Source organism: Sneathiella sedimenti, assembly GCF_017313765.1.
GTDB classification, from domain to species: Bacteria; Pseudomonadota; Alphaproteobacteria; order Sneathiellales; family Sneathiellaceae; genus Sneathiella; species Sneathiella sedimenti.
This window is the reverse complement of record NZ_JAFLNC010000003.1, coordinates 402,298-488,317: the sequence shown is the minus strand read 5'-3', so window position 1 is coordinate 488,317 and position 86,020 is coordinate 402,298. Positions and strand designations below refer to the sequence as shown.

The 86,020-nt window shown below is 53.1% G+C and carries 79 protein-coding genes and 3 tRNA genes (1 of these 82 cut by a window edge); 48 read left to right on the top strand and 34 right to left on the bottom strand.

Annotated features, from left to right (window positions below; translation table 11 throughout):
• The 3 genes from J0X12_RS11625 to J0X12_RS11615 form a co-directional block, all read right to left on the bottom strand.
• Nucleotides 1–120, bottom strand: a 120-nt coding sequence (locus J0X12_RS11625; RefSeq protein ID WP_207045895.1) for a GTP-binding protein, incomplete at its 3' end; no start/stop codon positions are given.
• A 105-nt stretch (nt 121–225) separates the two neighbouring features.
• Nucleotides 226–299, bottom strand: a tRNA-Gly gene (locus J0X12_RS11620).
• A gap of 58 nt (nt 300–357) precedes the next feature.
• Nucleotides 358–442: transfer RNA gene (locus tag J0X12_RS11615), tRNA-Tyr, on the bottom strand.
• Nucleotides 443–574: 132 nt separating this feature from the next.
• Between J0X12_RS11615 and rlmB the strand changes: the two genes are divergently transcribed.
• From rlmB to J0X12_RS11575, 8 genes are all read left to right on the top strand, one after another.
• Nucleotides 575–1,465, top strand: a complete 891-nt coding sequence (gene rlmB / locus J0X12_RS11610) for a 23S rRNA (guanosine(2251)-2'-O)-methyltransferase RlmB (RefSeq protein ID WP_207045869.1) — start codon at nt 575–577, stop codon at nt 1,463–1,465.
• 89 nt (nt 1,466–1,554) lie between these two features.
• A tRNA-Thr gene (locus tag J0X12_RS11605) sits at nt 1,555–1,630 on the top strand.
• Nucleotides 1,631–2,031: 401 nt separating this feature from the next.
• The gene (locus J0X12_RS11600) at nt 2,032–2,817 is read left to right on the top strand and encodes a DeoR/GlpR family DNA-binding transcription regulator (protein WP_207045867.1); all 786 of its coding nucleotides are present in this window, start codon (nt 2,032–2,034) and stop codon (nt 2,815–2,817) included.
• Entirely contained in the window at nt 2,807–3,871 is a 1,065-nt protein-coding gene (locus J0X12_RS11595) for an ABC transporter ATP-binding protein (protein ID WP_207045864.1), read from the top strand. The genes J0X12_RS11600 and J0X12_RS11595 overlap by 11 nt, the downstream gene beginning before the upstream one ends.
• Before the next feature lie 93 nt (nt 3,872–3,964).
• Complete coding sequence (locus J0X12_RS11590) at nt 3,965–5,254, top strand: ABC transporter substrate-binding protein (protein WP_207045863.1); 1,290 nt, start codon at nt 3,965–3,967, stop codon at nt 5,252–5,254.
• A 63-nt stretch (nt 5,255–5,317) separates the two neighbouring features.
• Nucleotides 5,318–6,211 (top strand): carbohydrate ABC transporter permease, encoded by an 894-nt coding sequence (locus tag J0X12_RS11585; RefSeq protein ID WP_207045861.1) that lies wholly within the window; start codon nt 5,318–5,320, stop codon nt 6,209–6,211.
• A complete protein-coding gene (locus J0X12_RS11580; protein ID WP_207045859.1) occupies nt 6,208–7,053 on the top strand; it encodes a carbohydrate ABC transporter permease in 846 nt (281 codons plus the stop codon). The genes J0X12_RS11585 and J0X12_RS11580 overlap by 4 nt, the downstream gene beginning before the upstream one ends.
• Nucleotides 7,054–7,231: 178 nt before the next feature.
• Nucleotides 7,232–9,844, top strand: coding sequence for an AIM24 family protein (locus tag J0X12_RS11575; RefSeq protein WP_207045857.1), 2,613 nt, complete (start codon nt 7,232–7,234; stop codon nt 9,842–9,844).
• Here the strand turns inward: J0X12_RS11575 and J0X12_RS11570 are convergent.
• Nucleotides 9,841–11,277: a flavin-containing monooxygenase gene (locus J0X12_RS11570; RefSeq protein ID WP_207045853.1), complete on the bottom strand. Its 1,437-nt coding sequence runs from the start codon at nt 11,275–11,277 to the stop codon at nt 9,841–9,843. The two genes, J0X12_RS11575 and J0X12_RS11570, sit on opposite strands and share 4 nt — an antisense overlap.
• A 176-nt stretch (nt 11,278–11,453) precedes the next feature.
• Between J0X12_RS11570 and rfbF the strand changes: the two genes are divergently transcribed.
• Genes rfbF through J0X12_RS11545 form a run of 5 tightly spaced genes read left to right on the top strand, consistent with a single transcriptional unit; the run spans nt 11,454 to nt 15,984 of the window.
• On the top strand, nt 11,454–12,227 hold the full coding sequence (gene rfbF, locus J0X12_RS11565; protein WP_207045852.1) for a glucose-1-phosphate cytidylyltransferase: 774 nt from the start codon (nt 11,454–11,456) through the stop codon (nt 12,225–12,227).
• A gap of 16 nt (nt 12,228–12,243) precedes the next feature.
• Entirely contained in the window at nt 12,244–13,317 is a 1,074-nt protein-coding gene (rfbG, locus tag J0X12_RS11560; protein ID WP_207045850.1) for a CDP-glucose 4,6-dehydratase, read from the top strand.
• The gene (locus J0X12_RS11555; RefSeq protein WP_207045841.1) at nt 13,314–14,552 is read left to right on the top strand and encodes a class I SAM-dependent methyltransferase; all 1,239 of its coding nucleotides are present in this window, start codon (nt 13,314–13,316) and stop codon (nt 14,550–14,552) included. The genes rfbG and J0X12_RS11555 overlap by 4 nt, the downstream gene beginning before the upstream one ends.
• Nucleotides 14,549–15,088, top strand: coding sequence for a dTDP-4-dehydrorhamnose 3,5-epimerase (gene rfbC, locus J0X12_RS11550; RefSeq protein WP_207045839.1), 540 nt, complete (start codon nt 14,549–14,551; stop codon nt 15,086–15,088). Before J0X12_RS11555 ends, rfbC begins: the two co-directional genes overlap by 4 nt.
• The gene (locus tag J0X12_RS11545; protein ID WP_207045837.1) at nt 15,085–15,984 is read left to right on the top strand and encodes an NAD-dependent epimerase/dehydratase family protein; all 900 of its coding nucleotides are present in this window, start codon (nt 15,085–15,087) and stop codon (nt 15,982–15,984) included. Before rfbC ends, J0X12_RS11545 begins: the two co-directional genes overlap by 4 nt.
• Before the next feature lie 11 nt (nt 15,985–15,995).
• On the opposite strand, the gene J0X12_RS11540 is transcribed toward J0X12_RS11545, so the two are convergent.
• The gene (locus J0X12_RS11540; RefSeq protein WP_207045835.1) at nt 15,996–16,751 is read right to left on the bottom strand and encodes a methyltransferase domain-containing protein; all 756 of its coding nucleotides are present in this window, start codon (nt 16,749–16,751) and stop codon (nt 15,996–15,998) included.
• 278 nt (nt 16,752–17,029) lie between these two features.
• On the opposite strand from J0X12_RS11540, the gene J0X12_RS11535 reads away from it, so the two are divergent.
• From J0X12_RS11535 to J0X12_RS11525, 3 genes are all read left to right on the top strand, one after another.
• On the top strand, nt 17,030–17,893 hold the full coding sequence (locus J0X12_RS11535; protein ID WP_207045833.1) for a glycosyltransferase family 2 protein: 864 nt from the start codon (nt 17,030–17,032) through the stop codon (nt 17,891–17,893).
• A 110-nt stretch (nt 17,894–18,003) separates the two neighbouring features.
• Nucleotides 18,004–18,669, top strand: a complete 666-nt coding sequence (locus J0X12_RS11530) for a class I SAM-dependent methyltransferase (protein ID WP_207045831.1) — start codon at nt 18,004–18,006, stop codon at nt 18,667–18,669.
• Between the two features lie 14 nt (nt 18,670–18,683).
• Nucleotides 18,684–19,511, top strand: coding sequence for a hypothetical protein (locus tag J0X12_RS11525; protein WP_207045829.1), 828 nt, complete (start codon nt 18,684–18,686; stop codon nt 19,509–19,511).
• A 5-nt stretch (nt 19,512–19,516) separates the two neighbouring features.
• Here J0X12_RS11525 and J0X12_RS11520 read toward each other — a convergent pair whose 3' ends face one another.
• Nucleotides 19,517–20,473, bottom strand: coding sequence for a GlxA family transcriptional regulator (locus tag J0X12_RS11520; protein WP_207045827.1), 957 nt, complete (start codon nt 20,471–20,473; stop codon nt 19,517–19,519).
• A 128-nt stretch (nt 20,474–20,601) separates the two neighbouring features.
• Nucleotides 20,602–21,297 carry a 2OG-Fe(II) oxygenase gene (locus J0X12_RS11515; RefSeq protein WP_207045825.1) on the bottom strand — a complete coding sequence of 232 codons (696 nt, stop codon included), beginning with the start codon at nt 21,295–21,297 and terminating at the stop codon, nt 20,602–20,604.
• 138 nt (nt 21,298–21,435) lie between these two features.
• Between J0X12_RS11515 and J0X12_RS11510 the strand changes: the two genes are divergently transcribed.
• Nucleotides 21,436–22,458 (top strand): SDR family oxidoreductase, encoded by a 1,023-nt coding sequence (locus tag J0X12_RS11510; RefSeq protein ID WP_207045823.1) that lies wholly within the window; start codon nt 21,436–21,438, stop codon nt 22,456–22,458.
• A 21-nt stretch (nt 22,459–22,479) separates the two neighbouring features.
• Nucleotides 22,480–23,361, top strand: coding sequence for a DMT family transporter (locus J0X12_RS11505; protein ID WP_207045821.1), 882 nt, complete (start codon nt 22,480–22,482; stop codon nt 23,359–23,361).
• Here J0X12_RS11505 and J0X12_RS11500 read toward each other — a convergent pair.
• Nucleotides 23,358–24,047, bottom strand: coding sequence for a cell wall hydrolase (locus tag J0X12_RS11500; protein WP_207045819.1), 690 nt, complete (start codon nt 24,045–24,047; stop codon nt 23,358–23,360). The two genes, J0X12_RS11505 and J0X12_RS11500, sit on opposite strands and share 4 nt — an antisense overlap.
• Nucleotides 24,048–24,746: 699 nt before the next feature.
• Here J0X12_RS11500 and J0X12_RS11495 point away from each other — a divergent pair.
• Entirely contained in the window at nt 24,747–25,076 is a 330-nt protein-coding gene (locus tag J0X12_RS11495) for an ArsR/SmtB family transcription factor (RefSeq protein WP_207045817.1), read from the top strand.
• Nucleotides 25,077–25,155: 79 nt separating this feature from the next.
• On the opposite strand, the gene J0X12_RS11490 is transcribed toward J0X12_RS11495, so the two are convergent.
• Nucleotides 25,156–26,151, bottom strand: coding sequence for an NADPH:quinone oxidoreductase family protein (locus J0X12_RS11490; protein WP_207045815.1), 996 nt, complete (start codon nt 26,149–26,151; stop codon nt 25,156–25,158).
• Between the two features lie 144 nt (nt 26,152–26,295).
• Here J0X12_RS11490 and J0X12_RS11485 point away from each other — a divergent pair, with 144 nt between their 5' ends.
• The gene (locus J0X12_RS11485) at nt 26,296–27,045 is read left to right on the top strand and encodes a cytochrome c biogenesis CcdA family protein (protein WP_207045813.1); all 750 of its coding nucleotides are present in this window, start codon (nt 26,296–26,298) and stop codon (nt 27,043–27,045) included.
• Nucleotides 27,046–27,354: 309 nt separating this feature from the next.
• Entirely contained in the window at nt 27,355–28,047 is a 693-nt protein-coding gene (locus J0X12_RS11480; protein ID WP_207045811.1) for an SOS response-associated peptidase, read from the top strand.
• Here the strand turns inward: J0X12_RS11480 and J0X12_RS11475 are convergent.
• Together J0X12_RS11475 and J0X12_RS11470 are read right to left on the bottom strand one after the other, a co-directional pair.
• The gene (locus J0X12_RS11475; RefSeq protein WP_207045809.1) at nt 28,044–28,949 is read right to left on the bottom strand and encodes an RNA polymerase factor sigma-32; all 906 of its coding nucleotides are present in this window, start codon (nt 28,947–28,949) and stop codon (nt 28,044–28,046) included. The two genes, J0X12_RS11480 and J0X12_RS11475, sit on opposite strands and share 4 nt — an antisense overlap.
• A 230-nt stretch (nt 28,950–29,179) precedes the next feature.
• A complete protein-coding gene (locus J0X12_RS11470) occupies nt 29,180–30,418 on the bottom strand; it encodes an MFS transporter (RefSeq protein ID WP_207045807.1) in 1,239 nt (412 codons plus the stop codon).
• A gap of 196 nt (nt 30,419–30,614) precedes the next feature.
• Here J0X12_RS11470 and J0X12_RS11465 point away from each other — a divergent pair, with 196 nt between their 5' ends.
• The 3 genes from J0X12_RS11465 (at nt 30,615) to J0X12_RS11455 (ending at nt 33,420) form a co-directional block, all read left to right on the top strand.
• Nucleotides 30,615–31,253: a carbonic anhydrase gene (locus tag J0X12_RS11465; protein ID WP_207045804.1), complete on the top strand. Its 639-nt coding sequence runs from the start codon at nt 30,615–30,617 to the stop codon at nt 31,251–31,253.
• Nucleotides 31,254–31,384: 131 nt separating this feature from the next.
• Nucleotides 31,385–32,230, top strand: a complete 846-nt coding sequence (locus J0X12_RS11460) for an AAA family ATPase (RefSeq protein WP_207045803.1) — start codon at nt 31,385–31,387, stop codon at nt 32,228–32,230.
• An 11-nt stretch (nt 32,231–32,241) separates the two neighbouring features.
• Complete coding sequence (locus tag J0X12_RS11455; RefSeq protein ID WP_207045801.1) at nt 32,242–33,420, top strand: vWA domain-containing protein; 1,179 nt, start codon at nt 32,242–32,244, stop codon at nt 33,418–33,420.
• 30 nt (nt 33,421–33,450) lie between these two features.
• Here J0X12_RS11455 and J0X12_RS11450 read toward each other — a convergent pair whose 3' ends face one another.
• The 5 genes from J0X12_RS11450 to J0X12_RS11430 form a co-directional block, all read right to left on the bottom strand.
• A complete protein-coding gene (locus J0X12_RS11450) occupies nt 33,451–34,236 on the bottom strand; it encodes a class I SAM-dependent methyltransferase (protein WP_207045799.1) in 786 nt (261 codons plus the stop codon).
• A gap of 94 nt (nt 34,237–34,330) precedes the next feature.
• Nucleotides 34,331–34,885, bottom strand: a complete 555-nt coding sequence (locus J0X12_RS11445; RefSeq protein ID WP_207045797.1) for a paraquat-inducible protein A — start codon at nt 34,883–34,885, stop codon at nt 34,331–34,333.
• A 103-nt stretch (nt 34,886–34,988) separates the two neighbouring features.
• On the bottom strand, nt 34,989–35,420 hold the full coding sequence (locus J0X12_RS11440; protein ID WP_207045796.1) for an EamA family transporter: 432 nt from the start codon (nt 35,418–35,420) through the stop codon (nt 34,989–34,991).
• A gap of 67 nt (nt 35,421–35,487) precedes the next feature.
• Nucleotides 35,488–35,952 carry a MarR family winged helix-turn-helix transcriptional regulator gene (locus J0X12_RS11435; protein WP_207045794.1) on the bottom strand — a complete coding sequence of 155 codons (465 nt, stop codon included), beginning with the start codon at nt 35,950–35,952 and terminating at the stop codon, nt 35,488–35,490.
• Nucleotides 35,953–36,012: 60 nt separating this feature from the next.
• Nucleotides 36,013–36,567: a histidine phosphatase family protein gene (locus J0X12_RS11430; protein ID WP_207045792.1), complete on the bottom strand. Its 555-nt coding sequence runs from the start codon at nt 36,565–36,567 to the stop codon at nt 36,013–36,015.
• Nucleotides 36,568–36,835: 268 nt separating this feature from the next.
• Between J0X12_RS11430 and J0X12_RS11425 the strand changes: the two genes are divergently transcribed.
• Nucleotides 36,836–37,708 carry a LysR substrate-binding domain-containing protein gene (locus J0X12_RS11425; protein WP_207045790.1) on the top strand — a complete coding sequence of 291 codons (873 nt, stop codon included), beginning with the start codon at nt 36,836–36,838 and terminating at the stop codon, nt 37,706–37,708.
• Between the two features lie 10 nt (nt 37,709–37,718).
• Here J0X12_RS11425 and J0X12_RS11420 read toward each other — a convergent pair whose 3' ends face one another.
• The 3 genes from J0X12_RS11420 to J0X12_RS11410 all read right to left on the bottom strand — a co-directional run bounded on the left by J0X12_RS11420 (nt 37,719) and on the right by J0X12_RS11410 (nt 40,879).
• Entirely contained in the window at nt 37,719–38,579 is an 861-nt protein-coding gene (locus J0X12_RS11420; RefSeq protein ID WP_207045788.1) for an MBL fold metallo-hydrolase, read from the bottom strand.
• A gap of 150 nt (nt 38,580–38,729) precedes the next feature.
• Nucleotides 38,730–39,905 (bottom strand): M20 aminoacylase family protein, encoded by a 1,176-nt coding sequence (locus J0X12_RS11415; RefSeq protein WP_207045786.1) that lies wholly within the window; start codon nt 39,903–39,905, stop codon nt 38,730–38,732.
• A gap of 71 nt (nt 39,906–39,976) precedes the next feature.
• Complete coding sequence (locus tag J0X12_RS11410) at nt 39,977–40,879, bottom strand: LysR family transcriptional regulator (RefSeq protein ID WP_207045784.1); 903 nt, start codon at nt 40,877–40,879, stop codon at nt 39,977–39,979.
• Nucleotides 40,880–40,984: 105 nt separating this feature from the next.
• Between J0X12_RS11410 and J0X12_RS11405 the strand changes: the two genes are divergently transcribed.
• Entirely contained in the window at nt 40,985–41,446 is a 462-nt protein-coding gene (locus J0X12_RS11405) for a PaaI family thioesterase (protein ID WP_207045782.1), read from the top strand.
• 2 nt (nt 41,447–41,448) lie between these two features.
• On the opposite strand, the gene J0X12_RS11400 is transcribed toward J0X12_RS11405, so the two are convergent.
• Nucleotides 41,449–42,141, bottom strand: a complete 693-nt coding sequence (locus tag J0X12_RS11400; RefSeq protein WP_207045780.1) for an NnrU family protein — start codon at nt 42,139–42,141, stop codon at nt 41,449–41,451.
• Between the two features lie 122 nt (nt 42,142–42,263).
• A complete protein-coding gene (locus J0X12_RS11395; RefSeq protein WP_207045778.1) occupies nt 42,264–42,509 on the bottom strand; it encodes a hypothetical protein in 246 nt (81 codons plus the stop codon).
• 127 nt (nt 42,510–42,636) lie between these two features.
• On the opposite strand from J0X12_RS11395, the gene gpt reads away from it, so the two are divergent.
• The 5 genes from gpt (at nt 42,637) to J0X12_RS11370 (ending at nt 49,008) form a co-directional block, all read left to right on the top strand.
• Nucleotides 42,637–43,137, top strand: coding sequence for a xanthine phosphoribosyltransferase (gene gpt / locus J0X12_RS11390; RefSeq protein WP_207045776.1), 501 nt, complete (start codon nt 42,637–42,639; stop codon nt 43,135–43,137).
• A gap of 4 nt (nt 43,138–43,141) precedes the next feature.
• Nucleotides 43,142–43,930, top strand: a complete 789-nt coding sequence (otnI, locus tag J0X12_RS11385; protein ID WP_207045774.1) for a 2-oxo-tetronate isomerase — start codon at nt 43,142–43,144, stop codon at nt 43,928–43,930.
• A 107-nt stretch (nt 43,931–44,037) separates the two neighbouring features.
• Nucleotides 44,038–45,831: a chloride channel protein gene (locus tag J0X12_RS11380; protein WP_207045772.1), complete on the top strand. Its 1,794-nt coding sequence runs from the start codon at nt 44,038–44,040 to the stop codon at nt 45,829–45,831.
• 53 nt (nt 45,832–45,884) lie between these two features.
• Entirely contained in the window at nt 45,885–48,164 is a 2,280-nt protein-coding gene (locus tag J0X12_RS11375) for an ATP-dependent helicase (protein ID WP_207045770.1), read from the top strand.
• Complete coding sequence (locus tag J0X12_RS11370; protein WP_207045768.1) at nt 48,148–49,008, top strand: 50S ribosomal protein L11 methyltransferase; 861 nt, start codon at nt 48,148–48,150, stop codon at nt 49,006–49,008. Before J0X12_RS11375 ends, J0X12_RS11370 begins: the two co-directional genes overlap by 17 nt.
• 71 nt (nt 49,009–49,079) lie before the next feature.
• Here J0X12_RS11370 and J0X12_RS11365 read toward each other — a convergent pair whose 3' ends face one another.
• Together J0X12_RS11365 and J0X12_RS11360 are read right to left on the bottom strand one after the other, a co-directional pair.
• Nucleotides 49,080–49,604 (bottom strand): DUF1127 domain-containing protein, encoded by a 525-nt coding sequence (locus J0X12_RS11365; RefSeq protein ID WP_207045766.1) that lies wholly within the window; start codon nt 49,602–49,604, stop codon nt 49,080–49,082.
• A 45-nt stretch (nt 49,605–49,649) separates the two neighbouring features.
• On the bottom strand, nt 49,650–49,931 hold the full coding sequence (locus tag J0X12_RS11360) for a hypothetical protein (RefSeq protein ID WP_207045764.1): 282 nt from the start codon (nt 49,929–49,931) through the stop codon (nt 49,650–49,652).
• A gap of 212 nt (nt 49,932–50,143) precedes the next feature.
• Here J0X12_RS11360 and J0X12_RS11355 point away from each other — a divergent pair, with 212 nt between their 5' ends.
• Entirely contained in the window at nt 50,144–52,147 is a 2,004-nt protein-coding gene (locus tag J0X12_RS11355; RefSeq protein WP_207045762.1) for an aminopeptidase P family protein, read from the top strand.
• A gap of 13 nt (nt 52,148–52,160) precedes the next feature.
• On the opposite strand, the gene ligA is transcribed toward J0X12_RS11355, so the two are convergent.
• Genes ligA through J0X12_RS11340 form a run of 3 tightly spaced genes read right to left on the bottom strand, consistent with a single transcriptional unit; the run spans nt 52,161 to nt 56,770 of the window.
• A complete protein-coding gene (gene ligA, locus J0X12_RS11350) occupies nt 52,161–54,266 on the bottom strand; it encodes an NAD-dependent DNA ligase LigA (protein WP_207045760.1) in 2,106 nt (701 codons plus the stop codon).
• Between the two features lie 4 nt (nt 54,267–54,270).
• A complete protein-coding gene (recN, locus tag J0X12_RS11345) occupies nt 54,271–55,932 on the bottom strand; it encodes a DNA repair protein RecN (protein ID WP_207045758.1) in 1,662 nt (553 codons plus the stop codon).
• Nucleotides 55,933–55,945: 13 nt separating this feature from the next.
• On the bottom strand, nt 55,946–56,770 hold the full coding sequence (locus J0X12_RS11340; RefSeq protein ID WP_207045756.1) for an outer membrane protein assembly factor BamD: 825 nt from the start codon (nt 56,768–56,770) through the stop codon (nt 55,946–55,948).
• 409 nt (nt 56,771–57,179) lie between these two features.
• On the opposite strand from J0X12_RS11340, the gene J0X12_RS11335 reads away from it, so the two are divergent.
• Complete coding sequence (locus J0X12_RS11335; RefSeq protein ID WP_207045754.1) at nt 57,180–57,566, top strand: helix-turn-helix domain-containing protein; 387 nt, start codon at nt 57,180–57,182, stop codon at nt 57,564–57,566.
• 97 nt (nt 57,567–57,663) lie between these two features.
• Here J0X12_RS11335 and lpxC read toward each other — a convergent pair whose 3' ends face one another.
• Together lpxC and upp are read right to left on the bottom strand one after the other, a co-directional pair.
• Nucleotides 57,664–58,599 (bottom strand): UDP-3-O-acyl-N-acetylglucosamine deacetylase, encoded by a 936-nt coding sequence (gene lpxC / locus J0X12_RS11330; protein ID WP_207045752.1) that lies wholly within the window; start codon nt 58,597–58,599, stop codon nt 57,664–57,666.
• A gap of 127 nt (nt 58,600–58,726) precedes the next feature.
• Nucleotides 58,727–59,377: a uracil phosphoribosyltransferase gene (upp, locus tag J0X12_RS11325; RefSeq protein ID WP_207045750.1), complete on the bottom strand. Its 651-nt coding sequence runs from the start codon at nt 59,375–59,377 to the stop codon at nt 58,727–58,729.
• Nucleotides 59,378–59,623: 246 nt separating this feature from the next.
• Here upp and J0X12_RS11320 point away from each other — a divergent pair, with 246 nt between their 5' ends.
• The 10 genes from J0X12_RS11320 to add are packed head-to-tail and all read left to right on the top strand — an operon-like array spanning nt 59,624 to nt 72,004.
• Nucleotides 59,624–60,607: a BMP family lipoprotein gene (locus tag J0X12_RS11320; protein ID WP_353890905.1), complete on the top strand. Its 984-nt coding sequence runs from the start codon at nt 59,624–59,626 to the stop codon at nt 60,605–60,607.
• Nucleotides 60,608–60,618: 11 nt separating this feature from the next.
• Entirely contained in the window at nt 60,619–62,172 is a 1,554-nt protein-coding gene (locus tag J0X12_RS11315; protein ID WP_207045746.1) for an ABC transporter ATP-binding protein, read from the top strand.
• Nucleotides 62,172–63,293 carry an ABC transporter permease gene (locus J0X12_RS11310; RefSeq protein WP_207045744.1) on the top strand — a complete coding sequence of 374 codons (1,122 nt, stop codon included), beginning with the start codon at nt 62,172–62,174 and terminating at the stop codon, nt 63,291–63,293. Before J0X12_RS11315 ends, J0X12_RS11310 begins: the two co-directional genes overlap by 1 nt.
• Nucleotides 63,293–64,264, top strand: a complete 972-nt coding sequence (locus tag J0X12_RS11305) for an ABC transporter permease (protein WP_207045742.1) — start codon at nt 63,293–63,295, stop codon at nt 64,262–64,264. Before J0X12_RS11310 ends, J0X12_RS11305 begins: the two co-directional genes overlap by 1 nt.
• Nucleotides 64,264–65,130, top strand: coding sequence for a purine-nucleoside phosphorylase (locus tag J0X12_RS11300; RefSeq protein ID WP_207045740.1), 867 nt, complete (start codon nt 64,264–64,266; stop codon nt 65,128–65,130). Before J0X12_RS11305 ends, J0X12_RS11300 begins: the two co-directional genes overlap by 1 nt.
• Nucleotides 65,117–66,103 carry a deoxyribose-phosphate aldolase gene (deoC, locus tag J0X12_RS11295; RefSeq protein ID WP_207045739.1) on the top strand — a complete coding sequence of 329 codons (987 nt, stop codon included), beginning with the start codon at nt 65,117–65,119 and terminating at the stop codon, nt 66,101–66,103. The genes J0X12_RS11300 and deoC overlap by 14 nt, the downstream gene beginning before the upstream one ends.
• A gap of 9 nt (nt 66,104–66,112) precedes the next feature.
• Nucleotides 66,113–68,497 (top strand): aldehyde dehydrogenase family protein, encoded by a 2,385-nt coding sequence (locus J0X12_RS11290; protein WP_207045737.1) that lies wholly within the window; start codon nt 66,113–66,115, stop codon nt 68,495–68,497.
• Nucleotides 68,487–69,833, top strand: coding sequence for a thymidine phosphorylase (deoA, locus tag J0X12_RS11285; RefSeq protein WP_207045735.1), 1,347 nt, complete (start codon nt 68,487–68,489; stop codon nt 69,831–69,833). Before J0X12_RS11290 ends, deoA begins: the two co-directional genes overlap by 11 nt.
• The gene (locus J0X12_RS11280; RefSeq protein ID WP_207045733.1) at nt 69,834–71,036 is read left to right on the top strand and encodes a phosphopentomutase; all 1,203 of its coding nucleotides are present in this window, start codon (nt 69,834–69,836) and stop codon (nt 71,034–71,036) included.
• Nucleotides 71,037–71,038: 2 nt separating this feature from the next.
• Nucleotides 71,039–72,004 (top strand): adenosine deaminase, encoded by a 966-nt coding sequence (add, locus tag J0X12_RS11275; RefSeq protein ID WP_207045731.1) that lies wholly within the window; start codon nt 71,039–71,041, stop codon nt 72,002–72,004.
• A 2-nt stretch (nt 72,005–72,006) separates the two neighbouring features.
• On the opposite strand, the gene J0X12_RS11270 is transcribed toward add, so the two are convergent.
• From J0X12_RS11270 to J0X12_RS11260, 3 genes are all read right to left on the bottom strand, one after another.
• Entirely contained in the window at nt 72,007–72,615 is a 609-nt protein-coding gene (locus J0X12_RS11270) for an OmpH/Skp family outer membrane protein (protein ID WP_207045729.1), read from the bottom strand.
• A gap of 151 nt (nt 72,616–72,766) precedes the next feature.
• Nucleotides 72,767–73,675, bottom strand: a complete 909-nt coding sequence (locus J0X12_RS11265; RefSeq protein WP_207045719.1) for a glutathione S-transferase family protein — start codon at nt 73,673–73,675, stop codon at nt 72,767–72,769.
• Between the two features lie 55 nt (nt 73,676–73,730).
• The gene (locus J0X12_RS11260) at nt 73,731–74,288 is read right to left on the bottom strand and encodes a nitroreductase family protein (protein ID WP_207045717.1); all 558 of its coding nucleotides are present in this window, start codon (nt 74,286–74,288) and stop codon (nt 73,731–73,733) included.
• Nucleotides 74,289–74,539: 251 nt separating this feature from the next.
• Between J0X12_RS11260 and J0X12_RS11255 the strand changes: the two genes are divergently transcribed.
• Complete coding sequence (locus J0X12_RS11255) at nt 74,540–75,364, top strand: universal stress protein (protein ID WP_207045715.1); 825 nt, start codon at nt 74,540–74,542, stop codon at nt 75,362–75,364.
• 26 nt (nt 75,365–75,390) lie between these two features.
• Here the strand turns inward: J0X12_RS11255 and J0X12_RS11250 are convergent, their stop codons facing one another.
• A complete protein-coding gene (locus J0X12_RS11250) occupies nt 75,391–75,945 on the bottom strand; it encodes a pseudouridine synthase (RefSeq protein ID WP_207045713.1) in 555 nt (184 codons plus the stop codon).
• A gap of 173 nt (nt 75,946–76,118) precedes the next feature.
• Here J0X12_RS11250 and J0X12_RS11245 point away from each other — a divergent pair, with 173 nt between their 5' ends.
• On the top strand, nt 76,119–77,141 hold the full coding sequence (locus tag J0X12_RS11245) for a DNA-binding response regulator (RefSeq protein WP_207045711.1): 1,023 nt from the start codon (nt 76,119–76,121) through the stop codon (nt 77,139–77,141).
• Between the two features lie 11 nt (nt 77,142–77,152).
• On the opposite strand, the gene J0X12_RS11240 is transcribed toward J0X12_RS11245, so the two are convergent.
• Nucleotides 77,153–79,288: an HD domain-containing phosphohydrolase gene (locus tag J0X12_RS11240; protein ID WP_207045709.1), complete on the bottom strand. Its 2,136-nt coding sequence runs from the start codon at nt 79,286–79,288 to the stop codon at nt 77,153–77,155.
• Between the two features lie 185 nt (nt 79,289–79,473).
• On the opposite strand from J0X12_RS11240, the gene J0X12_RS11235 reads away from it, so the two are divergent.
• Nucleotides 79,474–80,136 carry a transglutaminase-like cysteine peptidase gene (locus J0X12_RS11235; RefSeq protein WP_207045707.1) on the top strand — a complete coding sequence of 221 codons (663 nt, stop codon included), beginning with the start codon at nt 79,474–79,476 and terminating at the stop codon, nt 80,134–80,136.
• A gap of 67 nt (nt 80,137–80,203) precedes the next feature.
• Here the strand turns inward: J0X12_RS11235 and J0X12_RS11230 are convergent, their stop codons facing one another.
• Nucleotides 80,204–81,547 carry a TolC family outer membrane protein gene (locus J0X12_RS11230; RefSeq protein WP_207045704.1) on the bottom strand — a complete coding sequence of 448 codons (1,344 nt, stop codon included), beginning with the start codon at nt 81,545–81,547 and terminating at the stop codon, nt 80,204–80,206.
• A 793-nt stretch (nt 81,548–82,340) separates the two neighbouring features.
• Here J0X12_RS11230 and J0X12_RS11225 point away from each other — a divergent pair.
• Entirely contained in the window at nt 82,341–84,725 is a 2,385-nt protein-coding gene (locus J0X12_RS11225) for a type I secretion system permease/ATPase (protein WP_207045703.1), read from the top strand.
• 2 nt (nt 84,726–84,727) lie between these two features.
• Nucleotides 84,728–86,020: the 5' portion of an HlyD family type I secretion periplasmic adaptor subunit gene (locus J0X12_RS11220; protein ID WP_207045701.1), read on the top strand. Its footprint extends 36 nt past the window's final position; the window shows 1,293 of its 1,329 coding nt (coding positions 1–1,293); it begins with the start codon at nt 84,728–84,730; the stop codon falls past the right edge of the window.

The following is an 86,020-nucleotide window of genomic DNA, read 5'->3' as shown; positions in this document are numbered from 1 at the left end:
GCTCTGCTCTGCAAGCACTTTCGTGATCGCTGCCGTCAGCGTCGTCTTACCATGGTCAACATGGCCAATCGTGCCAATGTTTACATGCGGTTTACTACGATCAAATTTCTCTTTGGCCATTTTCCGTCGTCCCGAAGCAATAAATTACACAGCCCAAAAATACCGAATTTCTCTCATTCGGTATTATCAATTCCATGGCCTACTTATAACGCGCTGACCAGCGCTTGGAGCGGGTGAAGGGAATCGAACCCTCGTATTCAGCTTGGAAGGCTGCTGCTCTACCATTGAGCTACACCCGCCTTGTTCGCATCTCAAAGATGCCAGCTCCATGACATCTTATATATTTCAGCATGCAGATGGTGGAGGGAGTTGGATTTGAACCAACGTAGGCATAGCCAACGGATTTACAGTCCGTCCCTTTTAACCACTCAGGCACCCCTCCGCACATGCATCAGGCCTCCGACTAATGCCGAAGGTGTCCGGCACTATCGAAAATTCCCGAACAAAGTCAACCGAAAAAGAGCAAATCTTTTCGATTTGTCCAATTTTTTTCGGTCCATACGGAAATGCTGACTTGTTGCAAGATACGAAGCACAATATAAGCATCGCCATGACGAGAAGCAAGTCGGCAAATATCCGGGGCAGGAAACCCCAGCGGGAGGCGGAGAATTCTGCCAGAAATTCGCCGCGCGCGCGCCATGGCGGCAAATCCGGCCCGCCATCGGAGGCCTGGCTGTATGGCGACCATGCTGTAATGGCGGCCATCGCGAATCCCGCACGCAAAATTCGCCGTCTTGTCCTCACCAAAGCCAAGCTCGAAACGCTGGACGAGGAAACGAGGGGACGGATCGAGGAACAGGTCGCGCCGGAACTTACTGACAAGGATGGCATAGCAAAGCTTCTCCCCGACCAGGCCATACATCAGGGCATTGCCCTCCTTCCCTCACCGCTCCCTGATCGCAGCCTGGAAGACCTGACCCGCGAGTCCGGACAGGGCACGATGGTCGTCGCCATTCTCGACCAGGTGACGGATCCGCACAATGTCGGCGCCATTCTGAGGTCTGCCGCCGCCTTCAACGTCGCGGCTGTCATCCTGCCGGACCGGCATTCTCCCCCGGTTACGGGCGTTCTGGCCAAAGCCGCCTCTGGCGCGGTCGAAGTCGTACCGATCATTCGCGTCGGCAATTTGTCTCGGGCGCTTGACCAGTTGGCAGAACTTGGCTTTTGGCGAATCGGCCTTGATGGCCAGGCGGAGCAGGAATTGGAGCAAGCCGCGGCGAATTTCACAAAGATCGCCATCGTTCTCGGGGCGGAAGGGAAAGGCCTGCGTCAGCTCACGGCCCGGACCTGCGATCTGCTCGCCAAGCTACCCATCAGTTCGCAAGTGGAAAGCCTGAACGTTTCCAACGCAGCGGCCATCACTTTTTATGAACTTGCGCGCGCCGCACGGCTTTCTAAATCATAGCAAAAGCAAGACTTTTACGGTATTTCAAAAAAACACAAACTTTTTACTTGTGGAAGCAGCACAAGCTGACTATTTTGCGCCCGCACGACGCCGCTATAGCTCAGCTGGTAGAGCAGTTGATTTGTAATCATCAGGTCCCGGGTTCGACTCCTGGTGGCGGCACCACATAAGCCCTTGGGAACACACCGTTTCCGAGGGCTTATCTGTTTCTGGGAGGACCAGAAACAGTCTTCCGGGTCGCGTAAGGACTGCACCCTATATCACCTTGCCGCAATCGCTTTGCCTGATACCTGCCTGCGATTGCCCTTCCGTTGAAAACGCCGTTCTCAATAACAAGAACCTTTTCCAGAATATAAATTAAGCGAGGCGGCCGAGCGGATTAGGCAATTTAGTCTTTGGATGCCGATTCAACGCATCGATCCACATGGAAATATAGCCCTACCTCTGTTATATTAGCAAAAACTTGACCAGCCATAGACACTGTCATATTATGTTCATATGAACATAAAAAAAGGTTCATATGAACATCCTAGCTTCTGGGCGTGACACACTGCAACGGAAGACACATGGACCTCTCGCAACGCCAAACGCATATCATCACCCTCGTTCAGGAAATGGGGCATCAGTCCGTTGAACGGCTTGCTGATCAGTTTGATGTGACAGCCCAGACAATTCGCCGGGATGTCAACCGGCTCTGCGATCTCGGTCTTGTGCGTCGCGTACATGGCGGTGTCGAACTGCTCCCGAAACGGCAGAATCTGGACTACAGCGAGCGCCAGATCCTCAATATCCAGCAGAAGTGGCGGATTGCGAAGGCGGTCGCCGCGCGCGTTCAGGACGGCACCTCAATCGCGTTCAGCATCGGTACAACCCCGGAAGTCACCATGCAGGCGCTCGTGAATCACAATGAGCTGCGTATTTTTACGAACAACCTCAATGTCGCGATGATTGCTTCCAGCAACCCGTCCTTCGATGTGACAATTGTCGGCGGACGAATCCGCCATGGTGACCGGGATATTCTCGGGTCACAAACGGAACAGTTCTTCGATAATTACAAGTTTGATATCGGCATTTTCGGCGTCGGCGGTGTGGATGATGACGGCGTGCTTCTCGATTTCGACGAAGAGGAAGTCTCCGCCAGAGAGGCAATATCCCGCAACTGCCGCCAGACCTACCTGACCGTCGATCATACGAAGTTCGGCCGCGCAGCCCATGTGCGGGGCGGCACACTTACCGATGTAAATGTGATTTTCACCGACGAGGCACTTCCCGGATGGGCAGGCGCCATCGTGCAGAATTCTCAGACCGAGGTCATAGTCTGTGACACAGGGGATGCAGGCCATGACAGATAACGACGCCCGCCTGTTTAATCTATCCGGCGAAACCATAAGGCTGCAGAACCTCCAAAAAGGTTGGGGCGGTGTCCGGGCGGTTGACGGAATCGATCTGGAAATCGAGGCCGGCAGCTTCACGGTGCTGCTCGGTCCGTCAGGCTGCGGCAAGTCAACGACCTTGAGGCTGATTGCCGGGCTCGATGAAGTGGATGACGGCCGCATTCTGATTGGCGGCAAGGATGTAACCGATCAACCTGCTTCGTCGCGCGATCTTTCAATGGTGTTTCAATCATATGCCTTGTTCCCTCACCTGTCTGTTGCAGAAAATATTACTTTTGGCCTCAAAGTCCGGCGCGTTTCGCGGGCGGAAAGTGACCATCGCCTGAAGGTAACGGCCGAGCTTCTGGGTCTTTCCGACTATCTCGATCGTCGACCAAACCAGCTTTCCGGCGGCCAACAGCAGCGAGTCGCCCTAGGTCGCGCGATAATCTCGGAACGTCCGATCTGTCTGATGGATGAACCTTTATCCAATCTGGATGCCAAGCTGCGCCATGACATGCGGGTTGAACTGCGAGAGCTGCAAACCAAGCTGGGCTTTACCATGGTCTATGTGACCCATGACCAGATTGAAGCGATCTCGATGGCGGATAAGGTGGTTCTGCTCAATCAGGGTAAGATCGAGCATGCCGCGACGGCACACGAAATCTACGAACGACCTGCGAGTGTGTTCACGGCGAAATTCATGGGCACACCGCCGATGAATATCATACCTGCGGCCGTTTTACTTCGCGCAGCGCCGCATGCCCCCCTTCCGCCGTTTACGCCAGAGCACCTGATTGGTATCCGGCCCGAAACCATCCGGATACAGGAAGACGGCGTAAAGGCGACCATCCGCAACATCGAGTATCTGGGCGCTGATACGCTCATAGATTGCCGGATCGGGGATACCTCCTGCCTTGTTAGAATTTCCGGAGAGCTCCCCCCCATCGGAAACCAGATTTCGCTGACCTGGCCAATCGAGAAGGTGCATCTGTTCGACCCCGCGTCAGGCAAGAGAATTGAGGTCACCTGAACGAGGCATGGAATGCCAGATCAGCGTGCTGGGATAAATCAGAGGAAGAGTTGTCGTAATTCTAGAAAGAACCAAAACCGAAAGGACAAAATCATGAAAACACTATTCAGATCTCTATGCGTGACGGCAGGGGCGCTTGCCCTTTCCGTTGGAACGCTGTCTTCGGCATATGCTGTCGATCTTCAATTCTATTTTCCGGTTGCTGTTGGCGGTAAAGCGGCGGAAACCATCCAGTCCCTGACCGATGAATATTCCGCCCAGAACAAGGATGTGAACATCGACGCTATTTTCTCCGGCTCCTATCAGGACACGGTAACGAAAGCCTTGACTGCTGCCCGCGGCGGCAAACCCCCGCAGCTTTCCGTTATCCTGGCGGTCGATATGTTTACGCTGATCGACGAGGACGTCATCATTCCGTTTGACGATGTCGCCACAACCGATGAGGACAAAGCCTGGCTGAACTCCTTCTATCCCGCGTTCATGAAAAACAGCCAGACCGGCGGCAAGACCTACGGCATCCCGTTCCAGCGCTCTACACCAGTTCTTTACTACAATAAGGAAGCTTTTAAGGAAGCCGGCCTCGATCCGGAAAAAGCCCCTGCCACCTGGGAGGAAATGGTTGAATACGGCAAGAAGCTCGTCAAGAAGGACGCCAACGGAAATGTCACAAGATGGGGCGTTCGCATTCCCTCTTCCGGATTTCCTTACTGGCTCTTCCAGGGGCTGGCTGCCGCCAATGGCAAAAGGCTCGCCAATGAAGACGGGAATATGACCTATTTTGACGATCCGGCCGTCATCGAGGCGCTTGAATATCTAGTCAGCCTGAGCACGGAGCACAAAATCATGGCTCCCGGCATTATCGAATGGGGAGCAACACCGAAAGCCTTCTTTGAGGGCCAGACCGCAATGATGTGGACATCAACCGGTAACTTGACCAATGTCCGGACCAACGCGCCCTTCGATTTCGGTGTTGCAATGCTGCCTGCGAAAATTTCCCGCGGTGCCCCAACGGGCGGCGGAAACTTCTTTATTTTCAAGGATTCCAGCGACGAGCAGAAACGCGCCGCCGTTGATTTCGTCAAATGGATTACGGCACCGGAGCAATCCGCCGAATGGACAATCGCAACCGGTTATGTAGCCCCCCGCCCCGAAACCTGGGAGACGGAGAAAATGAAGGCCTATACCGCCGACTTCCCGCCGGCACTCGTCGCCCGGGACCAGTTGGAATATGCCGTACCCGAACTTTCCACCTATCAGAACCAGCGGGTCACGAAGATTTTCAATGATGCTCTCTCTGCGGCAATAACCGGTCAGCAGGATGCGTCGAGTGCCCTCAAGGAAGCCCAGGAGAAGGCCGACGCAATTCTAAAAGATTACAGATAAGCCAAACTGTCCCGCCGGCTTTCTCCGTTACGCCGGCGGGGCGCCCATATTTGGGGAGCCTCAATGAAATTCGCGCGAACGACAGCACAATTGAACTGGATATATGCCTGGCTTCTCCTCAGCCCGGCCCTCCTCATGCTGTTCGCCTTTACGCATTATCCCGCGATCGTCACCCTCGTCAGCAGCTTCTTCTCGACACCGCGGGGCAAGCGTCCGGCAAAATTCATCGGGCTTGAGAATTATCAGGCCCTGATAAATGATGAAGTTTTCTGGCAGGTCATCTGGAACAACCTTCTCTACGCAATGGCGACCATCCCGATTTCAGTCGCCATCGCCCTTGTCATGGCGCTTTGGGTGAATGGCAAGCTGCACGGGCTCGGTTTTCTGCGCATGGCCTATTTCACCCCCACCGTTCTGCCGCTGATCGCTGTCGCCAATATCTGGCTGTTCTTCTATACACCCGGATTTGGCCTGATCGACCAGATCCGGAACGGTCTTTTCGGGCTTCCTGACCAGAACCTTCTCGGTCAGACGGATACAGTTCTCTGGGCGGTGATGGCGGTTGCTATCTGGAAAGAGGCCGGCTTCTTCATGATATTTTACCTTGCCGCCTTGCAGACCATTCCCCCCTCCCTCAAGGAGGCGGCGGACATAGAAGGGGCAAGCCGCTGGACCTTTTTCCGGCGGATCATATTCCCGCTTCTGATGCCAACGACCCTGTTTGTCTCCGTCAACGCCGTGATCAATGCGTTCCGGCTGGTCGATCATATCTTTGTCATGACAGGCGGCGGCCCGGACAATGCCAGCACATTGCTCCTGTTCTATATCTATGAGCAGGCCTTCAAGTACTGGCAAACTGGCTATGCGGCGACCTTGACCGTCGTGCTACTTGCCCTGCTTTCCATCCTTGCCATCGGGCAGTTCTTCTTTCTCGACCGGAAGGTACATTACCGATGACAGAGCACGTCATTCCCCGCTCAAAACCCTTCCGGCTCAACTGGGACAAGACTCTCAATACGACCGGTGCCTGGGTTCTGGCGCTCTTGTGGTTCCTGCCGCTCGCGTATGCTATCTGGACGGCGTTTCACCCAGCGCTTTATGAAGTGCGCTTTGATCTGACCGCCCCGCTGACGCTGGAGAATTTCTCGAAAGCCTGGGAGGCCGCGCCATTTGGCCGCTATTTCCTGAATACGGTTATTCTGGTAACCGGGATTCTGGTCGGGCAGTTCATTCTCTGCACCTTGGCGGCCTATGCCTTCGCGCGCTTTGAGTTTCCGGGGAAATCCGTTCTTTTTACCCTCGTTCTGCTGCAGCTTCTGGTGATGCCGGACATCCTGATCGTGGAAAACTACAAGACCATGCGCCATCTGGGACTTGTCGACACGATCACGGCGATTGCCCTGCCCTATCTCGCCTCCGGTTTCGGGATTTTCCTGTTGCGCCAAACCTTCATGACCATCCCCAAGGAGCTGGAGGATGCGGCGCGGCTTGAGGGGTGTTCCATCCTAGGGGTACTCTGGCGCGTCTATATCCCGCTCGCCAAGCCGACCTATCTCGCTTATGGGCTCGTGTCGGTCAGCCATCACTGGAATAATTTCCTCTGGCCGCTGATTATCACCAATTCCGTGGAAACCCGCCCCGTGACCGTCGGCCTTCAGGTTTTCGCTGCAGTTGACGGTGGACTGGAGTGGTCCGTGATCAATGCTGCAACCCTGCTTACTTCCGGACCATTACTTATTGCCTTCCTCCTCTTCCAACGGCAATTCGTGCAGAGTTTCATTCGCGCTGGAATTAAATAGCCCCTTAAAACCGACCGGGAGCTCTCTATTCCCCGCACATCCCGGGAATTTCAACTGAATTTATTGCCAGCTATGTTAAGATTATATTATTGGTGGGCTATGTAGGTTCGGCACCCCGTCAGATATTCGATTGTCGGCAGTGTGTATGACAACGCCGAATGGGATAGGCACAGATTGTATGGTTTGGCGTAACAACGGAGTATTTCAGCGGCTGTTCTGGCTGATCGTGCTGACGGGGACAGTCCCTGCCGCGGTTTCAACGACGCTCCCGCCGACCCACTGGTGCCTTAACTTCTCTGAAATATCCGCGCTGTTTGAATTGCCATCTGTTGGATGCTTTGGCGGAAGCAGTATCGCGCCCGACTTTCTAAGCCCGCCAGTCACATGGGTCTATCTCGCCCTGTTTTGCATCGGCCTGATCATTGCCATTGCGCAGAACAAGATATTTCGTGTGGTGGCCCTCCTTCCCTTTCTTCTCCTCTACGCAAGCCCGGTTACAGAACTGAGCGTCTATCCGGGCGACCAGCTTACACCGGATTATTTTGAGCCCAAGTCACGGCAGACCGCCGCAACGGTTGAGACCACAGTGAAGGAAATCCTGCCCGACTATGACCTCGGCACACCGGAAACCGATGCACAATATGCCGGTGTTCGTAATCTGGTGGCGGTCGTCCAGGAAAATATTACCGGGTATGACCAAACGGTTAGCCGAATTTCCCGCCTGAAAAAGGAACTCGAGGCTGCACGCGCGCGCTCGGCCGACGCCGAAAAGGTTCTGGAGGACACGCAGGCGGCTTTCGAAAAGCTAAAGCTGCTTGGGGGAATGGCGAAAAAAGCCATCAAGGCAATTGAAGAACTACTGGAGCGCGCCAAGGCGGATCAGCAGAAAGCGCAAAGCAAAGTTGAACGGCTCAAGAAAGAGATTACCGAGTTAAACAACAATAGCAAAACGCTCCATGCCAGCTTCATCACCAACCTGAACGCTCTGAATACGGAAGTCACCCGAAGTCTCTCGATGAAACCAAATCAGAACATCCGTTTCTGGACACTGGTTATCAGCGCCGCATCTTTCCTGGCCCTCACCCTGTTTGCCTTCGGCAGTCGAATTCGAAGTCCGGAATTTGCCCTCTCCTGCCTGGTCGTGATTGTGGTTGCCTTCTATCCCATGGCAAAGGCGGCGGCAGGAGTTTCCTTTTCTCAAGGCTTGTTTTCTCTACTGCTCGCATCTTATGCGCTGGTACTTTTTGTTGTGACAGCCATCAGCTTACGGCTGTTCGCCCTTGCGATCCTCCAGAATATCCCGATTTTTGCCCAGTTCGAGCGGAGAAAATACGCGTCTTATACGGTATTTACCGCGTTGAGATGGATCCCGATCGGCCTGTGTATACTCGCGGGCCTGTGGTTTTCCCTTGAAATCGACACCCGCGCTCAGGATGCCGTCTATGGCGTTGAATGCACCGAGGAAGGAACCGGTCTTTTCGAGTGCGCGACACCGACAACGGAAACCTTGGTGGTCCGGGGTGAAGACTCCAATCTCGAGCAGGACATATATAATTCTGTGGATGCCGCCTTTCGGAAGCAGGAAATTCAGCTCGAGAAAATGCTGAACAACTATCGGCAGCTTGCGAAATCCTCGCCCCGGCAAATCCCTGCCTTCGTGGATAAGGAATTCACGGCCCTCTATCCGGACGGCAAAGCACTGGTGCAAAGCGTTCCAAGCCTGAGGCTTCCGGAATGCAAGCTTCACCAGGTGGATTGTCATGTAACGCGGAAAGTCAAAATCGCGATCATCGATGCCTATGATTTTACACGGAAAAGACAACGGGACAGATTAAACGTGCTGACCACTGACCTCTCCACGCTGTCGGGTGAGGAAGCGGAAAAGCACCTGCGGGAGATAGAGCTGTATCTCAGCACAACCCTCGACGCAACCAAACGCAGCGTGCGCAATATCATCGCCGATGTCTTCTGGACTGTCCGGAGCCTGAACCTGCTGGCTACCATGATCCTGATTGTCGCGGCCGTGAAGAGTTTTGCCTATATCTTTGCCCGCGTCGCCTTCAAGAGTGAGGCGGGGAATGCCCTCCCCATCGAGACTTCCAGGCCGGTTGAAAACCCAGAAGTCCCGTCAATTCCCGATATCAAGAGTGGATTTGATCCGGAATACATCTTCCCGCCCGGCGAATTCGGCAAATATTACATCAAGCCCGCGCTGAGCCCCTCTGGCTCCTCGCAGGACATTGCCTGGCCGCAGCCGCATAAGGCTATTCTTCGCCGGTTATTCTCCGGCACCTACAAAATGGTCAAGGTGGACCCGAACGAAGACCAGAATGACACTATTTCTATCCAGACCTCGCAGGGCCGGCAATTTCTGGAATGGAACCTCAAACCCGGCGAACGCGTGTATTTTTCACAAGGGAATCTCGCTGCTTTCAGCGAAACAATTCGTCTTGAAACGCAGGTTTCGCTCTGTCTGACGGCGATGGCCTTCGGCCGGATGTTCTTCTCCGTTGCCGAAGGTCCCGGCAAGCTGGTGTTGCGCACTTTCGGGAAACCGGAAATCTATACGTCGAGAGATAACTCCCGGGCTATCGATCCGCTCCGTTTTATCGGCTGGAGTGATGCCGCCCATTTTCATATCAATTCATCTTCGAGCCTTGAAAATATCTATTTCCACTCCGCACAGATCCGCTTCGCTTATGGCGGGGCGGCTATCGGAGATGTTTCAGAGAACGGCAAGAGAGGAGCGGGTGCAATCCGCTTTATTCCGCCTGTCTTCCTGCCCTTCTAAGACGGTTCCTCATCCCGCCATTCGTCGCCGAGCAATTCCGGATCGTTGTAGGCATAGAAATCTTCAAGATGTGCCGTCGCACCTTCCTTAAAAAACTCGACGGCGAGCGCATTCACCAACCGCATTGCGCCGATATTCACACCCGGAATATCACTGCTTACCGCTGCGTGGCTAAGCGTTGTTGCCGCATTAAAGAGATGAATACGGTTGAGGAACGGCGCGGTGCCACCCTCCTTTTCAAGAAATTCAAAGGCGGGGCCGAGATAGGGAAACTGTCCCAATTCCTTGCTCGCCACTTCCGCAGGTGCATCGAACCGATCCCGCCATAATAAAATCCTGCTGGCAAATTCCGCCAGTTCCGGCTGGCCATGGATATCGATTGCGTATCCGGTACCAAGGATAATGAAATCACCGCTATAGTATTTCGGGCCCGTCTCGAGTTGAACCTGCCCGCCCTCCATCCTCACGGCATTCACGTCGACACCCGTATGGATATGGAAATTATCATATTCCTTGAGGCGTAACATCGACAAGCGGGGGGCCGCAACACGGCTGCCAAGACCATGATGCAGGAATCGCCAGCGGGTTTCATCGTCAAGCGTTGAAAACCCTCTGAAATAGCCGGGGTAAACCGTGCTCTTGAATTTATTGAGTCGTGGAATTTCCGGCGCCCGCATCAAAAGGTGAACTTCCTTTGCGCCGTTCTCAAGCGCCGCCGCGGCACTATCTACCGCCGATGCCGCGCCCCCGATTACAAGCACCTTCTTCTCCGTCAGTGCCTTGAAATCAATTGCATCTTCTGTGTGGGCGTAGCAGTTATCAGGAAGGCTCTGAAAGACGCCCGGCAATCGTGTGCCCCCGAATGCCGCGCGCCCCGTTGCCAGAACCACACGCCGTACAAGGAGGTCAAACTCTCCCTGAGGTCCGCCAAGGAATAATCTCAACAGCTCTCCTTCAGGCGTGATCTTAAGTAGCCTTGTATTATTCTCCGTCGGAATGTCGAGGACCTGCCGATACCAGCGCAGATAATCCATCCATATGTCTGTCGGGATATAACCCAGAGCATCCCAGCCCGCACCCCCCCATTGCGCGCGGTACCAGGCCTGAAATGTCAGGGAGGGAAGCCCCATATGCGGCCCTGTCAAATGCTTGGGTGACCGCAGGGTCTTCATCCGCGCGGTGGTCGCCCAGGGCCCTTCAAAGCCCTTCTCGCCCGCGTCAAATATTCGGAAATTCCGTATTCCCTCCCGCAGCAGGCCGAAGGCCACGGCCATGCCGCACATCCCACCGCCGATAACGGCAACATCAAGAACCGCCTCCCCTCCACCGTAGTTGAGTGGCTTGACCCAATTGGCCGGCGGATAATTCAGAAATCCCAATTCGCGGCGTATTTGATTTTCCAGCGCCGCTAGTCCATGCTTTTCGATATTCATTAATTTTACTTTTTTATTTTTGGATGGGCTCAGCATAAGACATGATTCCATAAATTCATCCGAAATCTGTCGATGGCGCGAACTTGACACTAAGCCCCGATGTTGAAATAAGTCTTACGAACGCAGCACCGCGTGCTTTGAATTAAGGCCCGCGCGGAAGGAACAGGGGGATATCGTTGAAAGCAGTCATCTTGGCCGGTGGGCTCGGCACCCGTATTTCAGAAGAATCCCACCTCAAGCCAAAGCCCATGATCGAAATCGGCAATTTTCCGATCTTGTGGCATATCATGAAGATTTATTCCCATTACGGCATTCATGATTTTGTCATCTGCCTCGGCTATCGCAGCTATGTAATAAAGGAATATTTCGCCAACTATTTCCTGCATCGCTCAGATGTCACGTTCGACCTTGAAAGCAACCAGATCACCTATCATAAGGCAAAGGCAGAACCCTGGCGCGTCACGCTTGTGGAAACCGGTGAGGCGACAATGACCGGCGGTCGCCTGAAACGCGTCGCGAGCTATCTCGATCCTGGTGAGACCTTTTGCATGACCTATGGCGATGGCGTGGCCGATGTCGATATCGCCAAACTGATCGCCTTTCATAAGGCTGAGGGACGCGAAGCCACATTAACGGCAGTGGCACCTCCGGGCCGGTTTGGCGCAACGGTGATCGAAAATGGCGCGGTAAAGGAGTTTGTTGAAAAGCCTGCTGGCGACAACGGGCTGATAAACGGTGGTTTTTTTGTGCTGGAACCCTCTGTTCTGGAGCGAATTTCAGGCGACGACATGCCGTGGGAGAATGATCCGCTCACCAGCCTCGCGGCGGATGGACAGCTCTCGGCCTATCGTCATCGCGGTTTCTGGCAGCCGATGGACACCTTGCGCGAGAAAAATTATCTTGAAAACCTCTGGAACAGCGGCAAGGCCCCGTGGCAGGTCTGGGACTGAACGCGAGGCAAATGAAATGACTTCCGCCACTGTTAATTCGGAATTCTGGAATGGACGCCGGGTCCTGCTAACCGGCCATACGGGCTTCAAGGGCGCCTGGGCTGCAGCCTGGCTCGTCAAGATGGGGGCAAAGGTTACTGGCGTCTCCCTTCCGCCAGAAGGCGACTTCTCCCTCTATAACAGCATTCAGGACCAATTGCCTCTCACGTCCCATTTCATCGATATCCGCGACGCGGAGGCGCTCACCACAGTGGTTCGGGAGAGCAATCCGGAGATCGTGCTTCATATGGCGGCGCAGGCGCTTGTCCGTCGCTCCTACAGGGAGCCGACCTATACCTATGAGACCAATGTCATGGGAACGGTGAACCTGCTGGAAGCTCTCCGGGAGCTGGAGGACCTTAAAGCCGCGCTGATCATTACAAGTGACAAGGTTTACCAGAACATAGAGGATGGTCGCGCCTTCAAGGAAACCGATCCGCTTGGTGGCGATGATCCCTATTCTTCCTCCAAGGCGGCGTGCGAAATCGCGACCGCCTCCCTCGCGAAAAGCTACTTTCTGGAAAAGGGTGTTCCTGTCGCGACGGGACGCGCCGGGAACGTGATCGGCGGCGGGGATTTTTCCGAAGACCGCCTGATTCCCGATATCTGGCGCGCCGCAAAAGCCGGGCAAAGCGTTACCCTTCGCTACCCAGGCGCAACCCGGCCATGGCAGCATGTTCTGGAATCCGTTTCCGGCTATCTGGTCTTCTTGCAGGCGCTTGCGGGCGACAGTGGCAACGCGCTTCCCAAGGCTCTCAACTTCGGGCCACAGGGCGGCGAAGTGGTGACTGTCGGGGAAATCGCCCGCGAAGTTCAGAAAGCCTTCGGCATTGAACAGGACTGGGCGCTCGTGAACGAGGAACAACCGCCAGAAAAATCCCATCTCGCTCTCGATGCGTCGCTGGCAAAGAAAGCACTGGGCTGGCAGTCGAAATGGACGTCGACAGAAACGCTGACAAAGACGGTCGAATGGTATAAAGCCTTTGGCCAGACCACCGATATTTACACCTTTACCCTCTCGCAAATTGACGAATACGAGGCCCCTTTATGACGAGCCCCCTTAGCTGCCGTTTCTGTCATCAGGAGTTGACCCGGACATTCGTGGATTTGGGCTCGACACCGCTCGCGAACAGCTATCTGCGCCAAGAGAGCCATATCGCAGCTGAAAAATCCTATCCCCTGCACGCCCGGGTTTGCGAAACATGCTTTCTGGTGCAAGTTGAGGATGTTGTTCCGGCAGAGGACATTTTCTCTGATTACGCCTACTTCTCCTCTTTCTCCAGCAGTTGGGTTGAACATGCAAGGCGCTACGCGGAAAAGCTTAGCAGCGAACTTAACCTGGGCCCGGACTCCCTTGTTGCGGAAATTGCCAGCAACGACGGCTACCTGCTAAAGCATTTTGTTGCAAAAGGCATTCCCGTACTTGGCATCGAGCCGGCGGCGAATGTGGCGAAATCCGCCGAAAAGGTGGGCGTAAGAACCGAGGTGGCTTTTTTCGGTATCGAGACGGCGACACGGCTCGCGAAGAGCGGGCTTCAGGCGGACCTGATGGCCGCCAACAATGTCATGGCACATGTCCCGGACATTAATGACTTTATCGGCGGCATTCCCATCCTGCTCGGAAAAGACGGGGTTTTCACCATTGAGTTCCCTCATCTTCTGAACCTGATCGAAAAGGTCCAGTTCGACACCATCTATCATGAGCATTACTCCTACCTCTCCCTTCTGACGGTCGAGAAAATACTGGAGGCTCATGGCCTGAAACTGTTCGATGTCGAGGAATTGCCGACCCATGGCGGCTCCCTGCGTGTCTATGCCTGCCACGAAGGCGCAGGAAAATATGCTGAAACACCGCGATTAGGCGCCCTTCGCAAGAAGGAGACTGCCGCCGGTCTCGATACGGTCAGTGCCTATCAGAATTTCACACCACGGGTTGAAAAAGTGCGCGATGATCTTCTCTCCTTCCTGCAAGCCGCCAAGGCGGAAGGAAAGAAAGTCGCGGGCTATGGTGCCGCGGCAAAGGGCAATACACTACTCAATTACTGCGGCGTGGGCCCTGACCTCATTGAGTTTGTTGTCGATCGCAATCCCGAGAAACAGGGTACCCTGCTTCCCGGAAGTCATATCCCTGTTTTCTCACCGGAGAAAATTTGGGCGGAAAAACCGGATTATGTCCTGATCCTCCCCTGGAACCTCGCGGATGAAATCTCCAGTGATATGGCGGCCGTTAAGGACTGGGGTGGGCGTTTCGTTATTCCAATTCCTGAACTTGAGATCCTTTCATGAAACTCACGGAAACCGAAATCTCAGGTGTTTACCTTGTTGAGCCCGAATTCATCGAAGACGAACGCGGCCACTTCACGCGGAGCTTTTGTGAAACGGAATTCAATGACGCCGGTATCGGCTTTCTGCCGGTCCAGTGCAATGTATCCTACAATAAAACAGCATATACATTGCGCGGAATGCATTTTCATGCCGCTCCCTATGAAGAAACCAAACTCGTCCGGTGCAGCGCCGGAAAGATATTCGATGTCGCCGTGGACATTCGCCCAAGTTCCCCGACTTTCAGCAAATGGGTAGGCTTTGAGCTCAGCCGGGAAAATGGGCGTGCCCTTTTCATCCCGGCAGGATGTGCGCATGGATTCCTGACTCTGGAAAATGACTGCGACGTATTCTATCAGATGAGCCCAGCCTATACGCCCGGCCATGACCGCGGGTTTCGCTGGGACGATCCTGCCATCGACATCAACTGGCCCGGTGAACCAAGGATTATTTCGGAGCGTGACGCCAATCTACTCACGCTGGATGAGGCAATCCGGTGACGCATTGCCTGGTCACTGGCGCCACGGGCTTTATCGGATCCCATGTTGTCCGGCGGCTCCTCGATGAAGGATGGCAGGTTCTTTCAACCTCGCGCAGTTCGGCGCCGACGATATCCCAAAACCATGAGCATATTGCCCTCGACCTGCATGATCCAGAAGTCGTGGAACAGGTCATTGAAAGTCGTCGACCGAGCCACATGATCCATCTCGCCTGGGAGGCAACGCCCGGAAAATTCTGGCACTCGACAGAAAATTTTCGTTGGATTGCCTCAAGCGCCGCTCTCCTCGATGCCTTTGTCCGGCATGGCGGTAAAAAGGCGGTGCTGGCGGGAAGCTGTGCCGAGTACAAATGGGAAAACTCCCCTCTCGATGAAGAAAAGTCTCCTCTAAATGCGACGACTTATTATTCTGCCTCCAAGCTCGCCTTCAAAGAGCTCGCCGAGGTCATCGCAAAGGATATTTCTTTCATTTGGGCGCGAATTTTCTTTCCCTACGGCCCCGATGAAGATGAAAACAAGCTGATTTCCTATATCTTCCGGGAAATCTCGGCGAACCGACTGCCCGCAATCCAGACCCCGGATCGCGCTGTCGATATGATCCATGTCGAGGACGTCGCAACCGCGTTAGGGAAACTTGTCGCATCGGATGCGGTTGGAGTTGTCAATATCTGCTCCGGATCTGCACATCTCCCTCATGAAATCGCGCTTGAATTTTCTAAACTGATGGAGAAGCCGGCCTTGGAAAAGAGCCTGCGCGAAAGCGTTGAAGCACATCACGCAAATATAACTGTCCGCGGTACCAACAAGAAATTGGCGACCCTGATGGACGCACAGCTCCCCAATTCTCTCGCTCACGGCCTTCGCACATATTTGCAGCCTAGAAGTACAGCGAAATAATAACAATAGGTCTATTTATTCTGGCTCTTCTGCAGAATAAAGATGACCTCATCTCCTGAAGACATGACATGCCGGATGCGGAAGTCCAGATCATATTTTTTTGCCATGCCCGTAATCATTTCGACCATGGCATTCGTGTCCCATACATGGAAATGTATGGAGTAATCATCATCGATTAGCTTGTTGACGAGTGCTTCACGTTCAGTTTCTGTCTCCCACCCGGGACGCCCGATATCCTCAAGATCTGCCAGCGCGACAAATTCCTCGAAATGTTGCCGCTTTGACCATTCCGGGCCTTCAGAAAAATCTCTCTCCAAATGAGCAAACTCCGTGACCGGACGATCGCGATCGAAAGTTTCTTCCTTGTTTGGAATGGCAAGAAATAAAATGCCGTCCTCCTTAAGAACCCGATAAACATTGTGAAAGAACAGTATGGGATTCTGAAAATGCTCGACGACATGGTTGGCGATAACAAACTGCTGACTAGCATCCGGAATTGGGTCGAGCGTCTCACCGTTGGCGACAATATCCGGCGCCAGCACCCTGTCGGCTGGCATTTCTGGATAGCTAGCCTTGAGTTCCTCTATGGAAAATCGATCAACATAACTGACCTTTGCAGTCGGGACGACATCCAGGGGTCGTCCCAGGCCGCCGATTTCGATACCTTCACCATCAATGTAGCGGGCGGAAAGTACCATGCGATTATGGCTGACAACCCGCCCAAGGCGGCGACTATAGTCCTCAGACAACCCAAATAGATGCCGCATAAAGAAAAGTCGGATCGAAGCGGGAATCTTACTTCTCAGGCGAATTGACATAATTCAATACTTTCGAAAATTTCAACTTTTTCGGCCCAGGTTATCCCGTAAAAATTGATTTGAATTAAAATATATTCCCTTATTTTTTTGCATTTGTAAAATGGAAAACAGAGTTTAAACAAACCAGAATTATACGCGCATCTACCCTACTCTTGCGGCGCATCTTTGGATAATAAAATAGCCAAGAAAAACACTTTTATTGTATATGCAGTGTCTGACTGACAAGTATGAGTAATGAATTGCCCCTGATTTCGATTGGAATGCCGCTCTATAATGCCGAGAAACATATCCGGCAGTCTTTAGATAGCCTGTTGCGCCAGACGCACACGAATTTCGAAATCATCATTTCGGATAACTGCTCCACTGATGATACCGTCGGCATAGTTCAGACGTATGCAGCGCGCGATAGCCGAATTAAAATATTCCAGCAGCCAAAGAATATCGGCCCGATCCCGAACTTTCAGTTTGTTTTGCAGCAGGCCCGCGGTGACTATTTCATGTGGCGTTCCTATGACGATTGGTCGGACGATAATTACCTTGAAACGCTGGGCCTCCTGCTCGACAGGGACAATTCAATCGATCTTGCTGTCGCCAACATCGTAAAGGTTAAGGAAGGTGAGGAAAAACCGATCCAGCTCGATCTTGCAAAGGCGAACGGATCGACTACCTTTTTGTCCTCCCTCCATATGCTCAAAATATCCCATCCGGGATGGATGTATGGCCTGTTCAGGCGGCAAGTCGCCCTTAATGCCATTAACGATGTGGTCGAAAATTTCCCGCATGTCTGGGGCTGGGATCACCTGATCCTGTTTCCAACCGTTTCCCGAAACCGTGTTGGGGCGTCCAGTGAAACCCGGTTTTTCCAGCGGGAAACCGGCATTTCCCACAGCCGGTATCGGCCCAAGTTACCGAAAGAACAGGTTAGTCTGGCCACGGATTTTTACCGTGTCTGCCTGATAAGCTATCAAGAATCGGATGCGCCGTTCCTGGCGAAACTCGCCATGGTCTTTTATCTTTTAAGATATACGAGCTCGAAAACAGAGAAATTTACCCGGATTTTACGCATTGCGCTAAAGCTTCGCAAACCGTGACTTTCAGCGCAAAAATAATGCTCATTCATTGCAAAGAACCCGGTGATTGTTTATAGAGAACCAACGAGTATTTCGAGCACTCCGGCTCCTCAACTAAACGGACGACTAAAGTGGATATTTCACGCGACCAAATCAAAGAGGCAGTTATCGCTGCTGGTTCAGATAATGAAGAATTTTTTCATTTTCCGGTGGTTGAGGACGGGCTCTACCTACAGCAGGATCCGGATGAGTACGCCGATTTCGTTCACTTTATGGCGACTGAGTTGCCGCCGTCAAAATTCGCGCTTGATATCGGCGTGGCATCCGGCGGCCAGACAAAGTTCCTGCGCGATTACTATAGCATCGAAAAAACTGTCGTCCTTGATATCGGGCAACATCCGAATTTCAAGCATTGGGATCGCATCAAGAAATCCGTAAACACGAATATTGTCCTTGAACTGATCATGGATTCTCACTCGAAAGAGGCCCGCAAGGCCCTGCTTCCCTATCAGGGACAATTTGATTTTACCTTTATCGATGGGGATCACAGCTACAAAGGGCTGATGCAGGATATTGAACTTGCCAAGGAAGTCGTCAAAAAGGGCTGCATTTTCGTATTTCATGATACGGGTGCGGTGCCGGATTGCGTGCGTGTGTTCAACAAACTGCAGAAAGATCCGGATTTTGAAATGCTGGCCAACTTCGATACCCGCTTTGGCATTTCCGTCTTCCGTTATTTGGCGGTAAACGGTCCGAAAACAGGCTTGCGGAAAACGATTTCCAAGCTCTTTTCATAAAGATGATGTAGGAGATGACGGCATCTTCCATTGCGGTTGTGCATTTGGTTCGAAAATCAAATGGCATCGAGCCTTTCAGGAAATTCATCTCCTCCTACAAAGCGCATAAAGAGCCGCTGGATCATGATCTCGTCCTGATTTTCAAGGATTTTGACCAAGACGAGAACGCACTTTACCTCGATCTGCTGGATGGAACGGAATTTATCCCTTACGATTTCCCGGGGGACTCCGGCCTCGATCTTGGCCCTTATATCGAGGTAAGCCGAAAGCTAGATTACACCTATTTTTGCTTTCTCAATTCCTTTAGCGAAATCCAGTCCGATTACTGGCTTACCCATCTCCATACCTGTCTCGTTACCTCACCCGATGCCGGCATTGTCGGCGCGACCGGTAGCTGGGAAAGCACCGGGGCGGATGATCCTCCCTTCCCCAATCCCCATATTCGCACGAACGGGTTTATCATTGCCGCTGATATCATGCGGCAAATAGAGTTTATCGAGATAAAGACAAAGGACGACGCCAGACATATGGAGTCCGGCCATAACGGCATTACCCGGCAAGTTCAGAATATGGGGAAGCAGCCTTATGTTGTCGATCGAGGCGGCACGTCCTGGGCAGTAAACAACTGGCCCGACAGCGCGACATTCCGAAGCGGAAATCAAAGGGCGCTACTCATTTCCGATAACAGAACCAGAGCATTTGAAGAAGGCGACGACTGGACACAAGAGTATCTTTTTGATTTAGCCTGGACTGGGAAACCGTCAAAAGCCAATCCCTTCAAGCGTCACAAGCTGCGTCATCAATTACGCAGATTGATGGAAAAAAGACGACCGAAAGCGTAAGGTCTTTAGCTATAGGCCGGCTTGCGTTCGCGGCTCGGGCTGACGCCGTAATATTCACGGTAGCTTTTGGCGAAATGCGAATGCGTTGAAAACCCGGAAGCAATATAGATTTCCGTAATGGACATGCTGGTCTGCAAAAGCAGCAGGCGTGCATGCTCAAGCCGCATTTCCATATAGTATCGCGCTGGCGAGCGCCCGGTATGCTGCCGGAACAGGCGCTCCACCTGCCGGACGGAGATTCCGACCATTTCGGCCAGATCGTCGGGCGACAGGGGCTCTTCTATATTCTGCTCCATGATTTCAACAATGGTGAGAAGCTTCTGTGATTTAGCGGCAAGGTGAAGCTTTCTGACAACCTGCTGCTTGTCGCTGTGGCTTCGGATCCGGTCATGCATGAACTGCAAAGAAATATCATAGGCGAGCTTCTCGCCATGTTCCTTTCCGATGATATGAAGCAAAAGGTCAATGGCGGAGGTACCGCCGGCGCAGGTGTAACGTTTGCGGTCTATCTCGAAGATGCTGCCCGTGAAAATGAGTTCCGGATAACTCTCTTTCAGGCTGATTGCGCCTTCCCAGTGGATCGTGCAGCGGTAGCCATTCAGGAGGCCGGCCGCCGCGAGGATAAAGGTTCCGGTGCTGAGGGCTCCGATCTCAGTCCCATGATGTACGATACGGCGCAGCTCCGCGAGGAGATGTTCGTCCTTGATCTTGTCCGTTCCGATTCCCCCGCAGACAAAGAGAATATCCAGGCAGGCCGCATTCGCGAGCGTCATGTCGGGCAAGATACTAATCCCGTTGCTGGCCTGAACACTTTGCCCGTTTGGTGTGATGATATGCCAGTCATAGAGATGACGGCCGCTCATGCGATTGGCAGATCGCAGTGGCTCGATGGCGCTGCTGAAACATATCATGCTTGATTGGTCGGTCAGGAGGAACCCGACCTTCTTGATTTTCTCCGCCATACGCTGCCTTTGGTGCCTCCCCAAACAACCATAGCAATCAGCCGCGGGACCACCGGCCCCATGCCGCTCACAGAACAGTAATTCAAAGATTTTGCTAATCAAAGAAAAATCAGAGGCGGTTGATCACGCTATTTGGCATCATGAAAAATAATGCCGAGCGTGTAACGCTGGCCGGCCAATACATCGCTCACCCCGTGACGCATGGTCACGCGTACGGAACCGGTTTTCCCTTGAATAGGGCGCTGATTAACTGCGAAGACAACCGCATCCCCCTTTTTCAATGGGACAACGCGGGCGCGCGATTGCTGACGCGCGCGCTGTTCGGTCAGGATAAATTCCCCGCCATCAAAATCAGCTCCCGGGGTGCTTAGTAAAATGGTCATCTGCAGGGGAAAAAGATGCTCGCCGTAAAGGTCCTGATGTAACCGGTTATAATCGCCCGCGTTATATTTCAGGATCAAAGGTGTCGGCCGCAATTGCCCGGCCGCATGGCAACGCGCGGTATAGTCTGCAAGCTTTTCCGGATATTGCACCCCGTCGGAGAGACGCTCGGACCAGTCATTGGCTATCTGAGCAAGCGGCGGATAAAAATCCTCTCGCAGCCGGGCCACCGGGTCAGGAAGAGGGTAGGTAAAATATTTATATTCTCCCTGACCATAGCCATGCTGTTGCATGATGATATGGCGGCGATAAAGCGCTTCATTTCCGAACTCATTGATCAGCGACGCACAGTCTTCCGGTGCCAACAGGTTTTCAAGGCGTGCAAAGCCGTTTCGATCTATGTCCTCGTTTAGTTTCCGCCAATCGATGTCTTCGCTATTCATCCTTCTCTCCTGCCATGATAGAGGATTCCCAGTCTTGCCTTTTCCAGCTTAATATCTTCCCGGAATTCGATGTTAATTTTTTACACCGACCGGGAGAAAACTTCCCTATGCTGTTACGGCGGCTTTAAGGAGAAACAGATGAAAGACAGAGGCCTCGTCACGGTAACCGGTGCGTCCGGCTTTATCGCGCTTCATACAATTCGTGACTTGCTGGGGCAAGGTTACTCGGTGCGTGGAACGGTGCGGGATACCGGCCGGGTGGACAGGCTGGTAACGTCGCTGTCGAAATATTGCGATGTCACGAACCTGACCTTTGTCCGTGCCGATCTCGGCGAGGATTCGGGATGGACGGAGGCCATGACAGGGGCAGACTACCTGCTGCATATGGCATCCCCGCTCCCCGCCGAAGCGCCACTGGATGAAAATGAACTGATTATTCCCGCCCGAGACGGGGCATTGCGGGCAATTCAGGCTGCTGTCGACGCTGGCGTGCGCCGCATCGTGATGACCTCCTCCATCGCCGCGATCTCGGGCGGCCATGATAAATCACTGACCCTTGATGAATCCCATTGGAGTGATACGGCCAAGGACATTGGTGCCTACCCGAAAAGCAAGACGATTGCCGAGCGGGCCGCCTGGGATTACATCAACTCGTTATCCGAAAGCCAGAAGCCAGAGTTTGCGGTTATCAATCCGGGATTTGTTCTGGGCCCTGTTATTGATACGGATACCAGCGCCTCTCATGAAATTATACGCCGGTTGATAGCGCGTGAAGTACCGGGCCTTCCGAATATCGGTTTTAGCCTGGTCGATGTCAGGGATGTTGCCGCCGCACATGTAATAGCCCTGACTCATCAAGAGGCTCCCGGAAATCGCTACATCTGTGTAGCGGAGTCCATGTCGTTTCGGGAGATCGCCCGGCTCCTGCAATCGCATCTGAAGGAACAAGCCTATAATATCCCGCAGCGGTCGGTTCCCGATTGGCTGGTTCGTACTCTTGCGCTTTTCAGCCCGACTTTCCGTCTCATCGTTACCCGACTCGGTCCGGCAACAAAATTTGACACGACACGCATTCGCCAACAGTTCGACTGGACTCCTGTTCCCATGACACAGTCCATAGCCGAGACAGCGGACAGCATGATCGCCCATAGAATTGTCTGACGCTTAATGAAAAGATAAACCATGAGAGAAAAATCCCCTCACCTTTATGGCGTCTTGATTACAGCCGCGGGTGTGCTTCTTCTGACTCCGGACGGGCTGCTTGTGCGTCTTATTGGGGCAGATAGTGCAACCATCCTTTTCTGGCGTGGCATTCTGTTTTCAATCGGCATCTTCGGCTTCTATCTGCTGCGCCGGGGGGTCGCCACACTGGGCCTTGTTCAGGCGATGGGCAAGCGTGGCCTGCTCGCTGCTCTCCTATTCTCGCTCAGCACCTGCTTTTTTGTGCTGGCTATTACGCACACCAGTGCCGCCAATGCGTTGGTGATTATTGCCACGGCGCCCTTGTTTGCCGCCTTGTTCTCCTGGTTGATTCTTAAGGAAACGATCTCGCTCTCCACCTGGATCGCCATTGGCGTCTGCATCGGTGGCATCAGCCTTATCTTTTTGGGGAGTGTGGGGGGTGGCAGCCGTGACGGCGATTTCTACGCCATAATCTGCGCCTTCATGATTGCCGGACAGATTACGACTGTACGCCATGCCCGGAGTGTCGACATGGTTCCCTCACTGGGTATTGCCGGACTATTAACGGCGCTCATCGCCTTGCCGTTTAGTGCCCCGTTGGCCATTACCGGCCTTGATTTTATGTATCTTTGTATCCTCGGGCTGATTGTCCTGCCCTGTGCCTTCGGTCTGATCACGATAGGTCCACGGTACATTTCCGCGCCGGAAGTCAGTCTACTGATGTTGATGGAAAGTATTCTGGGGCCGTTCTGGGTATGGCTTGTCTTAGCAGAAGTGCCTCGCCCGGAAACCTTTATCGGTGGCGCCATCGTAATTGCGACACTCGTGATCCATACAGGGGTTGCCTATCGCAAGAGCCGTCCAGTGCCCGCAAGAGGCTAGATTGTCTCTTCGCGATAGAAGATATGGCTGCCAACCTGGCCAAGCTTGCTTAGGTGTGCACTCCATCCTGGGGAGACATAAGAGGCGTGATAGTGGGTTGCCCGTTTGGCAACGCCGCTCCGTTCGCCTTTCATGACGAGCGCCACGACTTTCAGAGCTTTTTCCCAGGCTGACGCGTTCTTGGGCCGGTCAGGCTGTCCGTCACAGGCAAAAGAGAACTGGCACTTGTTCCGCATATGCTGATTCTGAAAGACAACATCACAGGCCGTATCGGGATATCGCGCATCTACTATGCGGTTGAGAATCACTTCTGCAATGGCAACCTGTCCGACGAGAGGCTCACTCCGGGCTTCAAAATAAACCGCCTGTGCGATGCACATCTCCTCCCTTGTGAACGCCCGGCCAAAGAGATCAACCGATTCAATCGAATCGTCAAGCTTATCGCCACTTGGCATATCCAGATTCGGAAGATTGCCAAACGCGCTGGGGAGCGCGGGAAGTTCTGCAAATTTCTTGTCAAGACGCAGCAGATTGGCGTGCTTCACCGCGCCGGACGCCGAGATATGCTCAATCGGCTTTGCTGACGCACCAATTTGAAGGAGAAGGCTGAACCCGACGCCCATGGCCACCAGAATGCTCAAGGCCCCTAGGAACACGCCAAATTCTTGCGACTTCGCATTCGTCATCGAAACTATCCTATTTAAGGGGCTCTGCATCATCACTTTTCCATTGTTATATAATTTGTAAAGCTGAATTCAACGCCTACTTCAACCTTGGTAATAGATTCTACCGACTCACCTTGACTGTTCTCATCCCCCTAATATGGGATGGGCACCTGTTTATTTTACCTTGCATTAACCATCCTATTTGATTGATGGTTAACAAAACCTCACCAAGCCCCTCTGAAAGGGTTTGCCGCAACTACGATTTAAATATATAAATCAAATAGTTATCCGAAATTCAGAAGCATTTCAGAGAATAGCCTTACTCATTTATGCTTCTATACCTCAAATGAGGTATATGCCGAAACATCACGTTATGATCGTTACGGCGGAATAATTACCCGAACGACCCGAAGGTACCGATTTTTATCCGGGCGGATGACTTGGTATCAGAGAAAAATGTAATATACAAGAATTTGTAACCATTCTTCCTGCGACAAGAGGTAGCAGCAGACAGAATCTTTTGCAGCTTGATCGCAACAAGCGCCGAAAAATGCGAAAAAAGGTAACAAAATCTGGGCATTACCTGCCTAATTTTTGAGCGCGCTGCTTATAAAATAGGGTTCCACAGATTTTTTTTGTTATTTCCGTTTGTTTTCCTTGCATCAATTGATCTAGCTGTTATATCAGCTTATCAGAATTTTCAACTAGAATAAAAAGTGTATGGTTTTATTGATGAATATCACGTCGCTCCAAGATAAGGCGCATGACGCCAGCCGTTTTCTAAAGGCAATCTCCAACAAACATCGTCTTATGATTTTATGCAATCTCGTCGAATCGGAACGTTCCGTCGGCGAGCTTGAAAAAATTGTAGGATTGAGCCAGTCGGCCCTGTCACAGCACCTCGCCCGTCTTCGTAAGGAAGAAGTCGTCAAGACACGTCGCGAGGCCCAGACAATCTATTATTCCCTGCAGGACGAGAATATCGTCGATGTCCTTCGCTTGCTCGAAGACATTTTTGTCGGTGAATCCAAGCTTGCAGAAGTTGCTTAATCTGCGACCCTCATGGCGGGCGGCCATATAATGTGGCCCCCCGCACCTTTCCCCAGTCGTATAGAATCAGCTCGTGGCGCTAGTCGTCGATCAGAATAACCTGTTTCCCGGTCGCATCCCGCCTCTCCATCGCGCGCAATGCATCTGAAATCCGCTCTAGTGGCCAGGATTTCCCGATAATTGGCTTCAGGTTCTTTTCCTCAACAATCTTTCTGAGCGCGATCCTAACACGTTCCCCCGCCTCCGGATCACGACGGCCAAACTCACCGGCACGGACCCCAATGACGGCGCACCCCTTTTTCACTGCGAGATCCGTCTTGAGAACGCCGAACTCGCCGCTCGCGAACCCCGCCACCAGCAACCGGCCCGACCAGGCAATACAGTCAAGGCTTCGTTCAAAGAAAGAACCACCGACGGGGTCCAGAATGACATCCGCGCCCTTGCCCTTCGTTATTTCCTGCACCCGCTCCGGGAAGGCGTCTTCGCGATAGTTGATAAGATGATCCGCTCCGCTCTCCTTAGCGATGGCAAGCTTTTCTGCGGAGCTTGCAGCGGCAATAACCGTCGCGCCCAGCGCTTTTCCAAGCGCAACTGTGGCCTGCCCCACCCCCCCGCCGGCGCCCAGCACTAGCAGGGTTTCCCCATCCCTCAATTTCCCCCGTTCAACAAGCGAGACATAGGCCGTCAGGAAGGTGACGGAGAAGGCTGCCGCCTCGGCAAACGACAGGTTTTTCGGCATCGGTTCAAGCTGGGACGCCGTCACCGTCGCATAAGTGGCGAACGCCCCGGTCTTGCTCTTGTAGAGAACCGCATCGCCGACTTTATAGGGCGCGGTGGGATCCATCGTTTCCTCAACGATACCCACCCCTTCCATACCGAGGGTGAAAGGCAGTTCCGGCTTGAACTGATACTTCCCATAGGTCATCAATAGATCCGGAAAATTGAGCGCTGCGGCCTTCAGACGGACACGCAGCTGCCCCGATTCAAGTGATTTCAGGTGCTGAGGCTCAAGCTTCACCCCATTAGGACCGCTGAGGTCGTGACATATCGTCGCGCTGGCAAGTTTGTCAGTCATTATATGTTCTTTTTATTCTAGACCCTTTATTGCTACCTTATTCCGCCTGTTGATTGCCAGTACAATTTACAATCTTGTGACTGGATCGTGACAGGCAAAAGGAGTAACTGTGGCGCTGTCCCTGATGGAACGAGGTTGAGTGCAATGGCAGGCTTGGAAATATCATATCTGGCGGCGGCCGGTGGCGGCATCATCAGCTTTCTGAGCCCCTGTGTCCTGCCACTGGTGCCCGCATATCTCTGCCTGGTTGCCGGGACAAGTCTGGAGGAGCTATCGGAGCCTGATCAGAAAGGCAGAGCCAAGGGTATCGATTGGCGGGTCGTGGCGACGTCGATAATATTCGTACTCGGCTTTTCGACTGTCTTTGTCCTGCTGGGCGCCTCCGCCTCTTATATTAACCGGCTGCTTATCGAGCATCTGGAGCTGCTATCCCAGATAGCCGGCGCCGTGATCATTATTTTCGGCATTCACATGACGGGGCTGGTCCGGATACCGCTGCTTTACCGGGAAGCCCGTTTCAACAACATTGACAAGCCGCAAAGCTGGCTTGGTGCCTATGTGATCGGCCTGGCATTTGGTTTTGGATGGACCCCCTGTATCGGGCCCATCCTTGGCACCATCCTTGCGATCGCCGCAAGCGAGAGCTCGCTTGGATATGGCGTGAGCCTGCTCGGCGTATATTCCCTTGGGCTGGGAATACCCTTCATTCTCGCCGCCCTGGCGATCAATCGGTTCCTCACTTTCATGAGGAAATTCCGTCGTTATTTCAAGTTAGTCGAAATGGGAACCGGTCTTATTTTAATTGCCACCGGTCTGCTTATCTTTACGGGTCAGTTCCAAATATTGGCCTATTGGTTCTTGGAAACTTTTCCGGGCCTTGCCAATCTCGGCTAGGCTCACTCGATTAACTAAAGAACGATGTGAGCCCGAATACGGCGATCGCCATAACGGCGATTAACCATGTTGCTTTTACTTCATCTGACATCTTCAGCATTCCTAAACCAGACAGCTGTATTAACAGCGTGTTCCTTGGTAGATTTGGTCATAGTTAATTAATGACTTTGGTATGGGGCAGATATAGGCAGCGGACAGATGTATCAAGTATCACTTTGCGTAAAGGCTGGCTAAAGGGCCTAAAAAATGTGAGTTTGTAGCGATGGTCACAACGTCTCGAAATGTTCCAACAAAATTATGGCAAGATCGATGTGCGGCCGGTTCAGTTTAACCAGCCCGGTCGAGGCAATGCGACGTGTGTTCGACTTCCCCGAACGCCCCAATCTTGCTGCGCGCTACAATATTGCCCCGACAACAAATATTGCCGCCATCCGAGTAGACAAGAACACAGCAGGGGAAAGCCGCCACTATTTCCCGGCTCATTGGGGGTTAATTCCGTCCTGGGCGAAGTCCACTGAATTCAGCGCCAAGATGATCAACGCCCGGAGCGAGACCGTCACGGAAAAGCCCGCCTTTCGCGCGGCGTTCAAAAGTCGCCGCTGCCTGATACCGGCAAACGGCTTTTATGAATGGCAGAAACTGTCCAAGGGAGCAAAACAACCCTGGTTGATCGGGATAGAGGATATGCCTCTCTTCGCGTTTGCCGGTCTCTGGGAAAGCTGGAAGTCACCGGATGGCGAGGTCATTGAAAGCTGCACGATCCTGACGACAACGGCGAGTGAGAGCATCGCCTTCATTCATCCGCGCATGCCGGTCATTCTTGAACCGTCAAGATTTGACCCCTGGCTCCGGGGTGAGGCGGGAACGGAAGTTTTAAAAGCCTTCGACGCGGACCGGATGACCTTTTATAAGGTCTCCAGCCGCGTTGGCAATGTACGCAACGACGATGCAGACTTACTCAAGCCAGTTGATCCACCACCGACTCAGGCACGGTTGCTCTAGGAGTGGTTTCGATGCCCTGAAACAAGTTCAGGGTTGCGGTTTGCCTCCCGGCTGATCCGGACCACAGAACTCTGCAGCTTTTCAAACGCCTTATGTTCGATCTGGCGCACCCGTTCTTTCGTAATACCGAGGCGGTCCCCGAGAACCTCGAGCGTGGTTTTGTCATCCTGCAACCGGCGTTCCCGGATAATGATCTGTTCACGATCGGTCAATTCCTGCAGCGCGGTTTCAAGCCATTGTGACCGGACAGCACCGTCAATGTTGCGCATTGTATTTTCTTCCGGCGTCGGGTTTGTGTCCTGCAGGAAGTCTTCAATGCTGTCATCCCCCTCTTCACCAATGGGGGCATTCAACGATTGATCCCGGGACGACAACCGGTGCGCCATCGTTTCGACGTCCTTGATGCCGATCTTCAGCTTTTTCGATATGGCGATCAAGGTATCCGACGAGAATGCCGTATCATCCATATTTTGTATTTTCGCCCGTAACCAGCGTAAATTAAAAAACAGGGATTTTTGCGAGGCGCTGGTGCCAGACCGCACAATTGACCAGTTGCGCAAGACATAGTCCTGCATCGCTGACTTGATCCACCAGCTGGCATAGGTTGAAAAGCGGATTTCACGCTCCGGCTCGAATTTGAAGGCGGCCTGCATCAGACCGATATTCCCTTCCTGAACCAGGTCACTCATGGAAAGGCCATAATTCCGGAATTTGGACGCCATTGATACGACCAGGCGCATATAGGCAGATACAAGCTCATGCAACGCTTTCTCATCTCCCTTTTGTCGCCAGAGATAAGCCAGCTCGAATTCCCTTTCCCGCGATAACAGCGGGATAGACATTGCCGTGGAGACGAAAGCGCGATTGCGTTTTTGCGTATGTGCCGTCTCTTGCTTGTTCATGTGATCTTCCTCCCACCAAGTAAAGCCGAATGTCGACGCTGTGGAACTGGGCGCACATTATAATGGTTCTAATTTAAACCTTTTCAGTTGATTTTGCAATGTCATTGCGGTTCCGCTGACGAAATTGTGATCAACAGTACATGCTTCGCCGATCCAGATTTACTACTCCAAAACTGTGTTAGAATAATGACTAACGATTCAACGAATGATTAGTTCCCAGAGATAGAAATTTAGCTCGGCTGGGTGACTGGTTTTTCCGAAGATCCCGCATAAATGACCAGCGCGGCGACCAACAGACCGGCAACAATCAGGAAGGAATGTTCATATCCGCTGTCCCCGTTTGCCGCGAGAACCCAGCCGAATAATGACTGCATAAACCCCACTCCGGTAATGCTGATCAGGTTGAGCGTCGAATTGGCTCGGCCGACGAGGTGATCGGGAAAGGAGTTTCGACAATGAGCTCCCAAAACCACATAATATTGCTGCACGAAGGCAATGTAGACGAAGAGACAGGTGACTGCCCAGAGCGGGAGATTGTCGACGAGGCCCAAAATACTAAATGCCACCAATTCCGTCAGAACGGCGGTAATGACGATTTTCTTGCGACTGCTGAAATAACGATCCAGCGGACCGAAGAACAAGGCACCGACAGGGACAACAATGGTCATCAAAAGCAAGATCTGGCCCCGCTCATAGCCATCCAGATTGTACCTGCCCTCAAGATATGGTCCGCCCCACATGCCGAGGACGGCGACCGCCGGACCATAGGCAACAAACCCCATGGCGAGGAGGTTAAAGAACTTCGGATGCAACAGAACTTCGCGATATCCGCGAAAACTCTGCCCCATAGTCCCCGGCGTCGCCCGATCATATTTGTAACCCGGCGGCACATCCCGAATAATGTAAACGCCGATTAGCAGCATCAACAGGGTGATGACAGCAATAACGACAAACGGTGCGCGCCATCCATAATGCTCAATGATATAGGCCAGTGGTCCGGAGGCCATCATGCCGCCGATGCTGGACGCCGCCAGCAACCAGGAAGCCAGGGTTGCGAACTTTGTCGGAGGAAACCACTTTGCGAACAATACGTAGGACGACATCATAATCGCGGAATACCCAACCCCGATCAGAATACGCGATGTCAGCACTTCATGGAAATTCGTTGCTGTCGCCAGCATAAGGGAGCCGACTACGCCAAGAATGGTGATACTGGGAATAATGATGCGCGGCCCGAACCGGTCAAGGGCCATGCCGGTTGGCACCTGAACCAAGGCCGATGCAAAAAACAGCGCCGCAGCCGCGACACCGAGGCTCTCGACGGCAATGCTGAGATCATCGGCGACGGGAAGCATGACGACCGCTCCCGAATAGCGGTGGAACTGCCCCAGACCGAACAGCACGGAACACACGAGAAAGATATAAATGGCACGACGTTTAACTGCTGGAGGGCGTGGTTCCGGGGACATGTAGTTTTCTGACTTTTATTCTTGTTCCTCTTACGCTCCGTCCAAACTGATAATTTGTCAAATGATTTAGATGACTTTCTGCAGCAAAAGAAACCTCATTAAACTGTTTTCAAGATTTGAAATTATGCTAAATAGTCGCGCCCGAACGGGTCACAGGACACGAATCATCAGGAGTCAGTTTACAAGGATCAGGTTGATGGAAGAATTTAAGAAAGTATTTGAGAAGAACAAAGCATGGGCAGCGAATACGACGGCAGCGGATCCCGACTTTTTCTCTCGCCTTGCCCATCAGCAGACCCCGGAACATCTCTGGATCGGCTGTTCGGACAGCCGGGTCCCTGCCAACCAGATTATGGACCTGCCCCCGGGTGAGGTTTTCGTTCATCGTAATATCGCGAATATCGTCGTACCGTCAGACCTTAACTGTCTTTCTGTTTTGCAATATGCGATCGAGGTGCTGAAAGTCAGGCATGTGATCGTCTGCGGCCATTACGGCTGTGGCGGTATCGCAGCGGCAATGTCCTCACAAAAGAATGGCATGATTGACAACTGGCTTCGCCATATCCGGACCACTGCGCGGATCTATCACGACCTGATTGAAACAGCCGAGACCCAAGAGCAGAAGACCGATCTCATGTGTGAACTGAATGTGATTGAACAGGTTCAGAACGTCTGCGCAACCACCATCGTCCAGGACGCGTGGGATAAGGGACAGAAATTTGCGGTCCATGGCATCATCTATTCGGTGAAAAACGGCCTGCTGAAAGACCTCATCCACTGTGAGGCCGGCAGCAAGGTGACGCGGGGTGAAGACTTTCCGGCGGTCCTTAAATAACGGAGTATTTTCGTCCCCGCTAAATTGACTTTTTGTCAAATAGCTTGATCAAAACGTCTGCTGGGCTTATTTTCCAATCAATAGCGCCTTCGCAATCCATAGAAATAAGAAAAAGAAATCGAGAACTCGGCATGAAATTTAAAGGTACAGATACATATGTGGCGACGGAAGATCTGATGATCGCTGTCAACGCCGCCATGACACTGGAGCGTCCACTGTTAATCAAGGGAGAGCCCGGCACCGGGAAGACCGTGCTGGCTCAGGAAGTCGCCAATGCCCTGGGTAAGCAATTTATCGAGTGGAACATCAAGTCCACGACCAAGGCGCAACAGGGCCTTTACGAATATGACGCCGTTTCTCGTCTGCGCGATTCACAGCTCGGCGATGACAAGGTGCATGACATCTCCAACTACATCCGCCCCGGCAAGATGTGGGAGGCCTTCACCGCCGACGAAAGCCCGATCCTGCTGATCGACGAGATTGACAAGGCGGATATTGAGTTTCCGAATGACCTGCTTCAGGAACTCGACCGGATGGAGTTTTTCGTTTACGAAACACAGCAGACGATCAAGGCCAAGCACCGGCCGTTGGTGATTATCACGTCGAATAACGAAAAAGAGCTGCCGGACGCGTTCCTGCGCCGCTGCTTCTTCCATTACATCAGCTTTCCCGACCAGGAAACGATGGAAAAAATCGTTGATGTCCATCATCCAGATGCGAAGCAGGAACTTGTTCGCGACGCGCTCAAGATCTTTTTCGATGTCCGGGAAACACCTGGCCTCAAGAAGAAGCCATCGACCAGCGAATTGCTTGACTGGCTGAAACTTCTCATGAGCGAAGAACTCCCAGAGGACGTGCTGCGCTCGAAAGATCCGTCCAAGCTCATTCCGCCTCTCCATGGCGCGCTTCTCAAGAATGAACAGGATGTACATCTCTTCGAAAGGCTCGCCTTCCTTTCTCGCCGCGAACAACGCTAAGGCGGCAGACAATGTTCACAAAATTCTTCTTCACCCTGAAAGACGCCTCGATCCCCGTGACGTTACGGGAATACCTGACCCTGATCGAGGCGCTTAAAGCCGGCTGCGCCGAATACTCGGTAGATGATTTTTATTATCTTTCCCGGGCAACGCTGGTGAAGGATGAGAAGAATCTCGACAAGTTCGATCAGGTCTTCGGTCATTGCTTCAACGGTATCGAGTTTATCTCCGACGCGGCAGAGGTCGAAATCCCGGAGGAATGGCTCAAGAAACTGGCTGAGCTAACCCTCACCGATGAGGAAAAGGCACAGGTCGAAGCCATGGGCGGCTGGGAAAAGCTCATGGAAACGCTGCAGGAGCGTCTTAAGGAACAGGAAAAGCGGCATCAGGGTGGCAATAAATGGATCGGTACTGCCGGTAAATCACCTTTTGGCGCCTATGGCTATAACCCTGAAGGGGTCCGCATCGGCCAGAAGGAAAGCCGCAACCGCAAAGCGGTGAAAGTCTGGGACAAGCGCGAGTATAAAAATCTCGACGACAGTGTCGAACTCGGCACCCGCAATATCAAGGTGGCCATGAAACGGCTTCGGCAGTTCGCCCGCGAAGGCGCCGCAGAGGAGCTTGATCTCGACGATACCATTCGGTCCACTGCGCGCAACGCAGGGTTTCTGGACCTCAAAATGCGGCCGGAACGCCACAACACGGTCAAGGTCCTGATCCTGTTCGATATCGGCGGCTCCATGGATGATCATATCAAGGCCTGCGAGGAGTTGTTCTCTGCCGCGCGCAGCGAGTTCAAGCATCTTGAATTCTATTACTTCCACAACTGTGTTTATGAAAAGCTCTGGAAGGAAAACAGCCGCCGTCATACCTCCTTCATGCCGACATGGGATGTGCTGCACACCTACCCTGCGGATTACAAGCTGATCATTGTCGGCGACGCAACCATGAGCCCGTATGAAATCGCGTATGCCGGTGGCAGCGTCGAGCATTGGAACGAGGAGGCCGGCCAGGTCTGGATGGAGCGGATGCTGAACATCTATCACAAGGCTGTCTGGCTTAATCCCGTACCGGAAAAATACTGGGATTACACCCCGTCTGTGCAGATGATGAAGCAGCTGATGACCGACAGGATGTATCCGCTCACGATCGGTGGCCTTGAAAACGCGATGAAAGAATTAAGCCGGTAATTCGCATTTAACCGGTTTATTATAATTTACTCAGACTTGCCCCGGCCGGGCAAATACCATCCATTTTCCACCGAACGCATTGGAAAGCTTGTCAAATTCCGGGCTCATTTCCAGAAGCTCATGGTGCATGGGGTTATTGTAGAGGAAATATATCGGCTCATGCACGTCAGCTAAATCAATGGCGATATGATCCAGGACGCTCTGCAGGATGTCAGGTCCGAATGCATTGAAAATGTAAATGACATGGGGCACAGGGGGTAAGGTATAGCTGGCCGCATCACCCTGAACTGACGCAATCGAACCGCATTGGGTTCTTACATCCCGTTTCATATCCTCGATATTTTGCAATGCTGTTTGATGCAGCTGTTCGCTCAATTCTACCCCGGTCACGGATAGGAAGGGGTATTTGGCCGCCGCGGCCAGAATGGCGCCCTTACCCGAACCGTAGTCCAAAAAGTGATAGCTCGAATTTTCTATATTCAGCCGCTCCAGAATATGCCGAAACTCATATTCAGAAGCCGCTTCATATCGCTGGGCCGAGGATTTCATCTTGTCGGGAATATCCAGCACGTCTAGTTCGACAATGCCGTCCGTATCAAGACCGCTTTCACGCATGTTTTGCCGTGAAAAGCGATGGTCTTGTAAAAGGGGGAGATGGGCTTTCGCGCAGGCAATCGCCAGAAGACCCAGGAGTGTCCGACGGAATCCACGATATTTTATATTTACGAGGAGAGTTCGCAAGCTGCGCCGGAACTGGTTATGTTCAACTTCAAGTCCGGGATACCGCGCGGTCTTGGTAAATACGAAACGTAACAAGCGACAATCCTAGGCAAAAAAGAATTAACTACAGATATATCTGGCCCCAAATAAGGCAGCGCGCAGAGTATCGGACAAAAAACTTAATATTCTTTTAGCTCTCATCCTCATCGACAAATTGCACGGCATTAATCATAGGTTGAAGACGGGCGGCAACCAACTTCTGTATCGCCAAAGATAAGAGGAGATAATAAACCGCAACATGCAGCACAAGGCCACTATCGGCGCGCGTACCTAGATAGATCGCCGCCCCAATAACGAAAAGACTTAGAAACCAGAGCCGGCCAAGCTGGCGGAGTAACTGCGTCTTGCGCAGGAATTTGGCATCTGTCAGTTCATATTTGTACCATAACTCGAACGCCGTTGAGAGGAGCACGATTGGCAGCAAAATAGAGAGGACAGCAATCAGCAACGCGATCCCCCCCTGCCCGCTTTTCAACAGTGCCGCCATCGCACTCAGCAACGAGAAACTGCCGTCCAGCCCGGCAAAGCCATTGCTGGTCATGATCGGCTGCGTTAGGGCAAGCCCAAGCAACGCCGCTGAGATAAGGAGGAAAACACCGAGATAGCGATCGCTACCTTCTGCATATTTCGCGATTGTCTGCCGGTCTGGCCGTCCGACCAGTATCCGTTCAACGAACCAATGCATCGCGCGGTTTCTCCTCTGTAAATATAGGTGATTTGCTTATACCCATTTGTGGCAAGGGTGCGAAATCAAAAAGAGGATCAGGATACATGTTATTCGGTTATAATTAACTGACAGAAATCAGGATTGCGCCACTCGCGACAAGGCCGACGCCAAGCCACGCGGGGCCTGAGAGATTCTCGCCCAGGAACAACGCCGCGATGATTGCGACGAAAACGACACTTAGTTTGTCGATGGGTGCAACCTGGGATGCCTTGCCGATCTGGAGGGCACGAAAATAACAAAGCCAGGACGCCCCGGTTGCAAGTCCTGAAAGAGTAAGAAAAATCAGAGACTTTCCCGATATTTTATCGATAGGTTGAAACTCGCCCGTATATAGAAGAAGCAGTGCCAAGGCGAAAATGATTACAATTGTGCGCAGGAAGGTCGCGAAATTCGAGTTGATCTCACTCACCCCGACCTTCGCCAATATGGCCGTCAAAGCCGCAAAAACGGCAGCGAGCAGCGCCCAGAACTGCCAGTATCCAGAATAATTCATACTTCCTATTTTACCTCCGGCGCTATTACCAGGGTCGTCTACCGAATTACCGGACCAGGAAGCAGAGTCAGCTGATTTTCGTCAGCAACCTCAGAAACAATTCCTGTTCTTCCACAGAGAGCGGCTCGAGTGTGTCATCGGTGATATCAAAGCCAAAGGGAATGATATCTTCGGTCAGCTGCAATCCGGCGTCCGTCAACCGCAGAAGCATCCGTCGCTTGTCGGTCTCATCTGGCCGTATCTGGACAAGTCCACGGTCAATCAGGCGCCGGGTTACTCCCTGGATGGTCGCCGGATCCATCGCGGTCAGGCGACCAAGGTGATTTTGCGACAGCTCTCCTTCATCCCTTAGCTTGGTGAGTGCAGCGAACTGTGTCGGCGTGATCTGCACATGCCCCATATAAGACTGGAATATGGAACTGGCCCGTTGGTGCGCACGTCGCAGCAGATGTCCAATGTGTTCCTCAACCCGATAATCATCAATCGACCGGCCGTCCTCTACCCGAGGCTTTAGCGATTTCATATGCGTCATAACGGCTAAGATATCCATATCAGTCAAATCAGGTTAAATCTGCAACCCCGGAAAAAGCGATTACTTCACGACTGTAACAGCTTCCTGACCTTTTTCAATAATGCTCATGGCGTCACCTGAAACCTGAATTTTGGTAATCGAGCAATGATTGGGACGAAAAACAACCACGTCGTCGCGTTCTTCAATTGCGCTGATGATCGCATTGATGACGACAAAATGGGTCACAAATACTGCATCACTTTTTTGCTGCCGTGTAAAATCAAGAATCGCCGATCGCCAACCCTGCAACTGCTCCGACTGCTGCGTCCATTTTCCTGCCATAACTTTGGTCAGCCACGCGCGCCGGTTCCCAAGATCAAGACCTGCTGATGGTACTTCCGATAGTTCAGGTGTGATTATTGCTTTCTTCTGCCACAATTCGGCTAGCGGCAGCGCCGTTTCCTGGGTGCGGTTGAGGGGGCTGCTGTATAGACGTGTCGGTGCAATTTCCTTGTTCAGCCGCGCGGCCATTTCCCGAGCCTGAACCATGCCTTTCTCACTTAGTCCCGGATCAAGTGCCTGATCCCAGGATTCCGCTGCCTCACCATGACGAACAAGATATACTGATATACTCACAACTACTCCTTTTCTTCCCAAAACGGCGACAATTTCCAATATAGTTGGGAAATAAAGCAAGAAACTACATCATAAACGAGAAATGCGAACGCCAAATATCAGGCATCTTTAAAAGTCGGGAACAAAATACCCTTTAATAGTGTATTATTTATTTCATTTACAATTGACAAGTGTTTTTACATAACCTATGCGTAAATTATTATTTTTTAATACCCTGATGAGAGGCGTAAATGTGAACTACCAAATCATGATTTAGACCGGAACATTGATGATGAACCATGCACAGCTAAAGGCGTTTCACGCCGTGGCAGAAACAGGCGGATTTTCAGCCGCTGCAAAAATCCTGGGCCTAACCCAGCCAGCAGTCACTTTACAGGTTCAGGCGCTGGAGCAGGCTTACAATACCAAGCTTTTCAAACGGCGCGGGCGAAAAACAGAGATCACAACATCAGGCAAATTACTCCTGCGGGTCGCCAAAAAAATATTCAGTCTGGAAGAGGAGGCCCATACGCTCCTTTCCTCTCTCGACTCGATAGAGGCGGGGCAGCTGAATATCGCCGCAACTTCATCCATTCCCGCACTACCGCTCTTGTCCAAATTTCAAGCGAAGCACCCTAAAATCCGGCTTTCATTTCTGGCAATTCCGGCCGTCCGGATCGAGAAGGAGGTACTCGAGTTCCGCGCGGATATCGCGATACAACATGTCCCCCCTGATGATAACGGACTGTTTTCGGTGAAAATAGCCGAAGCCCCCCTAAAACTGGCCGTCTCGAAAGATCATCCCTGGTCTAAGAAAAAATCAGTTGCATTGAACGAGTTGACAGACCAGAAAATTATCATGTCGTCCGATCTGTATGCGGCCCGCAAAAATCAAGAACACTGGTCATCGCAATTCACCATTAAGGCTCAACAGATATTGACGTTGCAGAGTAGGGAAATTGGGCGAGAGGCTGTTGCAAATAATCTTGGAGTCGCGTTTTTTACGGATTTGGAGATCCGGTGGGATGGCCGCATTCACGGAATTGAAATTGAAGATACGCCCCTGACAGAAGCAACCTATTTACTCTGTCTGAAAGAAGACCAGCAATCCAGCCTGATATCTTCCTTTGTTGAGATGGTCCCAGCATCTGGTGGAAAATAATTCTCGATAATTACCGTGCGAGGGAAACTTTGTCTGGATAGGTCTCAGCCCCAACTTCCATCGACATTCCCTCACGAGCAACAAAAGCGTTCGGCCAGGCCTTGAATGCATCTTTGGCCACCTGATCCATAAACTCATCATCATGAGCGGGATCGTGGTGGAAAATTGCAAGCTGGCCGACATTGGCCGCCTTACACAGACGCACCCCTTCCTGCCAGGTAGAATGCCCCCATCCCTTGAACTGCGGATACTCCTCATCAGTATAAGTGGAGTCATAGATAACCAGATCCGCGCCTTCGATAAGCTCCAGAATATCCTGGTCCGGATGACCAATCACATGTTCCGTGTCGGTAATATAGCAAACCGACTGGCCTTCACACTCAATCCGGTAGCCGGTGCCGCCGTCCGGGTGTTTCATCGGCGCGGTCCGAACATGAATACCATCGCCGAGTGAAAAGGAATCCCCGGACTTGAAATCTTCAAAACTAAGATTTGCGGCCAGTTCCGAAAATGGGACCGGGAAAGTAGGCTGACACATTTGCGAGGAAAGCACCTTCTTGATACCGCCCAGTTCGCTTAGATGGCCCGCCATTACCTTGATATTTACATCGTCGCGATAGATCGGGCAGAAAAACGGAAAGCCGTTGATATGGTCCCAATGTGTATGGGATTGCAGGAAGAGATAATCCTTCTGATTGCGACGCATAAGACATTCGCCGAGAAGTCGCACGCCCGTTCCCGCATCCAGAATTATGACGCGATTATTCACATTTACCTCTACACAGGAGGTATTGCCGCCATACTTCATATGATCCGGTGAGGGCGTCGCGATTGAACCCCGGACGCCCCAGAATGTCACATTCATACCCATTGTAAGTCTACATCACATCCCTATGCTGATAACATCTACTTTATGTAATGTGACCTTCACAAACGATTAATTCCAATTTTTTTTCACCCCATTTGTAACGGTGATCACGAAATTTTGCGCGAACTTGCCAAAATGTGATCACGGTTATGGTTAACTTGCTTCCTGCACAAGAATCCGCTCCGTCAAACGGACCCAATAGTTCGCGCCGAGCGGCAGGATTTCATCGTTAAAGTCATAGTTCGGGTTATGCACATGGCAACTTCCCTCACCTGCGCCATTGGCAATCATGATGTAGCAGCCCGGACGTTCCTGCAACATCCAGGAAAAATCCTCTGCTCCCATGACCGGCGCAACATTCTTGTTCACGCCTGAATCCCCGACCAGTTCGGCGGCGGCGGCGATGGCTTCATCGGTTTCTTCCGGGGAATTTATGGTCGGCGCATATCGACGATCATAGCTAAACTCTGCTTTCGCACCATGAGCCTCGGCAATGCCGACCGCAATCTGGCGCATCCGGTTCTCAATCATATCCTGGACTTTCGGATCGAACGCCCGGGTCGTCCCCTTCAACACCACATCTGCAGGAATAACATTCCCTGTATGCCCGCCGTTGATTTGGGCAACCGTCACGACGGCGGATTGAAGCGGATCAACATTCCGGCTTACAATATTCTGCCAGGCCAGCACGATTTCCGATGCAATCACGACCGGATCCGTCGCCAGATGAGGAAAAGCCCCATGTCCGCCGTTGCCAATAATACGGGCCTCAAAGAAATCGGCCGACGCCATGATCGGGCCCTTGCACACCGCAAAAGTACCGACCTGATGCCCAGGCATGTTATGCATGCCATAGACACTATCGACCGGAAATTTATCAAATAGGCCGTCCGCGATCATGACCCGGCCGCCCGCAACATTCTCCTCCGCCGGCTGAAAGATAAACCGGACGGTGCCGTCAAAGTTCTTCGTCCGGGCAAGATGCTTTGCTGCCCCCAGCAGCATAACTGTATGGCCATCATGACCGCAGCCATGCATTTTGCCGTCGATCTGGGAGCGGTGCTCAAACTCGTTCAATTCCTGCAGATCAAGAGCGTCCATGTCCGCCCGAAGTCCAATCGCGCGGTTACCGCTTCCGTGCGTCAGGGTGCCGACGACCCCCGTCTTTGCTAGGCCGCGATGTACCTCAATACCAAAGCTTTCCAGTTTTTCCGCGACAAAATCAGCCGTGCGATACTCTTCAAAGGCCGTTTCCGGATGCTTGTGAATTCGATGCCGCCATTCCGTGAGTTCGTCGTGCATCTCTTTGATTTCAGGAAGTATCTGCATTTTTATTTTTTCCTCATGCCAACCAGATTTCATTGACGCCGACATTAACACACATCAATTGCATTCGACAATCAAGGTCGTAGATCCTCGCCGAGCAGGAAATCTCGATCGTTGCGGAATTGTTCATACAGAAAATCAAGGAGAGCGCGAACCCGCCCGACATTGACAAGATCACGGTGGGTAAGCAGCCAGATATCGAAGTTCAGCTGGATTTCCGAAGGCAGCAGACGAACAACTTCACCATCGCGTGGCACCAGATAATGGGGGGCGAGAAACAGCCCCATGCCACTTCGCACGGCGGCAATTTGCGCTGCGACGGTATCGCATCGGAACTTGATCATTTCAGGCGTTGCATATTTCTCCAACGCATTGGAGAACGGAAGCCTGTCCTGACCGGACTTCCAGCCTATAAAATCATGGTTGGCAAGATCAGATACCGATTTCGGCTGCCCGTGCTTGTCCAGATAGGCTTGCGCGCCATAGAGACCAAAGCCCGTTTGTCCCACCTGTCGCCCGATAAGATCTGATACCCTCGGATTTGCGAGCCGCAATGCGATATCGGCTTCACGCCGCCGCAGGTCGACCACCGAAATGTCGAGCATCAATTCAAACCTGATGTTGGGGTGGCGTCGCTGGAAAAGACCAAGCTTCGGCGTTAGCCAATAGCTTCCGAACCCTTCTGTCGCAGAAATCCGGATTGTCCCGGAAAGGGAATTATCCAATCCACTGATTGCCTGCTCAACGCCGTCCAGATCCGCTTCAATCGCCTTGATCTTATCGCGGATTTGCTGCCCCGCCAGCGTTAGCAGATAACCATGTGATGCCCGTTCAAAGAGCCGCGTTCCCAGCCTTTTCTCCAGCTCGGCAATTTGTCGCCCGACTGTTGGCTGGGACACAGATAATTGACGGGCGGCGGCAGACAAGCTCCCCGTTTCGGCGACTGCGAGAAAATATCGATAATGATCCCAGGACATATTTATACATATTTGAATAGAGTATATTCAAATTTAGCATATTTTCGTTCTAAAAAAAATTCCTATCTTCAAAACGGTAAACCGTTAATTTAAGGGAAACATCGAATGAACGCCCTGGATAGAAAGAAAAAACTCGAAGAAGGCCGTAAGGAAATGACGGGCCTGGAACAACTGCAGGCCATAATTGGCGGAGGTGTCCAGCCACCGATCGGCCAGACCCTCGAATTTGAACTTTCCGAAATTTCCGCCGGTAAGGCTATTTTTACCGGGCATCCGAACGACAAACATCTGAACCCGTTGGGAACCGTCCATGGTGGTTACGCCGCCACGCTCCTAGACAGCGCGCTTGGATGTGCCATTCACACGGTTTTGGAACCCGGTGAGCGCTACACAACTGTCGATCTCAACGTCAAGTATCTGCGAGCTATGCTCCCCGGAATGGGAAAAGTTACAGCAACGGCGGAAGTTGTTCACAAAGGCCGGAAGATTGCGACGTCGGAGGCGCGGCTGGTCGGTGAAGATGGCAAGCTCTATGCCACCGGAAATACGACCTGCGCCATTTATTAACCCTACAGCGGACCTGGTAAAACGCCAAAGACCAGCGGATGTAAGAGATACAGCGCGGCGAAAAGAACGATCCCGAGTAAAAGGCGCCACCACAGCGGCTTGAAGGATAGCGTCGCGCGGCCCTGTAGAATGGCGGCAAAGGGAATGTTCGACGTACTCTCCTTATATCCTGCCCAGCCGGCCTTTAACTGACGCGCCTTTTTCGCATCGATTAAATAAGTACCGGCAACGGCAAGGAGCCCAAATGTACCGAAAAAGACAATTGATGTGATGTCCCCATTGTTCACAATATGGGCAACGGACCAGAGAGCAAAGCTCCACATCATGGGATGGCGGGTAATGGCATTTATACCCGTATAAGCGCTTTCTTTTTCAAGCAGCTTTCCGGCGCCAACTGCCGTTGGATTCGGGCTGGTAATGGCGCCGAAAAACAGAATGGAAGCGATCAGCATCAACAGCATCGCAAGATGCCGCCCGCCGTTTCCGGCGTCCCACAACATCTCCTCAACTGGAGCTGCACGATAAGCGATCACAAGCCAGATTAGGATTACCAGGGAAAGCAGGCTGAAGCACGCCATGTAGCCTTTTTCGCCTGTTTGGGATATGACCCGCTCTCGCAAAACGCTTGACGGGACGATGTGAATTAAGAGGAAAGCAAGCGCCGCGAGTATGAGTTCACCAACGGTTCCGGTCATGATCCTGCCCCACTATCTGATAATCGGATTAAGCAAGGTAGGCACCAAACCACAGATGTCAAAAGTATTTTCTGGATGAATTTGCATTTGTGCGACCTTCGTCACAAATCGCGCAGGCCGTGTTAATGACGATCCCCGTACTTGTCGACCATCCGTATCCCCTCCTCCGTCAGGCGGCAGACAAGCCAGTCGGGCTTGATAGGATTGTCAAACCAGGTTCGTACCCACCCTTTTTTCAGGCAGCTTTTAATAACAGTCTTGTTGATCTGCTGCCCGTTCGGATCGAAAAGCGGCAGCTTGCCCCCCGGCTGGTAGCGGCCAAGTCGAAGATATTTTAGTTGTGCCATGCTCGGGGGTCTTGATGCCATGGTTAAAACCTACTGCAATTCTGTTCCTGAAAAAAGACACTCTTCAGAGGTCTTGGTAAAAACGACGCTTTAATTCTTATCAAAGCCAGTTTAAAACATTGCAAACATAAACAGTGGGGGATGTCAGATGTCGATTGGCGCAGGCTATACCAAGTATTTTCCTGTTTCCTGGGAAGAATTGCACCGAAATGGTCGGGCTCTCGCCTGGCGTCTGATGGAGAAGGCTCCGTTCAAAGGCGTTATTGCAGTGACACGTGGGGGGCTCGTTCCCGCAGCCATTGTCGCCCGGGAACTCGACATCCGCCATATTGATACAGTCTGCATCGCCGCTTATCGGGACGACAGGTCAGTCGGCGAAGTAAATCTCATAAAGGGATTGGATTTGCCTGACGAGGGAGAAGGCTGGGTCATCGTGGATGATCTCGTTGATAGCGGCATTACCGCGCGCCATGTGCGAAAGATGGTGCCGAAAGCCCATTTCGCAACAATCTATGCCAAGCCGAAAGGGCTGGAGCAGGTCGATACCTTCATTACCGAAGTCAGCCAGGATACCTGGATACTCTTCCCCTGGGATCAGGCTCCCTCCTTTGTTAAGCCCATTGTAGAAGAGAATCGCGAGAGGAGTTAACGGCTTGCCGCTTAAATTTGCTGCCAACCTGAGCTTTCTCTATCAGGAAATTCCGTTCCTGGATCGTTTTGAAGCCGCCGCCAGTGACGGTTTTAAAGGCGTGGAGTATTTGTTTCCCTATGAATTCGAGGCGGCGGAAATTAAAAAGCGGCTCGACGACTATGGCCTGACGCAGGCGCTCTTCAATGTAGCCGCGGGTGATTTCAACAATGGCGAACGAGGGCTCTCGAGCCTGACCGGACGGGAGGCCGAATTTCTGGCCAGCCTTGATCAAGCAATTGAATACGCCACGGAACTGGGCTGCACCCGACTTCATGTCATGGCGGGGCTACGGGATACAACGGTTGCCGAAGAAACGCAGCTCGCCGTCTACCGGAACAACCTCCGAAAGGCCGCAGCGGTCTGCGAGAAAAGCGGGATTACGGCACTGATCGAGCCGATAAATACCCGGGATATGCCTGGCTATTTTCTCAGTAACGCAAGCATGGCGGCGGCACTGATTGAGGAAATTAATCATCCGAACCTTCGGCTGCAGTTCGATATTTATCATGTTCAGCGCACCGATGGAGATATCATCAGGCAGTATCAGAAACTGGCCCCGATCATCCGGCATATCCAGATCGCGAATCCACCCAACCGCTTTGAACCCGACAATGGCGAGATCAACTATCCTTATATTTTTGATCTGCTCGCGGCGGAAGGATATGACGGCTGGATCGGCTGCGAATATAAACCGTCGTCCAGTACCCGGGAAACGCTCGGCTGGGCGCGCGAGTTTCTGGGCGCGACTTAATAAAAGCCTTGAACTTATTGAAACTTTAAGACAATCAAGATACATCTGGTTGTTACGAATAATAAATTACTTAATAAGATAAAAACACACTGGACGTATGGCTGACCATGGCCGTCTCTGACAACTCCCGTACCGGGGAAAAAATACTCAATCCGCTTCTCACCGCGACAAGCAGCACGCCGGTCAAGCTCATAGCCTGCGCCATTGCGATTGGTCTTCTCGCTGGCTATGGCGCTGTCGGATTCCGGATCGCTATCAGCGAAATACAAAAGTTCTTTTATGGTTACGGCAGTCAGGAGATTCTCTCCCAAGCGCATACTCTGCCCTGGTGGCAGATCATGGCGGCGCCAATTGTTGGCGGACTGATTGTTGGATTGTTCTGGAAATTTATCCTGCCGGGCTATCGTGCACAGGGCGTCGCCGACGTCATGGAAGCGGTCATCGTCAATCGCGGCAAAATGAAGCTGGCGCCGGGTATCGGCGGACTGTTCGTCAATGCCCTCACTCTCGGCTGTGGCGGGTCCAGCGGACGGGAAGGCCCGGTCGTCCATTTCTGTGCCCTGATCGCCAGTCAGATCGGCCAGCGCCTGCGGCTTCCCTCAAAATATTACATGACGCTGATTGCCTGCGGCGTTTCATCCGGTGTCGCCGCTTCCTTCAACGCTCCGATCGCAGGAATGTTCTTCGCGCTTGAGGTGGTTGTCGGCTCCTTGGCAACCCAGGCCTTCGCGCCGATTGTGATAGCCTCCGTCATCGGCACAGTTATCAGCCGCGTTTATGTTGGCGATTTTCCGGCCTTTATCATTCCAAATTACCAGATTGTATCGCTCTGGGAATTCCCGGCGATCGCCCTTCTTGGCGTCGTCGCGGCGGCGGTGTCATTGCTTTTCATCTGGAGCATCGGGTTTTCTGAAAGGACCATTGACCGGTTTCATATTCCCGAAATCCTAAGACCGGCGGCAGGCGGTGTTGTTCTTGGCGCCATTGCGTTGTTCTTTCCGCAGATTATTGGGGTCGGATATGAAGCGACCGATAGTGCCCTAAAGGGTCAATATCCTCTTCTCCTGCTTCTCCTGCTCATCGTTGTGAAGACCATTGCTGTCGGTGTGACGTTCGGGGCGCGATTCGGGGGCGGCTTCTTCTCGCCTTCTCTCTTTATCGGGGCCATGACGGGCGGCGCCTTTGGCTTGATCGCGGCAACCGCATTTCCTGAAATGGCGGCAAGCCACGGGCTTTATGCCATTATAGGCATGGCTGCAGTGGCGGCCTCAATCCTTGGCGCTCCCATCTCGACGATCCTGATCGTGTTTGAACTGACGGGTGACTATAAAATCTCCATTGCCGTGATGGTGGCCGTCTCGGTCGCGACGCTGATCACCAAGCATATCTATGGGCGGAGTATCTGGCAGACCCAGCTCCTGAACCGTAATGTCGACGTTAACGAAAGCCGCGCGCTCCGCCAACTCAGCTTTTTGCAGGTTCGAGGAATCATGGACCGGGAATTTATCGAAATCCCCAAACACACACCCATGCGGGAACTTCGTAAAATCGTCAGCAATACCAACCATGACAAATTTGTCGTGGTGGAACCGGAAACCCATGAGTTTATTGGCCGGATTGACTACAGCGACCTTAAATCCGGTCTCTTCGGAGACGAGCCGCAGGAGAATGTCACCGCGCTTGACCTTGTACATGAAGACAGCCCGGTTCTCTTTCCAGATACCAGCTTGAAATCTGCGGTCGAGATAATTGAAAAAGCCGGTATTGACCATGTTCCCGTCATAAACCGGGCAAATGAACGGCGCCTTATCGGCATCCTGCATCACAAGGATCTGTTGCACGCCTACAATGCAGCCCTGCTTTCCGCCCAGGACGACGCCCGCGACAAAGTTTTCCGCTAACAACAAAGATCGAGAGTAGCTTCGACGTTATCCATGGGCTATATCATTTAGCGATGGAAGACAGGTTTGACATAGGCAGTTTTGACAACGCCGTAAATCATACAGCAACGGAAGACTTTACGTATCTTGAAGGGCTGAATAGCGGGCAACGTGCAGCGGTTGAGGCGCTGGACGGGCCTGTACTCGTGCTCGCCGGTGCCGGCACCGGAAAGACCCGCGTGCTGATCTCGCGCCTTGCGCATATCCTCAATTTACGCAATGTACGCCCTTGGGAAATTCTCGCAGTGACCTTCACCAACAAGGCCGCCGCAGAGATGCAGGAGAGAACCGCCAATATCATCGGGCCACAGGCGATTGAGATCAAGCTCGGGACCTTTCACTCTATCGGCGTCTGGCTGCTCCGCCGCCATGCAGAACTGATTGGGCTCGACAGAAATTTCAACATCCTTGATACGGATGATCAGTTGCGCCTTCTTAAACAGATCATGACCGAAGAGGGGATCGATCAGAAACGCTGGCCGCCGCGCGGTCTCGCCGCCATCATCGATCGCTGGAAAGACAAGGGCCTGCGTGCCGACCAGGTTCAGGGCGCCAACAGTTCTGAATTCGCGCATGGCAAGGCTGCCGCCCTCTATGCGATATACCAGGAACGGCTTGCGGCGCAGAATGCGTGCGATTTCGGCGATCTTTTGCTTCATGTTCTGACCCTATTTCAGAAAAACCCGGACGTCCTTGCGCTTTATCAAAATCGCTTCAAATATATCCTCGTCGATGAGTATCAGGATACAAATGTGGCGCAGTATCTTCTGCTTCGCCTGCTTGCCCAGGGTCATCGCAATATCTGTTGTGTCGGTGATGATGATCAATCGATTTACGGTTGGCGCGGTGCGGAAGTGGGCAATATCCTCAAGTTCGAGGATGATTTCCCCGGTGCAAAGGTTATCCGGCTGGAACGCAACTACCGGTCCACCTCACATATTCTGGGTGCCGCCTCCGGCCTGATTGCGCATAACGAGGGTCGGCTCGGCAAGACCCTCTTTACGGAGGGGAATGAAGGCGACCATATTGTTCTGAATGGTGTTTGGGACGGCCCGAATGAAGCCCGCTGGATCGCCGACGAGATCGAGAATCTGGAACGCAAAGGTACAAGTTTGCAGGAGATGGCCATCCTGGTCCGCGCCAGCTTCCAGACCCGCGATTTTGAAGAATGTTTTTTGAGCATGGGAATCAAGTACCGGGTCATTGGCGGCCTGCGGTTCTATGAACGGCGGGAAGTTCGCGATGTGCTGGCCTATCTCCGCGTTATCAACCAGCCAAACGACGATCTGGCGTTTGAACGGATTTATAATCTGCCCAAACGCGGCCTTGGCAACAAGGCACTGGAAAAACTGCGCGACATCAGCCGGACGGAGAATGTTTCCCTGTCCGGTGCCGCCGCAGTTGCCGTTGAGAAAGGCCTGTTCAAAGGCAAGCCCTTTGCGGCGCTAAAAGACCTGATGGCCTGTTTCGATAACTGGCGGGCACAGAAAGACCTGATCCCACTGGATGAACTGGTGGAGGCTGTCCTTGAGGAGAGCGGCTACTTCGATATGTGGCGGCAGGACAAATCGCCGGAAGCTGAAGGCAAGCGGGAAAACCTGAAAGAACTGGTCCCGGCAGTGGCGGAATATGAAAGCCTCGGCCAGTTTTTGGAGCATGTCTCGCTGGTGATGGAGAATAACGCGGATAACAGCAGCGAGATGGTCAGCCTGATGACGCTGCATTCGGCAAAGGGTCTCGAATATGACGTGGTGTTCCTACCCGGATGGGAAGAAGGCCTGTTCCCGCATCAGCGCGCCCTCGACGAGAATGGTTTAAAAGCACTTGAGGAAGAACGGCGGCTCGCCTATGTCGGCATTACCCGAGCGAAAGAGCGCTGCTATATCAGCCATGCCAGCAACCGCCGTATTCACGGCCAATGGCAATCCTCCCTGCCAAGCCGGTTTATTGACGAGCTTCCGCGGGATCATATTGCAGATCAGTCGGATCAGGGGATATATAACAGTACGCGCCGAAGCGAAGGCTTCTCCCATACGAGTTGGCGGAATCCCGAAAGCTCCCACCTTGCGGAGATTCTGGATAAACGCGCGCGCGCCAACCAGCAGTTTATCGATAACAGCACCAAACCCGTTTCACAAACCAGCGAAGGCGATGGTTTCGCGGTCGGCACCCGAATCTTTCACCAGAAATTCGGCTATGGCCGCATTGTCCGAAAGGACGGCCCAAAACTGGAAATCGCGTTTGAAAAAGCGGGCATCAAGAAAGTGATGGAAAATTTTGTCCAAGCAGCCTGAGTGCCCCCTTTGGCAACTCACCCTCACCCTGCCGTTCGAGCAGGTAGAGAACATCACCGATATTTTTGAGGAACACGCGCTGACGGTTTCGATGGAAGAAGCAGTGAGCGACGGTTCTCTCTGGCGTCTCGACATTCTCTTTTCCGAGGAACCTCCCAGCGCCCTTCTTGACCAGCTGCCTTCCGAGCACAGCTTCGAATTCGCACCTCTCGTGCAGAAGGACTGGGTGAGCGAAAGCCAGAGAATGTTACCGCCAGTCGATGCAGGCCGATTTTACATTCATGGCTCGCATGATGCGCCGCATCCTGCACGCTCCCGCTACAACCTGTTGATCGATGCAGGGGCAGCATTCGGAACCGGGTTGCATGAGACGACATATGGCTGTCTCGTCGCTCTCGACAATTTGCGGAAGAGCCGGGACTTCAGGAACCCGCTCGACCTGGGATGCGGGTCCGGCGTCCTTGCGCTGGCGATTGCAAAAGCCTGGAAAACTCCGGTGATCGCCAGTGATATTGACGTTGCCGCAGTTAACGTGACCCGCGCCAATGCCGAGAGAAATCGCCTTGCGCCGCTGGTAACAGCCGTTCATGCCGCCGGCCTGAACAGCCGGATACTCAATAGCCGCGCGCCTTACGACTTGATTGTCGCCAATATCCTGGCCTGGCCGCTGGTTAAAATGGCGCCCGGTATATGCGACGCCCTCAGCAGTAACGGCGTGCTGGTCCTCTCAGGGCTTCTAGGATCACAGGAAGTTATGGTGAGAAGCGCCTATCTTCAGCAGGGGCTAAGGCTCAAGCGCCGCTATTCAATAGGCAGTTGGACCGCGCTGGTCCTTGGCCGGTAATGCCCGGCGGAAGTTTATGCAGCCGACCCGCCTACAATATGGGGAGGCGAAGGCAGGTCGGCTGCGAACGATCAACCGGCTTTACGGTGATCGTTTGTGTTGCTTGGCCGTTCAAGGTTATCATTCGCACGATAGTTGCGATGACCTTTGACGGCGGCTTCGATTTCGCTTCTTGTCAATCCAATGTCGGCAAGTTCGCGAGAGTTCATAGACATCAGGTGAACATATGCTGCCCGAGAAGTCTGTGCTTCCATGAACCTGGTTGCCAGGGTTGTCCAGAAACCTTTTTTCTGACTTGCTTCCATCTCTTTGCGTCCTTCAACGGCCCGATCAATTTCATTGCGGGTAATACCAATATCCTTCAGTTCGCGTTCAGACATGCTGTAAAGCGCACTTTTGGCTAGCTGAATTTCACGATTGCGCAAGAATTTACCGACAGTCGTCTGATACAGGTTTGACAGTTTTTCGGTAAAATACTGGCTTCTCAACTCATGTGCTCTTCTGATGTATGTATCAGCATCGATACGTATTTTGTTGGTGTTGACGGGCTCGATCAATGCGAGCGCTTCAATCTCTTGTTTTCCATAGCTAATCATGTTGCTACTCCTTGAGTTCCATTCGCCCGACAAAGCGGACAGATATTAACGCTTGTTACTTTTATTCGTTGGGTAAAAGCAGTTTTCATTTACTGCCTTACCGGTAATTCCGTGGCCGTCGTTGACCGTCTTCCCGAAGGGGCCCATCGCCAAATCAACAACAGCGGTATTCTGTTCAGTGGCAAGGCGCATACGTTTTCGCAAGGATTGCAGCAGACCCGAAAGGCCGAAGTGCCGATTTACCGACATGCTGTCAAACCGGGCGCCCATTACCGGGCCATATTGCAATTGCAATGCATCACCGTATTTTTCGTTTCTTGCGAACATTTCACTTTCCTTACCAAGCAATCTTGATGACGCATATATTGCACCGCACACATTAAAAAACAATGACTTACATCACATATTTGCCCGCAAAGAACGAAATGGTGCTCTGCAAAAAATGCATAGCTCTCGTTGCACTCATGCTAAAAAAGCGCCATATTTCTGATTAGAACCTCTATATTTTCAGGAGGTTGCCATATTTCAGGACTTATCCCATGGAAACTGCCAAGTTAGAACAAGCCGTCGCCACACTGCTGCCTCACCACGACAAAGATGAGGCCATAAAAATATTGCGCGCCTCGGCGGCAGCCCCTCCGCGTGCCGATGAAAATCTGTTGCTCGAGCAGCTTTTTCCGAGACTTGAACAGGACGCGGCGCGGGAACTTGAAATGATCAGAGAAGAATTGCGCCGGGAAATCCGTGCCATCGTCCTCAATCCTGGCGCCTCTGGCGAACGGCTGCAGAAATTGCGTAAAGAGATGGCGGCGGAAAATGTCGACGGCTTTATCGTGCCGCTTAATGATGAATTTCATGGAGAGGCGGCACCGGCGGCGGCTGAACGGCTCAAATGGCTGACAGGATTTACCGGATCGGCGGGTGTAGCGGCGGTCTTGAAGGATGCCGCGGCTATTTTCGTCGATGGGCGTTATACCCTTCAGGTGAAGAATGAGGTAGATGTGGCGCTCTTTACGCCTCGCCATGTAAGTGACGAACCGATGAGCGCCTGGTTGGCCGAGAATATGAGCGCGGGTGAAACGCTCGCCGTCGATCCATGGTTGCATACTGAAAATAATATGTCGTCGCTCAAAAAGGTTACGGCGGATATGGGCGTTCAGTTAAAATCTGTCTCTCAAAACCTGATCGACAGGGCATGGGAAGATCGCCCCCCGACTCCTCTCGCGCTCGTCCAGCCGCAGAAAGAGCGTTTTGCCGGAGAAAGTTCTTCCAGCAAGCGCAATCGTATTGCCGCCAAGCTCGCGGAGAAAAAAATCGACGCGATCATCCACACGCTGCCGGATGTCATTGCATGGCTCCTGAATATCCGTGGCGCAGACCTTCCCTGTACCCCTTTTGCGCTCGGATTTGCAATCACCCACCAAGACGCCACTGTCGACTTGTTCATGGAAGAGAAAAAATTCACGCCCTCAATGCGTGAGCATCTTGGAAATATGGTGCGCCTGCACTCCCCCACTGAATTTGAACAGGCATTGCAAGCTCTGCAGGGTAAAAAGGTGCAAATCGATCCAACCGTCACCAGCCAGCATATTGTTGACCAGCTGACAAAGGCGAAGGCTTTGATTACCCGCGCTGAAGACATTTGCCTGTTACCAAAAGCGACAAAGAACGCGGTTGAGGTGGAGGGAACGCGTCGTGCCCATATTCGTGATGGAGCAGCCGTTGCAAAGTTCCTGCACTGGCTTTCTGTCAATGGGCCGGCAGGTAAGGTGGATGAGCTTTCCGCGGAAGCCAGGCTCCGCGCCTTTCGGGAAAGCGGGGAGAACTTTCGTGATTTGAGCTTTAATACCATTTCAGGAGCCGGGCCAAATGGCGCCATCGTTCATTACAGGGCGAACGAGGCGTCAAACCGGCTCCTGGAACCCGGATCGCTCTATCTCGTCGACAGCGGCGCGCAATATCTGGATGGTACAACCGATATCACCCGGACCATTGCCATAGGTGAGCCAAGCGCTGAAATGCGCCATCGTTTCACGCTGGTTCTGAAAGGGCATATCGCGCTAGCAACCGCACTCTTTCCCAAGGGGACGACCGGAAGCCAGCTTGATACCCTCGCCCGCGCGCCTCTCTGGTCGGCTGGGCTAGACTATGATCATGGAACTGGTCACGGCGTCGGCAGTTATCTGTCAGTCCATGAGGGACCGCAGCGGATATCAAAGGCGCCAAGCACTGTCGCCCTTGTGCCGGGCATGATTATTTCCAATGAGCCCGGTTATTATAAGACCGGTTCTTACGGGATACGGATCGAGAATCTGGTGACGGTTCGGGAAGTCCCCCCACCGGAAGGAGCAGAGCGCGTGACCTACGGGTTCGAGACCTTGACCTTCGCACCGATTGACAAGACCCTTGTTGAGAAAAGCCTGCTGACCGACAGCGAAATCGCATGGCTGAACAGCTATCATTATGAGGTCCGTGAAAAACTCGAACCGCTTATAGAGGGGGATGTCGCAGAATGGCTGCGTCTGGCCACGGCACCGCTATAATTGCCTGCCTGGTCTATGCCTTAATCAGATCCAGCCATTCCTGTTCATTAAGAACAGTAACGCCGAGTTCCTTTGCCTTCTTCAGCTTTGACCCGGCATTCGCACCAGCGACGAGATAGTCCGTCTTGGCTGAGATGGACCCGCTGACCTTGGCGCCAAGCCCTTCGGCCTTCGCCTTCATCTCCTGCCGGGTCATCAGTTCCAGCGTGCCGGTAAAGACGACGGTCTTTCCGGCAACAACACTGTCCTGTAACGGGGCTTCAAAGTCGGTAACCGCAATCTCGCCAAGCAGGTCATCGAGCATCTCCTGATTTCGTTCCTCTTGGAAGAATTCGGTCACGGCATCGGCAACAGCCGCGCCAATTCCATCGATATGCAGAAGGTCACTATAGGCGTCCCCGGCAGCCTCCCCCGTCTCACTGAGCCGCTCCCGCAAGCTCGCGAAGCTAAGGTAATTTCTGGCAAGAAGACGCGCATTCCCCTGGCCTATATGACGGATACCCAGCGCATAGATAAACCGATCGAGCGTAATTTGCCGCCGCTCGTCAATCGCATCAAACAAATTGCGCGTTGCTTTCTCGCCGAACCCTTCCCGGTTCTTTATCCGCGTCAGGTTCCCGTCAGCGCTGTCCCGCTTTTCCAGCGTGAAAATATCGGCGGGGCTCCGGATCAGGCCATCCTCATAAAAGGTTTCGACCAGTTTCGCACCGAGACCCTCAATATCCAACGCATTGCGGGAAACGAAATGCTTGAGGCGTTCAACAGCCTGCGCACGGCAGATCAGACCACCGGTACAGCGACGGACCGCATCTTCCTTGCCGGTATTTTCGTTTATTTCCTTGACTGCATGGCTGCCACAGATCGGACATGTGGTTGGAAACTCGTAAGCCACACTATCCTCCGGCCGCTTATCGAGGACAACTTCAACCACTTGCGGGATGACATCGCCTGCACGCTGGATGACCACCGTATCGCCTATACGAACATCCTTGCGGCGGATCTCATCCTCATTATGCAATGTCGCGTTGGAAACCACCACACCACCGACGGTCACCGGACGAAGCCGAGCAACAGGCGTGAGCGCGCCGGTACGACCAACCTGGATCTCAATATCTTCTATGATGGTGGTGGCCTGTTCCGCCGGGAATTTATGGGCGATTGCCCAGCGCGGGCTGCGGCTGACGAATCCAAGACGATCCTGCCATTCCAGCCGATTGACCTTGAAGACGACCCCGTCAATGTCATAATCCAGCGTCGCCCGAAGCTCCTCAATCTTACGGTAGGCGTCGATTGCTTCCTCCATATTGACGCAGACCCTTGAAAGCGGATTGACGGAGAACCCCCACTCCTTGAAAGCAGCCAATACTTCCGACTGTGTCTTGCCGGGAACGGCGCTCACCTCCCCCCAGGCATAGGCAAAAAACCGCAGATTGCGGGATTTGGTGATCGCGTAATCAAGCTGGCGCAGGCTGCCCGCCGCCGCGTTTCTAGGGTTGGCGAAAATCTTCCCGCCATTTTCTGACTGCGCCGCATTGAGCGCGAGGAAATCAGACTTCGACATATAGACTTCACCGCGTATCTCAAAGATATCCGGAACGGGTGCCTGATCGCCGGATAGCTCGAGCGGCAAATCCGTAACCCCGCGGAGATTACCGGTTATGTCTTCTCCCTCCTGACCGTCTCCCCGTGTAGCGCCCTTGACGAATATTCCATTTTCATATCTCAGGCTGGCAGAAAGCCCATCAATTTTAGGCTCCGCGAAAAAAGCGACATCCTCGCGCGCATCCAGCCCGAGAAATCGGCGAATACGTCCCTCAAACTCGCGCAGTTCATCATTGCTGAAGGCGTTATCCAGGGACAACATGGGAATCTTGTGGCGGACCTTGCCAAACCCCTTGGCTGGCATGACACCAACACTCTGAGATGGGCTATCCGGCGTTATCAGCTCCGGAAACCGCACTTCCAGCGCCAGAAGCTTCTGCCGCAACCGATCATATTCCGCGTCGGAGACAACCGGGGCATCCTTGGAATAATATGCGACGTCATGGGCCTTTATTTCCTTAGCCAGCCTATCATGTTCGCTCTTCGCTTCTTCCGATGTCAGATTTTCTACGTCCACTAGACTATCCCTCAATTAGGCTTAGCGCTGCCGCCCGGGCTTCCTCAGTGATAATAGCCCCTGACAGCATCCGGGCGATCTCCTCTGTCCGCTCCGCAGGGTCGAGCCGGTCAACGGACGTGACCGTCGCGTCGTTTACTTCGGCTTTACGGATGTTCCAGTGCGCCTCGCCCGAGGCCGCAACTTGCGGTGAATGTGTTACGACGAGAACCTGCAGGTCTTCGGCAAGGCGACGCAAGCGCTCTCCCACGGCATCAGCCGTCGCGCCGCCGACACCACGGTCCACCTCGTCAAAGATCAGGGTCGGTGCGGAACCCGCACGGGCCAGCACAACTTTCAGCGCCAGCATGAAACGGGACAGCTCGCCCCCTGAGGCAATCTTGATTAACGGTCCGGCAGCGCTTCCCGGGTTGGTCGCAATCAGGAACGCCACCTTATCAAACCCACAAGGGCCCCAGTTCGCATCAGGAAGATCACTTACGTCTGTAGTGAACTTTGCAGCCCCGAGCTTTAACGGCTCGAGCTCGACCATCACGGCCTGATCCATCTCCAGCGCTGCGGCTCGTCTTTTTTCACTCAGCGCTTTTGCCGCAGTAACGTATTTCTCGCGTGCTTCGGCAGCCGCGGCACGGAGGCTCCCAATCTCCCGATCTCCCTCCTCCAGTGCACGCAGACGGGCGGCGAACCCGTCCAACAATTTCGGCAGGTCCACGACTTCGCATTTATGTTTACGTGCCGCAGCTCGAAGGGCGAACAACCGCTCCTCCACGACCTCGAGCCCGGCGGGATCCATGTCCAGATCCCCGGCAACGGAATTGATAACCATCTGCGCTTCCGCCATTTCGATCGCGGCCCGCTCAAGGCTTTCCAGTACCGGATCAAGCTTGCCTGACGCCTTTTCAATTACCCGCTCGACCGCGCGGGTCGCGGCTCGAATCCGGTTTTCCACACCCCCATGCTCTGCCAGTGCTTTTTCCGCATCCCGCAGGGCTTCGGCGATTTTTTCGGCATGCATCAGGTTGGAGCGCTGCACGGCCAACGCCTCTTCCTCCCCTTCCTCGGGCGCAAGCTCCGTCAGTTCCTCAACCACATGTCGAAAATAGTCCTCATCAACACGAGCCTGCTCTATCTCACGCAGGGCACGTTCAAGATTTTCGTTTGCCTTCTGGAAGGTTTCGTAAAGACGGCCAACCGCGACCACTTCTTTTTCCAGGCGCGCGTACTGGTCGAGCAATGCGCGGTGTCCCCGCGCGTCTAGCAGGCCGCGCTCTGCGTTCTGGCCGTGGATTTCAACAAGCGCCTCACCGACAGTCCGCAGCAAACTGGCGCTTACCGCCTGATCATTGATACTGGCGCGGCTGCGGCCATCCGAACTGAGCGTTCGCCGAAGAATGAGCGGCTCACCAGACTCCACCTCGATATCTCCAAGCATGGAGAACACCGGATGCGTCGGGACCAGGGAAAATTCCGCCGTGACCGAGCCCTGCTCCGTCCCGACGCGGACAAGACCCGCATCCGCACGAACGCCGAGCGCCAAGGCAAGGCTGTCCAGCAAAATGGACTTGCCTGCCCCGGTCTCCCCCGTAAGGACGCACAGCCCGCGTTCAAAGGAAATGTCCAGCTTGTCGATCAGAACAATATTGCGGATGGAGAGTTTTTCCAGCATGCCTGACCGACGGTTAAAAGACAGATTTCCAGGCCTTCACGATCCAGGAATCTTCATTCGCTACCGGCTTCAGATAATTCTGATCGAGAAGGGCATAGGAATCCTGATACCATTCACTGCCCGGGAAGTTATATCCAAGGACGGCGGCGGCCGTTTGGGCTTCCTCCGTGATACCCAACGTTAGGTATGCTTCTGTCAAACGGTGAAGCGCCTCCGGGACATGGGTGGTAGTTTGGTATTGCTCGACGACGATACGAAAACGGTTGATCGCCCCGATCATGTATTTTTGTCCAAGATAATAACGGCCAATCGCCATTTCCTTGCCGGCCAGATGGTCCCGGGTCAGGTCTATCTTGAGCCGGGCATCCTGTGCATATTCCGTATTGGGAAAGCGCCGCACAAGGTTCTGCAACGCATCCAATGCCTGTCGGGTCACCTTCTGGTCGCGCTCTACCCCGGTGATTTGCTCATAATAGGAGATAGCGACAAGATAATAGGCGTAGGCGACATCCTTGTTGCCGGGGTGCAATTCAATAAATCGCTCGGCGGCCAATATCGCTTGATCATATTCGTTGCTTTGATAATAGGCAAAGGCAGACATAATCTGGGCCTTGGTCGACCAGACGGAATAAGGATGCTGTCGCTCCACCTCGTCAAAGCCTTTTGCTGCCTCGAAATAGTTTTCACTATTCAGGTCCGCGAGCGCCTGGTTGTACAGCTCTTCCACCGGTCGCTCCACATAGGCTTCCGGTTCATTTGAACTGCAGCCGGCAACCAGTATTAAAAGCAGGAGACCGCTCAGCGCTCTGCCAACGCTTGAATTGAAATGATATTGCAACTTGTCCCTCTTGGTTCAACGCCGACTATATTCGGATGCCGGAGCATTTTATCCAAACAGCTCGCTTAGGGGAAGTTATGGTTTCAGATTTCTTCCATGCCCAGTCGGCCAATCTCGAAATACGATAGTTTGAATATTGTGAATTTGGCAACTTCCGAATTGTATATTTTCTACCCGAAATAAATAGCAGTAACAAATTTCGCACCGATAAAATTATTTTATCTAATTATTGTTAGATTTTATGTATTTTCTTTTTTCATTGTCATGTGATACATTACTTATAAGGGTGGAACGACTGTTCGATTTTCTCCTATAATAATATAATAATTTCATCGAATGGTTGGCGCCACCCTCGGCTGCAATACAACTAATAAAATAATTTGATGACTTAGAAAGGTACCAAACGACAATGGGAAAAGTCGCGAAAAGAGTCGACGATCATGTCGGCGAACGGATTCGTGAAAGAAGGACTATGATGGGATTGACCCAGGAACATCTGGCGAAGGCGCTGGATATTTCATATCAGCAAGTTCAGAAATACGAAACGGGCGCCAACCGTGTAAGCGCAGGCAGACTGTATGAGATAGCCAAACGGCTGGAAGTAGACGTTGCCTATTTTTTCGAGAATCTCGAACCATCAACGACAAGCATTCCCTTGGAACATGGCGGCAAGAATCGCTCAACCATTGAACTTGTACGCAATTATAGCGAGATTGATGAACCGGCGGTGAGATCGGCAGTCAGCGGCTTGATTAAAAGTTTAGCGGGTAAGGAAAGACGGCGCAAGTCCGCTTGATCATACTTTACCAACCAAATATAGGCGCGGAATCATTGTCCGCGCCTTTTTCTATGTTCGAATGTTACAAATCAGCGTGAGATTGTGACCCGAAAAATCAGTCAGTGGCAGGCGCCGCAGCTTTCTGAGTAGGCCAGTGCGCGCCGCCTACATTACCAATACGAACAGGAGCTTCTGTCGTATAGCACCAGGCATCCCTATCTGAGAGGAATGCATGTAACAGTTTGTTATTCAACGCATGCCCTGACCGGAAACCGTAAAACTCCCCAATGATCGGCGCGCCGGCAAGATAAAGATCGCCAATCGCATCGAGGGCTTTATGACGGACAAACTCGTCGTCATAACGCAAGCCTTCTTCATTCAGGATATCCGGACCGCTAAGGACAATTGCGTTTTCTAGGGAACCGCCCTTCGCCAACCCGAGTTTTTTGAGTTGCTCAAACTCTCCCAGAAAACCGAAGGTCCGGGCGCGGGAAAGCTCATTCTTGAACGTGCCGTTGCGCAGGCTGAAACGGCAATTTTGCTTGCCGATGCGCGGATTTTCAAAATCGATCTCAAAGGCAATGGAAATATTGTCCGCCGGGGAAAGGCTAGCTTTCGCAGCTCCCTCGCTCACTTCCACTTCTTTCAACACCTTGATATAACGGCGCGGCGCTTCCTGCTCGACGACATCGGCGCATTCAATAAGGAAAACAAAAGGCGCGGATGAACCATCCATTACCGGAACTTCGGGGCCATCCAGCTCCACGATCACGTTATCGATACCGCAGCCAGACAAAGCCGCCATCAAATGCTCAACGGTCGCCACCTTGGTATGCGCCTCGTTTTCGACAGTGGTGCACATCATGAGATCGGATACTGTATTATACTGCGCAGGAATTTCCGCAATAGCAGGATCAACATCGGTGCGCTTGAAAACAATACCGCTGTTCACGGGCGCCGGAGTCAATTTCATATTGATCAGGTTGCCGCCATGCAAGCCGACGCCGGTACAGCTGATACTATTACGTAATGTCTTCTGAAAAACGACCATTTTCCGCCACTTTTGTTACTACCACAAATTCGCAGGCTGAATGTACGAAAGGCGGCCCGTACACACAAATCAAACATTGTTACCAATTATTACCGCGCTGCACAAAAACATGGTGAATGAAACGTTCTTACAACGTCCCGTAGAGTCGATCCCCGGCGTCACCGAGACCCGGAACAATGTAGGCTTTCTCGTTCAGCTTTTCATCCAAAGCCGCAACATAGACTGTCACATCGGGATGCTGGTCGAGCATAACCTGCACTCCCTCCGGTGCGGCAACCAGCGCCATGAAGTGAATATTTTGCGATTCAACCTGGTGGTCCAGCAACACGTCGACGCCCGCCGCCGCGGAGTAGCCGGTCGCCAACATCGGATCCACAAGTATGAAGGTCCGGTCTTCCGCTGTTGGCAGTTTCCGCAAATACTCGACAGGTCGTTTCGTTTTCGGATCGCGGTACATACCAATATGCCCGACACGCGCGGACGGCATCAGCTCAAGCAACCCGTCAGCCATGCCAAGACCGGCGCGTAATATCGGCACAATCGCGGATTTCTTTCCGGCGAGAACTGGCGCATCCATCGGGCAAATCGGGGTTTCAATTGTCTCAAGTGTTGTTGGCAGATGGCGCGTAATTTCATATCCCATCAACAACGCAATCTCCTTGAGCAGCTGCCGGAAGGTTTTCGTTGATGTGTTCTTGTTCCGCATATGGCTGAGCTTATGCTCAATAAGCGGATGATCGAGTATGTGAAGATTCGGAAATCGCGGATCATAGGCCATGAGTTAGCGGTACCTTCCTTTATTACTGTGAGTTTAACGCCAGACAATATCCGACTCCACTTTTAAAATCACTAATTAGACGCCTAAAATAGCGATAATTTATAGCGATCAGAAAATTTACTTCCTATACTTCGTGAAATGAGGCCTTAAGATTAGACTAAAAGGTCTAATACTATTTTGGATTTAAGGTCGCCCCTTGTTCCTGCAACCGGAATGGGAGGGCTTTTGATAGGGAGTGACGATATGATGAAAAAGATTGCCCTTGGGCTTATTGCGACTGCCGCTCTGACGATAAGCGGCCTGGCAACGGCCGAAGACTTCAAACCCGCGATCGTTTTTGACATGGGCGGCAAGTCTGACAAATCCTTCAATGAGGCGGCCTTTAACGGCGTGGAAAAATTCAAATCCGATACAGGCATCGATTATCTGGAGTACGAAGTCACCAAGGTATCCGAGCGAGAACAGGCAACCGAGCGCATGGCCCGCAAAGGGGCGGATATTGTTGTCGCGATCGGTTTCGCCCAGGCCGCAGCCGTTGAAAAAGCCGCCAAGGCATATCCGGATACAAAATTCACCATCATCGACATGGTCGTTGATCTACCCAACGTCCAATCCATTGTGTTTCGGGAAGAACAGGGATCCTTCCTGGTGGGCATCGCCGCAGCAATGGCAAGCAAGACCGGAACCGTCGGCTTTATTGGCGGCATGGATATTCCGCTAATCCGGAAATTCGCCCTGGGTTATAAAGAGGGCGTCCTCTATGCGAACCCGAATGCGGAAGTCATTGAGAACATGACGGGCACGACCCCTGCCGCCTGGAACGACCCGACAAAAGGTAGCGAGCTCGCGAAGAGCCAGTTTGACCGTAATGCAGATGTCGTCTTTGCGGCCGCTGGGGGAACCGGTCTTGGCGTTCTGCAATCCGCAGCCGACGAGAAAAAGCTGGCGATTGGTGTCGACAGCAATCAGGACCATTTGCACCCGGGAACGATGCTGACATCCATGCTCAAACGCGTTGATGTCGCTGTCTATAACACAATGATGTCTGCAAAGGACGGAACCTGGAAGCCCGGCGTACAGGTGCTTGGACTTGAAGAAGATGGCGTCGGTTTCTCTGTTGATGAATGGAACAAGGGAGTTCTGACGGAAGACATGATTGCTGCCATGAACAAGGCAAAGGCTGACATCATCGCCGGCAAGATCAAAGTCACGAATTATATGGATAAATAAGTCTGACTGTCATGTCAGAACAAAGTCCGGCGTTGGAATTACGCCGTATCAACAAAAGCTTTGGCCCGGTCCACGCGAACAAGGATATTTCCCTGTCGGTGGATCGGGGCAGCATCCACGGTATTGTCGGCGAAAATGGTGCCGGAAAATCAACATTGATGAGCATTGTTTACGGCTTTTACCAGGCCGATAGCGGTGACATTTGTGTAAATGGCCAAAACTGTCATATTGAGAATCCGCAAAGCTCGATTGAAGCCGGGATTGGCATGGTTCATCAGCATTTCATGCTCGTGGATACCTTCACCGTCCTTGAAAATATTGTCCTCGGGGTTGAAGGGGGTTACCGGCTGTCAGCGGGACTTGCATCTGCCCGGAAAGAGCTGATCCGCCTCGAAAAGGAATATGCCCTCGAAGTCAATGTCGATGCAACGGTCGGCGATTTGCCGGTCGGCCTCCGCCAGCGTGTCGAGATCCTGAAAGCGCTGTACCGCGGGGCGGAGATCCTTATTCTCGATGAACCGACCGGCGTCTTGACCCCGCAGGAGGCTGATCATCTATTCCGAATTCTCGATACGCTTCGCGACCAGGGAAAGACGGTAATCCTGATTACCCACAAGCTCAGGGAAATCATGGCGATCACCGACAATGTTTCGGTTATGCGGCGCGGAGAGATGGTCGCCCATGTGAAGACAAGTGAAACAAGCAAAGCCGCCCTCGCGGAATTAATGGTCGGCCGCTCGGTCCTCTTGCAGGTAGAGAAGGAACCCGCCCGCCCCAAGGATACCCTCGTCGCTGTCCGTAACCTCACTTATATTGATGCAGACGATGTTCCACGCCTTAAAGATATAAATCTTGACCTCAAGGCCGGTGAAATTCTTGGAATCGCCGGGGTCTCCGGCAATGGTCAGTCAGAGCTGCTGGAAGTTCTTGGGGGCATGCTCACCCCCACTTCGGGCAGCATTCGGTTTGAGGGAAAAGAACTCGTCGGGAGCAAGGCGTTCGCGGCCCGGAATTTAAGGAAAATCGGGTTCGGGCATGTGCCCGAGGATCGCCACCGGTCCGGCCTTGTTCTGTCTTTCAGCGCAAATGAATGCACCGTTCTCGGCTATCATGACAAACCCGAATATAATCGGGGACTGCGCCTTGATCGCAGGGCAATGGTCGAAACCTGCCAGACCTATATCGAGAAATATGACGTGCGTCCGCCGGATCCTTACCTTAAAGCATCGGGATTCTCTGGCGGCAATCAGCAAAAACTCGTTCTCGCGCGGGAGATGGAGCAAAATCCGGATGTCCTGCTGGTCGGCCAGCCGACACGGGGCGTCGATATTGGCGCCATCGAATTTATCCATAAGCAGCTCATCAAGATGCGCGATGCGGGAAAGGCCATCCTTGTTGTTTCCGTTGAAATCGAAGAGGTCATGTCCCTCGCCGACCGGATCGCGGTGATGTTCGACGGGGGAATCGTCGGGGAGCTTGCCGCTTCAGAGGCGACGGAAGCCCAACTCGGTCTGATGATGGCAGGTGTCAGGGATGCGTCTTCCGGCGCAAAGGCAGCGGTTTGATGGCAGAGGAAAAAGTCAAATTCGGTGCGCCTCTCAAAATTCCCGGATGGGTGAACTATGCGTTAATCCCGCTGGTTAATCTCATTGCGGCACTCCTGATTTCAGGAGTTGTCATCCTGATTATCGGGGACAACCCCATCGAGGCGCTAAAGGTATTGATCTATGGCGCCTTCGGCTACCCGGAGGCGGTCGGCTATACCCTTTACTATACGACCAACTTCATATTTACCGGCCTGGCGGTGGCGATCGCCTTTCATTGCGGCCTGTTCAACATTGGTGCGGAAGGTCAGGCGGCCCTTGGCGGGATAGGCGTTGGCCTCGTCTGTCTCTATATGGACTGGATGCCGCTTTGGATGATCATTCCTTTTGCGATGGGGGCCGCGGCTATTTTCGGCGCAGCCTGGGCCTATATCCCGGCCTATCTTCAGGCAAAGCGTGGCAGCCACATCGTGATCACGACGATTATGTTCAATTTCATAGCCGCCTCGCTCATGACATATCTACTCGTGGAGGTGCTGATCGATCCAAATGGGCAGTCTCCGGAAAGCCGCCCCATTATCGAAACAACCTGGCTTCCCTATATCCATGAAGTCGTGAGCATGCCGAAGACTCCGCTCAACCTTTCCTTTGTCTATGCCCTGATATTGAGTGCCGGATTTTACTTTCTGGTCTGGCACACGAGATGGGGATATGAGATCCGCGTCGTTGGTCAGAACGAGACCGCCGCTCGATATGCCGGTATATCGCCCTCAAAAAACATCATACTCGCCATGATGATTTCCGGCGCCCTCGCCGGCTTTGTGGGCGTTAATGAGATTCAGGGCGTCCACCATCGGCTGATCCTTGATTTTACAGGTGGATACGGCTTTGCCGGAATAGCCGTGGCCTTGATGGGGCGCAACCACCCTATAGGAATATTTCTGGCCGCCCTCCTCTTCGGCGCGCTGTATCAGGGCGGATCGGAACTTGCGTTTGAGATGAAGTCCATAAACAAGGAAATGGTCATCGTCATTCAGGGGCTGATCATTCTCTTCTCGGGGGCACTTGAACATATGTTCCGGCCGAAGATAGAGGCCATCTATCGCCGCTTCGCCCCGGCCCGACCGGTGGAGGCTCGCTGATGGAGACATTCCAGATCATCGTCCTTCTGCTCGATGCCACCTTCCGGGTGGCCACCCCACTCGTGCTGGCCGCGCTCGCCGGTATGTTCTCGGAGCGGGCGGGCGTCGTCGATATCGGCCTTGAAGGCAAGATGTTGGGTGCGGCCTTCGCCGCCGCCGCCGTGGCGGCCGTTTCGGGATCCGCCTGGGTTGGGCTCGGGGCCGGCATTCTTACGTCGATTGCGCTGTCGATGCTGCATGCCTATGCCTGCGTCACCCACAAAGGAAACCAGGTAGTCTCGGGCATGGCCATCAATATCGTCGTGGCCGGCCTGACGCCGACACTCGGCTACGCCTGGTTCAGCATGGGCGGACAGACACCGTCCCTGAGCGGCGATGCACGATTCAAGTCAATCATTCTCCCCTTTGCGGAATCATCACGGGATATCCCGATTTTCGGATACCTCTATGTGGAATTGATCTCGAATCACAATATCATTGTCTATCTGGCGGCGGCGGCGGTGCCGATTTGCGCCTGGATCCTCTATAAAACCCGTTTCGGCCTCCGCGTGCGGGCCGTAGGTGAAAACCCTCATGCGGTGGATACTGCCGGAATTTCCGTCGACTGGCTCCGTTATAAAGCGCTGATAATGACCGGGTTTCTGTGCGGTATTGCCGGGTCCTACCTCTCTACCGCCCATGGTGCCGGCTTTATCCGTGACATGACCGCCGGAAAGGGATACCTCGCGCTTGCCGCCCTTATTTTTGGCAAGTGGCGACCGGTCCCCACCTTGTTCGCCTGTCTGCTTTTTGCCTTTACCGATGCGGTTCAGGCACGGCTGCAAGGGGTCGACCTTCCCCTGATTGGCGTTATTCCTGTTCAGTTTATCCAGGCACTCCCCTATATACTCACTGTATTGCTGCTCGCGGGATTTGTGGGCAAGGCTCATCCGCCGAAAGCAATTGGTGAACCCTATATTAAGGAAAGATAATGACGCTTGACCCGCATAAAGCCGCTGACTTCGTTAAGAACTCCGCGCCGGGCTTCGCCCCTCGTGTCGGCATTGTCCTCGGCTCCGGTCTCGGTGGCCTCGCGGAGAAGATAGAAACGATCGCAACCATTGATTACGAGAGTATCCCGGATTTCCCGATTTCCTCGGTGGAAGGCCATGCAGGGCGTCTTATTCTGGGACGCCTTGGCGGGATGCCGGTTGCCTGCATGCAGGGGCGCGTCCACTATTATGAAGGTGTCAATCCACCCGATCTGGCTCTTCCCGTCCGGATGCTAAAACTGCTCGGTGTCGAGATACTGCTGCTCACCAACGCGGCGGGGAGCTTTCGCAAGAAAATGGGACCGGGCAGTCTGATGATGATCAAGGATCATATCAATTTCACGGGCCTCAACCCGTTGGTGGGTCCGAACGATGATGAATTCGGGCCACGGTTTTTCTCGATGGAAAATGCCTACGATCCAACCCTTCGCAAGCATCTGTCTGCAGTCGCGAAGGAATTGGGGATCACTCTTCATGAAGGCGTCTATCTGCATTACCTCGGACCCAATTTTGAGACCCCGGCTGAAATACAGGCCTTCAAGACGCTCGGCCCCGATGCGGTGGGCATGTCGACAACCCCGGAAGTACTCGTCGCCCGCCACTGCGGCCTGCGTGTTGCGGCAATTTCAAACATTACCAATCTTGCCGCCGGAATGAGCAAGACCCAGCTCAGCCACGAACAAACACTCGAATGCGCAAAAATTGCCGCGGCGGATCTTGAAAGTCTGGTCATTGTCTTTTTGGAAACCCTGAAGCGGGAACTTTTGAAAGTTCATATTCGGAGCACGGAAAATGGCATCGATTAGCCCCTTGAAACCGGCCGCCGAGGGTCATGCACGCAATCCCGGCATGCCGCTAGACCTTGATGTGCTGGACAGAATCCGTGTGAATTTAAGCGCGGTCGAGCGCCGGGCCACCACCCTGCCCGGCCGGCGCACCGTCAAGAAGGAGCATCAGGCTGCCTGGCTTCTGAAGGCCGTGACCTGTATCGATCTCACAACCTTGAGCGGGGATGATACAGCAGGCCGTGTCAAACGCCTCTGTGCCAAGGCGCGTCAACCTGTCCGACCCGATGTGCTGAACGCGCTGGGAATGGACGAGCGTAAGATCACGACGGGTGCCGTTTGTGTCTATCACAGCATGGTGGAAACGGCGGTAGTGGCGTTAAAAGGGACGAACATCCCCGTTGCCGCCGTCTCTACCGGGTTTCCCGCCGGACTAAGCCCGTTCGATCTTCGCGTAAAGGAGATTGAGGCTTCCGTCTCGGCGGGCGCAAAGGAAATCGATATCGTGATCACCCGCGGACATGTGCTGACCGGCAACTGGCAGGCGCTCTATGATGAAGTCAAAAGCTTCCGCGCCGCGTCTGGAGACGCACATATGAAGGCGATCCTTGGGACCGGCGATATCACAACACTTCGCAACGTCGCCAAGGCCAGCATGGTTGCCATGATGGCAGGCGCGGATTTCATCAAGACCTCGACGGGAAAGGAAAGCGTGAATGCGACCCTGCCTGTCACCCTTGTCATGGTAAGAATGATCCGCGAGTATCTTGAAATGACAGGCTACAAGGTCGGCTATAAGCCCGCCGGGGGAATCAGCACCGCAAAAGATGTGCTGAATTATTTTATTATGATGAAAGAAGAACTCGGGAATGACTGGCTGGAACCTGACCTCTTCCGCATAGGCGCCTCAAGCCTGCTTGGGGATATTGAACGCCAGCTGGAGCATTTCGTCACCGGTCGCTATTCGGCCGATTTCCGCCACCCAATGGCCTGAGGTAGAACCATGAGCATTGCAGAAATATTCGACAATATGGACTACGGGCCAGCGCCGGAAAGCAACGCCGCCGCTCTTCAATGGATTGCGGAGCGCAAGGGTAAGTTTGACCTTTTTATAAATGGCGACTGGATCAAGCCAAAATCGAAAAACTGGTTCGAAAGCCGCAACCCTGCAACTGGCAAGGCGCTTGCCAAAATCGCGGCGGGCAATGCGAAGGATATCGATGCAGCCGTTTCGGCGGCCCGTGCGGCCCAAAAAGGATGGAGTACACTCGGAGGTCCCGCCCGCGCGAGATATCTCTATGCCCTCGCCCGCGCGATCCAGCGTAATTCCCGCTTGCTTGCTGTCCTTGAAACGCTCGATAATGGCAAGCCGGTGCGAGAGACCCGGGATATCGACATGCCGCTCGTCGCGCGTCATTTCTATCATCATGCCGGATGGGCACAATTGCAGGATCAGGAATTCGGTGATTTCGAGCCCATGGGCGTGATCGGCCAGATTATCCCCTGGAACTTCCCCCTCCTGATGCTTGCCTGGAAAATTGCCCCGGCGATTGCCGCCGGGAACACGGTTATCCTGAAACCTGCGGAATATACATCACTCACCGCGCTTTGCTTTGCCGAAATCTGTAAAGACGTCGGCCTGCCGGACGGCGTCGTCAATATCGTGACAGGAGACGGCGCAACCGGCGAGGCGCTGGTCAAGCATCCCGATATCGACAAGATCGCCTTCACCGGGTCGACGGAAGTTGGCCGTCTGATCCGCAAGGCAACCGCCGGCAGCGGCAAACATCTCACGCTGGAACTTGGCGGCAAGTCTCCCTTTATCGTGTTCGACGATGCAGATATCGACAGCACGGTGGAAGGTGTCGTGGATGCCATCTGGTTCAATCAGGGGCAGGTCTGCTGCGCCGGATCGCGCCTGTTGTTACAGGAAGGCATTGCCGAGAGAATGACGGCAAAGCTCCAGAAGAGGATGGAGGCTTTAAGGATTGGCGACCCGCTCGATAAATCCATCGATATGGGCGCGATTGTCGATCCCACACAGCTCGCTACCATTAAAAATCTGGTCAAGAAGGGGGCGGCAGAGGGGGGCACTGTCTGGCAACCGAAATGCGACCTACCGGAAGGCGGTTGCTTCTATCCACCAACCCTGATTAGCGATGTTGCCCCTGCATCAACGGTCGCGCAGGAGGAAATTTTCGGGCCCGTCATCGTCTCCATGACGTTCCGTACCCCGGATGAGGCCGTCGCCATTGCCAATAACACCCGCTATGGGCTCGCGGCGTCGGTCTGGAGCGAGAATATCAACCTCGCGCTGGATGTAGCGCCAAAGCTCGATTGCGGTGTTGTCTGGGTGAATACCACCAACCAGTTCGATGCGGCCTGCGGCTTTGGTGGCAATCGCGAGTCCGGCTATGGGCGTGAAGGTGGCCATGAAGGCATGAAGGAGGTCTTGAAGCCGAAATTCCTCTCGAAATTGCCGCCATATAAAGAAACAAAAGCGTCAATGCACAAAGACTATGGGAGCAGCGCCTCACTTGCCAACCTCGACCGAACACCAAAGCTCTATATCGGCGGCAAGCAGGCGAGACCGGATTCCGGTTACAGCATGCCGGCCTTTTCCGCAAAGGGCGAAAAAATCGGCGACGTAGGGGAAGGCAATCGCAAGGATATCCGAAATGCAGTAGAAGCCGCGCGCAAGGCGACCGGCTGGTCCAAGGCGAGCAGCCATAACCGCGCGCAGGTGCTTTATTATCTCGCAGAAAATCTGGACATCCGGAAAGCTGAGTTTGCGGATCGCCTCAAAATCATGACCGGCGTCAGTGCAAAGAAGGCGCAAGCGGAAGTTGACGCCACGATCCAGCGGCTGTTTTCCTATGGTGCCTGGACGGACAAATATGAAAGCGCGGTGCATTCCCCACCTATGCGCGGGGTAACGCTCGCCATGAAGGAACCGATTGGAACTCTCGGCATTGTCTGCCCGGATGAAGCGCCGCTTCTCTCCATGATTTCGCTCGCGGCCCCTGCCCTTGCCATGGGCAACCGTATTGTTCTTATCGCGTCGGAGCGGCACCCTCTCGCGGCCACCGATTTTTATCAGGTTCTGGAAACATCCGACGTGCCCGCAGGCGCAATGAATATTATTACGGGTCCGCGTGACAGTCTGGCGAAAACCCTTGCCGAGCATGATGACGTGAAATCCGTCTGGTATTTCGGCCCCCTTGACGGCAGCAAGCTTGTTGAAGCCGCCTCGACCGGGAATATGAAGCGAACCTGGGTCAATAACGGCAAGGTGCGGGACTGGTTCAATATCACCGAAGGTGAGGGCCGGGAATTTCTGCATCACGCAACACAAATCAAGAATATCTGGATCCCTTATGGCGAATAGAACGGCAGAATTCTTTCCGCAGGAAATCATCCGCCGGAAACGCGACGGGGCGGTTCTGACCGACGCGGAAATACTCTTTATGGTGCGAGGCCTTACGGATCAGTCGATCTCGGAAGGCCAAATTGCGGCCTTCGCCATGGCCATCTTCTTTCAGGGCATGACCATGGACGAGCGCGTGGCGCTGACCCGTGCGATGGTTCATTCGGGCCATGTGATGGACTGGTCGACGGCAGACCTTGGCCGCCCGGTGGTTGACAAGCATTCCACGGGTGGCGTCGGTGACAAGGTAAGCCTGATGCTCGCGCCAATCGTTGCGGCCTGTGGCGGCGCTGTCCCTATGATTTCCGGCCGCGGTCTCGGCCATACGGGTGGCACTCTCGATAAGCTTGATAGCGTGCCGGGATACAATACTGCGCCCGATCCGGAGCTGCTCACCAGGACCGTCCGGCATATAGGTTGCGCGATTATCGGCCAGACGGACGACCTAGCCCCCGCAGATAAGCGATTATATGCGATCCGCGATGTTACGGCGACAGTGGAATCCATTCCCCTAATCACAGCCTCCATTCTTTCCAAAAAGCTGGCGGCAGGGCTGGATGCCCTGGTGATGGATGTCAAATTCGGCTCGGGTGCATTCAAGGAGGATTTCGATGACGCTGTGGATCTCGCCCGGAGCATTGTCACGGTCGCCAATGGCGCCGGCATGCCGACATCGGCAGTGCTGACCGATATGAATGAGGTGCTTGGAAAAACGGCGGGAAATGCGATTGAGGTCCGGGAAACCATTGATTTTCTGATGGGTCGGAATGTGGATCAAAGGCTTCTGGATGTAGTGACGGCACTGGCAACTGAAATGCTGGTCATCGCCGGGATCGCTGATGAAGCCACGGCACCGCATGCCGTAAAAGGCGCCCTCGGGAGCGGCACGGCCGCCGAAAAATTCGCGCAGATGATCGTGGCGCTTGGCGGGCCGAAGGATCTGATGACGAATATGGACGACCATCTCCCGCTCGCGCCGATCCGGCGGGATGTGATCGCTCCAAAACGCGGATATTTAGGTGCCCTGAATGTCCGGGAAATGGGCGTTGCCGTCATGGACCTCGGTGGTGGGCGGCATAAGGCGTCGGACAAGATCGACTATGGCGTTGGTCTCACCAATATTGCCAGGCTGGGTGCGAAGCTGGGCCCACGAAACCCGATCGCGACAATTATCGCCCGCAATGATGCGGATGCGGCGCGGGCGGAAAAGCGGATTTTAAATGCCATCACCCTCAGCGAGGAGCCACCCGCAGTATCCGCCGCTGTGCGTACTCGTCTCACTAAGGAGGATTTGTAGATGCGCGCCGTTCTGATCGTTCTGGATAGCTTTGGACTGGGCGCCGCCCGTGACGCGGAGGCCTTTGGGGATGTGGGTGCCGATACTTTCGGCCATATTATCGAGGCGGCGGCAGCAGGGCGCGCCGACTCACCCGAACGGTCGGGTCCGCTCAATCTGCCCAATCTTACAAAGCTCGGATTGTTTGCGGCACATGGCGATTATGCCGGTCAGCCCAGTGAGGGTGGCAAGTTCGAGGGGCTCTACGGTGTCGCGCAAGAGCTGAGCAAGGGCAAGGACACACCGTCCGGCCATTGGGAAATGGCGGGTGTACCGGTGTTGTTCGACTGGGGATATTTCCCGAAAACCGTTCCGTGTTTCCCGAAAGACCTGACAGACGCCCTGATTGATCGCGGGAATCTGCCCGGCATTCTGGGGAGTTGTCACGCCTCGGGCACCGAGATAATCGAGCGACTGGGCGATGAGCATATGAAAACCGGCAAACCAATTATTTATACGTCTGCCGACAGCGTTTTTCAGATTGCCGCGCATGAAGAAACGTTCGGCCTCGACCGCCTCTATGCCTTGTGCGATATCGCCCGGGAACTAGTTGACCCGCTGGGTATTGGCCGCGTCATCGCCCGGCCCTTTGTCGGCGATAATGGAGAATTTACGAGGACCTCGAACCGCAAGGATCTTGCCGTCCTCCCTCCTTCCCTGACGTTGCTGGACAAACTCTCGAAGTCGGGGCACCAGGTGATCTCTATCGGGAAAATTGGAGACATCTTTGCACATCAGGGCACCGGTGAAATTGTGAAGGCCGCCGGGAATATGGCGTTGATGGATGCAACACTTGAGGCGATGAAACGCGCGGAGGACGGCAGCCTGATCTTTACCAATCTTGTGGATTTCGATCAGTCGTTCGGGCACCGGAGAAATATTGCGGGATATGCCCAGGCACTGGAGGAATTCGACGCCCGCCTGCCGGAGTTACGCGCGTCCTTGAAGCGCGGCGACCTTGTCATCCTTACGGCGGATCATGGCTGCGATCCGACATGGCCGGGAACAGATCACACCCGTGAAGTCGTGCCGATAATTGCCTTCGGACCGGAAATTCCTGCTGGCCCGATCGGGGAGCGTGAGACATTCGCCGATATCGGCCAAAGCATTGCCGAGCATCTCGGCCTCACGCCGCTCGACAACGGCACCGGCTTTCTCAATTAGTCATGGTCAAAAAAGCGGAACTGCATGTGCATCTGGAGGGGACGGCAACCCCCGCTCTGGTACGCAAAATGGCGGCACAGAATGGTGCGCCCCTGGATCCGAAGACGTTCAAGTCGGACGGCGAATTCGCCTGGACTGATTTCTGGGATTTTCTTAGATGCTATGACAAGGCCGCCGCCACGATCCTGACCAAGGACGATTACCGGCTGGTCACCTATGACTATCTTGCACGATGCGCGCAGGAGGAGGCGATTTACGTCGAGATGTTTTCCTCTCCCGATCATGCCGCCGACGTCGGGATGAGTTATGTGGAACATCTGGGCGGAATTGCCGCCGGAATCGATGACGCGAAGAAGGAATTTGGTATTGTCGGGCGGATTATTGTCACTTGTGTCCGGCACTTCGGGCCTGAACGCGCCCTGAATGTCGCGCAGCAGTTCGTCGCCACCCCTCATCCTTATGTCGTAGGGTTTGGCATGGGCGGCGATGAGGCACAGTTCCACCCGAAAGACTTCGCGCCGGCCTTTAATCTTGCGAGCGAAGCGGGATACAAGACAACAAACCACGCCGGGGAATTCGGTGGACCGGAGAGCATACGCGCCAGCCTGGAAAACTTACCCGTCAGCCGATTAGGGCATGGCGTGCGGGCGATCGAAGACTCTGCCTTAATGACAGAACTTGCGGATCGGGGCATACCACTGGAACTGAGCCCCGGAAGCAATATCGCGACGGGCCTTTACAAGGACAGGCGCGCGCACCCGTTTAAAGCCCTGATGGAGGCGGGTTGTATCGTGACGCTTAATTCGGATGACCCGCCATACTTCGCGACTTCTATCGGCCACGAATATGATGAAGCGGCCCGAAATTACCGCTTATCCGATACAGATCTTGAGAATATTACCCGAAATGCAATTCGCGCCGCCTTCTGCGACGATGCACTGAAAGAAGAACTGCTCGCAAAAATCTAGACTCAGTTCTTCTTCGCGGGTGCCGCGCCCTGCGCCGCATCATCAAGCTTGATGTCGACTTTCGGATCCGCCTTGTTAAACCTTTTCAGGACCTCTTCTGTGATGTCCATGCCCGGATTGAAGAAAACTGTCTTGGCTCTATCAATGCCGAGATTGACGCCCTTTTCCTTACTCACATCCGCAGCAATTCGGACAATGATCTCACGAAATCGCAAACGAATGCCGACAAGCACTTCGTTCATTTTTCCGTTAATGACCTGAAACTCGCGTTGCAGATTTTGCCGCTGGACATTCAGTTCCGATAGTTTTTTCTGGTACGCGTCCGGCGACAGGATGGCCCGCTGCTTATCAAGGGCCTCTTTCTCGGCGAGAAGTGCGTCACCGCGTTTGTTCAGTTCATCCACCCTGGCTTTAAGAAGAGCTTTGACATTTTCCTCAGCTTTCTTGGAGGGTTCCGACGCCTGCAGGATTTGATTGATATCCACAATGGCAACGACCGCTTCCGGTATTTTGGCTTGAGCATACGCTAGAGTTGGCCCTTGCAAATTCTGCGTCAAAGCAACAGCGGAAAAAACAAGCCCAATAGCAAACGCCCGAATTATTTTTGTCAATGGTCTCTCCGGAAAAATGGGGATTTCACTTCTGCTTCATAACATTGCCGGTTAAATAAATCCAGAACCGTCATGACCAGATCATATACTCAGAATACGGGAAATAAGCAGGGAAAAAGGCAAAACTGTGATTTTGCCATTTCCATAATCCTTATCTCACGATAAATCCTGCGCGTGGGAAATGTATAATTACCTCGTCTACCGTCTCATTTTTGTGGCGAATGGCGATCTCACGACGATTGAGTGTAACCAACTCGCCTGTAACAGGTGTCCGCCCGGTGTCATTTGGCATCACGGTCACTTGCTCTCCTGCCTTTTTATCCTCATTTACCCCAATACTACCACTATACGCAGAAACATTATCCTTCTGCGCAATTACCAATGCATCTGCGGCGCTCATCTCCGAAGGATAGCCTTTGCCGAACGCTACAATTCTCCCCGCCCATGCGTTAAGGTTCGGAAATTCGGTCAGAATTTCCTTGGCCGCCGGTGCACGGCCTGCAAACCAAATCGTATAGTAAAGATTGAAATCGACAAGGCTCGCGTCCTGGCCGAGCAAGTAATCTCTCCCGTCAGCCAGTCCCTGTTCCGCCCAATCCATCATCGCCGCGAACTGCTGAAGAGAAACGGGCAACGCCGCTTTCATCTTTTCAATGTTTATGCTCCCGCCAGAATATTCCACTCTGTCCTGGACAAATTCCGCCGGCATTTGCTCGCCAAAGGTCCCGAAAACTATCGCAGCCGCTGTCCCGAACAGCAGTTTGTCTGTCCAGAAACTCGTGCCCCAGCCGAGGAACTGGCTGTCGCCCGGAAATAACGTGGGGGACGGGAACCGGTTTTCCAATTCACGTATGATGATTTGCGTATCGCAGTAGATATGGGCGCCAAATTGCATAACCGGCGTCTTTCTATAGCCACCGGTAAGCGGCGTGAGTTCCGGTTTCGGCATCATGCGCGGGATTTGAACAGACTGCCAGCTCAGCCCCTTAAAGCCCAATATCGTCCTGACTTTCTCGGCAAAGGGCGATGCATCATAGTGATGAAAAATCAGGTCCGACATTTTATTTTCCTCCCATTGTTATGCTGTCTTTATCGTTCAGGTAATCGTTTAACACTTACCCGTCCCAGATTTCGACATACTCATCAACCGACTCATCTGGCAGAATTGGCATCCGTTCCGCTGTCCCCAAATATAGAAAGCCGACGATCTGATCTGTTTCCGACGCACCAAGGGCGGCATTAACCTTTGGATCGAAACAAGTCTTGCCGGTTCGCCAGATGCCCGCATATCCCAGCGCATGCGCCGCGAGCATAATATTCTGCGCGGCTGCCCCCGCAGAGAGTATCTGTTCCACCTTCGGCACCTTGGGATGCTCCTCTATCCTGGCAATCACGACGATGACCATTGGTGCCCGTAAAGGCTTCCCCCTCTCCTTTTGAAGCATCGCTTCCGTTGCGTCGGGGTCACGCGCCTTGAGGGCTTCCTCAAAAATGCCCCCGAGCTTTTCCCGCGCGTCGCCTTCGACCACGATAAAGCGCCACGGGCGGAGTCGGCAATGATCAGGCGCGCGAACGGCTGCCTGCATCATGATCTTGAGGTCTTCCTTTCCCGGCGCCGGTGTCGTCAGCTTCGCCGAGGATTTACGCGTTACCAATGCTTCTATGGCATCCATATAACGAAATTCCTTATATCTGGTCGTAACTATAATTCGGCTGTCATTCATAACAGAGAACATACGACCTGCCTATGCCGTATGATTTAACCGGTTGTTATCCACCACAACTGTTCATACATTATCTATCATATACGGTTCTTATAGTTAGAGACGGCGAGGATTCCGGTTTGTCTCAAATCAATGCCGCTAAACAAAAAGCCGACCACAATAACGAAAATTCGTTCAGAACAAAGGAAAGGGAGAGCGCAATGTCTATCAAAACAATATTGCTACATTTAAATAATGATTCGCAACTGGATGCCCGGATAGAGGTCGCTCTCGGTCTGGCTGTCGAACATGACGCTCATGTAATCGGGTTATATACGATTGCCCAGGTAACTGTCCCGACCTCATTTATGGGATACGTTCCACCGGAATTCATCGAGCAATCCCGCAAGGTCGACGAGAAAAATGCGGCCGAAGCAAAAGCCAGGTTCGAAAGCCAGGCTGCTAAAGTCAAACGGTCGGTCGAGGTCGTTATAGAGGAAGGATATGCGCCGGACCTGCTCAATGAGCATGCCCTTTCCGTCGACCTTGTCGTGGTAGGGCAAGGAGATCCGGAAGCGGAGAATAATGCGCAAACTCGCTATATCGCCGAGGAGATTGTTGTCAGTTCCCCTCGCCCCGTGCTGATTATTCCGTTTGCCGGGAATTACAGCAACTTCGGAACCCATGTTATCGTTGGCTGGAACAACACCCGTGAATCCTCCATCGCGCTGCATGAGTCCCTTCCATTTCTGAAAAAGGCGGAAAAAGTCACCCTGCTGCGTGTCAATGCGACCGAGGATGAAACTTATGAAGCGGAACATGTTGTTGCTCATCTCGGCCGTCATGGCATCAAAGCCGACTTCAAATCTGGCCATTGGCCCGACATTGGCGTTGGGGATGCCATTTTGGACTCCCTTGTCGATTACAGCGGAAACATGCTGGTTCTTGGGGCCTATGGGCACAGTCGGCTACGTGAAATGATTCTGGGCGGCGTGACCAAGACTGTTCTTGAACATATGACGGCCCCGGTCCTGTTCGCACACTAGACGTACAGCTATTGGATGAATCGAGGTCAGAATATATCTCTTTTCTGCACATCCTGCCACATACCGGGCGCAAGATCGGCAAGAGCAAGCTTGCCGATCCTTTTCCGGATTAGTCGCAGTGTCGGATGACCAATGGCCGCGGTCATCCGCCTGACTTGCCTGTTCTTGCCCTCCGTCAGCGTTAATTCAATCCAGCAGGTTGGAATCGCCTTTCGAAAACGAACCGGTGGATCGCGTGGTACAACGTCGGGCTGCGGTGTAATACGCGATACAAGGCAGGGCTTTGACCGATAACCCTTGAACACCACGCCGCCGGCCAGCTCGGCAAGGGCTGATTTGTCAGGGACTCCCTCCACCTCCGCCCAGTATACCCTCTCGTGACCATTTTCAGGATCCAAAAGCTTTTTGATAAAGGGTCCGTCATCACTAAGCAAAAGCAATCCCTCGCTGTCCTTATCGAGACGACCCGCGGCATATACCTTTTCCGGCAACGAAAATTCGGCCAGGGTTCTCTGATCTTTCTCACCCGTAAATTGACTGAGCACACCGTAGGGCTTGTAAAAAGCGATATATCTTGGCATTTGATTTAGGGAACCGGATTAAAAGTTGTCTGACGTACAAAAGCTACTGTAGGTTCAATTGCATATATTTTGACAGATTATCAAAATTTTAGGTAATTTTGGCGATCCTACATGTCGTATCTTCGACACCCATGTCAAGGAAACCAACCAATCAAGTCGGAAAACCGTATTCGATGGACGAAAATTCTACCGCCACTGTTCGCTTTATCGGACAAAAGGAAGAGGATGCCCAACAGCTAAGTTGGCTGTTGTCCAACGCGTCGAATGCACAGTTTTCATTCGAGCATGTCGCCTGCCTTGACAGCTTTGTAAACACTGGCCGTGACCAGCAAGGCGAGGTGATTATCCTCGATCTGACAGAAAGCACGGAAGACCGGATCAATGCGGTGTCCCTCCTCGGTGAGAAAATTCCGCTGATACCGGTTGTCGTACTTACCGGCGACGACGAAAAGGTAGGTCGTGATGCCATTCGTCTGGGAGCCCAAGACTATCTCATTAAAAGTCAGCTCACGACTGATGGTATTTCGCGAAGCCTGCTCAACGCCATACAACGTCATCAGGGGCACCAGCGAAGCGCGGAAACCGCACCACTTCTCGATTCAGCGACCGCGGTGCTGAACCGGCTTCCCATTGGTGTCATTCTGGTAACCGCCGATTCAAAAATCCTGTTTTTCAATGGCAAGGCGAAACGTTATCTCGAACAGGGTGATGGTCTGGTGGTTGGCTCTGATCGGGTATGCCGTGCAACGCTGCCGGGCGAAAGCCGGGCCCTCGCCAAGCTGTTGGCCGACACCCTGTCCCCAAGTGACGAGAATAAATCGGAAGGTGATTTTGCAATTTCACTGACCCGGATGGAAAGTGACTACCCGTTAAATGTCATGGTCGCCCCAATCGGGACCGGTGTGGCAGGCAAGGGGGCGGTTCTTTTCGTGTCCGATCCCGCCGAACCGGTTGACCTGTCCGTTGACTCAATTTGCAAACTTTATGGACTGACACCGGCAGAAGGGCGGCTGGCTCTCGGGCTGACAAATGGCTACAAGCTGGATGACCTCGCTGAAGAATGGGGGGTCAGCATGCATACGGTTCGCTCCCAACTCCGTCAAATATTCAGAAAAACCGACACCAGCCGGCAAAGCGAAGTCGTTAAGCTCATCCTGACCGGCCCCGCGGCCCTTCAGGCGACCAGCCTCCTTTAGGGAATTTGGGTTTACGTCCCGCTTTCCTCGGGATCCGCATCTTTGTATTCAGAGAAATATTTCCAGTTTTCGCGTCCGCCGCGGTTTTCCAGATAATTAATCAGCGCGCTCACCATACGCCGGTCAAACCGCACATCGGCATCTTCCAGCAAGTATTTTACCGCCGCGCTGAAGCTGAGGGCACTCCTGTAAGCACGCGGGCTAACCATTCCAACGAAGGCGTTTGCCACAGCGATAATCCGGGCTGACTCACTGATCTCCGTGCCTACCAAGCCGTTTGGCTGACCGCTCCCATCAAAATTTTCCTGCAATTGACGGAGTGTGTTTGCAACCGGCAGGTCAAACTCAACATCTTCCAACAGGTCCGCACTGGCAAACAGGCTGTTGCGGATAATCTCCATCTCTTTCTTGGTCAGGTTTTTCGTCTTGGTCAGAAGCTCCGGTGGAACGAGTATCTTGCCGATGTTCATGAGATTGCCCGCGATATCGACTGTCCGCACCAGATCTTCCGATGCGCCCATTTCCTGGGCGATTGCCGCCGCGACTATCGCAACCCGGCGGGACTGGTCAGCCGAATACGGATCGCGGCGGTCAACAAAGGCCACCAGTGTGGAAACCAGATCCCGCAACACAGCCTCGCGGCGTTCCTGCGCGATCACGACTTCAGAAATATCCTGGAAAACAGTGAGAACTTCCTTGCTGTTCACCCGCGTTGACCGCAATGGGACAAAATCAGATTTAATCACCCGGTCGGCCTCTCCCGCATCAGAGGCCTTCAGGCGGCTAATTGACGAACGCGGCTCATAATCAAGGCGTACAAGGTTCGTCATTTCGATGATTTCCCTGGCCTGCTCCGGCCCCAGAACGCTCGCTGCCTTCTTTCCAATCATCTCATCTTGCGATATTTCCAGGCCCTCTGCGGCAACACTGTTGGCGAAGGTGTATTTGTCTTCTGCATCGAAAACCGCAATGGACGTCGGTTGCTGATCCGTCACGATTTTAAGAAATTCACTTCGCTCTTTTAACTGTTCCGCCATTTCCCGATAACGCACGGCGAGTTCAGCAGCACGAATGGACGTGCCATGCCGCCATACAGCAACGACCGTTCCCGCAACCGCAAATATCAATAACAAGAAGATCCCGAGCATCGTTGAAAGACGCTGATCCGTCTCGGCCAACGCTTCCTTCTCCGAAACCGTCCGAACAAGGAACCAGGGCGCGGTCGTCAGCGCACGACCTGTCACCAGAACCCTGCTTCCGAGATAATTAGATGCAATTGCAAATCCGCCCGGATTCTCGATCACGAATGCCGCCGCCAGGTCGTTCTGCGCACTTAACTTGCGCGCGAGCGCCAGGGTGCCGTCCGCAAGCGGGGAAATATACTGCACAAGATTGCCATCCCGGCGGACAAGATAATTTTCAGCGGACTGCAAGGTATCACCCGGCTGGAATAAAAGGGGGAACAGGGATGTTTCCACCGTCCTGAGGCCAATGACATATCCGATTATGTCCTTGGGGCTACCTTCATCCTGTACGGCATATATCGGCCAGACAAACCCCATTGTCGGGTCACCATTTATTCCCTCGTACAAGTCAACAAGTGCCGGCTCACCATCCCCGGCCTTCGCCATAGCGGCCCGTATTGTCGGGTTCATCGGGGGCATGTTGCCGCTAGAAACCAGAAGTTTCCCGGTTGCGTCCGTCAATCCTATGCCAGCCCGGCCCGGTCGCGCCACATTCGCCCGGATTTGGGGCTCTTCCGGTTCCCAGAATCCGCTGATAACAGCCTGGTTATTCAGCAAGTTGATAAGGTAACCCGCCTCGGGCACCTCCGCGATGGAATTGCCATTTTCCGCGGTCTCGATAACCAGCTGGGTCAGATATACCTGCAAGGATGCATTCGTGGCGAGAGTTCCGATTGCCTGTTCCTGCTTGCGCAACCAGTCGTCTACGCTTGCCGCGCGGCTATCAGCAACAATGCCGAGACGAACCTCCCAGTTCCGGAGGTCCCGCAACCGCTGCTCCTCAACGAACTTAAAGGTTCCCCAAATGCCGACAATCATGACGGCGACAAGCAGCAGCACGCCAATTGATAGCGCTTTGTAAGTGCTTTTTTTTCCTGAACCGTCTATTTGATTATCCGACATAAATGCCCCGGTTATATATTCCACTTAGAGGCAGAATGCCTGGAAACTCTTTAAGATAGGTAAATCACCGACTTAAACTTACGCAAAAATGACACAACTGTGCAACGACATTAGATGTCCTGCTCAGTCTTTGTTAACGATTTATTGTCCATAATGTCACCCTTCGCAGGAAGCTTTTAGAATAGATGACAAAAACCAACCCGATGACTGGAGCAAGATCCCGATTTACCGCGATTTTCGTGGCGCTTATTCTTGCCTGCTCCGTTGTTGCAATGCCTTCTTTCGCAGAGGCAAAGGCAGGCGACCTGTTCGGCTATAAAGCAACCCCCTATTCCGGGCTCAAGCCCTTTCCCAAATGGCGAAAGGTTCTTGCAACCTACAAGGACAGACCAGGCGATTGCGTGTCAGGAAAATATAATCGATGCGCTCATCAAAAATGGCTCGCCCTGATCGAGGAATGGCGCCTCCTGCCGAAAGAAGAGCAGCTTGAAAAAGTCAACCGGCATATGAACCTCTTCCGCTATATTCTCGATCCAGTCAATTGGGGTGTCCGCGATTACTGGGAAATCCCGAAAGAGTTTTTCGCCCGATTTGGTGATTGCGAAGACTACGCGATCGTCAAATACTTTACGTTGCGCGCTCTCGGATGGCCCGCCGAAGATATGAAAATTGTTGTATTGCAGGACATTAATCTCGGCGTCGCACATGCCATACTGGTCGTAAAGTACGAAGGCCGGAACCTAGTGCTCGACAACCAGATTGGCCAGGTTGTCGAAGCAACCCGCATTCGCCACTACCGTCCAATCTATTCTGTCAACGAAATGGGCTGGTGGCGTCACAAGCGATAACCCTGCAAGAATAAAAAAGCCGCGCTCTGGCTTCAGGCGCGGCTTTCATTTAATTCTTAAAGAGGTGTCAGCCTTTTTCCATTGGCGTAGCTTCTGCCGGAAGGTCTATACCTAGCGTCGAATTCAGTCGGCCCATGGTGGCGAGCAGGCGATATTTTGCAAATCTGACAGAATACTGGACTGTCACCAGCGACGTGCGCGAATTAAAAAGCTCATTGTCCGCATCGAGCAGGTCCAGCAAATCCCGTTGACCGATTTCAAATTCCTGTTTGTAAGTCGATGCAACCTCGGTGTTGGCGACAACAGCCGCTGCGAGGACTTCCGCACGAGCCTCTGAACGGGCCAGAGAGCTCCAACTGCGGCGAACCTCTTCTTCTACAAGCCGTTCGAACCGGCGCTTGCGTTGTTCTGTTTCTGCTTTGCGCGCGACAGCTTCCTTCTCACGGCCCTCGTCGATACCCCCTCTGTAAAGGTTGTAGCGCAACCGAACCATCGCGAGGAAATCGTCATTATGACCTTCAACGCCGTCGAGATTATTATCCGCTGAGGCGCCGACTTCAAGATTGACCGTCGGATAATAGCTGGCCTGTGTTGCCCGGATTTCCGCGTCAGACGTCTTTATATCTGAAGAAGCGAATTTGATATCGGGATTGCTATCAAGTGCAATTGCGACGATGTCGTCGATATTGTCCGGAAGAACGCCATCGCTGAATTCAGGAAGAACCAGATTGGTGGGCTGTACCCCCACAACTCTCTGATACGTGATTTCCGCATCGTCCAGCGCCCGCATGGTTTCGACAAGCGTATCTTCTGCCGCAGCTAGACGCGCAAGTGCCTGTTGGTCATCGCCGATACCGCTTTGCCCGGCTCTCACCCGATCCTGTATTTCGTTAAGGGTCCGGCGATGCTTTTCAACATTTTCCTTCGCCAGTTCAACAATCTCGAGGCTGCGGAGTGTATCAAGATACGAACGCACCGCGTCAAGGGCAATGGCCTCAGCACGTTCCCGCACCCGATAAGCGGCACTGTCAACCCGGCTGCCCTGCCTATCTACTTCTGCACTCCGAAACCCGCCATCATAAAGTGTCTGCACCAGCAGAAGGCTCGATTCCGTGCGCCGCAAATCCTCGTTATCAATGGTGACCGTGTCAGTCCATTCGTAACCGATCCCGGCTTCAAGATCGAGCGACGGGAGATAAAGTCCCTCGGCCTGCTTCAATTCCTGATCGATTGCACGGCGATTGGCCGATGCCTCGGCAATTTCTGGATAGGTCGAAACTGTCTGTTGAACAGCTTCCGTTAATGTTTCGGCTTGTGCGGCCCCCACCGCGAGAAAACTTCCGAAAACAGCCGTTAGAATACTGGCGGAAAGCACATTCATTGACTTTCCAGCACTGTTTCTAAGCTTCATGCCCCTCTCCCACTGTGTCTGTTTTGCATTTCGACGAAAACTTTGAACCCGCCTGATTGCGTAATGCCAGAGCAAAACATCCATCCAAAACTCTTTTTAATATGCTGGTAATCTAAGCTCTCTTCCAGTTGACAATCAACTCTATATAGATGAGAACACTTAAAATTTCGCGGGCGGCACAACAGCCTGTGTTATAATTACAACAAGCCGACAGCGCGCATTCCCCCCGTTAGCGGCCACTATTAACCCCCCTCACGAACGCAAGTGCCCTAAGCTGCAAAATATGCAAGACACATCGATATCCTGAGTTCTCCGCCATTTATGGTTAATTTTTGTTGAATATTCGGCAGAAACCCCGCAATTATACTTATATATTTGGCGCAGCGCTGCTTTCAGCCTTGGGGAGTAACAAATTGTTGAATCACGCAAACAAGCCAGACTTACTTACTTTTGAGAACTACTTTTTAGCCAATATGTTAACCGCATTTTCACAAAATAAGCGTTGAATAGCAGATTAGGCAATTGATCCGTCTAGCGCAATCAAACGTGCGAATGCACTAAACAAGTAGTGTGACGAAAATCAGGGGAATGCTGCTCGGCTGCAATCAATTCCCGATCGCAACATGAAATCGCCGAAATTGCGGGCGAAAGTCAAACGGGAAAGCGTGGATATGGTAATGGTTAAAAACAAATGGGAACGCTGCAGTCCCGTTTCCCGGACGAGAGATAGATGCCCCAGACACAATAAACTTATTGGTCCGGCTGGAAATAGACAAATGATGAGGACAGGTCGGTGAGTGAGAAGTCACGCAATCCCTTACCACTCACGACCAAGGCGGCGGACGACCTATTCGTCACCAACAGTGGTGATCAAAAGACAAGAGACACTAATTTGAAAACAGACATACAAGCTAAACCTGCTACTGCAAACCTGAGTGACAACCCTGAGCCTGTCGCCCGGGCGAAAGCTGAAAGCAAAGGAAACTGGCAAGTCAGTCTTTCTGAAATCACCCGTGCCGATCAGGACCCCCTTCTTGGTTGTCTATCAGCCCTGACAAAGCTTTTCGATGATCCGCGAACCCCGGATGCATTGATTTATGGACTTCCCCTGGAAGATAACAAGCTGACACCATCACTGTTTATTCGGGCGGCGGAACGTGTTGGTATCAGTGCACGCATCACAAACCGCAAGCTTGATAAGATACCCGATGTTGTTCTGCCCTGCGTCATTCTGTTGAATGATCGACGGGCCTGCATTCTACTGTCACGGGAAGGCGGAAATGCGAAGGTCATTTTCCCGGAAACCGGGGAAGGCTCCGACAGCCTGCCATTATCGGATCTGGAAGCTGCCTACGCGGGTTACGCCATCCTGACCCGCCCAAGTTTTAAGTACCGGGTAGATAAAGACGAAAAACTGATGGACCGGCCCGGCTCCTGGTTTTGGGGGACAATGTGGCAGTTCTGGCCGACCTATCTTCAGGTCATAATCGCTGCGTTTCTGATCAACAGTTTCGCGCTGGCAAGCCCACTTTTCATTATGAATGTCTATGACCGGGTTGTCCCCAACCGCGCGATTGAGACATTGTGGGTGCTGGCAATAGGCGTCATTACCGTGATTGCCTTTGACCTGATACTCAAATCATTGCGGGCCTATTTCGTCGACAATGCGGGCAAACGGGCGGATGTTCTCCTCTCGAGCCGTATATTCGAGCAGGTACTTAATTTGCAGGTAAAGGCACGCCCCGCCTCCGCGGGTGCATTTGCCAATCATCTGCGCGAATTCGAAACCCTACGGGATTTCTTTACCTCCGTGACGGTGACGGCTCTCGTTGACCTGCCCTTTCTCGCGATTTTCCTGTTCATCATATACCTGATTGGCGGTCCGCTCTTTATCATTCCCGCGGTTGCCGTACCGGTCGTCCTGCTTATTGGCCTGTTCCTCCAGTGGCCCATGCGTCGCGCCGTTTCAAAAACCTCAGAAGAGGCGGCTCAGAAGCACGGGGTTATCGTTGAAACTATTTCTGCCCTCGATACCGTTAAAAGCATGGGAATTGAGGGACATATGCAGAAGGAATGGGAACGCTTTGTCGGAAAGACCGCGCAAACAAGTGTAGCTGCCCGTTTCTTTGCCGGTCTTGGCATCAATCTTTCCGCAGCTGCCATGCAGCTTGTAACCGTTGGTGTCGTTGTCTATGGCGTCATTCTGATGGGTGAGCCGGATTCGACCATTACGGTTGGCGCCCTGATTGCCTGCACCATTCTGACCGGTCGGACTATGGCGCCGCTTGGCCAGATTGCCGGCCTGCTTACCCGCCTCAATCAAGCCATGGTCGCCCTGAAGGGACTTAATCACATCATGTCCCTACCGGTCGAACGGGGCGCGGAAAAGCGCCAACTCAGCCGCCCGAATATCCAGGGGGACATCGAGTTCAAGGATGTCACCTTCAAGTATCCGGGAACGGACATCCCCGCCCTCAATAATGTGTCCTTCAAGATCCGGGCCGGCGAAAAGGTCGGAATAATCGGGCCTGTCGGATCAGGAAAGACAACGATTTCACGGCTGCTCATAAATCTATATGAACCGGATGAAGGAGCCGTTCTTATTGATGGCACGGATATCCGGCAGATCGATCCGTCTGATATCCGCCGGAGTATTGGCAGTGTCATGCAGGACATCACCCTGTTTCAGGCCACCGTTCGCCAGAATATCACAATGGGCCATCCGCAAGCTGATGATGAGATGATCCTGAACGCTGCGAAGCTCTCCGGCGTTCATGATTTCATATCAACGCACCCACATGGATATGACCTGCATGTCGGCGAAAAGGGAGCAACCATGTCCGGTGGGCAACGGCAGACTATAGGTCTCGCGCGGGCGTTCCTTCCCAATCCGCCCATCCTGATGCTTGATGAACCGACCAGCGCAATGGACATCAATTCCGAACGTCGTCTGATAAGCCGCCTACAAGACTATATACAGGGAAAGACCGTACTTCTTGTGACGCACCGCACCTCCCTCTTCTCACTGGTGGACCGGATCATTGTTCTCGGCAATGGCAGGATCGCAGCCGATGGACCGCGGGATGAAATTCTGAAACTGGGGCAGACCGGAAATTCGTCCTCTAAAACAGTCTCGGCAAGTGTTTCGAAGCCGCAGCGGAACGGACCGGGAGACTGACAATGACAACAAACTTGAAATGGGATGACACGGATTTTGCGTCGGATGTCGTGGCGGCCAAGGTGCAGGGCCCTCATCCGCGTTCTTTCCTGTTACTATTTGGTATTATCGCCTTTTTCGTTGTTGGGTTCATCTGGGCGAAAAACGCCGTTCTCGATGAAGTTACCCGCGGCGACGGAAAGGTTATCCCCTCCAGCCAGGTGCAGATAATCCAGAACCTAGAAGGTGGTATTTTGCGGGAATTGCTGGTCCATGAAGGCGATATTGTCGAAAAGGGCCAGGTCCTGCTGCGGATTGATGATACCGGGTACGCCTCGCGCGCCGGTGAAATTGAATCAAATTATCTTAACCTGATGGGGCGCATTTCCCGGCTCGAGGCCGAGGCGACAGGAGAGCCGCTTACCTTCCCCGCCGAGCTTCTGGCGGAGCGTAAAGACATTTCCGTCCGCGAGCAAAATCTGTTCAACGCCCGTCAGGCGGAACTGCAATCACAGATCCAGATCCTGCGTCAGCAGGCACAGCAGCGCAGCCAGGAAATTGCAGAGATTAACGGGCGGCTACGGCAATTGCGCGCAAGCCTTGACCTGGCCAACGAGGAAATGGAAATCACGGCACCGCTCGTCAAAAAAGGGATCGTCCCAAAAGTCGATTCCCTTAAATTGCGTCGTGAAATCAATGAACTGAGAGGGCAGATTTCCGCCTCGGAGCTTTCCAAGCCACGTGTTGAAGGCGCCCTTAAGGAAGCCAATCAGAGAATTGAGGAAAAAATACTCAGCTTCAAAAGCATGGCATCACAGGAGCTCAGCCAGACTCGCGCGGAATATGAGGCCGCCCGACAGGCGATTTTGGGGGTCAAGGACCGCGTTGCCCGTACGGATGTCCGATCTCCCGTAACCGGCGAAGTGAAGGACGTGAAAATTCAGACCATTGGCGGCGTCGTCAAGCCGGGTCAGGATATTATTGAAATCGTGCCTATCGATGACTCGCTCCTGGTGGAAGCAAATATCCGCCCCGCTGACATAGCCTTTCTAAGGCCTGGTCAGGAAGCGACGGTCAAGATCACGGCCTATGACTATTCTATATATGGCGGATTACCGGCCCGGCTGGAGCGGATCAGCGCGGATACGATCGTCGATGAAAAAACCGGCGAAAGCTACTACCAGATTATTGTCCGTACGGATCAGAACTTCCTGAAACGCGGGGAGAATTCATACCCGATAATTCCGGGTATGGTTGCCTCTGTCGATATCCTGACAGGACAGAAAACGGTGCTCGATTATATTCTGAAACCTATT

What these genes read in the sequence shown, in the direction of transcription:
- J0X12_RS11600 (WP_207045867.1), top strand. Translation starts at nt 2,032, where the DNA reads ATGGACCTCTCGCAACGCCAAACGCATATCATCACCCTCGTTCAGGAA.
- J0X12_RS11595 (WP_207045864.1), top strand. Translation starts at nt 2,807, where the DNA reads ATGACAGATAACGACGCCCGCCTGTTTAATCTATCCGGCGAAACCATA.
- J0X12_RS11590 (WP_207045863.1), top strand. Translation starts at nt 3,965, where the DNA reads ATGAAAACACTATTCAGATCTCTATGCGTGACGGCAGGGGCGCTTGCC.
- J0X12_RS11585 (WP_207045861.1), top strand. Translation starts at nt 5,318, where the DNA reads ATGAAATTCGCGCGAACGACAGCACAATTGAACTGGATATATGCCTGG.
- J0X12_RS11580 (WP_207045859.1), top strand. Translation starts at nt 6,208, where the DNA reads ATGACAGAGCACGTCATTCCCCGCTCAAAACCCTTCCGGCTCAACTGG.
- J0X12_RS11575 (WP_207045857.1), top strand. Translation starts at nt 7,232, where the DNA reads ATGGTTTGGCGTAACAACGGAGTATTTCAGCGGCTGTTCTGGCTGATC.
- J0X12_RS11570 (WP_207045853.1), bottom strand. Translation starts at nt 11,277, where the DNA reads ATGAATATCGAAAAGCATGGACTAGCGGCGCTGGAAAATCAAATACGC.
- rfbG (WP_207045850.1), top strand. Translation starts at nt 12,244, where the DNA reads ATGACTTCCGCCACTGTTAATTCGGAATTCTGGAATGGACGCCGGGTC.
- J0X12_RS11555 (WP_207045841.1), top strand. Translation starts at nt 13,314, where the DNA reads ATGACGAGCCCCCTTAGCTGCCGTTTCTGTCATCAGGAGTTGACCCGG.
- rfbC (WP_207045839.1), top strand. Translation starts at nt 14,549, where the DNA reads ATGAAACTCACGGAAACCGAAATCTCAGGTGTTTACCTTGTTGAGCCC.
- J0X12_RS11540 (WP_207045835.1), bottom strand. Translation starts at nt 16,751, where the DNA reads ATGCGGCATCTATTTGGGTTGTCTGAGGACTATAGTCGCCGCCTTGGG.
- J0X12_RS11535 (WP_207045833.1), top strand. Translation starts at nt 17,030, where the DNA reads ATGAGTAATGAATTGCCCCTGATTTCGATTGGAATGCCGCTCTATAAT.
- J0X12_RS11525 (WP_207045829.1), top strand. Translation starts at nt 18,684, where the DNA reads ATGACGGCATCTTCCATTGCGGTTGTGCATTTGGTTCGAAAATCAAAT.
- J0X12_RS11520 (WP_207045827.1), bottom strand. Translation starts at nt 20,473, where the DNA reads ATGGCGGAGAAAATCAAGAAGGTCGGGTTCCTCCTGACCGACCAATCA.
- J0X12_RS11515 (WP_207045825.1), bottom strand. Translation starts at nt 21,297, where the DNA reads ATGAATAGCGAAGACATCGATTGGCGGAAACTAAACGAGGACATAGAT.
- J0X12_RS11510 (WP_207045823.1), top strand. Translation starts at nt 21,436, where the DNA reads ATGAAAGACAGAGGCCTCGTCACGGTAACCGGTGCGTCCGGCTTTATC.
- J0X12_RS11505 (WP_207045821.1), top strand. Translation starts at nt 22,480, where the DNA reads ATGAGAGAAAAATCCCCTCACCTTTATGGCGTCTTGATTACAGCCGCG.
- J0X12_RS11500 (WP_207045819.1), bottom strand. Translation starts at nt 24,047, where the DNA reads ATGACGAATGCGAAGTCGCAAGAATTTGGCGTGTTCCTAGGGGCCTTG.
- J0X12_RS11495 (WP_207045817.1), top strand. Translation starts at nt 24,747, where the DNA reads ATGGTTTTATTGATGAATATCACGTCGCTCCAAGATAAGGCGCATGAC.
- J0X12_RS11490 (WP_207045815.1), bottom strand. Translation starts at nt 26,151, where the DNA reads ATGACTGACAAACTTGCCAGCGCGACGATATGTCACGACCTCAGCGGT.
- J0X12_RS11485 (WP_207045813.1), top strand. Translation starts at nt 26,296, where the DNA reads ATGGCAGGCTTGGAAATATCATATCTGGCGGCGGCCGGTGGCGGCATC.
- J0X12_RS11480 (WP_207045811.1), top strand. Translation starts at nt 27,355, where the DNA reads ATGTGCGGCCGGTTCAGTTTAACCAGCCCGGTCGAGGCAATGCGACGT.
- J0X12_RS11475 (WP_207045809.1), bottom strand. Translation starts at nt 28,949, where the DNA reads ATGAACAAGCAAGAGACGGCACATACGCAAAAACGCAATCGCGCTTTC.
- J0X12_RS11470 (WP_207045807.1), bottom strand. Translation starts at nt 30,418, where the DNA reads ATGTCCCCGGAACCACGCCCTCCAGCAGTTAAACGTCGTGCCATTTAT.
- J0X12_RS11465 (WP_207045804.1), top strand. Translation starts at nt 30,615, where the DNA reads ATGGAAGAATTTAAGAAAGTATTTGAGAAGAACAAAGCATGGGCAGCG.
- J0X12_RS11460 (WP_207045803.1), top strand. Translation starts at nt 31,385, where the DNA reads ATGAAATTTAAAGGTACAGATACATATGTGGCGACGGAAGATCTGATG.
- J0X12_RS11455 (WP_207045801.1), top strand. Translation starts at nt 32,242, where the DNA reads ATGTTCACAAAATTCTTCTTCACCCTGAAAGACGCCTCGATCCCCGTG.
- J0X12_RS11445 (WP_207045797.1), bottom strand. Translation starts at nt 34,885, where the DNA reads ATGCATTGGTTCGTTGAACGGATACTGGTCGGACGGCCAGACCGGCAG.
- J0X12_RS11440 (WP_207045796.1), bottom strand. Translation starts at nt 35,420, where the DNA reads ATGAATTATTCTGGATACTGGCAGTTCTGGGCGCTGCTCGCTGCCGTT.
- J0X12_RS11435 (WP_207045794.1), bottom strand. Translation starts at nt 35,952, where the DNA reads ATGACGCATATGAAATCGCTAAAGCCTCGGGTAGAGGACGGCCGGTCG.
- J0X12_RS11425 (WP_207045790.1), top strand. Translation starts at nt 36,836, where the DNA reads ATGATGAACCATGCACAGCTAAAGGCGTTTCACGCCGTGGCAGAAACA.
- J0X12_RS11420 (WP_207045788.1), bottom strand. Translation starts at nt 38,579, where the DNA reads ATGGGTATGAATGTGACATTCTGGGGCGTCCGGGGTTCAATCGCGACG.
- J0X12_RS11415 (WP_207045786.1), bottom strand. Translation starts at nt 39,905, where the DNA reads ATGCAGATACTTCCTGAAATCAAAGAGATGCACGACGAACTCACGGAA.
- J0X12_RS11410 (WP_207045784.1), bottom strand. Translation starts at nt 40,879, where the DNA reads ATGTCCTGGGATCATTATCGATATTTTCTCGCAGTCGCCGAAACGGGG.
- J0X12_RS11405 (WP_207045782.1), top strand. Translation starts at nt 40,985, where the DNA reads ATGAACGCCCTGGATAGAAAGAAAAAACTCGAAGAAGGCCGTAAGGAA.
- J0X12_RS11400 (WP_207045780.1), bottom strand. Translation starts at nt 42,141, where the DNA reads ATGACCGGAACCGTTGGTGAACTCATACTCGCGGCGCTTGCTTTCCTC.
- J0X12_RS11395 (WP_207045778.1), bottom strand. Translation starts at nt 42,509, where the DNA reads ATGGCATCAAGACCCCCGAGCATGGCACAACTAAAATATCTTCGACTT.
- gpt (WP_207045776.1), top strand. Translation starts at nt 42,637, where the DNA reads ATGTCGATTGGCGCAGGCTATACCAAGTATTTTCCTGTTTCCTGGGAA.
- J0X12_RS11380 (WP_207045772.1), top strand. Translation starts at nt 44,038, where the DNA reads ATGGCCGTCTCTGACAACTCCCGTACCGGGGAAAAAATACTCAATCCG.
- J0X12_RS11375 (WP_207045770.1), top strand. Translation starts at nt 45,885, where the DNA reads ATGGAAGACAGGTTTGACATAGGCAGTTTTGACAACGCCGTAAATCAT.
- J0X12_RS11365 (WP_207045766.1), bottom strand. Translation starts at nt 49,604, where the DNA reads ATGATTAGCTATGGAAAACAAGAGATTGAAGCGCTCGCATTGATCGAG.
- J0X12_RS11360 (WP_207045764.1), bottom strand. Translation starts at nt 49,931, where the DNA reads ATGTTCGCAAGAAACGAAAAATACGGTGATGCATTGCAATTGCAATAT.
- J0X12_RS11355 (WP_207045762.1), top strand. Translation starts at nt 50,144, where the DNA reads ATGGAAACTGCCAAGTTAGAACAAGCCGTCGCCACACTGCTGCCTCAC.
- recN (WP_207045758.1), bottom strand. Translation starts at nt 55,932, where the DNA reads ATGCTGGAAAAACTCTCCATCCGCAATATTGTTCTGATCGACAAGCTG.
- J0X12_RS11335 (WP_207045754.1), top strand. Translation starts at nt 57,180, where the DNA reads ATGGGAAAAGTCGCGAAAAGAGTCGACGATCATGTCGGCGAACGGATT.
- lpxC (WP_207045752.1), bottom strand. Translation starts at nt 58,599, where the DNA reads ATGGTCGTTTTTCAGAAGACATTACGTAATAGTATCAGCTGTACCGGC.
- upp (WP_207045750.1), bottom strand. Translation starts at nt 59,377, where the DNA reads ATGGCCTATGATCCGCGATTTCCGAATCTTCACATACTCGATCATCCG.
- J0X12_RS11320 (WP_353890905.1), top strand. Translation starts at nt 59,624, where the DNA reads ATGAAAAAGATTGCCCTTGGGCTTATTGCGACTGCCGCTCTGACGATA.
- J0X12_RS11315 (WP_207045746.1), top strand. Translation starts at nt 60,619, where the DNA reads ATGTCAGAACAAAGTCCGGCGTTGGAATTACGCCGTATCAACAAAAGC.
- J0X12_RS11310 (WP_207045744.1), top strand. Translation starts at nt 62,172, where the DNA reads ATGGCAGAGGAAAAAGTCAAATTCGGTGCGCCTCTCAAAATTCCCGGA.
- J0X12_RS11305 (WP_207045742.1), top strand. Translation starts at nt 63,293, where the DNA reads ATGGAGACATTCCAGATCATCGTCCTTCTGCTCGATGCCACCTTCCGG.
- J0X12_RS11300 (WP_207045740.1), top strand. Translation starts at nt 64,264, where the DNA reads ATGACGCTTGACCCGCATAAAGCCGCTGACTTCGTTAAGAACTCCGCG.
- deoC (WP_207045739.1), top strand. Translation starts at nt 65,117, where the DNA reads ATGGCATCGATTAGCCCCTTGAAACCGGCCGCCGAGGGTCATGCACGC.
- J0X12_RS11290 (WP_207045737.1), top strand. Translation starts at nt 66,113, where the DNA reads ATGAGCATTGCAGAAATATTCGACAATATGGACTACGGGCCAGCGCCG.
- deoA (WP_207045735.1), top strand. Translation starts at nt 68,487, where the DNA reads ATGGCGAATAGAACGGCAGAATTCTTTCCGCAGGAAATCATCCGCCGG.
- J0X12_RS11280 (WP_207045733.1), top strand. Translation starts at nt 69,834, where the DNA reads ATGCGCGCCGTTCTGATCGTTCTGGATAGCTTTGGACTGGGCGCCGCC.
- add (WP_207045731.1), top strand. Translation starts at nt 71,039, where the DNA reads ATGGTCAAAAAAGCGGAACTGCATGTGCATCTGGAGGGGACGGCAACC.
- J0X12_RS11265 (WP_207045719.1), bottom strand. Translation starts at nt 73,675, where the DNA reads ATGTCGGACCTGATTTTTCATCACTATGATGCATCGCCCTTTGCCGAG.
- J0X12_RS11260 (WP_207045717.1), bottom strand. Translation starts at nt 74,288, where the DNA reads ATGGATGCCATAGAAGCATTGGTAACGCGTAAATCCTCGGCGAAGCTG.
- J0X12_RS11255 (WP_207045715.1), top strand. Translation starts at nt 74,540, where the DNA reads ATGTCTATCAAAACAATATTGCTACATTTAAATAATGATTCGCAACTG.
- J0X12_RS11250 (WP_207045713.1), bottom strand. Translation starts at nt 75,945, where the DNA reads ATGCCAAGATATATCGCTTTTTACAAGCCCTACGGTGTGCTCAGTCAA.
- J0X12_RS11245 (WP_207045711.1), top strand. Translation starts at nt 76,119, where the DNA reads ATGGACGAAAATTCTACCGCCACTGTTCGCTTTATCGGACAAAAGGAA.
- J0X12_RS11240 (WP_207045709.1), bottom strand. Translation starts at nt 79,288, where the DNA reads ATGTCGGATAATCAAATAGACGGTTCAGGAAAAAAAAGCACTTACAAA.
- J0X12_RS11235 (WP_207045707.1), top strand. Translation starts at nt 79,474, where the DNA reads ATGACAAAAACCAACCCGATGACTGGAGCAAGATCCCGATTTACCGCG.
- J0X12_RS11230 (WP_207045704.1), bottom strand. Translation starts at nt 81,547, where the DNA reads ATGAAGCTTAGAAACAGTGCTGGAAAGTCAATGAATGTGCTTTCCGCC.